We start from the raw sequence: 114,040 nt of genomic DNA, 5'->3' as shown, positions 1-114,040 counted from the left end.
TTGACGCCAGGCAGGACGACGGTGACCGTCTCCTCGCCCTCGGCGAGGGGGCCGATGCGGGCGAGCAGATTCGTGCCGTCGGCCAACTCGATGGCGGCCTGCCGACCGCGGGCGCGGCGCCAGTGGCGCGGCTCGGTCAGGGTCGCTCGGCGCCCGGCGTGGTGACCTCGAGGGTGAAGGCCTGCGCGCCGAAGACCTCGTCCGCTTCGTCGACGGCGGCGGAGAGGGTGCGCGCGACCTCGGCCAGGCCGTCGAGTGTGGGCCCGGCGTCGCTGTCCACGATCACGGTGATGGACGACTTCGGTCCCGCGTTGTTGATCTTCACGCCCTCGAGGTCGAGACCCGCTGCGTCCAGGTGAGGCGCGATGACGGCTCTCACCGCCGCTTCGTCGTATGCCATACGCGCCTCCCTGTGAAATTGTCACCGGGCATCCCCCGGTGTCGAACGCTCACGACCAGTGTACCCGGGCATCGTGATTAGACTCGCCCCGTGATCGCGCAACGGCCGCACCGCGGCATAGACCGACGCACCGCGTTGACGACCGTCCTCGTCGCCGGCGGCGCCCTGGCGGGCGGCGCCCTCGCCGGGTGCACCACTCCGGAGGACCGAGCCGACGATCCGCAGGCGGTCCGCCTGCAGGCAGCGGCGGCACAGGCCCAGGACGACGCGGACGCTGCCCGCGGCCTCGCCGTCCTCGACGGCGCCGTGGCGCCACAGCTGCGGCTCATCGCGGACCAACGCATTCAGCACGCGGCCGCGTTGTCGGACGAGTTGTCGCGCTACGTCCAGCGCACCACCTCGGTGACCGCGGCACCGTCGTCCACCTCCGCAACGCCCGCGCCGCTGACCCGACAGTCACTGGTGGAGCAGCTCGCCCGCTCGGCAAAGGCGGCGAGCGACGCCGCGGTGGCGGCGGACGGCTACCAGGCGGCTCTGCTCGGATCCGTCGCCGCGGCGACGCGCGTGCACGCCGAGGTGGTGCTCGGATGACCCCGTCGCAGGAGGCCGTGAGCGCCGCGATCGCGGCCGAGCACTCGGCCGTCTACCTCTACGGCATCGTCGAGGCGTTCGCCGCGCCCACCCGCAGGGCCGAGATCGCGAAGTACACCGCCGAGCACCGCGCCCAGCGGGACGCGCTGATCGGGGTGCTGAGCGCCGCCGGCGTACAGAGCCCCGTCGCGGCCGCGGCCTACACGCCGCCCGAGCCCGTCACCGACCCCGTCTCGGCCGCGAAGGTGGCCGTCGTGATCGAGGACGACAGCGCCGCCGCGCACCGGGCCGTGCTCTCCCACGGCGACGGCGACGGCGTCCGGCACCTCGGCACGACGGGGCTCGGCGCCGCCGCCGTCCGCGCCGCGCGCTGGCGCGTCGCGCTGGGAACCTCGCCGGTCACAGCCCCGTTCCCCGGCATCCGGAGCTGACGTCCGGTCGTACGTCCCTAGACTGGACGGATGACGTCCAACGATCCGCAGCAGTCCGGCGATGGTACGTACGACCCGACGGTGATCCGCCCCGTCGAGCCCGCACCACCCGCGCCCGACCTGACGAAGCGGGACGACGACGCGACGCAGATCGCGAATCCCGTCATCGATGGCGACGCCGCGACCACCGTGCACAACACCGCGACACCCGATCCGTACGCGGCGCCGGAGCCGTATCCGGCACCGTCGAACCCGTATGCCGCACAGCCGGATCCGTACGCGGCACCGTCGAACCCCTACGCCGCGCAACCGGACCCGTACGCGGCGCCCCCGCAGTACCCGGGTCCGCAGCAGTACCCCGGACAGCAGGGCTTCGGACAGCAACCTTTCGGGCAGCAGTTGCCGGGTTACCCCGCGTACCCGGGTCAGAACGCGCCCGGGTTCCCGGGCTATGGGCAGCCTATGCAGACGGGGACGAACGGCCTGGCGATCGCGTCCTTGATCTGCGGCGTCGTCTCGATGGTGCTGTTCTGCTTCTGGGGTGCCGGACTGCTCGTCGCTATCCCAGCGGTCGTCATGGGAGTCCTGGCGATGAAGCAGATCCGGCTCTCGGGTCAGGAGGGCCACGGTATGGCACTGGCCGGCGTCATCACCGGAAGCATCGGCCTGGTGATCTCGCTTTGCTACCTCATCCTGGTGATCATCGGACTGACGCTCTCCTGACCGCCGACCCGAACAACCTATTGAGGCGTTCTGCGACCTGGGTGTCACAGAACGCCTCAAATGTTTGCCCGACGGGATCCTCAGCGGCCGCCCGTGCGTCCAATGGGTATGGGGATCCGCACGAGTCAATTGACTCCCGTACTGAGTCCGTACGAGATCCGCGCGCGGTATCAGCAGGTCGTGCGCGGGGTGCGCATGCCGACGGGCCGACAGGTCACGTTCCGAGACCGGTTGGATGCCGCCATGTTGCTCTACCCGCGCGGAGTCTTCTGCGGGTGGACCGCTGCGGCGTTGCACGGCGTGGCCTTCTGCGCGGACAAACCAATCGAGATCTGGCTGCCGGAGCACAAGCAGCGCCAGGGACTGATCATCCGCACGGGCGCCCTGCCGCGCGAGGACATCATCGAATCCGGCGGGCTCAGGTACACCACCGCCGTCCGCGGACTGATCGACATCGGGCGGTTCGCTCCTGGTGACGAGGCGATAGCGGGCATGGACCAGTGCCTGCGCATCGGCGACGACGGCCGGAGCGCCACCACCCGCGCAGCCGCTCTCGAGTACCTCGACGCGCATCGCCATCTGCATCGATCGCGCCGCGTACGGGCGGCGCTCGCCGAGACCGACGGTCGCGCCGAATCCCCGCCGGAGACACATACGCGCCTGTTGCTGCATCGCGACGGCCTGACGATGTTCGTGCCGCAGCGGATCGTCGCCCGCGGACGCTTCCGGTTGGACCTGGGGGCCGACGAATACCGAGTAGCGGTGGAGTACGACGGCCGGGACCACGCCGATCCTGACCAGCAGAGCCTCGACGTGGCCCGCCGCAACACCCTGCGCCACGACTACGGCTGGGAGGTGCTGCCGGTGACCGCAGCGATTCTTGCGAGCCGCGGCGGCGATCTCCTGCGCCAGGTGCGCTCCGCACTCCAGGAGCGCGGCTGGGAGGCTGCAGCCTGAGCGAGTTCTCAAGGCGTTCTGCGACGGGCGATTCGCAGAACGCCTCGAAAGCTGTTCTCCCCTACCGGGCGGCGGCCACGATCTCCGCGGCGGCGTCGGCCACCGGGACCTCGCGGGACTCGCCGGTGAGGCGATCGCGGAGCTCGACGACGCCGTCGGCCCAGCCGCGGCCGACGACGACCACGGTGGGCACGCCGATCAGCTCGGAATCCTTGAACTTGATACCGGGCGAGGCCTTGCGGTCGTCGAGGAGCACCTGCAGGCCGGCCGCGTCCAGCTCGGCGGCCAGCGACTCGGCGCCCGTCCAGGCGCCCTCGTCCTTGTTCGCGATCACGACGTGCACGTCGAACGGGGCGATGCCCTTGGGCCAGCGCAGACCCTTGTCGTCGTGCTGCTGCTCCGCGATGACGGCGACGAGGCGCGAGACGCCGACACCGTACGAGCCCTGCGTGAGGCGCACGGGCTTGCCGTTCTCGCCGAGCACGTCGATCTCGAAGGCGTCGGTGTACTTGCGGCCCAGCTGGAAGATGTGGCCGATCTCGATGCCGCGGGCCGACTTGAGCACGCCGTTGCCGTCGGGCGACGCGTCGCCGTCGCGGACCTCGGCGGCCTCGATGGTGCCGTCCGGCGTGAAGTCCCGGCCCGCGGTGAGGTTCACGACGTGCTGCCCCTGCGCGTCGGCGCCGGTGATCCAGGCGGTGCCGGTCACCACGCGCGGATCGACGAGGTAGCGGACCTCGTTCTCCAGCAGTGCCTTCGGGCCGATGTAACCCTTGACGAGGAACGGGTACTTCGCGAAGTCGCCGTCGTCCAACAGCGCCACCTCGGTGGGCTCCAACGACGCCTCGAGGCGCTTGAAGTCCACCTCCCGGTCGCCGGGCACGCCGACGCCGAGAAGCTCCCAGTCCCCACCGGGGGCGCGGGTCTTGACCATGACGTTCTTGAGGGTGTCCCCCGCGATCACCTCGCGGCCGAGGACGGAGGCACCGTCGGCCCCCTGGTTGGCCCAGGCGACGAGCGTGTCGATCGTGGGGGCGTCGGGGGTGTCGTAGACCTGCGCGGCGGGCAGCCCGTCGAGCGGGATCGCCGGCGGCGCGGGCGTGACCACGGCCTCCACGTTCGCCGCGTAGTCCGACTCGGTCGAGTGCACGTAGGTGTCCTCGCCGACCTCGCTCACCGCGAGGAACTCCTCGGAGGCGCTGCCGCCCATGGCGCCGGACGTCGCGGAGACGATGACGTGTTCGACGTTCAGGCGCGCGAAGATCTGCTGGTACGCCGCGCGATGCTTGGCGTACGCCTCGGCCAGACCCTCGTCGGAGGTGTCGAAGCTGTAGCTGTCCTTCATCACGAACTCGCGGCCGCGGAGGATGCCGGCGCGGGGCCGCTCCTCATCGCGGTACTTGGTCTGGATCTGGTACAGGATGACCGGCAGATCCTTGTACGAGTTGTACTCGCCCTTCACGGTGAGGGCGAAGATCTCCTCGTGAGTGGGGCCGAGCATCATGTCGGCGCCCTTGCGGTCCTTGAGCCGGAACAGGCTCATCCCGTACTCGGTCCACCTGTTCGTGGCCTCGTAGGGCTCCCGTGGCAGCAGCGCGGGCAGCAGGATCTCCTGGCCGCCGATGGCGTTCATCTCCTCGCGCACGACCTGTTCGACGTTCCGCAGCACCCGCAGGCCCAGCGGCAGCCAGGAGTAGACGCCGGGGGCGATGCGCCGCACGTAGCCGGCGCGGACGAGCAGCTTGTGGCTGGGAACCTCGGCGTCGGCCGGGTCGTCGCGGAGGGTGCGCAGGAACAGCTGGGAGAATCGGGTGATCACGACCGCATAGCTTAGTGTGCCCAGTGTGCTGATCCTGCTTCCCCCGTCCGAAACCAAAGCCGGCGGCGGCTCCGGCGCCCCGCTCGACCTGGCGGCCCTCACCTTCCTCGCTCACCGCGACCCGCGAGCGGCTCGTCGAGGCTCTCGTGGCGGTCTCCCGGGACGACGGTGCCGCCCGCGCGGCCCTCGGCCTGTCCGAGGGGCAGACGGACGAACTCGAGCGCAACCGCGCGCTCCGTAGCGCGCCCACCCGGCCGGCGATCGAGCAGTACACGGGAGTGCTCTACGACGCCCTCGACGTGCGCGGGTTGACGAAGGCGCAGCGCGCGAAGGCCGACGCCCGCCTGGCCGTCGGATCGGCGCTGTTCGGAGTGGTCGGCGCCGAGGACCCGATTCCCGCGTACCGGCTGTCGTCGGGCTCGAAGCTGCCCGGGCTCGGGACGCTCGCGGCGCAATGGAAACCCGACCTCGCCGACGCGCTTGCCGACGCCGACCGCGGCCTCGTCGTGGACCTGCGATCCGGCGGCTACGCCGCGCTCGGGAAGGTGCCGGGCGCGGTCACGGCCACCGTCGTCACGGAGAAGCCCGATGGTTCCCGCGCCGTGGTCTCGCACTTCAACAAGCACCACAAGGGCCTGCTGGCGCGGGCGCTGGTGATCAGCCGAGCGGAGCCCGGCGACGCCAGGGCCGTGGTGAAGGTCGCGGCGAAGGCCGGTCTGCGCGCGGAACTCACCTCCCCCACTGAGGTCACCATCGTCACCGCCGGCTGACGACCGCCGGTTGCGCGCGCCCTTCGGGTGAACGCGCTGGTGCGGGCGCGGGAAACCGAATCCGGCTTCGTATCGCCACGCAGCCGTGGATTCACCCCGCGGGCGTCTCAGTCCTCGTCGAGACGGTGCCGCCGGGCCCGGCTCACCCGGTCGGCCTGGGAGGACGACGCCGGGTGGTGCATGCCGTCGGGCTCCGGCGCGGCGTGCCGGCCACCGGCGCGGGGGGCGTCGGGGACGAACTGCCGCTGCGGCTCCTGGGGCGCCTGAGCGGGGTGCTGCGGGCGCGGCACGGGTTGACTGGGCCTGTTGATCTGGCCGCTCGGCCGTGGCATCGGCTGGCTCGGACGCCGGACCGGGCCACTGGGACGCTGTACGGGCCCGCCCGGGCGCTGCATCGGCCGACTCTGCCGGTACTGCTGGTTCGGCGCGTACTGCTCGCCGGGCGCGGGCCGGGGCGGCTGGTAGTTCTGCTGCGGCGCCGGCTGCTGAGGCGGGACCGGCGGACGCTGGAGGTCGGCGCTCTCGCGCTGGATCGGCCCCGACGGCCGGGCCACGCCGGCGAGGTCGTCGCCGGGCTGCGAGGTCCGACGGGGCAGCGGGTCGCTCGGGTGCGAGTAGGCCTGCTGCGGCGAGTACGGTTCCGAGCGCTGCTGCGGTTCCGGTCGCGGCGGGGCGGGCCGCTGAGCGGCCTGCGGGCGCGCCGTCGGCACGGCCTGCGTCGGCGGCTGCGGATCCCGCGCTCCGGCCTGCTCCATGTCGGACCGCTTGATCGCGCGGAATCGGTCGGTGAAGTACACCGGCTCCGGATCGCCGGGCTCCTCGTTGTACGCACGATCGAAGTCCTCGCGACGCACCGCCGGGAACGATCCCGACGTGACATCGCCCTCGATCGGCTCCCAATCGTCGTCGACATCGTCGGTCTCCTCGAACGCCTGCGCCGGGAACGACGTCGACGGGATCGAACCACCCGACTTGTTGGATTCCTGCGCCGCGGCCCTCGGCCACCTCCTCCGGGGTGAACCGCATGAAGGGCACCACCACCAGGCCGGCGAGGATGAGGATCACCGCACACGCGATGAACGCCAGGCCGTACCCGGACGCGAGCGCGCTGCGCTGCGCTTCGTTGAGCATCTCGTGGGTGATGTCACCCTTGGTGGGACCGCCCTCCTTCATGATCCGGGAGGTCACCACGACCTGGACAGAGGCGAGTCCGACGATGCCGCCGATGTTCTGGCACACCTCGACCAGGGCCGACATCGGCCCGGTTTCCGACGGCCGGACACCGGCGAGGGCGCAGATCGGCAGCGGGATCATCGCGAACCCCACGCCGAGGCCGATGAGGAACACCGGAAGGCCGATGTAGGGGAAGTAGCTGACCTCAGAAGGGTCGCGGGTCATGAGCGTCGGGACGTAGATGCAGGGCAGGAACACGATGACGCCGCCGATGGCGACCAGCCAGCGCGCCTGCCACTTCAGCGCGAGCTTCGACGAGATGGGAGCCGCGATACCCATGCCCACGGCGAACGGGATCAACGCGACACCGGACTGCAATGGCGTGTACCCCAGCACCTGCTGGAACGTGAGCGCCACGTAGAAGCCGAGCGTCGGGATGAGCGCGCCGCAGACCAGGATCGCGATCATGGCGGCCACGCGGTTCCGGTTGCGGAAGAGCGAGAACGGCAGGATCGGGTTCTTGGCGGTGCGCTCCACCACCAGGAACGAGACCAGGCAGACCACACTGATCGCGGCCGCGATGTAGACGCTGACGCCCTGCCAGTGGACCTCCGGGCCCATCGTCAAGGTGTAGACGCCCGCGACGCAACCGGCGACCGCGAGGAACGCACCCTTGACGTCGAGCGCGTGCCGACGCTCGGCCATCGACTCCTCGAGCGCGATCACGGCGCCGATGATGCAGACGATGCCGACCGGCACGTTGATCCAGAACACGAAGCGCCAGTCCCACGTGGCGAGCAGGCCGCCCGCGACCAGACCCGCGACGGAGCCCAGCCCCGCCATCGCGCCGAAGATGGCGAACGCCTGGTTGCGCGCCTTACCCGGCGCGAACGTGGTCGCGATCAGCGCCAGCGCGGTGGGACAGGCCACGGCCGCGAACAGGCCCTGACCCGCGCGCGCCGCGAGCAGCCAGGCCTCGTTGGTGGCGAAACCCGTGAGCAGCGACGCCAGTGTGAAGCCCGCGACGCCGAAGATGAACATGCGTTTCCGGCCGAAGGTGTCACCCAACCTGCCGCCGAGCAGCATGAACCCGCCGAAAGTGACGGCGTACGCACCGAACACCCAGATCTTCGCGGCGTCGGACAGGTGCATGGCGTCCTGGATCCGCGGCAGCGCGACGAACACCACCGTGCCGTCGAGCACGGCCAGGAACATCATCCCGGACAGGACCACGATGGCGACGCCGAGAGCGCTGCCCTTGACGCGGTACGTCTGCGCCGGGCTGCCGGGTGCCATCGTTGAGGTCATGGGGTCCGAGACTACCGGGTGATAGAAGGTGCCCGGAAATCGTTCGCGGTGACAATTGGGTCACAAGTTACTGAAGTGACAAGATTTACGTGCGGATCACACCGATCTCTCAGGCACGTTCATGCAGCCCACAGCATGGATCAAGTGGCCGCCGCCGACCGGATTCCACCCGAAAGTCACAATCCCGACGACACGCCCGCAAAGCCAGCCACGGTACCCACAACGAGGACCGCGGGGGCTTCACTTCGGCGGCCGCAGCGTCGGCGGCGATGCTCGCGAGGGTGCCGCGCACGGTGCGCTGCCCGCCCGTGGTCGCACTCTCGACGACGGCGGCCGGGGTGTCGGCGGACCGTCCGCCCGCCATCAGGGCGTCGGCGATCACGCCGAGCCGCTCGACGGCCATCAGCACCACGACGGTGCCGCGCAGGCGACCGAGCGCGTCCCAGTCGACCAGACTGTCGGGATGCCCCGGGGCCACGTGCCCCGACACGACGACGAACTCGTGGGTCACGCCGCGGTGCGTCACCGGGATGCCGGCCGCCGACGGCGCGGCGATCGAGCTGGTGATGCCGGGGACCACCGTCACGGGGATGCCCGCCTCCGCGAGCGCCTCGAGCTCCTCGAACCCGCGGCCGAACACGTACGGGTCGCCGCCCTTGAGCCGCACCACGAACTTGCCCTCGCGCGCGCGGTCGATGAGCACCTGATTGATGGCCTGCTGCGCCATCGCGCGGCCGTAGGGCACCTTGGCGGCGTCGATCACCTCGACGCCCGGCGCGAGCTCGGCGAGAAGACGGGGCGGGGCCAGACGGTCCGCCACCACCACGTCCGCGAGGCCGAGCAGCGACCGGCCGCGCACCGTGATGAGGTCCGGGTCGCCCGGTCCCCCGCCCACCAGGGCGACGCCCTCCGGCTTGCGCGCGGCCGCCTCAGCGCCGCCGCCGGTCCCACCCGTGAGGACGGAGCGGACGGCGTCGCGGACGGCGGCGGACCGTCGGTGATCCCCGGACGCGAGGACGCCCACCTGGAGCCCGTCCGTGGCGAACGTGGCGGGGGTGACGGCCGTACCCTCGCGGGCCAGATCCGCCCGGACGCAGAACGTGCGCTGCACCTCCGCCTCGGCGACCACCGCCGCGTTCACGGTGGGGTCGTTCGTGGCGGCCAGAACGTACCAGGCGCCGAGCAGGTCGCCGGACGCGTAGGCGCGCCTGTGCCAGACGATGCAGGGCGTCGATTCGACCGCGGGCGTCGCCTCGGGGGCCACCACGTGGATGTCCGCGCCGGCCGCGAGCAGGACGGGCAGGCGCCGCTGGACGACCGTGCCCGCCCCCACGACGACGACACGACGCCCCCGCAGATCCAGACCGACGAGGTAGGGATCTGCGGGGGCGTCGTTGCTGTTCATTCCGCTCAGCTTAGTGAGCGGCCGGAGTCGCTACGCGCGCGGCTCGGCGTGCTCGGTGGGCGTGTGGATGATGTCGTAGTACACGGCCTTGTTCGACGCCTCGGGGTACACGCGGTACGTGAACTCCTTCTCGGTCAGCTTCGTGACCTCGACCTTGCGGGTGAATTGGACCTTGCCGCTCTTGTCCTTGGCGACCAGGGTGCGCGACGTGCCGTCGGCCGAGACCGACCAGTCGCCCTGCATCTTCGGCTTGTCGTCCAGCGTGTACATGGTGAAGGTGCCGTCCTTCTTGTAGTAGGCGTTGCCCACGTAGTTCTTGACGGCATCGTCGGTCAGCTTGACGGAGGCGCCCTTCTCGTTCTTGGCGCCGGTGGTCTCCCACGCGGTGGCGGCGAGCACGGCGCTCGGGGTGCCGGCCTTCACGGGGGTGGGCTTGGCGGCGGACGACTTGGCGGAGGCGCTGGCCGAGGAGGACTGCTTCGCGGACGGCTTGGCCGACGAGCTGGCCTTGGCGGAGGAGGAGGGCGAACCGGGGGCCGCGTAGGAGCCGGCGGCGCAGGCGGAGGTGGCGACCACAGCGGCGGCGGCGAAGGTGACGGAGACGAGCTTGATCGAGGAGTGCATGAAGCTTTTGTACAGGACCTTCTCAGGCAGCGCGAGGCCGATGCTCAGGGTGAGACGAATTCCTCACACAGGCCCCTGACCTGCGCCTCTCCAGTCGCGGCCATGCGTGAAGATGCAGACCGAAATCGCATCAGTACACATCCGGCATAGCGCTTCCGCCGGTGTCCGAGGACCCTCGGTGGCATGATCGGCGAGATGACCGCACGATCGGCACGACCGGGCTCGCCGCGGGCGCTCCGCGACCAGAACCGCGACCGCATCATCGCCGCCCTCCGCGTGCACGGCCGGCTCGCGCAGGCGGAGCTCGCGCGCGAGACCGGGCTCGCGCCGGCGACGGTCTCGAACATCGTCCGCGAGATGTCCGACACGGGCGACGTCCATGTCACGGCGGACGGCGGCCGCCGCAAGACCATCCGCCTGGCACGCAAGACGGGGTACGTCGTGGGGATCGACTACGGGCACCGCCACATCACCGCAGCTGTCAGCGACCTCTCGCACGAGATCCTCGCGGAGCAGCGCATCGTTGACCGGATCGTCGACCGCGGACGAGGGAATGGCCGCGGCGGCGCGCCTCACGACGAGCGCCCTCGCCGCCGCCGGCGCGGACCGCTCCGAGATCGTCGGCGCGGCGCTCGGTCTGCCCGCGCCGATCGAGCGGACGACCCATCGCGTCGGGTCGCCGTCGATCCTCCCGGGATGGGTGGGGGTCGACGCGGGCGCGCTCGCGACCGACGCACTCGACCTCCCGGTCACCGTGTCCGTCGACAACGACGCGAACCTCGGCGCACTCGCCGAGCGCCGCTGGGGCGCCGGCATGAACACGTCCGACCTGGTCTACCTGAAGCTGTCCGAAGGGGTCGGCGCCGGGCTGATCATCGACGGCCGCCCCTACGCGGGGATCACCGGCACCGCGGGCGAGATCGGGCATACGACCGTCGACGAGTTCGGCGACGTCTGCCGCTGCGGCAATCGAGGGTGCCTCGAGACTCTCGTCTCGGCGCGCCGGGTCGCCGCGCTCCTCGCGGAGACCGCGGGCGAGGAACTCACCATCGCCGAGATCGTCGACCGCGCGCGACTGGGGCACCGCGCGTACCGGCGTGTGCTGGAGGACGTGGGTCGGCAGGTGGGCCGGTCCCTGGCCGACGTGTGCAGCGTCTTCAATCCCGAGCTGATCATCCTGGGCGGAGAGCTCGCGCAGGCGTCGGCGATCCTGATCCCCGCGATCCAACAGATGGTCAACCGGTGCGGCGTCCCCTCCGCCGCCGACGCCGCGCGGATCGTGCCCGCCAAACTGGGCGCGCGCACGCACGTACTCGGGGCGATCGCCCTCGCGCTGGCGGATGTGCGCACTTAGATGTTCAAGAAGTGAACGTAATCGCGGAAAGATTCCGCCAAATCAGTCGATAACTCTTCCGACTGCAACGGCCTGCCTATTCACTGTGAGCCACGTCACTGCATCGGGCACACGCAGCCCGGTGGGCCCCTCGGAAGGATCGACATGGAATCTGGCGCTATTCCCAACCAGCCGTCGGTGTTCGGCGACGACGAACAATCGGCTGGCAAACGCATTGTTCTGATCGCCTCCGTCGCCGCGATGGGAGGTCTCCTCTTCGGCTACGACAGCGCGGTCATCAACGGTGCCGTCAAGGCGATCGAGCAGGACTTCGAGGTCAAGGGCGCGGTGCTCGGCTTCGCCGTGGCCTCGGCACTTCTCGGCGCCGCCGGGGGCGCGATGTCGGCGGGCCGCATCGCCGACCGGATCGGTCGCCTCCGCGTGATGCAGATCGCCGCGGTCCTGTTCCTCGCGAGCGCGATCGTCACGGGCCTCGCCCCCGAGATCGTCACCCTGGTGATCGGCCGCGTCGTCGGCGGTGTCGGCGTCGGCATCGCATCGGTGATCGCGCCCGCCTACATCGCGGAGACCTCGCCTGCGCGGATCCGCGGCCGCCTCGGTTCCCTGCAGCAGCTCGCCATCGTGCTCGGCATCTTCCTCTCGCTGCTCGTCGACTACGTGCTCGCGGAGCTGGCGGGCGGAGCGAACGAGCCCCTGTGGTTGGGCATGGACGCCTGGCGGTGGATGTTCCTCTCGATGGCCGTGCCGGCGGTCGTCTACGGCGTCCTCGCCACGACGATCCCCGAGTCGCCCCGGTACCTGGTGGCGACCCACAAGCTGCCCGAGGCGCGGCGCGTGCTCACGCTGCTGTTCGGCGAGAAGAACCTCGAGATCACGATCACCCGCATCCAGGAGAGCCTGCGGGGCGACGAGAAGCCGTCGTGGAAGGACCTCAAGAGCCCAGGCGGCCGCATCTACCCCATCGTCTGGGTCGGCCTCCTCCTGTCGGTGTTCCAGCAGTTCGTGGGCATCAACGTGATCTTCTACTACTCGAACATGCTCTGGCAGGCCGTGGGCTTCGAGGAGTCGCAGTCGTTCCAGATCAGCGTGTTCACCTCCGTGGTGAACATCGCGACCACCGTCGTCGCGATCCTGCTGGTCGACAAGGTGGGACGCAAGCCACTGCTCCTCGTCGGGTCGACGGGCATGGCCGCGACGCTCGCGACGATGGCCCTGTGCTTCAGCACCGCCACCGAGGCGCCCAACGCCGCCGGCGAGATGGTTCCGCACCTCGAGGGTGCGTGGGGTCCGATCGCTCTGGTCGCGGCGAACCTGTTCGTCGTCTTCTTCGGCATGAGCTGGGGGCCGGTCGTCTGGGTCCTCCTGGGCGAGATGTTCCCCAACCGGATCCGCGGCGCGGCGCTGTCCCTCGCCGCGGCCGGGCAGTGGGCGGCCAACTGGCTGATCACCGTCTCGTTCCCGGAGCTCGCGGACGTCTCACTGGTCTTCGCCTACGCGATGTACGCCACGTTCGCCCTCCTGTCGGGGCTCTTCGTCTCGAAGTACGTCAAGGAGACCAAGGGCATGTCCCTCGAGGACATGGACTCTGCCGTCGGAATAACCCACCCGAAGACCCCCTCCTGACCGTGCGGACGGGGCGCAGCGCGCCCGGCGCCCCGTCCCGCACCCGAATCCGCCCAGCGCCCGTCCAGCCCCCGCACTCGCATCGACCACCCACCGGAGCCCTGTCATGCCCCTTCCCGGCCACCCCCTGCCCGAAAACGGCCCGACCGCGACCACCGCGCCGCGCCGACCCGCACGATCGCCGTACTCGGTCCGATCCCCCGCGACCACGTGGTCACCCACCGCGGCGAGGTCATCGACAAGTACGGCTGCGTCCTCTACACCGTCGCCGCCCTCGCCTCCTCCTCGGACCCGATGACGTGGTGCGACCGATCGTGCACGTACGCAAGCAAGACATGGAGCCCATCAAGGAGATCCTGTCGCGCTTCGACAACATCGACTACACCGGCCTGCGCGACGACTCCGACCGCGGCGACGTGATCGAGCTGACCTTCCGCGACCAGAACTACCGGGACGAGCGGCAGGTCGGGTTCATGCACCCGATCTCGCCGCAGGACGTCGAGTTCGCCCTCGACTCGGACGCGTTCGTCTGCGTGCCGGTGACCGACTACGAGGTGGCGCAGCCCACGCTGGCGTACATCCGCGAGCACAGCGACGGCATGATTCTGCTCGACGGCCACGGCCCCACCGTCACGCTCACCGCCGCCGGGCACCGGGTGCCCCGCATGTGGATCGACCGCGATGCGTGGTTGCCCAACATCGACATCCTCAAGCTGAACCTGGAGGAGGCCGGGTGCAGTTGGTTCCCGCCGCCGGGGTCCGACCCGAACCTTCTGGGCCGTGAGCTGTCGATGGAGGAACTGCCGGTCTTCGCCGAGCACTGCCTGCGGCGCGGGGTGAAGGCCGTGTGCGTGACCCTCGACGAGGAGGGGTGCCGCGTGTACTGGCTCGACGAGGACGACGCCCTGCGGTCGGAGACCGTCCCCCGCATCCCCGTCGCCGAGGTGGTCGACACCACCGGCTGCGGCGACTCCTTCGCCGCCGGAATGGGTTTCGGGTACCTGGAGAGCGGCGGCGACGTCGTGGCGGCCGCTCGGTACGGCAACGCGATGGGCGCCCAGCGCTGCGCCGGCCGGCGGATCGACGTCTACCTGCCCCTGCCCGAGACCCGGGCCCAGATCGACGCGGTGTACGCCGTCGCGGGAAGCGAGTGATCGGCATGACCCAGGTAGGCACCCCCGTCCTCACGCCCGTCGGCACGACCTCCCCCGGCCCGTGGAGCGTCACCGAGGCCGAATGGGACCCGGCCCGCGCCAACTACTTCGAGACGATCTTCACGGTCGGCAACGGCCGCCTCGGCACCCGCGGAAGTCTGTCCGAGGGCCACCTCGGTGCCGTCTCGGGCACCTACCTCGCGGGCGTCTACGACGCCCACGACTCGCAGGTGATCGACCTCGTGAACGCACCCGACTGGCTCGACACGGAGGTCTTCGTCGACGGCCGGCGCCGGACCCCGATTCGGCGACCGTCGTCGAGCACCGTCGTACCCTGGACCTGCGGACCGGCGTGCTCGACCGCGACACCGTGTTCGCGCTAGACACCGGCGACCGCGTGCGTGTCACGGAGCACCGCTTCGCGTCGATGGCCGACCGCGACGCCTGCCACCTCCGCGTCACCGTGACCCCGCTCGACGTTCCCGCGACCGTCGTGATCGGTACGGGGATCGACGCGCACCGCCGGAACATGGAGATGCTACCGGTGTACGCCGACGGCACCACGTTCGGCTACGACCGCAAGTGGGAGAAGTGGTCCCGTTCGACGCACCTGCGGGCCCGCGACCGCGGCTTCACCGCCGGCGCCGCATGGGTGGTGACCGGGACGATCGACTCGAACGTCGAGATCGCCTACGCGATGGCCGTGCGCCCACCGGCGGCGAACCCGAGCGGCGGGCGCGCGAGCGCGGAGCGCGTGGCCGAGGAGTTCACCTTCGCGGCCGACGCCGGGAGCACAGTGGGCATCGATAAGGCGGTCGGGATCGCCACGTCCCGCGACCACCGCGCCTCGGGCGCGCCGCGCGAGCGCGCGCTGGCGACCGCAGCGCGCGACGGATTCGACTCCGCGGAAAGGATTCCGCCGTGGCATGGGCGGATCTCTGGGACCGCTCGGACTGCCGGATCCTGGGCGACGACCGCGCCGCGCTCGCGATGCGCTTCTCCGTGTACCACCTGCTGATCGCGGCGAACCCGGACGATCCCACCGTCAACATCGGCGCGAAGTCGCTGTCCGGCGAGGGTTACCGAGGGCACGTCTTCTGGGACACAGAGATCATGATGTTGCCCTTCTTCCTGTTCACCCAGCCGGCGGCCGCCCGCGCGCTGCTCGGCTACCGCTATCACACGCTCGACGGGGCCCGGCGGGTCGCGAGGGACGGCGGCAACGCCGGCGCGCGGTACCCCTGGGAGTCCGCCGACACCGGGCTCGAGGAGTGCCCGATCGCCACGCCGGACGGACAGAACCGCTTCTACACCCGTGACGAGGAACTGCACGTCACCGCGGACGTCGCGTACGCCATCGGACGCTACCGCGAGGTGACGGGCGACGCGGCGCACCTTCTCGACGAGGGCGCCGAGATCCTGTTCGACACCGCGCGGTTCTGGCTGGACCGCTGCGAGGACGAGGGCGAGCGACTCGTGCTCACGCGGGTGATGGGACCGGACGAGTTCCACTCGCACGTGGACAACAACGCCTTCACCAATCGAATGGTGCGGTGGCACTGGGAGTACGCCGTGGAGGTCTACGACGAGCTCGCCGCCGATCATCCCGCATTGCTCGCCGCGCTGGAGGGCACGCTGGGGATCAGCCGGACGGATCGCGACGCCTGGGCCGACGGCGCCCGGCGCATCGTCTCCCCCAACGACCCCGAGTGCGGGCTGATCGAGCAGTTCGACGGCTACTTCGACCGCACGGAGGTGCCGGTCACGGAGTGGGACGAGAACGACATGCCGCGCTACCCCGCCGGGTACAACCACTTCAACTGCGAGGACACCAAGCTGCTCAAGCAGCCCGACGTGGTGCAGCTGATGTTCCAACTGCCCGACGACTACTCGCTCGCCACCCGTCGCGAGAACTTCGAGTACTACGAGCCGCGGACGCTGCACAAGTCGTCGCTCAGCCCGTCGATCCACGCGATCGTCGGCCTGCAGGTGGGCGACCCGCGGATGGCGGAGCGGTACTTCAGCCGGTCCGCGTTCGTCGATCTCGACGACAACCAGGGCAACACCGAGGACGGCATGCACATCGCCTCGGCGGGCGGCACCTGGCAGATCGCCGTCGTGGGCTTCGGCGGCTTCCTGGCCGGCGCCGACGGGCTGCAGTTCACCCCCGAGCTCCCCACCGGCTGGGAGCGCCTGCGGTTCACCGTGCAGTGGCGGGGCCGCGCGGTCGCGGTGGACCTCGGGCACACCGACAGCGTCTTCCGGCTCGACGGTGCCGGGGCCCCGGAGACGATCACCGTCGCCGGCGAGCAGGTGGTGCTGCGGCCGGGCGAGACCGTCCGCGTGCCGCGGGACGGTTCCCGGTGACGGCGCGCGCCCCGATCACGCCGTTCGAGGCGGAGGGCGTGCTGTTCGACCTCGACGGGGTGCTCACCGACACCGCCGCCGTGCACCGGCGGGCCTGGGCGGAGCTGTTCGTGCCCTACCTGGCGGGCGCCGCCCCCGGCGCTCCCCGTACACCGACGCCGACTACTACGCCCTCGTCGACGGCACCGCCCGGCTCGACGGGGTCCGGGCTGTGCTGGCCTCGCGTGGTCTCACGCTCCCCGACGGGTGCGACGGGGACGACGTCGACGCGGCCACCGTGCGCGGCCTCGGGAATCGAAAGAACGCCGCGTTCCTGCGCGTGCTCGACCGCGACGGTGTGCACCCCTTCCCCGGGTCCGTGGCGCTGGTCCGGCGCTGGCGCGGCCCGGGTCCCGATGGCCGTGGTCTCGAGCTCCAAGAACGCCCGCGTCGTGCTCGAGCGGGCCGGGCTCCTCGAGTACTTCTCGGTGGTCGTCGACGGCCTCGTCGCGGCCGGCCGCGGCATCCCGGCAAGCCGGCGCCGGACATGTTCGTGACCGCGGCGCGCGAACTCGGGGTCGACCCCGCGCGGTCGGTCGCCGTCGAGGACGCCGTGTCGGGCGTCGCGTCCGCGCACGCCGGGGGGTTCTGGGTCGTGGGCGTGGACCGCGGCGCCGACGCCGAGGCACTGCGCGCCGCGGGCGCCGATCAGGTGGTGTCCGACCTCAGCGAGCTCCCGCCGCCAGCGTGACCAGGCGCCGCACCGCCTCGGGGTTCCCCGCGGGATGCGTGTGCAGGTAGGACGCGTGTACCCCGCGGCCGACGTACCCGTCGGTCACGGGCGCACCGTCGGCGTCACGCCACCCCCACGCGGGGACGTCGTCGCGGCCAGCCTCGTGCGGTGGAACTCGTGGCCCACGACCCTCTCGCCCGCCTCGAACAGCGAGTTCGACTCCAGCGCCACCGCATCGCGGTAGCCGAGCGTCAGGCGCGGGGTGAACTCCGCCGCGCCCGGGACGATCCCGCACATGGGCGCGCCATCGAGCGACTCCGCGAGGTACAGCAGCCCCGCGCACTCGGCGTGCACCACACCGCCGGCGTCCACCAGGGCGCGCTGCGCGCGCAGCGCCGTGTTCGCCGACAGCTTCTCCGCGAACACCTCGGGGAACCCGCCGGGGAGGACGACGGCGGCGGCACCGTCGGGCAGCTCGTCGGTGAGCGGGTCGAAGCGGCGCACCCGCGCGCCCGCGGCGCGGAGCAGCTCCTCGTGCTCGGCGTAGCCGAAGCTGAAGGCCGGTCCGCCGGCCAGCGCGACGACGGGTGCGCCCACGCGCGCCACCTCGTCCGACGGTGTCCACCCCCGCCCGTCGGCGACCGGTCGCGCCAGCGCGCGGATCCGGTCGACGTCGACGTGCCGGTCCACGAGCTCCGTCATCGCTGCCACTGCGGCGACGGCGTCCGCACCGCGTTCGGCGGCGGGGACGAGGCCGAGGTGCCGCGCCGGCACCTCGAGCGCGGCAGCGCCGGGGACCGCCCCGACCACCTCCAGGCCCGCGTGCGCGCACGCGTCGCGCAGGACCCGCGTGCCGGACGCTGGAGACGCGGTTGAGGATGACGCCGGCGAGCGCGACGCCGGGCCGGTAGGTGGCGAAGCCGGCGAGCAGCGCCGCGAGGGACTGCGAGTGGCCCCGCACGTCGACGACGAGCAGCACCGGCGCGCCGAGCAGCTGCGCCACATCCGCGGTGGAGCCGATGCCCTCGGTCGCCGCGCCGCCCGGTCCGTCGACGATGCGGCCGTCGAACAACCCCATCACGCCCTCGACAACGGCGATGTCCGCGTCCCGCGCGCCGTGCCGATAGAGCGGGGCGACGCGGTCCTCACCGCACAGCACGGCGTCGAGGTTGCGTGCCGGCCTGCCCGTGGCGAGGGCGTGGTAACCGGGGTCGATGTAGTCGGGGCCCACCTTGAACGGGGCGACGGTGCCGGTCTTCGCGAGCGCGCCCATCAGCCCCGTCGCGATGGTCGTCTTGCCACTTCCCGACGACGGCGCGGCGACGACGACCGCGGGGGCGACTACCACTCGATCCCCCTCTGCCCCTTCCTCCCGGCGTCCATGGGGTGCTTGATCTTGGTCATCTCGGTGACCAGGTCGGCCGCGTCCATGAGGGCCTGCGGGGCGTCGCGGCCGGTGATCACCACGTGCTGGTTGCCGGGGCGCGCGCGGAGCACCTCGACCACTTCGTCGACGTCGACCCAGCCCCACTTCAGCGGGTAGGTGAACTCGTCGAGCACGTAGAACCGGTGCTGTTCGGCGGCCAGCCGGCGTGCGATCTCCTGCCAGCCCGCCCGCGCCGCCTCGGCGTGGTCCTGTTCGGCGTCGTCGGAACGGCGCAGCCACGACCAGCCCTGACCCATCTTGTGCCACTCGACGGGGCCGCCGGCGCCGGTCCGCTCGTGCAGCTCGCCCAGCGCGCGCATCGTGGCCTCCTCGCCGACCTTCCACTTCGCGCTCTTGACGAACTGGAACACCCCGATGGGGAAGCCCTGATTCCACGCGCGCATGGCCATGCCGAACGCCGCCGTCGACTTCCCCTTGCCCGGCCCGGTGTGCACCGCGAGCAACGCCTGGTTGCGACGCTGCCGGGTGGTGAGCCCGTCGTCGGGGACCGATTCGACCTTGCCCTGCGGCATCTCCAAGCCTCCTTCGTCTGGTCAGGCCACGCGGGCCAGATCGGCGGGACCGAGCCCGCCCAGCGGGATCATCGGGGCGCCGAGCGCCGCCGCGACCTTCGCGGCGAGCCCCAACCGCACCATCGAGGTCTCGCAGTCCACGACGACCGTCGCGCGGCCGTCGGCGTGCAGGCCCGCGGCCGCTGCCAGTGCGCGGGGCAGGGGGTCGCGGCCCGCGGTAGCCCGGCCGTCGGTGAGGAGCACGACCAGCGGGCGCCGGGCGTCGGGCCGCAGATCCTCGCGGCGCAGCAGAGTCCGCACTTCGATCAACCCTTCGGCGAGCGGCGTCCGGCCGCCGGTGCGGGTCCGCGCGAGCCGCGCGACGGCCACGTCCACCGACCGCGTCGGCGGTACCAGCAGGGTCGCCTCGCTCCCGGAAACCGATCACGGCCACCTTGTCGCGCCGCTGGTACGCGTCACGCAGCAGCGAGATGGCCGCCTCACCGACCAGCGCGATCCGCTCGCGGGCCGCCATCGAGCCCGACAGGTCCACGACGAACACGACGAGGTTCCCCTCCGTGGTCTCGCGGACCGGGGACCGCAGGTCCGACGGGGCCAGGTGCAGCGGGCCGCCGACCCGGCCGCGGGCGCCCTGCGCGGGGGCCGCGGCGCGCACCGTGGCGGCCGGTGCAGGCCGGCCCCGGTGCCGGCGGGGCCGCGCGCACGACGCTGCCCCGGTCCGACCGGGACTTGGACCGGCGGCCGGTGGCGCCTCCCGTTCCCGTGCCGGGCACCGTCAGCTTCCCGACGGTGCGGTGCCGCGCCGTCGGCAACGGGGCACCCTGCGGCTCCGGCGCAGGCGTCACCGAATCGTCCTGGTCCGAAGGCGGTTCCGCCTGCCGACCGCTGTCCGGGCCGCCGTCGTCTGGGCCGCCGTCGTCCGGGCCGCCGTCGTGCGGGCCGTCCGGGTCCGGGTCGGGCTCGTCACCGGGTTGCCGTGCATCGTCGAACGCGCTGTCCAGCTCGGCGTCGTCGAGGCCCGGCTCGTCGAAGGGGTCGCGACGCTTGCGGTGCGGGAGGGCGAACCGCGCGGCGACGCGCACGTCCTCCTCGGTCACCGCGTCGGCACCGCGCCAGGCGGCATGAGCACGGGCGGCGCGGGCGATGACGAGGTCGGCGCGCATGCCGTCCACGTCGAACGCGGCGCAGACGGCCGCGATGCGGCGCAGCTCGGCGGCGGGAAGGTCCACGGCCGGCTGACGGTCGCGGGCATCCCCGATGCGGCGCGCCAGATCGGCGTCGGCGTCGGCGTACTCGGCGGCGAAGGCCGCGGGGTCGGCCTCGAAGGCGAGGCGGCGGCGCATCACCTCGACGCGCGTGTCCACGTCGCGGCTGGCGCGCACGTCCACGGCGAGGCCGAACCTGTCCAGCAGCTGCGGCCGCAGCTCGCCCTCCTCCGGGTTCATGGTGCCCACCAGCACGAATCGCGCCGGGTACGCGCGCGAGATGCCGTCGCGTTCGACCGTGACGCGGCCCATCGCGGCCGCGTCGAGGAGAACGTCCACGAGGTGATCCGAGAGCAGGTTCACCTCGTCCACGTAGAGGATCCCGCCGTCCGCGTCGGCGAGCAGGCCGGGCGTGAAGTCGACGGCGCCCTCGCCGAGCGCGCGGCGGATGTCCAGCGAACCGACGACCCGATCCTCGGTCGCGCCGATGGGCAGTTCCACCAAGCGGGCCGGCACACCGTCGGGGCGGGGCGGCAGCAGGGGCGTGAGCGCCCGCGCCGCAGTGGATTTCGCCGTGCCCTTCTCGCCCCGCACCAGCACGCCGCCCACCGCGGGCGCGATGGCGCACAGGGTCAGGGCGAGACGCAGATCGTCGTGACCGACGACCGCGCTGAAGGGGAATCGGTCAGACACTCGCGGGCCTCCTCATGGGCACGTGCGGGATCCCGTCCTCGATGACTTCGTCGCCCTCGCGGACGAATCCGTACTTGGCGTACATCGGCTCCAGGTGCGACTGCGCCTCGAGCACGGCCGCGCGGCCGTGCAGTTCGGCCAGCGCCGCGCGCATCAGTTCGCGGATCAGGCCCCGCCCGCGGTACGACGGTGCCGCACACACCCGTCCGATCCGCAGGGTGCCGTCGCCCTCGTCGGTGACCCGGACCGTGGCCGCCGCCCGGGCGCCCGGACCGTCGGCGGCATCGTCGGGCAGCCAGAGGTGGACCGTCGACGGGTCGAGGTCGCGACCGTCGACATCGAGCCACGGGCTCTGCTGCTCGGCGATGAACACCTCCGCGCGCAGCCGCAGCAGTGCGTGCAGCGTGCTCGCGTCGAGCCGGTCGCCGGTGGCGCGGCGCACGCTAGGCCCGGGGTCGGCCCCGACGCCGGGGGCCAGCTGCAGGGTGCGATCGGTCCAGTCCCAGACCTGGCTGAACAGCTGCTTGTTGTCGTTGAGCGTGGTGCCGTACGACGGGATCATCTCCTGCAGGAGCGGCTTCCACGCCTGCATGTGCTTGGGGAAGCACTTGCCGAGCACGTCGAGCATCGCGGGGACCGCCGTGGACGCACCGGGCGACGCGCCCAGCAGGCCGGCGATCGACTCGTCCTCGGCCGCGATGACGGCGGTACCGAACTCCAGGTTGCCGCCGCCCGGCCCCTTACGGATCACCTGGACGCGCTGGCCGGCGGTGATGAGCTCCCAATCGCCGCCCGTGGCGCGTGGAACGAACTCCGACAGCGTCTTCACGCGATCGGCCGGCGACTGCAGCAGCTCGCCGATCAGGTACTTCGTGAGACCCATCTCCTTGAGGCCCACGGCCATCATCGGCAGGAGGTTGTTCGGCTTCACAGACAGCGGGAGGTCCGTGTACTGACCCGCCTTGAGGAACTTCGGCGAGAAGCCGGCGTACGGGCCGAAGAGCAGGCCCTTGTTACCGTCGATGACGCGGGTGTCGAGGTGTGGCACCGACATCGGGGCGCGCCCACGGCGGCCTTGCCATACACCTTGGCGGCGTGGTTCTCGATGAGCTCGGGATTGTTGCAGCGGAAGAACTGGCCCGAGACGGGGAAGCCACCGAAGCCCTTGGCCTCCTTGATGCCCGACTTCTGCAGCAGCGGCAGCGCGCCGCCGCCGGCGCCGACGAACACGAACCGCGCGTCGACGTGGGTGACCTCGTGGGTGCGCTGGTTCTTGACGGTGAGGCGCCACCCGTCCTTCGTGCGCTTGAGGTTGGTGACCCTGGTGCCGAAGTGGACGGCGCCGCCCTTGCCGACGAAGTTGATCAGCTTCTTGGTGAGCGAGCCGAAGTCGACGTCGGTGCCGCCCTCGTACCAGTTCACGGCGACCGGGTCCGCGAAGTTGCGGCCCGCGGCCATGATCGGCAGGCGCTCGGAGAACGTGGCCGGGTCGGTGAAGAACTCCATGCCCTCGAACAGCGTCTGGCTGGACAGCGCCTCGTAGCGCTTGCGCAGGTACTCGACGTTGTCGGCCCCGTGCACGAAGCTGGCGTGCGGGATCGGGTTGATGAACTCCGACGGGGTGTCCAGCACACCCGCGTCCACGGCGTACGCCCAGAACTGCCGCGACACCTGGAACTGCTCGTTGATCGTGATCGCCTTGGCGATGTCGACGGAGCCGTCGGCAGCCTGCGGGGTGTAATTCAGCTCGCAGAGCGCGGAGTGACCGGTGCCGGCGTTGTTCCACGGGTCGGAGGACTCGGCGGCCGCCGCGTCCAGGGCCTCGAACACGCTGACCGACCAGCTGGGCTCCAGCTTGCGGATCAGGGTGCCGAGCGTGGCACTCATGATCCCGGCTCCGACGAGCGCGACGTCCGTGCTGATCACGTTACGGGCCATCTGGTTGTTCACCCTCGTCGTGCGGCGGGACCCGGGTCAGGGTCCCCTTCTGCGCCAGAACCTTACTCTGGCGAATCCGGACGGTGTGCAGCACACCGGCGTGCGTCCGCTCACTACAGTGGACCCGTGGCGACCACTGAGTTGAACTACTCCCCCGACATCCTCGGCGAGGACTTTCTCGCGCACACCTTCCACCTGGGTCCGGACCCGGACGATGAGCCGGGCGGGGACGTCGTGGCCACGCTGGTCAAACACGTGCCCGCGCCTCCCGATGCGCATCACGCGGTGCTGTGGGTGCACGGGTTCTCGGACTACTTCTTCCAGACCGCGGTCGCGGAGTTCTTCGCCGCTCGCGGCTACGCGTTCTACGCGCTGGACCTGCGCAAGTGCGGGCGCTCGCTGCGCGACGGACAGTCGGCGCACTACGCGACCGACTTCACCGTCTACGACCAGGAGCTGGACCTCGCGGTCGCGGCGATCACGAAGGAGCACCCCGGCCTCGGCGTCGTGGTGGCCGCGCACTCGACCGGCGGCCTGATCACGCCGCTGTGGCTCGACCGCCGCCGCAAGGCCGGGCGCACTGCCCCCGTCGTCGGCCTGGTGCTCGACAGCCCCTGGTTCGACCTGCAGGGCTCCGCGGTCCTGCGCGAGGTCGCGACGCCCGTGGTCAAGCTCATCGGCAAGGCCGCCGGCACCCGGGTCGTCCCCGTCGAGGCGGTCGGCGTGTACGGCCAGACCGTGCACGTCAGCGAGCACGGCGAGTTCGACTTCGACGTCCGGATCAAGCCGATCGAGGGTTTCCCCGTGCGGTTCGGCTGGCTGCGCGCCGTCCGCGTGGCGCACAGCCTGCTGCACCGGGGTCTGGACGTCGGCGTCCCGTCGCTGGTCCTCCGCTCGACGAAGAGCTTCGCCCCCAAGGAGTGGAGCGAAGAGGCCGGCCGGGCCGATGTGGTCCTCGACACCCGGCAGATCGCCAAGTGGTCGGGCGCGCTGGGGAACCGGCTCACCGTCATTCCCGTGGAGAACGCCAAGCACGACGTGTTCCTCTCGGAGCGCACGGCCCGCGACACCGCGTACGCCGAGCTCGGCGCGTGGCTCGACCGCGAGATCACGGGCTCCACCGGCACGCCCGGCGCACCCGTGTCCGCCGCCGCGAGCGAGGCCTGACGATGGGCGAGACGGTGTTCGATCTCGTCATCGTCGGCTCCGGCGCCGGAAACACGATCCCCGACGACCGCTTCGCCGACCGCTCCGTCGCGATCATCGACAGGGCCAGTTCAACGGCGCGTTCGGGGGCACCTGCCTCAACGTGGGATGCATCCCCACCAAGATGTTCGTCTACCCCGCCGACGTGGCGCTCGAGGCCCGCGAGGGCGGCACCGTCGGGATCGACGCGGACGTGACCGGCGTGCGCTGGCGAGACATCCGCGACCGCGTGTTCGGGCGCGTGGACCGTTACGCGGCGGGCGGCCTGCGGTACCGCGAGGGCGACCGCTGCCCGAATGTCACCGTCTTCCAGCAGGAGGCCTGGTTCCTGCCGGAGTCCGGGGACGGCCTGCACCGTCTGGAGCTCGCCGACGGGACCGTGGTCGCCGGGCGCGACATCGTGCTCTCGGCGGGGTCGCGGCCCGTGATCCCGTCGGTGTTCCGCGACGGCGCCGCGCCGTTCCACACCAACGACACGATCATGCGGCTCGACGAGCTGCCGCGCCGCGTCATCGTGGTGGGCAGCGGCTACATCGCCGCCGAGTTCGCACACGTCTTCCACGGCCTCGGCTCCGAGATCACGGTGATCGCGCGCGGGCCGCGCCTGCTGCGCTCGCAGGACGACACCATCTCCGAGCTGTTCACGTCGCTCGCGTCCGAGAAGTGGGACGTGCGACTGGACACCGAGGTCACCGCCACGCGCGCCGTCGGAGACGGGGTCGAGGTCGACCTCACCGACGGCTCGACGGTGCCCGGCGACGTCCTCCTCGTGGCCACCGGCCGCGTGCCGAACGGCGACACGCTGGCGCTCTCGGCCATCGGTATCGAGCTCGACGACGCCGGCCGCGTCCCCGTCGACCAGTACCAGCGCACGCCCGTGCGCGGCGTATGGGCGCTGGGCGACGTGAGCACCCCGTACCCGCTGCGCCACGTGGCCAATCACGAGGCCCGGGTCACCGCGGCGAACCTGCTGTCGGGCTGGGACGAACCGGCGGAGGCCACCGATCACCGGTTCGTGCCGGGCGCCGTGTTCACCCACCCGCAGGTCGCATCCGTCGGCCTGACCGAGGCTGTGGCCCGCGCGCAGGGCATCGACGTCGCCGTGGCGGAGCAGAAGTACGCCGACATCGCGTACGGCTGGGCCATGGCCGACGCCGAGGGCGTGTGCAAGCTGATCGCCGATCGGTCCACAGGGCTGCTCGTGGGCGCGCACATCCTGGGCCACCAGGCGTCCGCGCTGATCCAGTCGGCGATCACCGCGATGTCGTTCTCGATCCCCGCGCAGGAGTTCGCGCGCGGGCAGTACTGGATCCACCCGGCGCTGCCGGAGCTGGTCGAGAACGCGCTGCTGGGGCTCGCGAACGACGCGTGATCGCGGGAGCCCTGCGGGGTACAGTCACATGCATGATTCAGCATGATTCTTTCGCCCCCGGCTGCTCCAACCCGAACTGCACCTGCGAGAACTGCGCGTGCGGCGACAGCTGCACCTGCGGCAGCGACAAGTAACGCGAACCGCTCCGGATCGGCCGCGCGGGAGCGCGGTCAGTTCCGGAGCGTCCGCAGCGCGATCTCCGAGGCCAGGCCGCGGGAGCGCGAAGCGGAGCCAGTGGTCACCGTCGGGCACCTCGCTGAGCCGGTAGTCGGCGCGCAGGTAGTGGCCCGTCGCCCTCGCCTGGGCGGCCCCGGCGATCGCGTCGCGCGTGCCCCAGACCAGCGTGGTGGGCACCTCGATCACCGGGCAGTCCAGGCCCTCTCCGCCGGGTACCAGGTTGGCCCGGTACCAGTTCAGCCCGGCCGTGAGCACGGCCTCGTTCGCGAGCGCCTCGATGCCGCCGCCGGGCGCGGTCGCCAGGAGCGTGCGAGCGTCGTTCGCGAGCAGTTGCTTCTCCGCCACGCCCGATTGCAGGAACAGCTCGAGGTAGCGCGAGCGCTGCCGCTGATCCTGATCGGTCGCCATCGCCTCGCCGAACGCAGACGGGTGCCCGAACGAGACGGCGGTCAGACTCATGGCGCGCAGCGGGTAGGCGGCGGCGAAGTGCCACGCCACCGTCGCGCCCAGCCCGTGGCCGACGACGTGCGCATACGGCACGTCCAGCGCGTCGAGTATCCGCGCCGCGTCCTCCGCCAGCTGCTTCATCGTGTACTGATCGACGCCGACGGGCCGCGCCCCGGCTGTAGCCCGCTGCCGCGGCGCGATCGTCCGCAGACCGGCCTCGTGGAGGCGCTCGCGGACCTGGTCGAAACACTCCTCGGTCTGCGGGAATCCGTGCAGCAGCAGTACGGGTACGCCGTGCTCAGACCCCGACCGACACGTCGAAGGTCCACGAGCCCGCAGGCACCTGCACCGTGTCAGCTGAATCCATCGGCATGGTCGTCAACGCTAGTCACTGATGATCCGAATGGTCGGCAGGATCGCCGAAAATGCGATAGGTGAAAGCAAAGGTTTCAGAATCGCGTCGACGTCGCAGTGCTCCTCGAGCGCGTCGGCGACGGCGTCGAGCTGCGCGAGGCGCGCACCGTCGTAACTGACCGGGGCGCCGAGGTCCCGGCCCGGGAACGTGCGGGTGAGGTAGGCGCGGCGGAACCCGTCGGCCCCGAACATCCCGTGCCAGTGCGTCCCGAGGACGCTCCCGCGCGCCGCTCCTTCGGGACCGTCGGGGCCTTGTAGCGCGGGACTTTCCGCGTTCCGGTCGACGATGCCGTGATGGATCTCGTAGCCCGTCACCGCGACGTCGAGCGCGGTTCCCGCGACGTTCCGGACGCACTTGTCGCGCCCGAACGCCACGTCGACGTCGAGGATCCCGAGACCGTCGACACGGGTGCCGGCAGCGGCCTCGACGCCGTGCGGGTCGGCGATGCTGCGGCCGAGCATCTGGTAGCCGCCGCAGATCCCGACGATCGGGCCGCCTGCCCGCGCCCGGCGGTCGAGGACGTCGGCGAGCCCGCGCTCGCGCAGCCACGCCAGGTCGTCGACGGTGCTCCTGGTCCCGGGGAGCACGACGAGGTCGGCGGCGGCGACGTCGGCGGCCCGGGTGGTCCACCGCACCGTCAGGCCCGGTTCGCAGGCGAGGGCCTCGACGTCAGTGGTGTTGGAGACGCGGGGCAGGGCGATCGCGGCGACGCGGATCGGCTCGGGGCGCGTGGCGCCCCGGCCGACCAGGTCGGTGCCGAGCGCGGCGAGGGAGTCCTCGGCGTCGAGCCAGAGGTCCGCGAGGTGCGGGAGCACGCCGAGCGTGGGGCGCCGGGCGATCTGCTCGAGCTGCGCGAGCCCGGGCTCGAGGATCGACCTATCGCCCCGGAAGCGGTTGACGAGGAAGCCGTACACGAGGCGCTGATCCTCGGGCGGCATCACGGCGACGGTGCCCGCGAGGTGCGCCAGCACCCCGCGGTCGATGTCGCCGACGATCAGCGTCGGCAGGCCCGCGGCCCGGGCCAGCCCCATGTTGGCGATGTCGGTGGCGCGCAGGTTGATCTCGGCGGGGCTGCCGGCGCCCTCGCAGAGCACGACGTCGAACTCGGTCCTCAGCCCGGCCAGCGTGGCCGTGACTTCGTCGAGCAGCCACTGGCGGCGAGTGACGTAGTCGCGGGCGCCCACGTCGCCGACGGGGCGGCCGTGCAGGATCAGGTGGCTGCGCCGGTCGGTGCCCGGCTTGAGCAGGACGGGGTTGAACCGGGTCGACGGGGCCAGCCGCACGCGAGGGCCTGGGTCGCCTGCGCGCGCCCGATCTCGCCGCTCGTGCCGTCGGTCTCGACGGTGGCGACCGAATTGTTGGACATGTTCTGCGCCTTGAAGGGCGCGACCCTCACGCCCCGTCGGGCCAGGAGGCGGCACAGTCCGGCCGTGACGGTGGACTTCCCGGCGTCACTGGTGGCGCCGGCGATGAGAAGTGCGCCGCGCACTTAGACCGCGGGGCCGCTCGGCGTGCTCGGCAGGGTCAGGATCTCGGCGCCGTCGTCGGTGATGACCAAGGTGTGCTCGAACTGCGCGGTCCACTTCTTGTCCGTCGTGGCCACCGTCCAGCCGTCGGACCAGATCTCGTAGTCGAGGCCGCCGAGATTGATCATCGGCTCGATCGTGAAGACCATGCCGGGTTCGAGAACGGTATCGACGTTGGGCTCGTCGTAGTGCAGGACGACGAGGCCGTTGTGGAACGTCTCGCCGATGCCGTGGCCGGTGAAGTCGCGGACCACGGTGTAGCCGAAGCGGTTCGCGTAGGACTCGATGACGCGGCCGACCACGTTGAGCTCGCGCCCCGGCTTGACCGCCTTGATGGCGCGCTCCGTGGCGATGCGGGTGCGCTCGACGAGCAGCCGGTGCTCCTCGGAGACGTCGCCCGCGAGGAAGGTGGCGTTGGTGTCGCCGTGCACCCCGTCGATGTAGGCGGTCACGTCGATGTTGACGATGTCGCCGTCCTCGATGATGGTGCTGTCCGGGATGCCGTGGCAGATCACCTCGTTGAGGCTGGTGCAGCAGCTCTTGGGGAAGCCCCGGTAGCCCAGCGTCGACGGATAGGCGCCGTGGTCGAGCATGTACTCGTGCGCCACCCGGTCGAGGTGGTCGGTAGTGACGCCGGGCCGGACCTCCGCGCCCGCGGCCTGCAGCGCGTCCGCCGCGATCCGCGAGGCGACGCGCATCTTCTCGATGGTCTCGGGCGTCTGGACCCACGGCTCGTTGCCCTCGTTCGCCTGCGGCTTGTCCACGTACTCCGGTCGCACGATGGCGGCGGGGACTGCCAGCCGGGGCGAGACGGTGCCGGGAACGAGTGCAGCGCGGGTCATCCGTCCAGCCTATCGACGGTGCGCTTCCCGCCGCGGTGCGGGGCCGGGAGCAGCAGGTGGTTCTCCCGGCGGTCATTCGGTTTGTGAATAACGCCCGTCAGTTTGTGAACAACACCCGTTCCGGGGTCGTACCGATCCAACGGGCGCACGATCGCAGGACCCATCGATGCCGTCTCCGAAGCTCCGCTCCCGCGGCGGCGAGTTGTTCCCGCGGCCGCCATGGCAGCCGCGGGAAGGAGTCCCTGCAGCGGGAGTGAGTGGTAGGCGCCGCGGCAACAACTGCCCGCCGCGGGAAGCAATCGGTGCAGCGGGACGAATCAGCGAACTTGTCGTACCCCGGTGCGACGATGCCCGGACACCTTGGGGGAGGTAGCAATGACCACGAATTCAGATCCGTTCGCGGCGCCGGATCCCATGCGGGAGATCCGCACTCGGAAGCAACTGCGATCGCTCGGGCGGTCCGACAGCACGATCCGGAACTACGTGAACAACGACGAGCTGGTGCGCCTGTGGGCCGACCACTACCGGGGCGGCGGCACACTCGAGGTCGACGACGAGTACCTGCTGACGGTGCGGGCGGCGGCGGACAACACTCACGGCGGTCTCGCAGTCAGCCACTGCGCCGCCGCGGCGTTACGCGGGCTCGAGTTGCTCAAACCCGACCGCAAGTACGTCGACTTCACGACCTCGGGCAGCAGCGGAGGAAAGAAGTCCGGCCGCCGTCGCGTCCATGTTCGGCGACTCGAGGCGGAGGACGTCACGATCGTGGACGGCGTTCTGTGCACCACGATCGCTCGGACCGCACTCGACCTGGTCCTCGCCGGCACCTACGAGCAGGGCATCTGCGTGCTGGATTCAGCTCGCCGCCTTGGCGTTTCGCAGGACGAACTGAATCCGCAGCGGCCCGACTCGGACGAAGGACGGGAATGGAACGGCTCCGCGCCGCCCTGCCACGGGCCTCGGAGTTGCCGCAGTCGGTCGGCGAATCGTACAGCCGCGCCCTGATCCACAGGTGGCCGGAGATTCCGAACCAGCCCTCCAACACGAACACCACAGCGACACCGGCGAACTCCTGTGCGTGACGGATTTCGAATGGAACGGCATCGTGGCCGGCGAGTTCGACGGCGAGGGGAAGTACTCCGAAGGCGCGACCGCCGAAGGCCAGTCGAACCGCGACGAACTCCTGTCCGAGCTCGGCATGAAGACCACCCACTGGCGCTGGAAGCACTGCGCCAAGCCGGCGTTGCTGCGGGCGAAGCTCCGCCGATCACTCGGACTGGTCGGGCTTCTCCTCGACAGCGGCGCATGAGTTCCTTGACCTCTCGCAATCCCACCTGCCGTCACGGCGACAGCGATCACTCCCGCTGCAGTCGGTCCTTCCCGCGGCGTCCTTCACTCCCGCTGCAGTCGGTCCTTCCCGCGGCGTCCTTCACTCCCGCTGCAGCCAGTCCTTCCCGCGGCGACCATGGCAGGCGCGGGAAGAAATGCTGACCGCGGGAACCTCACCAGCGCACCGCGGGACGCAATCACCACCGCGGGAACAGCCCAGCGCCGCGGGAACCTCGCGCCGGTGTGCCGCCGACGCCGACGAGAATGCCGGATCAGCCGGGTACCGCGGCGACGGGAGCGTCGAAGCGGTCGAAGAACTCCTTGGTGACGGCCACGGCGTTGTCGGAGCTTCCGCCCAGCACCACCAGCGTGGCGAACGCGAGGTCGCCGCGGTAGCCGACGAACCAGGCGTGCGAGCCACCGTCGACCTCCGCTTCACCGGTCTTGCCCAGGACGTCACCCGCGCCCCGGATCAGTTCGGCGGTACCGGAGGCGACCACCTCGCGCATCATCGCGCGCACACCGTCGACGGCGCGGGGATCGAGCGGCGGCCGCTCCTCGACCTCCGTCCGCTTGCCGAGGAGCAGCTGCGGGGTGACCGCGCCGCCGTGCGCGACGGCGGCGACGGCGAGCGCCATTGCGAACGGACTGACCAGCACTTCGCCCTGGCCGAAGCTGTCCTCGACCTGGTTGACCATGGCCTTCGGCAGCGGGTACTGGCCGGACGAGACGGGTAGGCCCGGGATCGTGTAGTCGGGACCGATGCCGAGCTGCGCCGCGGCATCGGGCAGAGCCTCGGGCTTCAGCTTGGCGCCGAGGAACGCGAAACTCGTGTTGCACGACCGCGCGAACGCACGCTGCATGGTGACGTCACCGAGGGAGAAACGGTTGTAGTTGGGCACTTCCCGCTCGCCGATGGTCAGGGTGCCCGGGCACGGGACGATGGTATCGGGAGTCGCGATCCCCGCCTCTATCGCGGCGGTGGCGGTCACGATCTTGCCCGTCGACCCCGGCGGGTACAGACCCGAGGTGGCGAGCGAACCCAGCTTGTCCGCCTCCGGATTCTGGGCGACCGCCAGCACGGAACCGGTGGAGGGCTGGATCACCACCATCATCGACTGCCGGTCGCGGCGGGTGTTCACCGCCGCCTGTGCGGCGGCCTGAGCGATCGGCGAGATGCTGACCTTCACGGCCGATTTCGGCTCCGGCGCGGTCGACGACAGCGTGGACACCCGGGCGCCCGTATCGGCCTGCGCGACCACCTCCCAGCCGTCCGTGCCGTCGAGCTCGCCCGTCACGTTCTTCTTGATCGACGACATCAGCGCGGGCGCGAAAGTGCGGTCGGTGGGCACCATGTCGGCCTGCTCGACCAGCGTGACGCCGGGCAACGCACGCACGTCGCCCGCCAATCGCTGCAGGTCCTCCTGGTTGACGGATGCCACGACGTACGGCGCCTGCAGCGATGTGGCCTGCTCGGTGATCCGTACCGGGTCGAGGTCCGGAACGATCGGCTGCAGCGCCCGCACGAGCTGGCCCGCGACGTCGAGCACTGTCGTGGGGGCCGCGACCTTCGACGCCTCCAGCCGGATCCGCGTGATCACACCGGGCACCAGGATCGCTCCGCCCGACGCCGAGTTCACCGGCGCCTTCGCCGCCGGCAGAGCACGCAGCACCATCGACTGGTTCGCGCCCAGGCGCGGGTGCAGTACCGACGGCGCCCACCGCACCTTCCACTCACCGTTCTCCTGCACCGTGGTCAGCGTTCCGCGGTAGTCCCAGGTCCGGCTGGACCTCCCCTGCTCGGCGGGCAGGTCCCACACGTACTCGTACTCGACCTCGCTGGTGGCACCGGTCGTGCGGACCTGGCCCACCTTGAGCTCCACGCCGCGGGCCTGCAACCCCTCGAACGCCGCCCGCAGCGCCTTCTTCGCCTCCTCCGGCGTCGTCGTGAGCCGGGCGGCACCGTCGAGATCCTTGGCGGCGAGCGCTGCGCCGAAGCGCACCGTGACGGGGCCCGGACCGTTGGTAGCGGCGGGCGAGCACGCCGAGGGCGCGACCATCGCGGTGATCAGGGCGACGATCACCACCAGCCGGGCCGCAGTTTCTCCACGCGGCAAGGCTACGGCGCGGCACCGACATCGTCCGGACGCCGCGCGGGCCTGTGAAGACTGAGGCGCAAGTGACCGGCGCGCCTCGACGGGTCCGTCTCGGTCGGGCACCTGTTCGGCGCCACCGGCGCCGGCGTGGTCCTCGAGCACATTGGGGGATCCCTGCGCCTCAGGTGACCGAGAGGCCACCGTCGACGCACAGGTTCTGGCCGGTCACGAACCGCGCGCCGGGGCCGGCGAGGAACACGGCGACCGCTGCGAAGTCCGACGGTGCGCCGAGCGTGCCGGTATGGGCCCGGTTCCGGAAGTACTGAGCGCGTTCGGGATCAGCGAGCACCGCGGCGGTCATGGGCGTCGCGACCAGCCCGGGGGTGACGGAGTTCGCGGTCACCCCGTGCGGCGCCCAGGCCTCCGACTGCGACCGGGTGAGCCCGGTGATGCCCGCCTTGGCGACGCCGTACGCGCCGCTGTTACCGAACGCGCGGTGCGCCTGCGTGGACGCGACGTTGATGATCCGGCCCCAACCCCGCTCGGCCATCCCCGGCCCGTAGTGCTGCCCAGGGCGAACGGAGCGTCGAGGTTCACCGCGAGGATCTCGCGGTACAGCGCGCCGTCGATCTCGCCAAGTGGTGGGCGCGGATTGCTGCCCGCGCAGTTGACCAGGATGTCGACGGTGCCGCCCGCCTCCGCCAGGCGCGCGTCGACCTGCGCGATGAGGCCGACGGCACCGTCGGCGAGGTCGGCGCTGATGCCGTCCGGGCCGAGTCTGCCGCGGTCGCGACCGGCGCGCAGGACGCGGGCGCCGGCACCGTCGAGCGCGGCGGCGATGGCGGCCCCGATACCCGAGCTCGCGCCCGTGACGAGGGCGGTGCGGCCGGTGAGATCGAAGAGCTCCGCGACGTTCGGATCCATGCGACCACCCTATTGCTCGGAACCGATCACCCGGATGGTGCGTCCAATTGGTAAGGGGAACACGACGATCGGGGGGAATGATGGGGTACGACGCGACATTCGAGGGTGAGTTCAAGGTGGTGCCGCTGCTGTCCGCGGCGGAGCGCAAGCGGCTCGCGGCGTTCTCGAAGGAACGCCACGAGGATCCCTCGATGCCGGGGTACTGGTGCAACTGGGTTCCGAACAAGCAGGGCACGGCGCTCGTGTGGAACGGCAGCGAGAAGTTCTATCGCTCCGCAGCCTGGCTGCGGTACCTCATCAAGGAGTTCCTCGCGCCCGCCGGGCATCGGGTCAGTGGCAACGTCACCGCGACAGGGCAGGACGGCGCCGTCTCCACCATCGTCGCGATCGGCCACGATGTGCACACACATGAGGTGCGGGGCCCGATGCCGACCGAATACGCGCTCATCATCGAGCCGCGGCATCAGGAGTACGACCTCGACCGCGAGTACGACGCGGCGTTCGACCTTTCGTCGAACCAGTTCTCGCTCTTCGATCCCGGCGACCCGCAGGTCTGGCCGAAGGTGACCTCGTTCGCCGTCGAGTATCCGGATCTGGACCTGGTGGTGGTGGATGACACGCACCTCGTCGACGAAGTTCGCGGGTTGACACTGGAGGTCTGGAGTTCGGGGACCATGATCGTTCGCCTTCTCGCTTCGGTTGCCATGGCCGACCCCGATCGGGCGTTCAGCGAAGCCATCGACCTCGCGACCGCTGTCGCCACGCTTCTCAACTGGACGGTGTACGACCCGGCCCAGCGAGTCGCCCTGCGCCCGACGGACCGGTTCCGCAAGCGCGCCATCTCCAGGATCAGGGGATACATGCAGGAAGTGGCGCACTTCCCGCGCGCCTCGGTCGTGTGATCGCCCACCTCGAACCCCAGGATGCGTACAGAAGGACGCCTGAATCGAGTGTAAAATCATGGACATGAGCAAGCGTGTGAGCCTCATCCTCCGCGACGCGGACGAGGCCGCGATCAGCCCGTTCTTGACTGCCGGATCCCCCGCAGCGGAGGCGTTGCGCCGATGGGCCGCCGCGCACGGTGCGGGCGACGTGAAGACGGAGGCTTCCCGCCTCCGGGTCCTCCTCCAGGCCGGAGCCGCGGCTCTTCAGGAGCAGGCGGTCGAGGACGGGTACGTGCGACTCGCCGAGGAGTTCAACACGTCGGAGAACGATGCCGCGCGGCGGGCCGCCCGCGATCGGTACGTCAGACGACGTGAGGCGGGGCAGTGACCGCGATGCGCGGCCAGGTGTTCCGCAGCGACCTCGGCTACGGCGCGAAGCCCTGGGTGATCGTCAGCAACAACGCGCGGAACCGGAATCTCGACACCGTTCTCGCCGCGCGCCTCTCGACGACCGGCAAGAACGCCCACATACCGACAGTCGTGGCGCTCTCCACCGCTGATCCACTCGTCGGCTTCGTCCTTGTCGACGACCTCGTCCAGCTCTACCACGACGAATTGACCGAGAACGTGGGCACCTTGTCGCCCCAGACGATGCAGAAGATCAGCGCAGCACTACGGATCGCCCTGCCGTGAAACGGCAAGGGTGATCCGCCCATCTGTCACACGACCCCCAACGGTCAGCTCAGGATGTAGCCGAGCCAGATCGCGATGGCGCCGAGCGCGCCGGCCAACTCGATCAGGATGAGAAGGCCGGCCGCCTTGGTGGCGGCCAGCGCCGCGTGCCAGCCGGCCTTCGCGTTGCCGAGCCGCACCGCCTCCGCGGCGAAGGTGCCGCCGATGAATCCGATCACCAGGCCCACGACGGGGATCAGGAAGAACAGCACGATCCCGGCGACCCCGCCGGCGACCAGCGACCACTTCCCCACTCCGGCCTTGGCCATGGTGCGACCGCCCACGTAGTACTTGATCGCCCACGCGACCACCATGCATGCGAGCCCCGCGCCGAACACCCACCAGGCGCTCCCGCCCGTGAAGGCGGCCCAGATCAGGATTCCCAGCGCCACCAGCGAGCTGCCCGGCAACAGCGGGACCACGATCCCGAGCAGGCCGACGACCATCAGGGCGATGACGGCGATGTACCCCAGGTGTTCACCGGTCTAGGTAAGCAGAACAGTGGCGAACGTCGCCACTTGGCGGAACCCCACCCGCTCGTACGCTCGGCGCGCCGCGACGTTGAAGCTGTTCACGTACAGGCTGGGGATCCGGCCGCTGCGCAGCACCGCCTCGGCGACGGCCGCGGTGCCCGCCCCGCCGAGCCCCTCGCCCCGCAGGTCGGGCCGCACCCACACGCCCTGGATCTGCCCGACGGTGCGTGAGACGGCCCCGACCTCGGCCTTGAAGGCGACCTCGGCACCGTCGAACAGGACGTACGCGCGCCCGCCGAGGATCGTGTTGGCGACGCGCCGCCGATAGGCCCGGCCACCGTCGGCGCCGCGGGGGTCGATGCCGACCTCGACTTCGAACATGGCGATCGACGCGTCGAGGTAGCGATCCAGTTCGGCCATCCGAGCGGGCCGCACGCCCGCGTGCGAGTGCGGCGAGACCTCGGCCAGCGTCATGAGCGGCTGGTCGGACCGGACCTCCCTCGCCGGTCCCCACGACGGTTCGAGCTCGCTCCACAGCGGCAGCACCAGCTCGGACCGGCCCACCACGGACGCCGCGGTGCGGTTGTTCCGCGCGGCGCGGGCGGCGAAGTAGCGCATGTCGTCCACGTCGCCGCGCAGCGGCATCAGGTTCGCGCCGGAGAAACACAGCGAGGTCGGCACGCCGCGATGCGTCCACAGTTCTCCGCCGAGCGATCCGGGGTCGGTGCCGCACTCCTGCACGCGTCCGGCGACCATGCACGTCGCCACCGGGTCGGCGTCGAGAGCGGCCAGGACCTTCGGCAGGTCCCGGGTGGGACCGGCCGCTCGTGCAGCATCTTGAGCACCGGCGGCCCCTCTCGACTACGCGACGTGACGGCGCGCCGGCCGTCCGCACCTACGACACGGTGACGACGGGCGCACCGCTCTCACTATCCCCCGACTCCTCGGCGATCCGCAGCGCTTCTTCGATCAGCGTCTCCACGATCTTCGACTCGGGGACCGTCTTGATCACCTCGCCCTTGACGAAGATCTGGCCCTTGCCGTTGCCCGAGGCGACGCCGAGGTCTGCCTCGCGCGCCTCGCCGGGGCCGTTGACGACGCAACCCATGACGGCGACGCGCAGCGGCACCTCCATGCCCTCGAGGCCCGCGGTGACCTCGTTGGCCAGCTTGTACACGTCGACCTGCGCGCGGCCACACGACGGGCACGAGACGATCTCCAGCTTGCGCGGACGCAGGTTCAGCGACTGCAAGATCGCGTCGCCCACCTTGATCTCCTCGGCGGGCGGCGCCGACAGCGAGACGCGGATCGTGTCGCCGATGCCGTCGGCCGAGGGAACCGAACGCCACCGCGCTCTTGATGGTGCCCTGGAACGCGGGACCGGCCTCGGTGACACCCAGGTGCAGCGGGTAGTCGCACTGCGCGGCCAGCTGCCGGTAGGCCTCCACCATGATCACGGGGTCGTTGTGCTTGACGGAGATCTTGATGTCACCGAAGCCGTGCTCCTCGAACAGGCTCGCCTCCCACAGGGCGGACTCGACCAGCGCCTCGGGCGTGGCCTTGCCGTACTTCTCCATGAGCCGCTTGTCGAGCGAACCGGCGTTGACGCCGATGCGGATCGGGATGCCCGCGGCCCCCGCCGCCTTCGCGACCTCCGCCACGCGGCCGTCGAACTCCTTGATGTTGCCGGGGTTCACGCGCACCGCGGCGCAGCCGGCGTCGATCGCGGCGAAGATGTACTTCGGCTGGAAGTGGATATCGGCGATGACCGGGATGTTCGCCTTCTTGGCGATGATCGGCAGCGCGTCGGCGTCCTCCTGGCGGGGGCAGGCGACGCGCACGATGTCGCAGCCCGACGCCGTGAGCTCGGCGATCTGCTGCAGCGTCGCGTTCACGTCGTGCGTCTTGGTGGTGCACATGGACTGCACCGAGATCGGGTGGTCGCTGCCGACACCGACGCCGCCCACGTTGAGCTGACGGGTCTTGCGGCGCGGGGCCAACGTGGGGACCGGGGCTGCCGGCATTCCCAAACCTACGGACATTCGCTGCTACTCCAGATCTTTAGTTGAAGAGCTTGATCGGATTGACTATGTCGGCTGTGAGGACGAGCAACATGTACCCGCCGGCGAGCGCCAGGACCACGTACGTCAGCGGCGCGAGCTTCATGTAATCGACGGGACCGCCCTTGCGGCCGGTGACCAGGTCGCGGAGCTTCTCGAAGATCACCACCGCCATGTGGCCGCCGTCGAACGGCGGTACCGGCAGCAGGTTGATCAGGCCGAGCATGAGGTTGAGTCCAGCGAGGAGCAGGAAGAAGACGCTCCACATGTCGCGCTCGACGACCTCGCCGCCGATCATCGATGCCCCCACGAGCGACTGCGGGGTGTCGAGCCCGCGCTCCTCGCCCTTGATCGCGTCGATGAGGGCCGGGATCTTCTGCGGCAGCTGACCGATCGCGATCACGGTGCGCTCGCCCATGTCCCACGTGAACGCCGCGGTGCCCCCGATCGCGGTGAACGCGTTGTAGTGGTTCGTGACCGGGACGGTGCCGACACCGATGCCGATCGTGGGCCCGGTGACCTGCATCAGGTCCTTCCCGTCGGGCGTCGCCCGCCACTTCTGGGACGTGATCGGTTCGACGGTGACGGTCCTCTCGGCCCCGTCCCGGACGATGCCGAGGGCGATGGAGCCGGTCGAGTTCTGCAGGGCGTCGATGATGCTGTCCGCGTCGACGGCCGTGCCGTTGACAGAGGCGATCACGTCGCCGCGCTGCAGGCCGGCCTGCGCGGCCGGGCTGGGCAGGCACTCGCCGATCGGAGCGCTCGGCGTCTCCTTGGTGGGCTTGGTCGTGGACTGTGCGACGCATCCGGTGCTGGACACCGCGGCCTTCGCGGGCGTGTCGATGGCCGGTAGCCCGGCGGTCATCGCGACGCCGTAGATCAGCAGGGCGCCCAGGATGAAGTTCATACCCGGGCCGGCGAACAGCACGAACAGCCGCTTCCACGCGGCCTGCTTGTACATCGCCTTCTCGCGCTCGACGGGCGTCTTCAGCTCATCGAGCAGCGTCATTCCGGCGATGTCGCAGAACCCGCCCAGCGGCAGGGCCTTCACGCCGTACTCGATGCCGTCCTCGGCCTTCGGCCGGCGCACGGACCAGACCGTGGGCCCGAAGCCGATGAAGTAGCGCCGGACCTTCATGCCTGTGGCCTGCGCCGCCCACATGTGCCCGCACTCGTGCCACGCGATCGACGCGAGGATGCACAGCGCGAACGCCGCGATACCCAGTGCGTACATCATGGACTCCAGGATACCGGGCGCTCAGAGGAGCCCGACCAGCTCGGACGCCCGGGCGCGCGCCCACTCCTCCGCCGCCAGGACATCCGCGACGTCGCGGGGCTCGGCCTGCCACTGCGCACCGTCGGACACCACCTGCGCGACGGTGTCGACGATGGCGAGGAAGGACGTGCGACCGTCGAGGAACGCCTGCGCGACCACCTCGTTGGCGGCGTTGAAGACGGCCGTGAGGCTGCCGCCGCGGGTGCCGGCCTCACGGGCGACGGAGATCGCAGGGAACGCATCGTCGTCGACGGGCGCGAACGTCCAGGTGTGCGCCTGCGTGAAGTCGCAGGCGGTGCTCGCACCCGGCACCCGGTCCGGCCACCCCAGGGCCAGCGCGATCGGCAGCTTCATCGACGGCGGCGAGGCCTTGGCGATGGTCGCGCCGTCGACGAAGGTGACCATCGAGTGCACCACCGACTGCCGGTGCACCGTCACGTCGATGCGGTCGTACGGCACGCCGAACAGCAGGTGCGCCTCGATCACCTCGAGGGCCTTGTTCACCAGCGTCGCGGAGTTCAGCGTGATCATCGGCCCCATCGACCACGTCGGGTGCTGCGCCGCCTGCTCGGGGGTGACGTCGGCGAGCTCGGCGCGAGTCCGGCCGAAGAAGGGGCCGCCCGACGCCGTCAGGATCAGCCGGTCGACCTCCGCCGCAGTGCCGCCGCGCAGGCACTGCGCGATCGCCGAGTGCTCGGAGTCCACGGGCACGATCTGGCCCGGCTGCGCGCGGGCCAGCACCAGCGCTCCGCCCGCGACCAGCGACTCCTTGTTCGCGAGCGCGAGCCGCGCGCCGCTGTCGAGCGCGGCGAGCGTCGGGCCGAGGCCCAGGCTGCCGACGACGCCGTTGAGCACCACGTCGGCGTCGACGGTGTCGACGAGGCGGGTCATGGCGTCCGGGCCGGTCAACGCACCGTCGAACCCGCCGGCGCGGGCGGCGTCGGCGATGCCGATCCGCGCACCGTCGAGCCCGAGATCGCGCGCCTGCCGCGCCAGCAGTTCCGTGTTGCCGCCGCCGGCGCCGAGCCCGACCACCTCGAACCGGTCCGGATTCTCGGCGATCACCTCCAGGGCCTGGGTGCCGATGGAGCCGGTGCTGCCGAGGATGAGGACGCGGGTGGTCACGGGATCAGCCTATCGGCGCGTCGCCCCGCCCGACGGTCCGCCGTCGGCGCCGGTTCGGCAGGGCAGGCTAGCCTTGCACGGTAAACCGACGAAAGGGACGGCAACGATGGCCAGCACACTCCGCGACGGCGCGGTGTTCCCGATCTGCCTCCGCGAGTTCGACGTGCTCCGGGTGTCCGACGTGACGCCGGGCATGCGACGCATCGTGGTCGGCGGCCCGGCGATGGACGCGCACGTCCGCGACGGCGTCGACCTTCCCCCGGTCCGCAGCACCGGGTTCGATGACGACATCAAGGTGCTCCTCCCCGACCTGCAGACCGGCGAGTTCCCGTTCGAGGTGCCCAAGAACACCGACCAGGGCCGCGTGGACTGGACCGACGGCTCGTTCGAGCACGCGCGGACCTACACCGTGCGCGAGATCGACGCCGCGGCCCGCGAGATGACCATCGACTTCGTCCTGCACGGCACCGGCCTCGCCGCCACCTGGGCGCGCCGCGTCGAGGTCGGTTCGAAGGTGCTGATCGCCGGGCCGAAGCACTCGGCCGCGCTCCCCCGCGACACCGACTGGCTGCTGCTCGCGGGCGACGAGACCGCGCTGCCCGCGATCGGGCGCGCCGTCGAGATCCTCCCGCCCGGCTTCAAGGCCACCGCGGTCATCGAAGTGGCCGAACCCGGCCACCGTCAGGAGCTCGCGACCGAGGGCGACGTCGAGTTCGTGTGGCTCTACCGCTCCGAAGCGGACGGCGCGTCGCGCCTCGTCGAGGCGGTACAGGCCGTCGACTGGCGCGGCGAGCGCCCCTTCCTCTGGGTCGCGGGCGAGACCCTGGGCATCAAGCCGCTGCGCCGATGGGCCAAGAACGACAAGGGCCTCGACAAGGACCGGGTCGAGATCACCGGCTACTGGCGTCACCGCGTCGTCGCGACGGTGGAGGGTGACGATGAACTGGTGGACACCAGCCAGGACGAGAACCTGGCATCCGAGGTCCACGAGATGACGGAGCTGTTGCCGCCCTTCGCCGTTCGCGCGGGCGTCACGCTCGGCCTGTTCGCGGCGATCGACGACGGCGCGGCGACGCCCGCCGCGATCGCCGCCGCGTGCGGCACCGACGCCCGCGCGACGGGCAAGCTGCTGCGCCACCTGGCGCTGATGGGCTTCGTCGCGGTCGGGCAGGGCGGCTACACGCTGACCGGCCGCGGCGAACTGCTCACCGACCCCGACGAGCTGCTCGCCGGCAGCCTGCACCACGACCAGGCGCGCACCCGCCTGGACCTGTCCTTCGTGCACCTGGTCGACGCGGTCCGGACGGGCGCCGCGGTGCCCTTCGAGGGCTCCGACGTGCGCCGAGTCCGCGCCGACGACGAGAACCTCGCCGAGCAACTGCATTCCGGCGCGAGCCGATGGGCCACCTACCGCGCGCCCGCCCTGCCCGAGGCCGTGGACTTCGACGCCGTGCGCTCGGTCGCGATCTTCGGCGACGGGGCGGGGGTCTACGCCGATAACCTGGCGCGCCTACTCCCCGACGTGCGCGTGACGATCGTCGGCATGCCCAGCACCGTCGAGCGGGAGATCGCGGTGGTCGCGTCCGAGCGCCGCGACCGCGTGACGGCGGCGCCGGGCACCGTCTTCGCCCCGCTGCCGCAGCGCTACGACCTCGTGGTGGGCATCGACGTCCTGCAGACGCTCCCGGACGCCGACGCCGAACTGCTGGTCACCACCCTGCGCGGCAGCGCCGACCGCGTGGTGTTCGTCGGGAACGTGCTCGACCCCGGCACCACCGACGACCACGAGACCGAGGAAGACCTGCGCAACCTCTGCCTGTACGGCGGCGGACTACGGACGGCCGAGGAGCTCGCCGCGCTCGCGGGCGACGGCACGCATCGCATCGCGCCGCTCGGCTGGGGCACCTACGTCGTCGAGTACGCCGGTGCCTGACGGGATACGGCCGTCATTCCACCAGGTCGGCGGGTACCACCTCGACCGGGAACGGCTGCTCGACGAGCACCCGATCCCCGGGCGGATCGTGGAGGACCGCGTGTACTCGTCGGCGGCAGGCCCGGTGTGGATCGTGACCGTGCCGTCGGCGTCGACACGCCAGTAGGTCGGGATACCCGCCTCCGCGTACTTCGCCGCCTTGAGGGTGCGGTCCGTGACCCGCGTGGACTTCGACGCGATCTCGACCACGAGGGCGACATCCTCGGCTTCGCTCCACTCCACGTTCGGGGAACTGCCCGGTCTCAGGACCACGATGTCGGGGATGAAGTTGCCGCCCGGCACTCGCACGCCGATCTCATACAGCGCACGAAAACCATTCGGCATCGCGAGTCGCAACGCCATGAAGAGATTTCCGCCGATGCTCTGATGTCCCTGTGACGGCGGTGGCGTCATGAGCAGACTCCCGTCCACGATCTCGTAGCGGTGCCCGTCGTCCGGCAGCCCGTCCAGGTCGGCCTCGCTCCAGTAGTCGGGGAACGAGTACGTCGGCTGAGCCATTTCGGCACCTCCCCTCGTGGCGGTGACAGTTGATCCTCGGTCTGACAGGTTCTCTACCCGAGTCTATGTCGAGATCACTCCGGCGACACGGCCTCGGCGCCGACCACTGCGGACACCGGGATCGGGCCGTAGACGTGCGGAAACAACTCGTCCACGCCCGGCGCTGGCGGCTCGTACCGCACGTCCAGCCCCGTCAGATCGATCGAGAGTAGGACGAGGTCCGCGGCCGGGACGTCTGCGTAGAACCGCTCCCGCACGCCCCGCCACTGTTCGTCGGTGGAGCAATGGACGAAGCCGACGTCGGCGAGCGATGCGCCGCGAGTGGAGACGGCGTATTCGCCGGTCGCCCGCGCGGCGTCCCAGTCGGTCACGAGAGCCAGATGGAAGATCACCCGCGCCACGCTACCCAGGAATTCCCGCCCCTCGTACGACGCACGGTCGTAGCGGGATAGGATTCATCCGTATCCCGGGCGGCGCCCGGTGCGCAGCTGATGGAAGCGACGAAGGAGAAGGCGGTGGCAACCACCGACCTGGAGCGTCAGACCAGCACTTCGAAGGTCGACCTGGCCGACGCCCCGTCGCGCGATTGGGGCTGGCACGGCACCGCCCCCACCGCCGCCCGGATCAGCGGCGTCCTCTTCGCCGCCCTGCTGCTGTTCATGACGCACGGCAACCACACCGGCAAGACCGAGGACATCTTCCTACTCGGCTTCGCCATCGTGATCCTGGCCGTCATCCTCGTCCAGTGGCTGGTCAACCGCCGCAAGAAGTGGAAGTACTGAGCTACTTCTCCTCGGCGGCCAGCTGACCGCAGGCCGCCGCGATCTCCTGGCCGCGGGTATCGCGCACGGTGCACGAGACGCCCTGCGCGATCACGCGTCGCACGAACTCCTCCTGCCGGTCCTTCGGCGACGCATCCCATTCGCTCCCCGGCGTGGGGTTGAGCGGGATCAGGTTCACGTGCGCGAACTGGCCGAGCTTCTTCCGCAGCTTCTCGCCCAGCATGTCGGCGCGCCACGGCTGATCGTTCACATCGCGGATCAGCGCGTACTCGATCGACACGCGCCGCCCCGTGGTGTCGGCGTAGTAGCGCGCCGCGTCCAGCACCTCTGCCACGCTCCAGCGGTTGTTCACAGGCACCAGCGTGTCGCGCAGCTCGTCGTCGGGGGTGTGCAGCGAGACGGCGAGCGTCACCGACAGGCCCTCGTCGGCCAGCTTCCGGATGGCGGGCGCGAGGCCCACGGTGCTGACGGTGACGTGCCGCTGCGAGATCCCCAGGCCCTCGGGCGCGGGCGACGTGATCCGACGTACAGCCTGCACCACGCGTTTGTAATTGGCGAGCGGCTCCCCCATGCCCATGAAGACGACGTTCGACAGCCGGCCCGGGCCGCCCGCGACGTCGCCGTCCTGCATGGCCCGGGCCGCGCTGCGCACCTGGTCCACGATCTCGGCGGTCGACAGGTTCCGGTCGAGGCCGCCCTGCCCGGTCGCGCAGAACGGGCAGGCCATGCCGCAGCCGGCCTGGCTGGAAATGCACAACGTCGCGCGGTCGGTGTACCGCATGAGCACCGACTCCAGGAGGGTGCCGTCGTGCAGGCGCCACAGCGTCTTGCGGGTGGTGCCGCTGTCGGTGGCGATGTGCCGCACGGGCGCCATCAGTTCGGGCAGTAGCGCTTCCCCGACGGTGCCCCGCGCTCCCGCGGGCAGGTCGGTCATGGTCGCCGCGTCGGCCTCCAGCCGGCCGTAGTAGTGCCGCGCCAGCTGGTTCGCACGGAACTTGGGCAGACCGAGGTCGACGACGGCCTGCTGCAGCTCGGCGTCGGTGAGGTCGGCCAGGTGGCGTGGGGGCTTGCCGCGCTTGGGCGCGTCGAATACCAGGGGCAGAGAAGTGCTCATAACCCCTCTATCCTCCCACGTCACCGTCAATCCGCCGACCACGCCGGGTTCCGGCGGCCGCTCCGGTGTCGCGGGTGGTCGCGAGATGGCAGGATATGCGCCATGGCGAAGCACGAAGACCCCGTTCGGGACAGCGAAGAGCAGCAGGAGTTCGCGGTCCCCGAGACCGAGGACGCGACCGATCTCGTGCCGGCGCCCGCACCGGCACCCCCAGTCCCCGGTGGAACGCGCGACGCGTACGACGAGGTCAGGCACACCCGGTCCGCCTCTCTGTGGTCCGGCCTCGTCGCGGGGGCCGTGGTCCTGCTCGTGCTGCTGGCGTTCATCGTCCAGAACCAGTCGAACACGCAGATCAGCCTGCTGTTCTGGGAGGCGAACCTGCCGCTCGGTGTCTCGCTGCTGATCGCCGCGATCCTCGGCGCGCTCACGGTCGGGCTGGCCGGTGGGCTGCGAATCTTCCAGTTGCGGCGCGCGGCCAAGAAGATGCGCGGCTGACCGTCGCAGTCCTGGTCGCATCAGCCCACCCGGGCGCGTGCGGCGCACCGTCGGGCTAGGAGAACGAGGGGCACCATGCGGGCGTGGGTCGTCTGGTCGGTCGCGACGTCGGCGTACGTGGTCGCGATCCTGCAGCGGACGTCGTTCGGCGTCTCGAGCGCCGAGGCCGGCGAGCGGTTCGGCGCGGCGCCGGCCGCGCTGGCCGCGTTCGTCGTGCTCCAACTCGTCGTGTACGCGGGCATGCAGATCCTGCAGGCCTCCTGCTCGACCGGTTCGGGTCGCGCCGTCTGATCGTCACCGGCGCGGTGGTGATGGCGGTCGGCCAGTTCGCTCTCGCGATGACCGAGAGCCTGCCCATCGCCATCGCCGGCCGGGTGCTGGTGGGCAGCGGCGACGCGCTGACCTTCGTCTCGGTGCTGCGCCTGGTGCCGGCGTGGTTCCCGGTGCGGCGCATCCCGCTCGTCACCCAGCTCACGGGCATGACCGGCCAGCTCGGCCAGGTCCTCTCGGCGGTGCCGTTCGCCGCGCTCCTGCACGGCACCGGGTGGAGCAGCGCGTACGCGTCCGCGGCTGCGCTCGGCGTGTTCGCCGCGCTCGCCGTCCTGTCGACGGTGCGCGACGCTCCGCCCGGCCGGACCGCGCCCACGATCACCGTCCGCGTGCGCGACATCCCGCAGATCCTCCGCACGACCTGGATGCACCCCGGCACCCGGCTGGGCTTCTTCACGCACATGGGCACGATGTTCTCGGTGACCGCCTTCATGCTGATGTGGGGCGTCCCGTACCTCACGACCGCCCAGGGGCTCTCGTCCGGCGCCGCCGGCGGCGTCGTCAGTTTCGGCGTGCTCGCGACGCTGGCGGCCGGGCCGGTCATCGGCTTCCTCACCGGCCGGTTCCCGGTGCGCCGCTCGTGGATGGTGATCGCGATCATCCTGGCGAGCGCGGCGTTGTGGACGATCGTGCTGCTGCGCGACGAGCCGTCGCCGGTGTGGCTGCTCTCGCTGCTGGTCCTGGTGATCGCCGTCGGCGGCCCGAGTTCCGCGATCGGCTTCGACTACGCCCGCTCGTTCAACACGACCCGCGTGCTGGGCACCGCGCAGGGCATGGTGAACATCGGCGGCTTCCTTGCCAGCCTGGTCCTCATCCAGGCGATGGGGTCGATCATGGACGCGGGAGCCGGCCTGACCTTCGACGGGTTCCGGGCCGCCTGGCTGGCGCAGTACCCGCTCTGGGCGATCGCGCTGCTCGGCGTTCTCGTGACGCGCAAGAAGGCGCGGCGACGCGAGGGCATCACCCCGCGGCCGCTGCGCGAGGTGATCAGGCGGGCATCAACGCGGTGAGCGCGGCCCACACCACCACCGCGCTCGGAAGCAGCGAATCCAGGCGGTCCATCAGACCGCCGTGCCCGGGCAGCAGCGTACCCATGTCCTTGATGCCGAGGTCCCGCTTGACCTGCGACTCGAGCAGATCACCGAGGGTCGCCGTGATCACCACGACCGGCCCCAGCAGCAGGCCCCACACGGGATTGACGTCCAGCAGGAACTTCAACACGAGCACCGCACCGATCGCCCCGGCCACCATGGAGCCGGCGAAGCCCTCCCAGGACTTCTTCGGGCTGATGGCGGGCACCATCGGGTGCTTGCCGAACAGCACGCCCGCGGCGTAACCGCCCACGTCCGAGCACACCACGAGGATGATCAGGGCCGCCACGCGCTGCGGGCCGCGGTTGTCGGGAAGCACCAGCATGGCGCCGAAGGTCGCGAACAGGGGCACCCACGCCAGGACGAAGACCGATGTGGAGATGTCCCGGGTGAAGGAGTTCGGCGCCGCCGTGTGGCGGTGCCCCAGCAGCCGCCAGACGATCGCCACCAGCACCGTGGCGACGAACGCCGCCAGCACCCCCTCGGTGCCCAACGGCCAGCTCAGCCAGATCATTGCCTGGCCGCCGATCAGCATCGGCCACAGCTCCAGGTTCGTGCCCGCGGCGCGGAACCGCTTGACCACCTCCCACGTGGCCGCGGCGATGGCGATGGCCACCAGCGGCACCCACAGGTGCGACGCGAAGAACAGGATCGCCACGATCATCGCGCCCAGGCTCACGCCCACGCCGATCGCCGCCGGGAGGTTGCGCCCGGCGCTGATCTTCCGTTTCCCGGTATCCGACGGTGCCGCCGCGGCGCCGCCGGTGCCGACCGGCTCGGGGGAATCCGGCACGGCTAGACCTCCATCAGATCGGCTTCCTTGCGCGCCACGAGGTCCTCGATCTGGGCGACGTACTTGGCCGTCGTCTTGTCGAGCTCCTTCTCGGCGCGTGCGACCTCGTCCTCGCCGGCGTCGCCGTCCTTGACGATCTTCGCGAGCTGGTCGTTCGCCTTGCGGCGCACGTTGCGGATCGACACCTTGGCGTCCTCACCCTTGCCCTTGACCTGCTTGACGAGGTCCTTGCGCCGCTCCTCGGTGAGCTGCGGGATGCCCACGCGGATCAGCTGGCCGTCGTTGGTGGGATTGACGCCGAGGTCGGAGTTGCGGATGGCGGTCTCGATGTTCCCGAGCTGGTTCGACTCGTACGGCTTGATCACCACGAGCCGCGCCTCGGGCGTCGTGATCGAACTGATCTGGGTGATGGGCGTCGGCGCGCCGTAGTAGTCCACGACCACCTTGGAGAACATCGCCGGGTTCGCACGGCCGGTGCGGATCGACTGGAAGTCCTCCCGGGCCACCGAGACGGCCTTCTCCATCTTCTCCTCGGCGTCGAAGAGCGTTTCGTCGATCACTTGGGTCACACGTCCTTTGTCTACGAAGTGGTGGTTGTGGGTCCGGGCGTCAGGGCCGGACGAGAGTGCCGATCTTGTCCCCCGCGACGGCTCGGGCGATGTTGCCCTCCTCCAGGAGATTGAACACCAGCATCGGCATCTTGTTGTCCATGCAGAGGCTGAACGCGGTCGCGTCGGCCACCTTCAGGCCCTTCTCCAGGGCCTCGCGGTGGGTGATCTCCGCGAAGAGCTTCGCATCGGGGTTGGTGCGCGGGTCGCTGTCGTACACGCCGTCGACCGCCTTGGCCATGAGCACGACCTCGGCGCCGATCTCAAGGGCACGCTGCGCGGCAGTCGTGTCGGTCGAGAAGTACGGCATGCCCATGCCTGCGCCGAAGATCACGACGCGCCCCTTCTCCAGGTGCCGCTTGGCCCGCAGCGGCAGGTACGGCTCGGCGACCTGCCCCATGGTGATGGCGGTCTGCACGCGGGTGTCCACCCCCTCCTTCTGCAGGAAGTCCTGCAGAGCGAGGCAGTTCATCACGGTGCCGAGCATCCCCATGTAGTCCGACCGGGCGCGGTCCATGCCCCGGTTCTGCAGCTCCGCGCCGCGGAAGAAGTTGCCGCCACCGATGACGACGGCGATCTCGTGCCCGCTGCGAGCGACCTCGGCGATCTGCTGTGCCACCGTACTCACGACATCGGGATCGAGACCGACCTCGCCGCCACCGAACATCTCGCCGCCCAGCTTGAGCAGGACACGCTTGTAGCCGTGCCGTTCCCGATCCTGGTGGGTCTGGATGTCCGATTTCTGTTCCTGGGCGGTGTCCGTCACGGGTCCATCCTATGCGGGCGGCGCAGATCCTCGGAGCCGGTCCTCGATCAGGTTGCCCAGCGCGCGCTGTCCGGCCTCCGTCGGGTGCAGTCCGTTGGCCTCGGGCTCCTGCGCTTTGAGGTTCGCGCCGCCCAGCCGCACGTACGGATCCGGTTCGCACGCGGTGCGCTCCATCGGCGGCCTGACGTACATCACGCCCCGGTCGGCGGCCACCTCACCGATCAGCCTGTCGATGCCGCGGTACCAGACCCGCCAGTGGTCGACGTTCTCCACGGGCACCCCGGCCCCGCTCAGGCACGCGGCGTCCGGCGGACCTTCGAGCGGGAACAGCGGCAGGTACCCGACGAGGACGACCCGCACGTCGGGCGCGGCGGCGCGCTTCACGGCGTCGACGGTGGCCGCGTACTGGGCCCGCACGAAGTTCCACCCCGGGGAGCCGGGCGGATCCCGCCGGGCGACCTCGCCGCACGACGCGTCCGGGGCGCCGAAGCAGTGCACGACGATGTTCCCGAAGCCCAGCGAATTGGCTCCGACGAGGATCGTGACGAGACGCGTGAACGGGCCCACGCCGTAGAGCTGGGGCGAGGTGTTCGGCTTCGGCGAGGGCTGGGTGAGGTCATCGAGCGTCGCGCCCGAGCAGGATCGATCGGTGAACGTGTAGGGCTGCAGGCGCTGCGCGAGCACATGGCCGAGGTCGTCGCCGTTACGGGCGCACAAATCCATCGACTGCACCTTGCGGTGCGATCCCGAGGCGGCGTAGCTGTCGCCCATCGAGACGTACTGCGCCCCGCCGGGCAGATCGGGCAGGTAACTCGTGGCGTTCGTCTGATAGTGCGTGTAACCGCTGCCCCCGCCGATCAGCGTGGACGCGCCGGCCGCGACGACCACGAGGCACAGCACGAGTGCTGATGCGATTGCACGACGGATCCGGGACACCCCGGCGAGACTACAGGGGCGTGAACTCGCTCCTACGCCGAGCGAGGTACGCCGAGGGCGAGCACCCGAGGAAGCCGCGCACCTCGCGGCTCAGGTGCGCCTGGTCGGCGTATCCGGTGCGCGCAGCGACGTCCGCGGCGGGTGTCCCTCCTCGAGCGCGCGCCGCGCGGCGTCGTAACGCATGAGCCGGGCCGCCTGCTTGATGCCCATGCCGAACTCGGCGGTGAACTTCATCGCCAGGTACCGCGCCGACCAGCCGGACCGCTCGACGAGCTCGGCGACGGTGACCCGCCCCTGTCGCGCCGCGAGTACGACCACGCCGCCGCGGCGTCGGGCTGCACCTCGCGGCCGGAGGTGGCGTACGCCGCGAGGACCTCGGCCGCGACGGCCTCGCGGTTGGCGACCGGCGCCGCCGCCACGCGGCCGTACAACTCCCCCGCGAGCCCCGAGTGGAGCGCGCCGAGCTCGACGGCCTCACCGCCGAGCTCGGCCGCCGGGGCGCCGGTGAGCGCGCGGACCAGGCTGGGCTTCACATCCACCTGGACGCCGCGCTGGAGCCCGTCGTGGTGCACCAGGTACGGCGTGGGGTGCATGCCCGAGATGCAGAGGCGGAACGTGGTGCGGTCCGGTAGGCCCGGCCCCGTGAGGTCCAGGCCGTGCCCGAGGTCGATGATCATCGTCAGCGTCGGCGAGGGGACTGCGAGATGGGTGCCCGGGACGACGCCGCTGATGTCGTAGGCGGCCGCCCGGGCGATCCCGGGCGCCGTCACCCCGCGTAGGTACCGAAACTCCACGTGTTGCCCTCCGGGTCGGCGACGGTGAATCCCCTGGAGCCATAGTCCTCCTCGCGCATCTCCCGCACCAGGCGGGCGCCGAGTTCCTGGGCGCGGGCGTAGACGGCGTCGGGGTCGTGCACCACGACGTACACGCCGGAGGTGCCGGGCGGATTGCTGAGGGTGGTGTCGACCTTGCACAGGCTCGAGACCATCACCCGGCCCCGTCGGGCCAGAGCATCTCGGAGTGGATCACCTCGCCGTCGCCGTCCCCCTCGACGAGGATCCCGTCCTCGAAACCGATGCCGCGCAACCATTCCCGCGCCGCGAGCGGATCGTCGTAGGTGAGTCCGGGCCAGATGTTCGTGTCTTTGCGTATGTTGTTCATGCCTCAAGACTGGCAGCCGGCGGCACCGTCGGGCTTGAAGAAATCCGCACGCCCTCCTGCCCCCGAATTGAACGACGTTCTGGAGAGGAAAACCGCAGGTCGGAATCTCCGGAACGTCGTTCAATCGCACGGGGCCGACAGACGACGAGGCCCGCACCGACGTCATCGGTGCGGGCCTCGTGCGGGAGGACGGAGGAGTTACTCCTGGCCGACCTCGAAGCGGGTGAAGGCGAGCACCTTCACGCCGGCCTCGTCCAGCACCTGCTGGACGGACTTCTTGTTGTCGGTCACCGACGGCTGATCGGGAAGGACGGTGTCCTTGTAGTACGCGATCGTCTTGCCCTCGATGATCTTCGGCAGCGCCTGCTCCGGCTTGCCCTCGGCACGCGCGGTCTCCTCGGCGATGCGACGCTCGTTCTCGATGACGTCGGCCGGAACCTCGTCCCGGCTGGCGTACTTCGCCTTGAGCGCGGCGACCTGCATGCCGGCGCCGCGAGCGGCCTCGGCGGCGGCGTCGCCCTCGCCCGAGAACGAGACCAGCACGCCCACTGCGGGCGGCAGGTCCGAGCTGCGCTTGTGCAGGTAGACGGCGACGGGGCCGTCGTAGCGCGCGATGCGACGCAGCACGAGCTTCTCGCCCAGCTTGGCCGACGCGGCCTCGATGCGCGACGCGACGGTCTCGCCCTCGAGCGGCAGCTCGAGCACGGCCTCGACGGTAGCGGCGTCCGACGCGGCAGCGGCGGCGACGATCGCGTCGGCGAGCTGCTGGAACTCCTCGTTCTTCGCGACGAAGTCCGTCTCGGAGTTGAGCTCGATGAGCACGCCGTCCTTGGCGGCCACGAGGCCCTCGGCGGTGGAACGACCGGCGCGCTTGCCGACGTCCTTCGCGCCCTTGATGCGCAGCACCTCGACGGCCTTGTCGAAATCGCCGTCGGTCTCGGTGAGCGCGTTCTTGCAGTCCATCATCCCCGACCCGGTGAGGTCGCGGAGACGCTTGACGTCAGCGGCGGTGTAGTTCGCCATGTATGCGGCTCCTGTCTAAGAAGGGAAGGTCGTGCGACCGGAAACGATCAGGCTTCCGGGGTCTCGGTGGCCGGAGCCTCGGTCGCGGGCGCCTCGGCGGCGGGGGTCGCGACGGTGGCGGACTCCAGCAGCTCCTGCTCCCACTCGGCGAGGGGCTCGCCGGCGCCGGCCTCGGGCTTGGCATCGCCGGTGGCGACGCCCGCGCGGGCCTGCACGCCCTCGGCCACGGCGGACGCCACGACCTTGGTCAGCAGGGCGGCGGACCGAATGGCGTCGTCGTTGCCCGGGATCGGGTAGTCGACGAGGTCGGGATCGCAGTTGGTGTCGAGGATCGCGATGACCGGGATGCCCAGCTTGCGGGCCTCGCCCACGGCGATGTGCTCCTTGTTGGTGTCCACGACCCAGATGGCCGAGGGGACCTTGGCCATGTCGCGGATACCGCCGAGGGTGCGCTCGAGCTTGTTCTTCTCACGCGTGAGCATGAGGATTTCCTTCTTGGTGCGACCCTCGAAGCCACCGGTCTGCTCCATGGTCTCGAGCTCCTTCATCCGCTGAAGGCGCTTGTGGACCGTCTGGAAGTTGGTGAGCATGCCGCCCAGCCAGCGCTGGTTCACGTAGGGCATGCCGACGCGGGTGGCCTCTTCGGCGATCGACTCCTGGGCCTGCTTCTTGGTGCCGACGAAGAGGACGGTGCCACCGTGGGCGACGGTCTCCTTGACGAACTCGTAGGCCTTGTCGATGTAGGTCAGCGTCTGCTGCAGATCGATGATGTAGATGCCGTTGCGGTCGGTGAAGATGAAACGCTTCATCTTCGGGTTCCACCGACGGGTCTGGTGACCGAAGTGCGCGCCGCTGTCCAGCAGCTGCTTCATGGTGACGACAGCCATGATGCCTCTTTCGTAGTTGCAGTTGTCCACGCCGCGACGACCCTCGCTTCCGCTGGTCAGCGGTCGAGAGGCGATGCGCGGTGTCCTGGTGTTCCGCCGCACTGCACTCCTTCTACGAAGGAGACCGCGCTGCACGGCACGCCCGTTCGGGCGCCGGAGGAACACGCGTAGTCACTCCGCCATCTGGACGGAGTGCAGGGGCAAGTGTACGCCGGTCCCGTCGACCTGCGAAATCGTCGCGTTCACGCAGGTCGACGGTGCCGTCCGGGCGCTAGGCGCCGGCGCCTGCGGTCTCGCGCTCGACGGTCCGCTTCTCCCAGAACGTCGCGTTGACGATGCCGAGGGGCGTCGGGTCGAACTGCGGGTCGATCCCCATCTTCTGCTGCCGCTCGAAGTCCCGCAGCGCCTTGAACGCCGCGTTCTGCAGCACCAGGATGCCCAGGATGTTGAGCCACGCCATGAGACCGACGCCCAGGTCGCCCATCGCCCAGGCGTCCTCGGCCTCCGACACCGCGCCGATCGTGACCGAAACCAGGATCAGAATCTGCAGCAGCATCGTCAGCACGCGGCCGAGCGCAGAGTTGATCACCGGGATCACGGCCGTCGCGAAACGGCCCATGAGGAAGCGGAGGTTCGTCTCGGCCATGTAGTAGTACGCCACGATCGTGGTGAAGCAGAAGAAGGCCAGCGAGATGGCGATGAAACTCGGCCCCGCGCCGGTGAACACCGTGTCGAAGCCCTGCTGGGCGTACGCCGGCCCGACGCTCGGATCCCCCTCCAGCGCACCGCCGTCCTTGAGAACCCGACCCGACGCCGTGCCTCCGTCGAACACCTTGTAGGCGCCGGTCGAGAGGATGAGGAACGCCGTCGCCGAGCACACGAACAGCGTGTCGACGTAGACCGCGAACGCTTGTGCCAGTCCCTGCTTGGCGGGATGGCTGACCTCGGCCGCCGCTGCGGCGTGCGGGCCGGTGCCCTGGCCGGCCTCGTTCGAGTAGATGCCGCGCTTGACGCCCCATTCGATGGCGAGCCCGAGCGCCGCACCCACACCCGACTCAAGGTTGAACGCGGAGGCGAAGATCAAGCGGAGCACCTCGGGCACCACCGAGGCGTTGACGGCCATGATGACGATCGCGGCCAGGATGTAGAGGACCGCCATGAACGGCACCACGATCGCGGCGAACGTAGCGATGCGCTTGACGCCACCGATGATCACGAACGCCAGGACGATCACGATGCCGACGGCGGCGATCCAGGGCTCGATCCCCCAGGCGTTCTCCATGGCGACTGCCATGGAGTTGGACTGCACCATCGGCATCAGGAGCCCGCACGCGGTCACGGTGACGGCGGCGAAAGCGAGCCCGTAGATCCGCCCGGCCAACGCGCCTCTGGTGTGCGCGAATGCACGCGAGAAGTAGTAGGCCGGACCGCCGCGATACTCACCCGTGAGCCGGTCGCGCTCCTTGTAGATCTGGCCCAGCGTGCACTCGACGAAGGACGTCGACGCGCCGAAGAAGGCGACGAGCCACATCCACAGGACCGCGCCCGGACCGCCGAAAGCGATCGCGGTGGCGACGCCCGCGATGTTGCCGGTGCCGACGCGTCCGGCCAGCGACATCGCGAGCGCCTGGAAGGAACTGACCCCCGAGTCGGAGCTCTCCCCTTCTTCAACTGCCCCAGCATGGCCGGGATCTGGCGCACCTGCACCAATCGGGAGCGGATACTGAAGAAGATCCCCACCCCGAGACAGAGATAGATCAGGCCCTTGCTCCATACGTATTCGTTGAGAGTGGCCAGTAGCTCAGACATGGGAGAAACGATAAAGGCAGCTTCAAGGGATGGGAGCGCATCGGCGATCTTCTGTTACCGCCACGTAATCCCATCGCAAAAAGCGCCACCCGAAATCCCGCCTCAGCGCACGAACAGATCGTCGAGATGCCTATCGATCGCCGCGAGGGCGTCGGCGGGGGTGACGACACCCAGCTCCAGCAGGGGCGTGAGGCCGGTCAGCGCGAGCAATCGGTCCGCCTCCGTCGACGGTGCCCGGTCCCCGCGATCCGGCCGTCGGCGATCGCGCCCCGGACGAGTTCCTCGACCTGTGCCCGGCCGGCGGCCATCCCCGCGCGGGTGCGGGCGCGGATCCCCTCGTCGTGCAGCGCCTCGAGGACGTATGCGGCGTTCATTCTGCTCGTCACGCGCGAATCCGCGTGCAGCGGAAGCATCTCGACGAGCACCAGCCGGAGCACGTCGCGCGGGTGCGGGTCCGCACCGAGGTCCGCGAGCCCGGCCGCGACCCGGGCGGCGGTCTGCTCGGCGGCGAAGTCCATGGCGAACGTGAGCAACTCCTGCCTGGACGCGAAGTAGTGCTGCAGCTGGCCGTGCGACATCCCGGCCTCCTTCGCCACCTCGCGCAGGCTCAGCCGTTGCACCCCGGAGGCGTCCACCACGCGCCACAGCGCGCGGGCGATCGCCTCGCGGCGCTCGCGGTGATCGACCTGCTTCGGCACGGCTACCCCTTCCGGCTTTTCAATACACTTGAAATAATACAAGTGGATGATAACGTCGAAGTCAAGACACGCCGACACAGGGAGCCGATATGCAGGAACGACCGAGCGTCAGGACGGCGGAGGGCGTCGTCGAAGGCGTACACCTCGACGGAACAGTCGTCTTCCGCGGTATCCCTTACGCGCGGCCTCCTGTAGGGCCGTTGCGCTTCGCCGCACCGGAACCGGTGCTCCCGTGGGACGGCGTCCGGCCCGCGGCCGAGTTCGGTCCCCGCCTCCGCAGTCCGGGCCCGGGCCGAAGGCCGAGGGCCTCGGACGACGCGAACTGGCTCACCGTGAACGTCTGCACCCCGGATCCCGACGGGTCGGGACTACCCGTCCTCGTATGGATCTGCTGCGGCGGATACATGGCGGGCACCGCAGCGGACCCGATGTTCGACCCCACGGCGCTCGCGGCCGAGGGCCTCGTCGTCGTGAGCGTCCAGTGCCGCATGGGTGCGGAGGGGTTCGCGCTGCTCGACGGCGCACCGTCGAACCGGGGACTGCTGGACCAGATCGCCGCGCTGGAATGGATCCGCCGGAACATCGCCGCGTTCGGCGGCGACCCCGACGCGGTCACCATCGCCGGCACGTCGGGCGGCGCGGGATCCGTCGCCGCCCTGCTCACGATCCCCCACGCCCGGCCGCTGTTCCGGCGGGCGATCACCCACTCCGTGCCCGGACTGAACATCACCCCGGCGCTCGCGACGGAGGTCACGGCCGCGCTCGCCGAGCGCCTCGGCGTACCGTCCACCGCGGCGGGGTTCGCCGAGGTCGCGCCGCAGCGGCTCGCCGACGAAGTCACCGCCCTGTGCGCCGACGCGCCCGCGCACCGCGACCGGTGGGGTCGGCTCGCGCAACTGGGGATCGTCGTCTGCCCGGTCATCGACGGCGAGCTCCTGCGCGAGACCCCGTGGGAAGCACTCGCGACCGGCGGCGCCGAGGCGATCGATCTGCTCGCCGGGCACATGCGCGACGAGTTCCGGCTGTTCAGCGTCATGATGGGCGTCCGCGGCACGTTCACCGACGAGGACGTGGCCCGGGCACTGGACGTGTTCGCGCCGGCCGATCCGGCGGACTACCGCGCCGCGTATCCGCACGCGGGTGCGGACGAGCTGATGGAGCTGGTGTCCTCCGACGCCACCTTCCGGATGCCGTCGGTGCTGCTCGCGGACGCCAACGCCGCGGCCGGCGGCGCCACCTTCCTGTTCGAGGTGCGCTGGGAGACCGAGGTGTACGGCGCCTGCCACAGCATCGACGTCCCGCTCGCCTTCGGCACCCTGGACTGCCCGACAGGCGTCATGTTCTTCGGCGACGCCCCGTCACGCGCGGTCCGCGCGCTGTCGGACGAGCTCCTCGACGCGTGGGTCCGGTTCTGCGCCACCGGCGATCCGGGGTGGCCCCGCTACGACGCCGAGCGCCGCAGCACCCGACTCCTCGACGATCCTTCCACCACAGCGCCGTATCCCGAGGAACGCTCGCGCCGGATCTGGCAGGGCCGCCCGCCCGCGCCGTTCGCGCCCGCGTGACACGGCCGTTGCCACCGATCAGGCCGGCACCGCCACCGGCGCCGCGGACTCGTCGGCGTAGACATCCTTGCGCGGCGCGTTGTAGGCGTCCTGGTCGAGGATGCCCTCCTGCTTGGCGACGATGGTCGGGATCAGCGCCTGCCCCGTCACATTGAGCGCCGTGCGGCCCATGTCGACGATCGGCTCGACGGCCAGCAGGAGGCCGACGCCGGCCAGCGGCAGGCCCAGCGTCGACAGCGTCAGGGTCAGCATCACGGTGGCACCGGTGGTACCCGCCGTCGCGGCGGACCCGATCACCGAGACGATCACGATGAGCAGGTAGTCCGTGATCCCCAGCGGCACGTGGAAGTACTGCGCAACGAAGATGGCGGCGATGGCGGGGTAGATCGCGGCGCAGCCGTCCATCTTGGTGGTCGCGCCCAGCGGCACGGCGAAGGACGCGTACTCGCGCGGGACGCCGAGGTTCCGCTCGGTCACGCGCTCCGTCACCGGGAGGGTGCCGATCGAGCTGCGGGAGACGAAGCCCAGCTGCGCCGCGGGCCACACCCCGCTGAAGAACTGTTTCACCGACAGTCCGTGCGCCTTGACGATGAGCGGGTAGACCACGAATCCGACGATCAGCAGGCCCAGGTAGATAGCCCCGGTGAACGCGCCCAGCGAGCCGATCGCACCCCACCCGTAGGTCGCGACCGCCGTGCCGATCAGCGCGGCCGTGCCGATCGGCGCGAGCCGGATGATCCACCACAGCACCTTCTGCACGATCGCCAGCAGCGACGCGTTGAACGTGATGAAGGGTTCGGCCTTCTCCCCCACCTTCAGTGCCGCGATGCCGATCGCGGCCGCGACCACGAGCACCTGCAGCACGTTGAAGCTGAGCGAGACGGAACCGTCGGATGCCTTGGCCTGTAGCCCGAGGAAGTTGGACGGGACGAGGCCCGTCAGGAACGCCCACCAGGATCCGGTGCTCGACGGTGCCTTCCCCTCGCCCGTGACGGTGGTGTGCGCGCCCGGCTGCAGCACCAGCCCCAGGACGATGCCGATCACCACGGCGATGAACGCGGTGATCGCGAACCACAGCAGCGTCTTGCCCGCAAGCCGCGCCGCATTGGTCACGTTGCGCAGGTTGGCGATCGACGCGATCACGGCGGTCACCACGAGGGGAACGACGGCCACGGTCAGCAGCTTGACGTAACTGGAGCCGATCGTCTTGAGCGTGCCGACGAGCCAGTTGACGTTGCCGTCGGCCGCGGGTGCCATGTTCCGGGCCAGTAGGCCGAGCAGGACGCCGGCGATCAGGCCGACGACGATCTGGAAGCCGAAGTTCTTCAGCAACGGCGGGATGCGCGAAGGTGCCGCAGTGGTGGTGGAGGACATGATGGTGTGCAACGCGCGCCGCGGCCCGCCTGTTCCGCTGGAATCAGCGTGAGCGCAATACTCGCACCACCACCCGTGCAGGGCGTACGGAGCGGCCCGGCACCGTCAGGCCCGGGGCGATGACGTCCGCCACGGTCCGGTCGAGGGCCTCGTCGTCGGTGGCCGTGGTGTCCGATGCCTCCATCACGGCCGCGTCGAACAGGTCCCCCACGGCCGGCGTGACGACGGTGCCGCCGCGCCCCACGAGCAGCCGCTCGATCCGCGCCGCGACGGCGTCGAACGCGTCCCGTTCCCGGTCGGACTCGGCGGTCGCGGCGCACGCGGTCACGTCGCCGAGGAGCGCGAACAGTTCCACCACGAGCGGCAGGTCGGCCCCGATCCGGTCCTCGCTCGCGCGGGCCTGTTCGGCGTCCGCGAGCCGTTCGACGGTGCCCGCCTGCCGCGCCAGGATCCGGGCCAGGTCCTCCACCCGCTCCGCGAGCGCGTCCCGCGCCACCTGGCTCGCGGCGTCGGCCTCATCAGCAGTCATGGACCGACCGTAGCGCGCTACGATTCCGCCATGGGGGTGTACGGAATCGACCTGGGCACGACCAACTCGGCGATCGCGCGCATCGGCGCCGACGGCCGGCCCGAGATCGTGCGGGGGCTCGGCGGGGAGTCGACGGTGCCGTCGGTGGTGCTGTTCGCGTCGGCCTTCGACCACCTGGTGGGCGAGGGCGCGCGGCGGCAGGCGCGGCTGGACCCCGAGCACGTGTGCAGCCTGGTCAAGCGCCGCATGGGCGATTCCCAGTGGCGGTTCCGCGCGCACGGCGAGACGTGGTCGGCGCCCGCGGTGTCGGCCCTGATCCTCAAGAGCCTCGCCGGCGACGTGGAGTTCAGCGGCGGCGAGCCGGTGCGTCGCGTCGTGATCACGGTGCCCGCGTACTTCGGCGACGAGGAGCGGCGCGCCACCATCCAGGCCGGCACGTACGCCGGGTTCGACGTGGCGGGCGTGCTCTCGGAGCCGATCGCCGCGGCGCTGTCGTACGGCTTCGGGCGGATCGACGGCGGGGTCGACTTCGGCAAGACCGCCCCGCGCGAGACGGTCCTGGTCTACGACCTGGGCGGCGGCACCTTCGACGCCACGGTCATCGAGCTGGCCGACCGGCGCATCTCGGTACTGGCCGTGGAGGGCGATCATCAGCTCGGCGGTGCCGACTGGGACGAGCGGATCGCACTGCACCTGTCGCAGCGGTTCTGCGAGGCGAACCCCGACGCCGAGGATCCACTGGACGACTCCGCGGGCTCCCAGTCGCTCGTTCTTGCCGCGGAGCAGGCGAAACACGAACTGTCGCAGGCCGATCGCACCGAGGTCGTGGTCGCCCACGACGGCGCTCGCGCGGTCGTGCCGCTCACCCGGGCCGAGCTGGAGGAGATGACGGCCCCGCTGCTGCGGCGCACCGTCGAGCTGACCCGGGACTGTCTCGCCGCCGCCGAGCGGCGCGGCGCGGCGAAGGTGGACCGGCTGCTCCTGGTCGGCGGCTCGTCGCGGATGCCCGCGGTGGCCCGCGCTCTGCAGGACCAGCTCGGCCTCACCGGCGAGCTGCACGATCCGGATCTCGCCGTGGCCCGCGGAGCCGCCCTGTACGGCGAGAAGCTGGAGATGGAGCGCCTCGTCGCGGCCGACCTCGTGACGCGCGGCCTGCTACCCGACGGTGCGCCGCCCCTGCACGCCTCGGCGACCGCGCTCGACGAGTCGATCGGGCGCGTCGCGGCCTCGTTCGCGCAGCCCGTGTCGCTGGTGCGCCGGATGCTCGAGATCCAGGTGGACACCGTGATCTCCCGGGGCTTCGGCGTGCTCGCGGTGCGGGACCACGGCGAGCTGGGCGTCACCTGGCTCGTCGAGCGCAACCAGACGCTGCCCGTCCGGGTGCGCCGGTCCTTCGGCACGATGCGCGAGGACCAGGCGCAGATCGAGGTCACCGTGGTCGAGCAGCAGGGCCAGGTGGCCTCCCAGCGCCTGTCCGACGCGAAGCTGCTGGTGGAGGGCACGATCACCGACATCCCGCCCGGCTACCCCGCGGGGAGCGAGGTGCGCATCACCTTCGAGATGGGCTTCGACGGGGTGCTGCACGTGACGGCGCACCACGTGGACGCCGACATGCCCCTCACGCTGTCCGCGCAGACCGGCGCCATGCTCTCGCAGGCCGACGTGGCCCGCGAGCTCGACCAGGTGCAGCGCACGCGCCGGCGGGGATGAGCGCGATGGAGCCGTTCGACCCCAACGCCTATCGCAAGCGCGTCCTGGCCGGCGTGGCCCGCCGCGGCGGACCCGACCAGTCGGACGCGTTCGAGCTGTACGACCTCCCCCTCGACGGTGCCGCCGACCTGCCGGACGAGGCCGTCGCGGCCCGCATCGACGAGGTGTGGGGGTTCTGGCAGCGCCAGCGCGACCACCCGAAGTACCGTGCGCTGGTAGCCCAGCTCGTGGCGGAGCACGACCGCCGCAGCGCCGCGCTGCGCACCTCCGCCGACCGCCGCGCGGAGGAGCTGCGCGTCCGGGCGGCGCGGGACGAGCGCGACGCCGGACGCTATGCGATCCTCGACACCGCGATCTCCCGGCTGGTGGAGCGGCACGGCGGCGTGCCCGCCGAGAAGGTGGCGGGGCTCGAGGAGATCGGCGCGCTGGGCGGCCTCACCCCGGCCGAGGTGGCGGCCCGGCTGCGCCGGCACCGGGTGCTCCGGGAGCCTCCGCCCCCGCCGCGGCGGCACCGACGGGACTCACCGCGCAGCGCCGGGCGCAGATCAGCGCGCTGCTGCGCGAGTGGAGCGACCTGTGCCACGAGAGCGTGCCGACGTTGTTCGCGCTGCTCGGGCTCGCCGTGACCGATTCACAGGACACGGCGGAGATCCGCGAGCGGGCGGACATCCTGCACCGCCGCGCCCGGGAACTCCCGGCGGCCGCCCGCGCGCCGTCCTGGACGAGTTGGGCGTGCACGCGCGCGAGGTCCTCGTCGAGGGCGGGCCGCTGGCCGACGCGTACGCCGCGGCCGTGGTCGAGGACGTGACCGAGGCCCTGCGCCCCAAGGTGCGGGCCGCGATCCTCATCGAGGACCGGCTCGTCGGGCCCGATTACGAGTTCCTCGCGGACGAGGGCGTGAGCCTGGGGCTGGACCGCGCCGCGACGGAGCGGGTGCTCGCCGACCTCGCGGCCGAGTACGGCGGCGGCATCGGGCACGCCGCGCAGGCGCCCGCCCCGGCACCCGTTCCGTCCCGGCCGACCAACCCGTCGGCCCCGTCGAACCCGTCCACCCCGGCGCCCGCCCGGGGCACCGAGCCACGGCCGTGGGAGCCGCTGCTCAGGTCCGCGCGGGCGGCGCTCCGCCGGGGCCGTCCGGCGGAGGCCGCGCGCCTCGCCGAGGACGCGCGTTCGCTCGACGACGGGGCCGCGTCCACTCAGATCCGCTCGATCGCCGGCGAGGCGCGCCGCGTCCTGGACGAGGCCGCGCGGCTGTGGGGCGACGTCGCCGCGGCCCGGGCGGAACGGCGCTGGCCGGACGCCGCCCGGATCCTCGCCGACCTGCAGCGCCGCGCCGTCGACGCCCCGCCCCGGCCGGTCAGCCCGACCTGCAGACCGCGATCGAGGAGGCCCAGCGCGCCCTCGGCGCCGGCTCCGTATCCCCGGCCCCCGTACCCCCGACACCCGTGCCGGCACCGGACCCCACGCCACCGGCGCCGGCCTCCCCGCCCCGCCCACGGACGTCACCGCCCGTTGGGCCGACGGTGCCGTGCTCGTCGCCTGGTCCAGCACCCATCCGGGCGCGGAGTACCGGGTCTCGCGCGAGCAGCCCGACGGCACCTGGAAGGTCGTCGGCCGCACTCGCGAGACGACGCTCGAAGACGGCGGCGCGCCCCGTCGCGCCGTGCCCGCGTACGAGGTCGTCGCGGTCGTCGACGGCGTCGCATCCGCCCCGGCCCGGTCCATCGCGGCGCCGACGGCCGCCCCGGTCCGGGCACCGGAACCGCCGCGGACGACACCGTCGGGACCGGTTCCCGTGCCCGGCGGGCCGACCGCCACCACCGGACTTCCGGGCGTCACGGGAGTGACCGTCCGGGGTGCGCTGCTCACCTTCGACTGGCCCCACGGCGTGACCGAGGCGATGGTCGTGGCCCGGGCCGACGGTCCGCCCCACTCCCCACCGATCCCGCGGCCCGGTCGTGGAAGGTGACCAACACGCGCTACCAGATCGACGGTGGCGCACCGCTTCCCGCCGATCTCCCGCGCCCGTGTCACCTCGGCGTGGCCGCGTGCGGGCGCGGGCGGGCGGTGCCCTCGTCGTCTCCGGCGATTTCGCCCCCACCGCACACGTGCGGTTGGATTGAGGATGCCCGAATCCGGTTCCCGAGGCAACGTCCGGCTGGCCCTGATCCTGGGCGCACTGTCGGCGTTCGGTCCCATCACGACCGACCTGTACCTCCCCGCCCTGCCCGCAGCCGCTGCCAACCTCGGCGCTTCCCAACCCGCGATCCAGGCCACGCTTACGGCGTGCCTGATCGGGCTCGCACTGGGGCAGGTGTTCGTGGGCCCGCTGTCCGACTCGATCGGGCGGCGCCGGCCGATGATCGCGGGGATGGCGCTGTTCATCCTCAGTTCGCTGCTGTGCGCGGTCGCCCCGTCGGTGTACCTGCTGGACGCGGCCCGGCTGCTGCAGGGCCTCGCGGGTGCCGCGGGCATCGTGCTCAGCCTGGCCATCGTCCGCGACCTGTACAGCGGCGTCGCCGCGGCGCGGATGATCGCGATGCTCATGGCCGTCGGTGGCGTGGCGCCGATCGTCGCGCCACTGGCGGGCGCCCAACTACTGCGCGTGATGGATTGGCGCGGGCTCTTCGTGATCCTCGGGGTGCTGGGGATCGCGCTGCTGGCGATCGCGCTGGTCTTCGTCCCCGAGACGCTGGGGGCGGCGGACCGTCGGCCGGTGGGCTGGGGATCCGTGGCGGGCGGATTCGTCTCCCTCGCCAAGGACCGCAGGTTCGTCGCGCTGACGCTGACGGGCGGCCTCGCGTTCGCCGCGATGTTCGCCTACATCTCCACTTCGGCGTTCGTGTTCCAGGAGCATTACGGCTACAGCGAGACCGCCTTCAGCGTGGTGTTCGCGGCGAACGCGCTCGGCCTGCTCGCCTCGAACCTCACCGGGGGGCGCCTCGTGGGCCGGGTTCCCGCGGCCTCGCTCGTGTCGGCCGGGCTCGGCGGGATGCTCGTCGGCTCCGTCGCGACGCTCGCCGCGCTGGCCGCGGACAGCGCCCCGCTCGTGATCGCCGCACTGTTCGTCACGGTCTCCAGCCTGGGACTCGCGATGCCCACCACCGCCGCGCTGGCCCTCGAGGACCACGGCGCGCTGGCCGGGACCGCCTCGGCCGCGCTGGGGTCCGCCCGGTTCGTATTGGGCGGGATCGCGGCGCTGTTCGCGGGGATCGGCGGCGACCCGGTGGTGCTGGGAGTCTCGATGGTGGTGTGCGCCGCGGGCGCCGCGGCCGCCTTCGTCGTCGCCAAGCGGACGCCAACCGCAGCCCGGTAACGTGGCCACCATGACCGATTCAGTGTCCCGAACGTACCGTTCGCTTCCCGGCATCAGCACCCGTGCGTGGGAGCACCCGGCCGACCGCGCCGCGCTGGTGGCGCTGCGCAACCTCAAGGGTTTCGACACCGTGCTCAAGGCCATCTCGGCGCTGCTGCGCGAACGCCAGCACCGCCTGCTGTTCCTCGCGTCGGGCGTGCGCGTGGACGACCGGCAGTTCCCGCACCTGCACGACGTGCTGGTCGACTGCGCCCGCGTCCTCGACACCGACGCCGTCCCGGAGCTGTACGTGGTGCAGGATCCGTCGGTGAACGCCATGACCATCGGCATGGACCGCCCGTTCATCGTGATCAACACCGGCCTGCTCGAGCTCATGGACGCCGAGGAGCAGCGCTTCGTGGTCGGACACGAGCTCGGCCACGCACTGTCCGGGCACGCCGTGTACCGCACCATGCTGATGCACCTGCTGCGGCTGGCCGGCAGCTTCGGCTGGGTGCCGATCGGCGGCTGGGCGCTGCGGGCGATCGTGGCGGCGCTCATGGAATGGCAGCGCAAGTCCGAGCTGTCGGGCGACCGCGCCGGACTGCTGTGCGTGCAGGACCCGGACGTGGCGATGCGCGTGCACATGAAAACCGCGGGCGGGACGAAGCTCTCGGAGATGGATACGCAGCGCTTCCTGGCCCAGGCCGCGGAGTACGAGCGCACGGGCGACCTGCGCGACGGGGTGCTCAAGCTGCTGAACCTGGAGCTGCAGTCGCACCCGTTCTCGGTGCTGCGGGCGGCGGATCTCAACCGCTGGGTGGAGCGCGGCGACTACGGGCGGATCGTGGGCGGCGAGTACCCGCAGCGCGCCGACGACGAGAGGGCCAGCGCCGCCGAGGAATTCAAGACCGCGGCGCGCGGGTACAAGGAGAACTTCGACGCCTCCGCCGATCCACTGATCACCACGCTGCGCGACTTCGGGTCGTCGGCGGTGAACACCGTGGGCGAGGCGTGACCGACGTCGCCACCGGCGTGGGCCGCAAGATCGACGAGTGGCGCCGCAACTCGGCCCGCAAGCAGGACGGACAGCAGTAGCGCTCAGCCCCGGTCGGTGAGCGCGTCGAGGTCGATGGTGAGCGGGCGCGGTACGGCCGTGGTGAAGGTGCCGCGCACCGTCTCGCCGCGGTAGACACCGTCGACCAGCGTCAACAGCTGCGCGGACGGACCGTCGTCGAGGTCGACGATCCAGTACGCCTCGATCCCGGCCCGCTCGTACTCGGCACGCTTGACCACTTGGTCGGTGTGCCGGTTGCCGGGCGACAGGATCTCGACCACGAGACGCACCCGTTCCGCGGGCATCGGCTGCTCGGCGGGGCGCTCGAACAGCACCACATCGGGCACGCGAACCGTGGGCCGCGCGCCACGCGCGACCAGCACCTCTACCTCCTGCAGGCAGAGCAGCGGCGCCGGCGCCCGATCGAAGATCTGACGCCACAATTGCGAACTCGCCAGTGAATGCATCGGTCTCGGCATCGGCGCCACGTCCACGACCCCCGTACCAATTCGTACCGCGCCGATGTGTCCTCCCCCAAGGCACGCCACTGCTCCAGCGACATCGGCGCGGGATGCTGCGGTGCGGCGGTCATGTCGCGCATCCTACGCCGCGCGAGCCCGGACCCGGTCCGAAAGACCGGATTCAGCGGCGCCTGTGGATAACGCGATCTCCTCCACAGGCCCGACCCTGCGGACCGCTGTCCGACGGTGCCGTGCGGCAGGGTCGGTGCATGCGCATCATGACCGTGCTCCTGATCGCCGTCCTGCTGCCGGGGACGGCACCGTCCGCCCGCGCGGCCGGGGACTACGACTGGCCGCTGGACCCGCGGCCCGCGGTGGCGCGGCCGTTCGCGAACCCCGAGAAGCGCTGGCAGCCCGGCCACCGCGGGGCGGACCTCGCCTCCGAGCCCGGCCAGGCGGTGTACTCGGCCGGACCGGGACGGGTGCATCACGTGGGGCGGGTGGACGACCGGACGGTCGTCTCGGTGCTCCACCGCAACGGCCTGCTCACCACGTATGAGCCGATCGCCGAGGCCCTGGTGCGCGCGGGCGACGAGGTGGGGACCGGCACACCGATCGGCCGCCTCGCGGCCGGACACGCGGGCTGCCCGGCGGCGGCGTGCCTGCACTGGGGCCTGCGCCGGGGCGCGGGCACGCGGCGCAGTACTACAACCCGCTCCTGCTCGTCGGGGCCGCACCGGTGCGGCTGCTGCCGGACGCCGGCGCCGGGTGATGCCCGCGCGGAGGAGCGCGCCGGCCGGCCGGACACCGCGCGCACACCGTCGGCGAATGCAACGATGGACCCCGTGACGGACGAGAGCACGCCAGAATCCGAGACCGACCTCTCCAGCGAGGAGCGGCTCCAGCAGGCGCAGACCATCGCCTATCCCAGCAGCTACTCCGGGCGGCGCCGCAGTGCCCCGGAACACGACCCCACGGTGGTCGTGCTCTTCGGCGCAACGGGCGACCTGTCGCGCCGGAAGCTGCTGTGCGGCCTCGGGTACCTCGCCGTGTCGGGCCTGGGGCCGGACATGCGGGTGATCGGCACCAGCCTGGACGAGATGACGGACGAGCAGTTCCGCGAGTTCGCCCGCAAGTCCGTCGACGAGCTGGGCGCCCGCAAGCTGACGGCGGAGCAATGGGCCGAGTTCGAGCCCGACCTGTCCTACGTCAACTCCTCCGCCGGCCCCGAGGCGCTGGCGCGGGCGGTCGCCGAGAAGGAGCGCGAGCTCGGCGCCGACCAAGGCGTGCGGGTCCGGCGGCTGTTGTACCTGAGCGTCCCGCCGAAGGCCGCGACCACCGTGATCAACACCCTCGCCGAGGCCGGCCTCACCGAGGGCTCGCGCGTGATCATGGAGAAGCCGTTCGGCGAGGACCTCGAATCGGCGCTCGCGCTGAACGCCGAGGTGCACAAGACCTTCCGCGAGAAGCAGATCTTCCGCATCGACCACTTCCTGGGCAAGGAGGCGGCGCAGAACATCCTGGCGTTCCGGTTCGCCAACGGACTGTTCGAGCCGATCTGGAACCGCAACTTCATCGACCACGTGCAGATCGACATCCCCGAGTCGCTGGGGCTCGACGCGCGCGCGGCGTTCTACGAGCCCACCGGCGCCTACAAGGACATGGTGGTCACCCACCTGTTCCAGGTGATGGCGTTCGTCGCGATGGAGCCGCCCACCGCGCTGGAGCCGCGCGCCATCTCGGAGGAGAAGAACAAGGTCTTTCGCTCACTGGAACCGATCAACCCGGACGACGTGGTCCGCGGCCAGTACTCCGGCTACCGGCAGGAGAAGGGGGTCGACCGCGAATCGGACACCGAGACGTTCATCGCGCTCAAGGCCCGCATCGACAACTGGCGCTGGGCGGGCGTGCCGTTCTATCTGCGCACCGGCAAGAAGATGGCACAGGGCATGCGGATCATCTCGGTGGCCTTCAAGGAGGCGCCGAAATCGATGTTCCCCGCCGGGTCGGGCATCGGCCAGCAGGGTCCCGACCACCTCACGTTCGACCTCGCCGACGAGTCGAAGGTGTCGCTGAGCTTCTACGGCAAGCGGCCCGGCCCGGGGATGCGGCTGGAGAAGCTGTCCATGCAGTTCTCCACCGAGGAGACCGACCGCGCCGACGACGTGCTCGAGGCCTACGAGCGGCTGATCCTCGACGCCATGCACGGCGACCACACGCTGTTCACCACCGCCGAGGGCATCGAATCGCTGTGGGAACGCTCGATCCCGCTGCTGGACGATCCGCCGCCGGTCAAGCTCTACGAGCCCGGCTCGTGGGGCCCCAACTCAATCCACCAGCTGATCGCCCCCAACGCGTGGCGGTTGCCGTTCGAGCGGAGCTGGCGCGACTAGCGATTACGCGCGCGGGTGGGCCTGCTCGTGCGCGGCGCGCAGCCGCGCGACGGAGACGTGCGTGTACAGCTGCGTCGTCGCCAGCGAGGAGTGCCCGAGGAGTTCCTGCACGACGCGCAGGTCCGCGCCACCGTCGAGCAGGTGGGTGGCGGCGGTGTGCCGGAGCCCGTGCGGCGCCACTTCCCGGCCGCCCGGCACCGACCCGGTGACTTCGTGGACGACGGTGCGCGCCTGCCGCGGATCGAGCCGCCCGCCGCGCGCCCCGAGGAACAGGGCGGCGCCCGAGCGTTCGCCCGCCAGCTGCGGCCGGGCGTCGTCGAGCCAGCGGCGCAGCGCGGCGTCGGCGGGCGCGCCGTACGGCACCGTCCGCTCCTTGTCGCCCTTGCCGATCACGGCGAGCACGCGCCGCCCGTGGTCGACGGAGTCGAGGTCGAGCCCGCACAGCTCGCTGACGCGGATCCCGGTGGCGTACAGCAGTTCCGCGATCGCGAGGTCGCGCACCGCCACCGGATCGCCTTCCGCCGCGCCGGAGGCGGCGTTGCGCAGCGCGCGCTCGGCATCGTCGGACGAGAGGACCGCCGGCAGCGTGCGGCGCGCCCGCGGGGCCTTGAGGCGGACACCCGGGTCGGAGTCCAGGTGACCCGCCGGGCCGCCCAGGCGGTGTAGGTGCGCGCCGACGACGCCTGCCGGGCGAGCGTGGTGCGCGCGGCGCCCGACGCGGCGCGCTCGCCCAGCCAGGCCCGCATCGTCGGCAGGTCCAGACGGTCCGCCGCCACCCCGCGCTCGGCCGCGAAGGCGAGCAGCGCCGTGAGATCGGCGATGTAGGCACGCACGGTGTTCTCGCTGCGGCCGCGTTCGAGCCGCAGATACGTCTCGTACTCCGCGAGCCCTCCAGTCACACCTACACCATAGCCCCCAGCCGCCCCAGACGGGCAGGCGTCAGCGGTGCTGCAGACGACGGCTGAGCCGGTTGCCGAAGAACTGGGCGATCTGCACCACGATGATGAGCACCACGATCACCACCAGCGTCAGCTGCCAGTTGTTCTGCTGGTAGCCGTACTGCCGGGCGAAGTCGCCCAAACCGCCGCCACCGACGTAGCCGGCCATCGCCGACATGTCGACCACCGCGACGAACATGAAGGTGTAGCCCAGCGTGAGCGGCGCGAGCCCCTCGGGGATCACGACGGTGGCCAGCGTACGGAACCTGCTGGCGCCCATGGACCGCGCGGCCTCGACCACCCCCGGATCCACCGAGACCAGGTTCTGCTCCACGACGCGGCCGATCACGAACGTGGCCATCACGGTCATCGCGAACGCCGCGGCCTCCACGCCGATCCGGGTGCCGATGAAGACCTTGGTGATCGGCGCGATCGCGGTGATGAAGATGATGAACGGGATCGGCCGGATGATGTTGACCAGCACGTTGAGCACCGAGAAGACGCCGCGGTTGCTGAGCAGGTTCCCGGGGCGGGTGGCATATAGGAGCGTGCCGTACACCAGGCCCAACAGTCCGCCGACGATCATCGTGATGCCGACCAGGCGGACGGTCTCGCCGATCGCGTCCAGGAACACGTCCTGCGTGCCGGGCGGGAACACGTCGTCGAGGAAGGTCGGAAGGGTCATCGCTCGATCTCCTGCCCGGTCTGCGGGTCCTTGACGTGCGCGAGGGCGCCGAGCTCGGCGATCGCCGCCGCGACGACCGCGTCGTCGCCGGTCACCGAGTAGGTCAGCGAGCCGAACGGCCTGCCGCCCACCTCGGCGACGCCGCCGTACAGCACGCGTGCGCCGGCGCCGTGGCCGGCGAAGACCTCCGCCGCGTCGAGCGCGTCGGGCTCGTCCCGCACGTCCACCGTGACGACGGTGCCGGGCCGCGCGGCGTGCAGGCGCCGCAGGGTCTCGGGGGCCACGTCGTCGCCCACGGCGGCGTGGATCAGCGAGCGGGTGGCCTCGGACGTGGGCGCGGCGAACACGTCGTACACCGGCCCGTAGTCCACCAGCTCGCCGTGATCGAGGACCGCGACGGTGTCGCAGATGCGCCGGATCACGTCCATCTCGTGGGTGATCACCACGATCGTGGTGCCGAACTCGCGGTTGACCCGCAGCAGCAGGTCCAGGACCTCGCTGGTGGTGCCGGGGTCGAGTGCGCTGGTGGCCTCGTCGGCGAGCAGGATCTTCGGGTTCCGCGCGAGCGCTCGGGCGATGCCCACGCGCTGGCTCTGCCCGCCCGACAACCGGCTCGGGTACTGGCGCGCCTTATCGCCGATGCCGACGAAGTCGAGCAGCTCCGCGACCCGCTTGCGCCGCTCGGCCTTCGGCGTCCCGGCGAGGGTCAGCGGGTACTCGACGTTCCCCGCGACGGTCCGCGAGTTCATCAGGTTGAAGCGCTGGAAGATCATGCCGACCTGGGCCCGCAGGGCCGCAGGTCACGCTCGCCGAGCGAGCCGACGACGGTGTCGAGCACCCGAACCTCGCCCGACGTGGTGGACTCGAGCCCGTTGATCGTGCGGATCAACGTCGACTTGCCTGCACCGGACTGGCCGATCACGCCGGTGATCGAGCCCTCGGGGATCGAGAACGTGACGTCGTCGAGAGCCTTGGTCGTGCCGAAATCCCGGGTGGCGCCCAAGAATTCGATCGCCACCCGGGGAGCGCCGGCCTCGGTCACTTGCCGTGGGCCTTGACCTGCTCCTGCAGCTTGACGGTGATCTGCTGCAGTTCGGCGGCGGTCTTCTCGATGAGGATGAACGTGTCGCCCTTGTCCTTGCGCAGTGCCTCGACGACCTTCTGGTCGTGGTACAGCTTCGCCAGCTGCAGGTACTTGGCGTTGTCCTTGTCGGCCTCGCGCACGACGAACGCGTTGATGTACGGCTCCGACGCCGGGTTCGCCGGGTCGTCCTTGGCGATGATCAGTTCCTTACCGAGCTTGGCGTTCTCGGCGGGATCGTTGTTCACCACGGCACCGTCGACGCTGTCGAGGCTGAGCGCGGTCTGGTTCGCGTCCACCGTCTTGACCGAGACCTTCGAGCCGGCCTGGTCGATGTCGGCGGGGGTGACGAACGGGTTCTGCTCGACCTTGAACTTGATCAGGCCGGCCGAGTACAGCACCAGCAGGGCGCGGGAGAGGTTGGTCGGGTCGTCGGGGACCACGATGGTGCCGCCCTGCGGCACGTCGGCGACCGACTTGTGCTTCTTCGAGTACAGCGGCAGCGGGTAGATCGCGGTCGCGCCGATCGGCACCAGCTTGGTGTTGTTCTTCGCGTTGTAGTCCGCGAGGTACAGCAGGTGCTGGTACTCGTTGATGTTCAGGTCGCCGTCGTTCAGCGCGGCGTTGGGCTGCTTGTAGTCGCTAAAGTTCTTGAGCTCGACGTCGATCCCCTGATCCTTCGCGAGGCCCTTGTATACCTGCCAGAACGCCTGGGCGCCGTCGGTCACGCCGATCGTGACCGCGTCGCCGTCCGAGCCCGAGCCGCACGCGGCGACACCCGAGGCGAGGGCGATGGGCACGACCAGGGCGAGCGCGAAACGCTTCATCTTCACGGCTTTGTTCTCCAACATCGGTTCGGTAGGGGATCTCCCAGCCGGGTGAACGATACCTATCGGTTAGCACATCGCAGACACGAGTCGGGGGCTCGACGGTGCCCGCGCTCCGTTGACCTGGTTCGACGGTGCGCCGCCGATTTCGCTCATGCGTGTGCGAAACCGATCAGGATTGAAGAAGCCGCGCGGCCACGGCCGCTCGTAGCCTGGGATCACACCATCCGAACCTGCGAGGAGAGCAGCCATGGCCGCCAAGACCACCGCCCCCGTCCGTTTCAGCGCCACCGTGGAACAGCTCGGCGAACGGCTCCTCGCCCGACTCCCCGCGGAGGCGAGCGCGGCACTCCCCTCGCGTGGCCAGGTCGCGGTGACCGGCACGCTGAACGGCGCCGAGTTCGCCACCGTCGTCGAGCCGGACGGGCGCAAGGGTCACTGGATCCGGCTCGACGATGCCGGGCTCGCCCCCGGCACGGAGGTCGCGCTGGACATCGCGCCGACGAAGGCCTGGCCCGAGCCCGAGGTGCCGGCGGATCTCGGCGCCGCCCTGGACGACGCTCCGGACACGGCGGACGTGTGGACCGACATCACGCCCATGGCGCGCTGGGAATGGGTGCGCTGGGTGGGCGCCACGAAGAGCGATGCCACCCGCGCCAAGCGCGTGGACGTGACCATCTCGAAGCTCCGCAACGGCAAGCGGCGCCCGTGCTGCTTCGACCTCGCGTCGTGCACCGATCCCGAGTTGATGAAGAACGGCGAGTTGTTCGACACCACGGACTGATTCGCCGACAGCTGTCGATGCCGGGCGAGGACGTGCCGGTGGCCGGCCCCGCAGTGCGGGCCGGCCACCGGTGTGCGGTCGCTCAGTCGTTGCGCGACGGCGGGAACTGCCCGCCGGGCCGCCCCTGCTCCGGATCGGGGCCGGGGCCCCACCGGTCCGGATCAGGGCCCGGCTGCCAGCCCTGCTGCCATCCCTGCTGCGGGTGTCCTGCGCCGCCGTGCTGCGCGGGCGGGTTCCCGTACTGCGGCTGCCCGAACGGCTGCTCGCCGTACTGCGGCTGGGTCGGCTGCTCGCCGTAGGCCTGCTGCCCGGGCTGCTCGCCGTAGAGCGGCTGTCCCGGCTGCTGGCCGTGGTGCTGCGCGGGCGGCTGCGTGGGCAGAGCGCCGGTGGGCGGCTGCCCGGAGAACGCCTGGGTCTGCTGCTCGGCCGGACCACCGGCCTGGGCCGGGGGCTGGCCCGGGTGCGCCGCTGCGGGCGCCTGCGCGCCCGGCACCGCCGCGGGAGCCTGCTGCCCTCCGGCCGCCTGCCCGAGGCCGCCCAGTGGACGCTGGGCCTGGCCGTGCCGCGCGGTCGAGCGGTTGGCGGCCTCGCGCTCGGCCCGCCGGGCCGGGATCTCGGTCTCCGCCTTGGTCAACCAGCCCTCCCAGCGGTCCTGCATGGGCCGGACGAGCCCGCCGCCCACGCCCACGACGATCACGCCGCCGATCGTGGCGAGCACGGCGACGAGGACGGGCGTCGTGACGGTGGTGGCGACCCCGATCTGATTGAGAGCCGCGATGATCCCCGCGCCCCAGATGAACAGCGAGGCGATGGTCGCGAGCAGCGGACCGTACGAGGCGCCGCCGAGGGCGCCGCCCACGATGTCCTTGACCGCCTTGGCGATCGCCGCGACGATGACGATGATCAGGATCGCGATGAACAGCTTGGGCAGCCATCCGACGAAGCGCGACAGCAGATCGCCGATCGGATTCGGACCGAACACCCCGATCGCGAGTTGCAGGGTGATCAGCAGGATCGCGTAGTACACGACCTTGGACAGCAGCGTCGACGCGTCGTAATCGCTCCGGGCGAGGACGTTCTGCAGGCCGCTGCGCTCGGCGAGGCGGTCGAACCCGACCTTGGCCAGGACCTTGGAGATCACCTTGGCCAGGATCTTCGCGACGATCCAGCCGATGATGAGGATGACGAAGAACGCGAGCAACTTCGGAACGAAGGTCGCAACGGAACTCCAGGCGTCGGACAGACCCGCGCCGTAGTCGATGGCGAGTTGGGAGGTCATGCGCATTTCCTCTCGATCAGCGATACCCGAGTACGCCGACGGCGCGGCGGGATATCCACGGAAAGGACTGGGGACCACGCCGGTTTCTGGACACCGCCACCCTGGGGTCACCCTAAGCATTCACTGGCTCATTGTCAGTGTCATCAGGCCCAATGCGGACAGCGTTTTCTCACATATCCGACATTTGGTTCGGTTTCCCATTCCAGGGGCACTATGGAGTGATGCGAAGCGGCGATCCGTGGGCGAACACCGATCCACTCGGTGAGGCACTGCATTACCTGCGGATGACGGGCAGCTTCTACTGTCGCTCCGAACTGACCGGGCCGTGGGGCATCGAACTGCCGCCCCAGCGCGGATCGATGTGGTTCCACATCGTGAGCGCCGGAGACTGCTGGCTCGCGGTCGACGGCGACGAACCCCACCGGCTGCGCACGGGCGACTTCGCTCTCGTCCCCCACGGTGAAGGTCACCGGCTGTACAGCGAGGAGGGCGCCTCGACGCCTCGATTCGACACGCTGGACTACGAGTACGGAAGCGAGCGATTCGCGGTTCTTCGACTCGACGGAGGCAGCGGAACCGCTCCGACCACTCTGGTCTGCGGCACTGTGCGGTTCGGTCATCCGGCGGCCCGCAGCTTGACGGAGCTGTTGCCGCGCGCGGTAGTCATCGACCGCGCACCCGGCGCCCCTCCGCGGAGACCGAATGGATGGAGAGCACGCTGCGCCTCATCGCCGCCGAGGGACGACATGCGCGTCCCGGTGGTGAGGCCGTCATCACCCGACTCTCCGACATCCTCGTCATCCAGGGGATCCGACGGTGGATCGCCGATCATTCCGACGACCGGACCGGATGGTTGCGGGCGTTGCAGGACCCGCGGATCGGCCGCGCCATGTCGCTCGTCCATCGCGATCCCGCACGCCGGTGGTCGGTGGCGATCCTGGCGCGCGAAACCGCGATGTCGCGATCGGCGTTCTCCGCCCGGTTCACGGACCTGGTGGGCGAGCCCGTCATGCAGTACGTCACGCGCTGGAGAATGCAGGTCGCACTCGACCAACTCCAGCACGGCGACCGTTCCGTCGAGGACCTCGCGGCCCGCCTGGGGTACGCATCGGACGCGGCGTTCAAGCGGGCCTTCAAACGCACCCTCGGTATCACTCCCGGCACCGTCCGCCGTGTCTCACCGGCGGAGCTCTCGGAGCTCCCGACGACCTAGTCGGCGCTGGACGAACGAGCACGAATTCTCGACTTCCGAGCATGGTAGGACCGCCTCGTGCCGCTTAGGTTCGAAGCATGCCTGACATCCTTCACCGAATCGGGGCCACCGCGCCCCGCCATACCGTGTACACGTCCCTGGTCACGCCGGATGGCATCGCGGCGTGGTGGACCGACGACGTCACCGGCGACGCCCGCGAGGGCGGGACGATCCGCTTCGGATTCGAGCCCGGAGAGGCCGTGGCGGACCACGCGTCGTTCGAGATCGCGGTGCGCCGAGCAGTGCCCGACGAGCTCGTCAGCTGGGAGGTCCTCCAGGGCCCTCCGGAGTGGATCGGGACTGAGATCCGCTTCGAACTCACCGACGAATCCCCGTACACCATCATTCGATTCGGCCATCTCGGGTGGCCGGCGGCAGGCGAATTCATGGGCCACTGCAGCACGAAGTGGGCGATGTTCCTGATGAGCTTGAAGCAACTCGTTGAGACCGGCACAGGCGCGCCGGCACCCAACGACGTCCCGATCAGCAATTGGCACTGAGCGATCGCGCGAACTCGGTGGCGCACGGCGGCGGACATGATGCGGTGGTCGTCACCGGTTCGCGCAGCACGCGCCGGCGGTGCCGGAATCTCGCTCTGATCGTTCACGACTCTGGCGTCGGGGTGCCTGCTGTGTCTCGCATCAGGCCTGGTTCTGAGCGGGCTCACGCGCTGGGGACTGCTCCGGTACCGGTGGGTCGTGGTCAAGTTGCTGATCAATGTCGTTCTGACCGTCTTGATCGTCTTCGCTCTTCGACCGTCGATCGCGGACATCGCCGGTCGGCCGGACGCCCTCGCAGCGGGTATCGCGACCGACCGCGACGCGATCAGCTCCTGGTTCTACCCGCCGAGCGTCTCGCTCGCGCTCCTGAGCTGGGCAACGGTACTCGCCGTCGTCAAGCCCTGGGGACGGGTGCGTCGCCGACGTGCGCCTCGCGACCGGCGACCTCCTGGGAACGACGCCCACAAGGCTCGGACCGCCGAACCCTCCGGCGGCGACACCGCCACTCTCGAAGGAGACTCCGCATGACCGGCTACCCGGTGACGCCCGAAGATCTTGGTGTGACACCGATTCGGCGGCTCACGCTCGCCGCCGCGCTCGCGGCCGCGGTCGGCACGGGCGTGTTCTACTCCTGGTCCGCGATGGTGATGCCGGCCATCGAGCGGCTGCCGACCGAGACCGGAGTCGCCACGATGAAGGAGCTGAACGCGGCTGCGCCGGCGCCGTATTCGGTGGTCGCGCTCATCACCACCGGGCTGTGCGTCATCGCCGTCGTCGGCGTGCTCCGCAATCCGGCTCGGTGCGCCGACCGCGTGGTGGTGATCGCCGGCGCCGCTGCCTACTTCGTGGCGGCGATCGTCGTCACGTTCACGCTCAACGTCCCCTTGAGCTACTCCATCGACCAGTTGGCGGAGACCGACCACGCGGGATGGGTGGGCCTCTGCCGCAACTGGATGTGGGCCAACCACGTACGGACGTTCGGATGCGCCGCTGCCACCGCCCTGCTCGCCCTAGGGGCGCTGCGATCACGGCGGTGACGAGTCGGTGCCGCCGCCCAATCGCCACAGGGCCCCGTCGCGCCGCACCAGTCCCTTCACCTCCAGCAGGGCCAGCTGACCCATCACCGCTCGGGCCGGTAGGCCCGCGGCGATCGCGATCTCGGACAACGGGAGAGCCGACCTCGCGGGCAGAGCGTCGTAGACCCGCAACGCGGGGCCCTCGAGGCCGTCCGTCGGACGCATGGGCACCTCGCGCTCCGACGCCAACTCGCCGATGCGGCCCGCCATCTCGATCACCTCGCTCGCCCGTGTGACCAGTTCCGCCTCCCCGCCGCGGATCAGCTGATGACAGGTCACGGACGTGGCGGCCGTGATCGGGCCGGGGACCGCACACACCGGGACACCGCGGCGCCTCGCCCAGGTCGCCGTGTTCTTCGTGCCGGAGCGGAATCCCGCCTCCACCACGACCACCCCGCGCGTCACGGTCCCCACGATCCGGTTCCGGTTGAGGAACCGGAACCGGGCCGGAACCGCGCCGGGCGGATACTCCGACACCACCAGCCCCGATGCGGCGATCCTGCGGAACAGTCCCGCGTGCCCCGCCGGATACGGCCGGTCGAGCCCGCCGGCCACGAACGCCACCGTCGGGCCGTCCGCCGACAGGGCCGCGCGGTGCGCGGCACCGTCGATCCCGTAGGCGCCGCCGGAGACGATCGTGAAGCCCTCCGCCGACAGGTCGCCCGCGAACTCGTCCGTGACCCGCTCCCCGTAGCTCGACGGTGCGCGCGTCCCGATCATGGCGACCGACCGTTCGAGCAGTTCGTCCAGGCGTCCCGCACCGACCACCCAGAGTGCGCTCGGCCGTAGCTCCCGCACCTCGTCCGCATGCACGTCCTGCCCCTCGGCGACCAGCCGTTCGGCCAGGCTGCAGCGCGGCCGCGGGCCATTCGTCGTCGTCCGGCGTCACCAGCCGGCCCCCGAGATTCGCCATGTGCGCGAGATCCGTCTCGGCCCGCTCCTCGGCGACACGGCCCGCGGTCGCCTCGCTGATCGATTCGAACCCGTCCGGGAACTCGCGCCGCCGGACCATCGCGGCGGCCTCCTCGGCGCCGACCTCCTCGATCAGCGCGTACAGCGGCCCGCACGGCGGCTCCGCCACCCGGCTCAGGTAGGCCCATGCCCGTCGCACGTCGTCGTTCATTTCCACCCCTTGTCCCGGAACTGCAGTGCCTGCGTCACTTCGGCCTCCCCCGGTCTGTCCAGCCCCTGCAGGTCCGCCACCGTCCACGCGACGCGCAGGCACCGATCGGCGCCGCGTGCGGTGATCTGGCCGGTGCGCAGGAACAGCTCGAGTGGGCGCAGCGCCTGCGCCGGGAGCCGGAACCGCCTGCGCAGCACCACACCCGGCACCTCGGAGTTCGTCAGCCACCCCTCCGCCGCCCAGCGCGCGGCAGCCGCCTCCCGTGCGTTCCGCACGCGAGCGCGCACCACCGCGGTCGGTTCCTCCCCGGTGTCGCTCGCGTGCAGCGCCCCGGTCGTGGGCGGCTCCATCCGGACCCACAGGTCCACCCGGTCGAGCAGCGGGCCGGACAGCCGCCCCAGGTAGCGGCGGCGGACGGTCGCCGTGCAGGTGCAGTCACTGTCGCGCGCGGGCGCGCACGGGCACGGGTTGGCAGCCATCACCAGTAGGAAGCGGGACGGGTACTTGACCACCCCGTCGCGGCGCGCGAGCCGGATCTGCCCCTCCTCCAACGGGGTTCGCAACGCCTCCAGGGACTTCGGTCCCATCTCGGCGCACTCGTCCAGGAACAACACGCCGCGATGCGCGAGCGAGACGGCGCCCGGCCGCGCCAGCCCGCTGCCGCCGCCCACCAGCGCGCTCACCGAGGAGGTCTGGTGCGGCGCGACGAACGGCGGCACGGTGATCAGCGGGCGATCCGCGTGCAGGTTGCCCACGATCGAATGGATCGCGCTGACCTCCAACGCCTCCCGTCGCGCCAGAGGCGGCAGGATGCCCGGCAGGCGCGAGGCCAGCATCGTCTTCCCGATGCCCGGCGGACCGGTCATCATGATGTGGTGCGCCCCGGCGGCGGCCACCTCGAGCGCGTACTTCGCCTCGGGCTGCGCGACGACGTCGGCGAGGTCGGGCACCGCCGCATCGTGCTCGTCGGCGACGAGCGGACCGGGCTCGGCCAGGGCACCGTCTCCCGCGAGCCACGCGACGACCTCGGCGAGGTGCGCGGCGCCCAGCACCTCCAGCCCCTCCACCAGCCCGGCCTCGCCGAGATTGCCGAGCGGCACGACGGCGCGCGCGAACCCGGCCTCCTTCGCCGCGAGCACCGCCGGCAGCACTCCGCGTACCGACCGCACGCGCCCGTCCAGGGCCAGTTCGCCGAGCAGCACCGTGCCGGGCAGTCGGCCCGCCGGCACCTTCTCCGCCGCCAGCAGGATCGCGATCGCCAGCGGGACGTCGTAGACGGACCCGACCTTCGGCAGCGTGGCGGGCGAGAGCGCCAGCGTCACCCGCGTGTCCGGGAACCTGATCCCGATGTTGGCGATGGCCGCGCGCACGCGGTCGCGCGACTCCTTGAGCACGGTGTCCGGCAGCCCCACCAGATGCACCGCCGGCAGGCCCGGGCCGATGCACCCCTCGATCTCGACCACGGCGCCGTCGACGCCCGTGATGGCGACCGAGTGCACCTTGCTCAGCGCCGACATCAGGCCACCCCGGCCCGGTACTCGAGCGTGACCGGCCCGCCCGGCGGCGAGAACACCGACGCCACATCGATCCGGACCTGCGCGAACGCGCCTCGCGTTCCGCGAGCCATCGCGACGTCAGCGCCCGCAACTGCGCGACCTTCCGCGGGGTCACCGCGTCGAAGCCCGTGCCGAACGCGGTCCCCGTGCGCGTCTTCACCTCGACGACGGCCAGCAGCCCGTCCGGCGCCTGCGCGATCACGTCCAGTTCGCCGCGCAGTCCCCCGCCCGAGAACCGCCAGTTGCGGTCGAGCACCGTCCATCCGCGGTCCGCGAGGTAGTCGCAGACCACGTCCTCGCCCGCTCGCCCCACTTCGTTGTTCCCCATGGGCCGATCCTGCACCCGCGACGACACAGGCACCGCCGGCGACGGCGGTGCCTGTGGAGAGAAGAAGTTATGTACGCAAACCTGTGGAGCGAGCCTCGGTCGGAGGGCCCGTACTACTCGGGAAGCCGCAGCTCAGGCTTGTCGAGCTCCTCGATGTTGACGTCCTTGAACGTGACCACGCGGGCCTGCTTCAGGAACCGCGCCGGGCGGTACATGTCCCACACCCACGCGTCGGTCATCCGCACCTCGAAGTAGACCTCGCCGTCGGCGTTGCGCGGGATCAGGTCGACCCCGTTCGCGAGGTAGAAGCGGCGCTCGGTCTCCACCACGTAGGTGAACTGGCTCAGCACGTCCTTGTACTCGCGGTACATGGACAGCTCCATCGCGGTCTCGTACTTCTCGAGATCCTCTGCGCTCACGTCGTCCTCCTCACCTGGTCACCGTAAGAACCTTTCCAGATTACCGCGCCCAACGGCGCACCCGCGCCCCGACGCGGCCGATCATCCCGCGTGGTTCTCCAGCGCGTCGCGCACGTTGCGGTACCGCATCCGGTGCTGCGTGCTGGGCCCCAGCTCCCCCAGCGCGGCCATGTGCACCGCCGTCGAGTAGCCCTTGTGCACCGCGAAGCCGTAGCCGGGGAAGGCACCGTCGAGCTCGGTCATCACCCGGTCGCGCGTCACCTTCGCGAGCACGCTGGCCGCCGCGATGCACGACGCCGCGGCGTCGCCGCCGATCACCGGGAGCGACGGCACGCCCAGACCGGGCACCGTGAACCCGTCGATCAGCGCGTATCCGGGCCGTACCTGCAGGCCCGCCACCGCGCGCCGCATCCCCACGATGTTCGCGACGTGCAACCCGATCCGGTCGATCTCCGGCGCCGGGATCGACACCACCGACCAGCTGACCGCGTGCTCGAGGATCTTCGGGTACAAGGCCTCCCGCGCGAGCTCGGTGAGCTTCTTCGAATCGTCGAGCCGCGCCAGCGCCGGCGGGACCCGGGCCGGAAGGATGCAGGCGGCCACCGTCATCGGGCCGGCGCAGGCGCCGCGCCCTGCCTCGTCGATGCCCGCGACCGGTCCCAGTCCCGCCCGGCCGAGCACCGTCTCGAAGGTGCTCAGAGCTCTGCCGCCGCCGGACGACCGCACCACCGGCCGCGGCGGCCACCGGTCCCGCACGGCGCGCTAGCCCTGCTGGGGGTTGATCGCGCGCACCGTCTGCCAGCGGCTGAACGGGTAGATCACGGCGACGACCTTGCCGCGGATGTCGGCCTTCGGGATGGTGCCCTGCAGCCGGTCCTCCATGTGGAAACGGGAGTCTGCGGAGAACATGCGGTTGTCCCCCATCACGAAGACGTTGCCGTCGGGAACCGTGATCGGCCCGAACGGCTTCTGCCAGCAGGCGTCCTGCTTGGCGAACTCCTTGGCGGTGTCGGCCAGGTACGGCTCGACGATCTTCTTGTCGTTCACCGTGACGCCCGTCTCCGGCCGACACTGGATCGTCTGCTCGCCCACGGCGATCACGCGCTTGACCAGGTTGTTCTCGTTCGGCGGCTGCAGCCCCACGAACGACAGCCCCTCCTGGATACCGCGGATGATCGTGTTGTCCGAGCGCACCTTCTGCATCGGCTCGAGGCCCCACGACTCGGTGGGCCCCTTGAAGACGATCACGTCGCCCGGCTTCGGGTCGCCGGTGAAGTAGCTGATCTTCTGCGTGACGATGCGGTCGCCCGTGCAGCCCTCGCAGCCGATCAGCGTGGGCTCCATCGACTCCGACGGCACGTACCACTGCCGCCCCACGAACGTCTGCAGGCAGAAGCTCAGCACCAGCGCGACCAGCACGATCGCGCCGATCTCCAGCGGCCAGTTGGTCTTCTTGCCCTTCTTGGCCTTCGTGTCCTTCGCCGAACGCTTCTCGTCCGACGGCGCGGGGTCGGGTTCGAGGCCGCGTGCCGTCCCCCCGCCCGACGGTCCGCCGTCGGCTCGGCCGAGCCGTCGGGGTCAGGGGCGTCGGGGATGTTCGTCTGCTCGGGCACGGGTACACACTACCGAGCAGCCGCACGTCCCGAAGAAACAGCCGCTCCCCGCAGAGATCCCCGGGCGCCGCGAGTATTCGCGGGGCGACGGGAGATTCCTGCGGGGAGCGGTGGAGTCTGCAGCGGGCGAAGCCCGACTACGCGCTACGTCAGCGCTTCTCCTTGATCTTGGCGGCCTTACCGCGCAGGTCGCGCAGGTAGTACAGCTTCGCGCGACGCACGTCACCACGGGTGAGGACGTCGATCTTGGCGATGTTCGGGGAGTGCACGGGGAAGGTGCGCTCCACACCGACGCCGAAGGACACCTTGCGCACGGTGAAGGTCTCGCGCACGCCGCCGCCCTGGCGGCGGATCACGACGCCCTTGAACACCTGGACGCGCTCCTTGCTGCCCTCGATGACCTTGACGTGCACGTCAAGGGTGTCGCCGGGGCGGAAGTCGGGCACATCGCTGCGCAGGGACTGCTGGTCAATGAAGTCGAGCGTGTTCATCGCTGGATCATCCGTTTCTTACATGTCTTCGCGAGCAGAGGACCCTGGCGGCCCGTCGCGACTACTGCCGCGGGGGTTCGACCGGTTCGTACTCCTGGCGTGCCGGCCGCTCAGCAGCCGGATACACCCGGGCAGCACGCAGCCCGGGCAACCTGTTGATTGTGCCAGATCGGCGCCGGTTTCTCGAAATCGTGAGCCGCCGGGCCATCGACCGGGGCCGTCGGGGCGGCGCGGGCGCGGGCACCACGGTGCGGTCGAGCTCCTTCTCCGCGTCCTCCCGCAGGTTCGGCAGCAGGTCCGGCCGACCGGCCATGAGGTCCTGGACGCCGATCTTCACGCGGATCAGCGGCCGCCGCAGCCGCCGCTCGCGGCGCAGCGCCCGCAGCATGCGCCGCGAGTCCGTCTCGTACCGCCACCGCGCCCACGGTGCGCCCGGGCGGGACAGCCGGATCGCGCCGATCAGCAGCAGCGGGAAGAAGAACAGCCCGATCAACCCGGTCCAGATCTTGCCCTTGAGCAGCACGATCGCCGCGGTCCCCAGGCTGATCACGCCGAACAGGATCTGCGCCGCGCGCTCCGGCGAGTCGCGGAACCCGGCGATGTCCACCAGGTCCAGCGGCCGGAGCCCCAGCAGCAACAGGCCCGTCACGGCGACGGCGGTGAACACCGCATCCACCGACGTGCGCCCCTCCTCCTGCCAGTACACGTCCCGCAGGTACAGGATCAGCGCGAACTCGTCGAGGATCAGTGCGGCGCCCAGCCCGAACACGCCGGACAGCACCGCGGCCGTCGTCTGCGTCGCGGTGGTGAACGTCGCCATCAGGCCCACCGCCGATCCCAGGCACAGGACCACGCCGAACACCATGTGGTGCACGTGCAGACCGCCGGGCTTGACGTTGCCGAACCACCACCGCACCTTGGCGCGGATCAGCCGGACGCTGATCCGGATGCACACGAAGCCCACGATCAGCCCGACGAAGAAGGCGAACAGCGGCAGCCGTCCCGCCTCCACGATGTCGTGCGTGAACCAGGTGGACATGATTCCAACCTAGCGCCGAACGCCGTTCTCCCAGGTCGAACCGCCGCGGCCGGTACTCGCCGCAGCCCGGTTACTTGCCGAAGCCGGCCTTGCGCAGCGCGTCGGCCATCGAGCCCGACGGTGCCGCCTGCCCACCTCCGCCGCGCTGTCCCCCGCGCGGCTGGCCGCCACGGTTCTGGCCGCCGCGCTGCTGCCCGCCCTGGCCGCGGTTCTGGCCGCCGCGGTTCTGCCCGCGCTGGCCGCCCTGCGGCGCACCGCCGCCGCGCTGGCCGCCGCCGCGCGGCCCGCGGTCGCGGGCGGCATCGTCGTTCAGACGCAACGTGAGCCCGATGCGCTGGCGCTCCACGTCCACGTCGACCACCTTGACCTTCACGACCTGGCCGGACTTGACCACCTCGTGCGGATCGGAGACGTAGCGATCGGACATGGCGGACACGTGCACCAGGCCGTCCTCGGTGCACGCCCACGTCCACGAACGCGCCGAACGCGGCCACGTTGGTGACCACGCCCTCGAGCACCATTCCCGGCCTCAGATCGGAGACCTTCTCCACGCCGGCGGCGAAGGTCGCGGTGGCGAACGCCGGACGCGGATCCCGGCCCGGCTTCTCCAGCTCGGCGAGAATATCGGTGACCGTCGGGATGCCGAACCGCTCGTCCCCGAGTTCGGCGGCGATATCGGCCGGCCGGAGCTTCGCCAGTGCCGCGGTGTTCCCGATCAGTTCGGCCAGGTCGAGGCCCGAGCGGTCCAGGATCTTCCGCACCACCGGGTACGCCTCGGGGTGCACGCCGGACGCGTCGAGCGGGTCGTCGCCGCCGCGGATCCGCAGGAAGCCGGCGCACTGCTCAAAGGCCTTGGGCCCCAGCCGCGGCACCTTGAGCAGGCCCTTGCGGTTGCGGAACGCGCCGGACTCGTCGCGGTAGGCCACGATCGCCCCGGCGAGCCCCTCGGACACGCCGGACACGCGCGCGAGCAGCGGCGCCGATGCCGTGTTGAGGTCCACGCCGACCGCGTTCACCGCATCCTCGACCACCGCGTCGAGGCTGCGCGCCAGGCTGGCCTGCGACACGTCGTGCTGGTACTGGCCCACGCCGATCGACTTCGGGTCGATCTTCACCAGCTCGGCCAGCGGATCCTGCAGCCGGCGCGCGATCGAGACGGCGCCGCGCAGCGACACGTCCATGTCCGGCAGCTCCTGCGACGCATACTCGGACGCGGAGTAGATCGACGCGCCCGCCTCGCTCACCACGGCCTTCGCCGGGACCTTCCCACCGGCCTTCTTGATCTCGCCGAGCAGCTCGGTGGTCAGCGCGTCGGTCTCGCGGGACGCGGTGCCGTTGCCGATCGCCACCAGCTCCACGTCGTGCCGGGCGATGAGCGCCGCGAGCAGCGCCTTCGACTTGTCCCACTGGTTCTGCGGCTGGTGCGGGTAGATGATCAGCGTGTCCAGCACCTTGCCGGTGCCGTCGACGACGGCGGTCTTGACGCCGTTGCGGAAGCCCGGGTCGAGGCCCAGGGTGGGCCGGGTGCCCGCGGGCGCGGCGAGCAGCAGGTCCTTGAGATTGGTGGCGAACACCTGCACTGCGTCGTCCTCGGCGCGCTGCCGCAGCCGGGTCCGCGCGTCGACGGTGGCCGAGACCATCAGCTTGGTGCGCCACGCCCACCGCGCGACCGTCCCGAGCCACTTGTCGGCCGGGCGCCCGTGGTTCGAGATCCCCAGCGTCGCGGCGACCATCGACTCGTACGAGGCGTCCTCGCCGCCGTCGAACTGCAGCGTGAGCACCTCCTCCTTCTCGCCGCGGAGCACGGCGAGCACGCGGTGCGATGGCATGTTCTCCAGCGGCTCGGAGAACTCGAAGTAGTCGCGGAACTTGCTCGCCTTCTGCGGATCGGCGCCCTCGCGCACGCCGGTGCGCAGAGTCGAATCCGTCCAGAACTTCTCGCGGACCCCGCCCACCAGCTCCGCATCCTCCGCGGCCCGCTCCACGAGGATGTGCCGCGCGCCCTCCAGCGCCGCGGTCGCGTCGGCGACGTTCTCGCCGAGGTACTCCGCGGCCAGCTCCTCGGGCACGAGCGTCGGATCCTCCAGGAGTCGCTCGGCCAGCGGCTGCAGCCCGTTCTCGCGCGCGATCTGCGCCTTGGTGCGCCGCTTCACCTTGTACGGCAGGTAGATGTCCTCCACCCGGGCCTTGGTCTCGGCCGCGTACAGCGCGGCGCGCAGCTCGTCGGTGAGCTTGCCCTGCTCCTCGATGGACGCGAGCACCGCGGCCCGGCGCTCGTCCAGCTCGCGCAGGTAACCGAGGCGCTCCTCGAGCTGCCGCAGCTGCGCGTCGTCGAGGCTGCCGGTGACCTCCTTGCGGTACCGGGCGATGAACGGCACCGTCGACCCTTCGTCCAGCAGCGCGATCGCCGCGGCCACCTGGTTCTCCCCCACCGAGAGCTCCTCGGCGATGCGGGCGGACACGGACTTGATAGGCGAGCTCGAATTCACCCGCGTCACCCTACCGGCGCCCACCGACGAGGTCCGCGATCACCGGCTCCGTCGCGCCGCACACCATCACCGCCTCGTACGCGATGTCGGGCAGCCCCGCCCCGCCGTCGCGCACCAGGAAGTGCAGCGCCGACAGCGCCCGCGCCGACTGGAAGCCGAGCACGTAGCCCGTGTGGTCACCGTCGACCCGGCACGCGTGCGCGGCCCGGTCCAGTTGGTCCACCTCCGCGGCCAGACGGTGCGCCTCCCCGCCGCGCGAGCCCGGCGCGCGACGTTCGTCCAGCAGGACCGCGCCCGCATCGTCGAGCCGCGGGTCGGCGGCCCGATCCAGCGCGCCCGCGACGACGGTGATCGCCGCCTCCCGCCGACGGTCCGCCGGCACCGCGGCCACCGCCTCCGCCAGGTCCGGCAGGCTATTCGACCGGTGCATGACTCTCCTCCCCGCGAACCCCCATGCCCCGTCCGACCAGCTCGGCGCGAACCCCTGGGCGCGCAGGTGATCACACACGTCGCCCGGCGGTTCGACGGTGCCCACCACCGGGCCGGGCGCGAACCCGTGCGCCGCGCAGAAGGTCGCGATCGACAGTTCGGGCCATGACTCGTTGCCCGCGGCGAGCTCGCCCTCTCGAGCATCACGCCGGGCCGCAGGTACCCGTCGAGCTCGGTGGTTCCGATCACGCGCCACGGGCGGCCCGCCTCGTCTGCGACCTCGGCGACGGCGAACGACGTCCAGCCGCGGGCCGGGCCGGTGATCGCCGTGGTCAGCTCACGCAGCCGGATCTCGAGGTCGTCCGGGGCCGCTCCGGCGACGGCGTAGCGGGTGGCACGGTGGGCACCGTCGCCCCCGAATGACCTGCCCAGCGCGCCCATTCCGGCCAGCGGGGCGAAGCCGCCGAGCGCGGCGCCGTGCCCGGCGGCGAGCTCGGCCGACCGCCGTTCCGCCTCCTGGGCGGCATCCTCCGCCTCGGCCCGCCCCCGCAGGTCCGCGAGATCTGCGGCCTCGTCCGCCGCCGGATCACCGGGCGGGCGCGCACCGCGGGCCTCGAGCCGCGCGAGCGCGGTCCGGGCGGCGATGCCGGTCATGCGGTCGCGAGTGGCGGCCACCAGGTCCGCGTAGCCACCGACGAGATCCGCCCGGGCATCGTCGAGCTCGCCCGCCCGGACCAATGCCTCCGACGGTGCCCGCACACCCAGCCGCGCGGCGATCCCCCGACCTCGGCGAGCGCGGCGCGGTACTGCTCGGCGGCGCCGATGAACTCGCCGGGCGAACGAGGCCAGAACTCGGTGTCGGTCATCCCGCGGCCTCGATCGCCTGCGCGGCGGCCCGATCCGCGGCCGTCGCCGTGCGGGAACCGGTGCGGATGCGCTCGGCGAACGCCCGGAGCTCCGCGACGGACGACGCGTGCAGGTCGCGCGCCGCGGCGTCGGAGACGGCCGGAATGGTGCCGAGCGCCCGCGCGTACCTGTCCTCGGGGAGCGGAAGGGTTGCCGGCGCGGGGATCGCCTCGGCGAGAGCGTCGACGGTGCGCGCGAGCCGCTCCCACGCCGCCGGTTCCAGTTCGAAGATCATGCGAGTGCCCGCGCGATCTCGGCGCGCCGCGCGTAGTGCTCACGCAGCGAATCGGCCGCGCGTTCCGCGAGCTCGACGATCAAGGGCCCCAGCCGTTCCGGCGGGTGCGCCCGAGCAGATGTCGGCGCGAGGTCGACCTCGACGACGTGCCCTCGCACGTCGACGGTGACCGCCACCGTCCGGTCGTGCGAGCGCGCGGTGACCCGCGCGGCGCGGAACTCCTCATCGAGGCGGGCCAACTCGGCCTCGCGCCGCTCGACCTCGGCCAGGAGGGCGGCGGCGCCGCGCGTACCGTCGAGAACAGCCATGATTCCCCCGAATCCCGGACGCCCCCACGCCCGCTCCGGTCATCATGCCGCGCCGGGAGCGGCGCCGGGCGGGATCGCCGGAATCCCCGGGTCAGCGGAACACGACGACGTCGTCCGTCTCGGCCGTCGAGACTGTCGACGACGCCCGCGCGGACAGCGCGACCGCGCCGTCCGTCACGAACCGGAGACGGGCCCCGGCCAGGGGCGCAGGTACCCGCCATCGTTCCCGAAGGTCGGGAAGCGACAGCCCGACGATCTCCGAGTCGGTGGCGCACACGAGGGTGCTTCCCGACACCAGAGTGGAATCGTCCTGCTCCGTGATCGCGGGATGCTCGACGTCTGCGACGATGCCGTCGGCACCCAGCACCTGCGCCCGACCGGCCTCTGTCGTCACCACGTAGTTCATCCCTCCAGCGCGGAACGGATGCACATGCCGGCTCGAGAGGGTTCCGTTACCGACCGACGCGACCGTGCGGGTGAGACCCCGACGTTCAGTCCCACCGAGCTCGACGACGACCACCCGCCGCTCGGTCCGGCAACCGACCGCGGAGCGCACGGCGTCGCTCAAGCCGTCGTCCGCCATGCATCCGACTCCCACGACGGCGATGCGCCGCGGATCGAGTCCGAAGACCTGCTCCGCGCCCCCGAGATCCACTGAGGCGGAGTCCTTCCTCTCCCCGTGCGGACGTCGAGGCCGACCACGCTCGTCCTCCCCGGATATGTGGAGACCACGTACGCCGTGTCCGCGGAGGCGAACAGCGACAGCGACGGGGCAGACCAGTCGCTCTGCCAGATGACCGCCCCGGTCTCCGGGTCCACCCTCGACAGTTCCTTCTCGGCCCAGACGTCCTGCACCAGCACCACCGAAGCCCGCACAGAGGACTCGCCGGCACGTTCCCAGGCCACACCGCCGTCCGCCGCCCGGTACGCGGTGGTCCGCTTCTCTCACCGGCGTCGTCGACCCCGTTGACCAGGACCGTTCCACCCACGACAGCCACCAGCCCCAACGACTTGGTGACCAGGTAGCTCAGGAGCCAGGCCCGGTCCCCGGTCGTGTGCAGCTTCGCGAGCCGCACCTGGATGCGTGCCCGCACCGACCCCGTGACCGGGTCGTGAATCGTGAGATGGGACTCGCCGGTCATCGAGTGGTGCAGAATCGCCACGGCGTGCTCATCGATCGCGACCTCCGGCAGGGTGCCCGACAGCGGCGCACGCCATCGCTCGCGCCCGGTTCCGGGATCGACCGCGATCAGCTCGTCGTTCGTGCGGAAGTACCACCCGTGTGACGTGACCTCGGTGCCGACGCCCCGCAGTGGACCGGCGACCCGACGGAGATCCCGCCCGACGGTGACCGTCGTGTCCGCGCCGAAACCGTGGTCCCGCGACCACGCCGCCCCCGACGCCGCGGCCGACACGGGCCCTGCACTCCGCGCAGGCTCGTCCCCGAGGGGCACACCGCACGCCGTGACGAGGGCGGCGACGACCGATGCGACTCCCGCTCGGAGCAATGCCGTCTTCATTGCCGCCCTCCCCGGCGGAGTCCGATACGACGGACTCACCCGAAATCCACCGTACGCGGCTTCGGGTCAGGAAGTCTACGCAGGTGGCAGCAGGTCCGGTCGACGCTCCGCCGTGCGCGCGAGGGACTGCTCGCGGCGCCACTGCGCGACCTTCGCGTGGTCACCGGACAGCAGGACCGGCGGCACCGTGAGGTCGCGCCAGGTCTCGGGCCGCGTGTACGACGGGCCCTCGAGCAGGCCGCAGGCACCGTCGGAGAAGGAGTCGTCCTGATGGGAGAGCTTGTTGCCCAACACGCCCGGGATCAGTCGGGCGAACGCCTCGACCATGACGAGGACGGCCACCTCGCCGCCGATGAGGACGTAGTCCCCGATGGACACCTCGACGACGCGCACGCGCCGCGCGGCGTCGTCGAAGACGCGCTGGTCGATGCCCTCGTAGCGGCCGCACGCGAACACGATGTGGTCCTCGCCCGCCCAGTCGTGGGCCATGGCCTGGGTGAACGGGACGCCGGCGGGCGTCGGAACCACGAGGAGCGCGTCGTCGGGGCACACGTCGTCGAGGGCCGGCCCCCAGACGGTGGGTTTCATCACCATGCCGGGCCCACCGCCGTACGGAGAATCGTCCACGGCCTTGTGCACGTCGTGCGTCCAGTCGCGCAGGTCGTGCACGCCGAATTCGATCAGCCCCTTGTCGACGGCCTTGCCGAGGAGCGCTTGGTTCAGCGGCGCGAGGTACTCGGGGAAGATAGTCACCACATCGATGCGCATGCGCCGCAGCCTATTCGGGGTCGAGCAGGCCGTCGGGCGGGTCGACGGTGACGGACCCGCCGGCCACGTCGACGTCGGGCACGATGGCGGTGACGAACGGGATGAGGATCTCGCGGCCGTCGGGCGCCTTCACCGACAGCAGTTCGCCGCCGGGCGGGTGCAGGACCTCGGCGATCACGCCCACCTCGGTGCCGTCGACGGTGCGCACCGCCGTGCCCTCGAGTTCGTGGTCGTAGAACTCGTCCGGGTCGTCGCTGGGCTCCACGTCGGCGGAGTCGATGACGAACAGGGTGCCGCGCAGTTCGTCGGCGGCGGTGCGGTCGTTCACGCCCTGTAGACGCACGAGCAGCCTCCCGGAGTGCTCCCGGGAGGCTGCCACGGTGTACGTGCTGGTGTTCCGCCGCGGGGGCGCCGCCCGGTGAGGACGGCGCCGTCCGCGAAGCGGAGCTCGGGCGAATCGGTGCGCACCTCGACGACGATCTCGCCGCGGATGCCGTGCGATTTGGCGACCCGCCCGACTACGAGCTCCATACGATCAGCGGATGCGATCGGTGTCGACGACGTCGATCCGGATGCCCTTGCCACCGATGCCGGTGACCAGGGTGCGCAGGGCGGTGGCCGTGCGGCCGCTGCGGCCGATGACCTTGCCGAGGTCGTCCGGGTTCACGTGCACCTCGATCACGCGGCCGCGACGGCCCGTGATGAGGTCGACGCGCACGTCGTCGGGGTTCGCGACGATGCCGCGCACGAGGTGCTCGACGGCATCGGCGACCACGGCGCTCATTACTCGCCCTCGGCCGGAGCCTCGGCGGGAGCCTCAGCAGCCTCGGCGGGCGCCTCGTCGGCCTTCTTCTCCGCCTTCTTCTTGGGCGTGGTGGCGGCCGCGGCGGGCTCGTTGTCGGCAGCGGCGAGCGCGGCGTTGAACAGGTCCAGCTTGGACGGCTTCTCGGGCGCGGTCTTCAGGGTGCCCTCGGCGCCGGGGAGCCCCTTGAACTTCTGCCAGTCACCGGTGATCTTCAGCAGGGCGAGCACGGGCTCGGTCGGCTGCGCGCCGACGCCGAGCCAGTACTGCACGCGCTCGGAGTCGATCTGGATGAGCGACGGCTCCTCCTTGGGGTGGTACTTGCCGATCGACTCGATCGCGCGGCCGTTGCGGCGGGTGCGCGAGTCGGCGATGACGACCCGGTACTGCGGGTTGCGGATCTTGCCGAGCCGCGTGAGCTTGATCTTGACAGCCATGTGTCAGCGTTCCTTCGTGTAGTCACTGTGCAATTCAGCGATGCACCTGGATGGCGCACCCGGTTTTGCCGTCTTCATGCGTGACCGCCGGGCGGTATCTCAGCCGCTGCCGGTCAGCAGCGGTCCATTCTGCCACGCCGCACGACCAGCGCGAAATCACCCGCGCCGCCGGAACGGATCGCCGCACCGGCCCACACGGGAATCGCCGCATCGGCGCACACCACTTACACTCGAGGGAGAGCACGGTGTCCGACGTGACTCGCGCCACTTCCGGCGAGTTCGTTGCCTTCGCCAAGGTTACCGATGGGTAAACTCATCGCCTGTCACAGCCTGAGCGTCAGCACCTCAGCCCGGTGTAGACCACTGCCAGGCCGCGTACAGCAACCTCGCAGGATCGGAACGCAGACTCATCTCTATGGCCACGCACCTGGACAGCCCCAGTAGCGCCCCGGCCCCCGCCGGCGCGGCGCGGGCACCGTCGGGCGACGCGACCGCCGCCCGCGCGCGGCGGCTACCTCTACCAGCTCGATTTCGTCCGCACCATCACGTTCCTGCTGGTCGTCTTCATCCACACGCTCACGAACACGAACGACGAGGTCAACGGCGTCGTCACCAACGCGATCGCAATGAACCTGCACTTCACCCGGAACGCGTTCTTCGCGCTCACCGGGCTCGTGCTGGCGTACGGGGTGGTCGAGCGCGGCGCGCGTCTGTCCCCCGTCCAGTTCGGCGCAAGCGCCTCCCGCTCGTCGTGATCCCGTTCGTGATCTGGGCGTTCGCCTACTGGGTGTTCGACATGGTCGTGGGCGGCAACGCCGCGGCGATTCCCACCAGCCTGGGCGATTTCTGGGACAACCTGAAGTGGGGCGGACTCAACGGCTACCAGCTGTACTTCATCTTCGTCACGCTCCAGATCTACGTGTTGTTCCCGCTGATCCTCGCGTTCGCCGAGCGCACCCGCGGCTTCCACTCGCACATCCTCGCGGTCAGTGCCGTCCTGCAGGTGGGCCTCTACACCGCGATCACCTACTGGAACCCGACCAGCGGCTGGTGGGGCGAGAACTTCTGGCACGTCTACGCCACGTTCGTGCCGTACCAGTTCTTCATCCTGCTCGGCGTGTTCGCCGCGTTCCACCGCGAGCGCATCGAGGCCGTGCTGCTGCGGCACGCGCCCTGGTGTTCGCGCTGGCCGCGCTCACGGTGGTCGGTGGACAGGTGCTGTTCCGCGTCCGGCTGAACGACGAGACCGCGCCGATCGTCGCGTCCGCCGTGTTCCAGCCCGCCAACTTCGTGCTGTACGTGGTGCTCGTGGCCGCCGTCTACACGACCGGTCTGCTCCTCGCCCGCAACCGCTCCCGCCTACCGGGGCTGACGCGCTTCGCCTCGTTCGGCGCGCAGCGCTCGTTCGGTGTGTTCCTGGTGCATGTGATGGTGCTCTCGATGCTGCTGTTGCCCAAGACGGCCGACGGTACGCCGTGGCTCGTCGCGGTGCTGCCGTCGCCGTTCGGCACGGCGGTGGCGTACGTCGTCACCCTGGCGGTCACGCTCGGCATCGTCGGACTGCTCAGCCGTGCCCCGAAGGCCCAGTGGTGGGTCGGCCGCCCCCGCCCGGCGAAGCGGAAGGCCCGCGCGCAGGCACGGTCGGAGCCGGGCGGGCAGAGCCTCGCCGGCATCGCCCGCAACAGGGCCTCTTGACTCTCCCCTCACTGGAGACCGCAGGCTGATCCCGTGACCGACGACAGCACGCTCTTCTCCATCGGCGACGTCGCGGCCCGGACCGGTGCGTCGGTGAAGACGATCCGGTTCTGGTCCGACGAGGGCCTCGTCCCCACGATCCGCAACGCGGCCGGGTACCGGCTCTACGACGCGGAATCCGTGGCGCGGCTCGAGCTGGTGCGGACCCTGCGCGCGCTGGGCCTGGACGTGAAGACGGTGCGCGCCGTGCTCGCGGAGCAGGTCGGCCTCGCCGCGGTGGCCGACGCGCATGCGAAGGCCCTCGATGCCGAGATCCGCACGCTGCGGATCCGGCGGGCGGTGCTGCGTTCGGTCGCGACCAGGAACAGTACGACCGAGGAGTTGAGAATCATGCACGAGATGGCCACCCTGTCCGCGGCGGAGCGCCAGCGGATCATCGACGCGTTCGTCGACGAGGCGTTCGCCGGCATCGCCGCCGATGCCCCGGGCGCGCACATCGCGACCGGGATGCGCTCGCTGCCCGCGGAACTGCCCGACGATCCGACGCCCGCCCAGGTGGACGCGTGGATCGAGTTGGCGGGTCTCGTGGCGGACGAGGAGTTCCGCGCGCGGGCGCGGGAAATGGCGGTGACCGGCGCGGCGGCGACCGAGCCGCCGGTGATGGTGGACCTAGAGGCGGCCCGCGCGGTCGCGGAGGCCGGGACCGCGCCGGAGTCCGCGGAGGCGGCGGAGCTGCTGGCGACGCTCGTGCCCGAGGGCACGGACCGGGCCGCACTGGCGGAGCAGATGGTGACGTTCACCGACGCCCGGGTGGAGCGCTACTGGTCGCTGCTGGGCGTGCTGAACGGGTGGCCGCAGCGTCCGGCGATGGTGCCCGTCGCGGAGTGGGTCATCGCCGCGCTCCGCGCGCATCGGTAGAGCGCTCCGCGCGCACCGGTAAAGCGCGCCGTGCGCACGAACAGGGTGCCGCGGCGGGCTATCGCGGCAGGTCTGCCGGCTCGCCTCGGACCACCACGGCCGACGGTGCCGGAAGCGCACCGTCGGCCAGCGCGGCGCGCGGGTCTTCGGCGTAGATCACCAGGTCGGCGGGGGCACCGTCATCGATACCGGCGAAGCCGAGCCACTGCCGCGCACGCCAGGAGGCGGCGCCGAGCGCCTCGTGCGCCGGCATCACCCGCGCGAGTGCGGCGATCTCCCGCGGCAGCGCGCCGTGCACGTTGAAGCCGCCGGCGTCGGTGCCCGCATACATCGCGACGCCCGCCTCCCACGCGGCGCGGAACGTGGCCTCGCGGCGCTCGTACAGGGCGAGCATGTGGCGGTGGTACGTCGGGAACTTCTCCGCCGCGGGAGCCGCGATCGACGGGAAGTTCTCGATCTGGATCATGGTGGGCACCAGGCCGATCCCCTTCTCGACCATCATCTCGATGGTGTCGGCGGTCAGCCCCGAGCCGTGCTCGATCGCGTCCACGCCGGCCGCGAGCAGGCCGGGCAGCGCGTCTTCGCCGAAGACGTGGGCGGTCACCTGGGCGCCCGCCTCGTGCGCGACCGCGACGGCCTCGGCGAGCACGTCGTCGGGCCAGAGCGGTGCCAGGTCGCCGACACCGCGGTCGATCCAGTCCCCCACGAGCTTGATCCACGGGTGCCCCTCGGCCGCGCGGCGCCGGACCGCGTCGACGAGCTGCGACGGGTCCTCGAGTTGCTCGCCGAGGCCGCGGGTGTACCGCTTGACCAGGGCGATGTGGCGTCCCATACGGACCAGACGCGGCAACCCCGGCTGCCCGTCCAGCGGCGACGTGTCGAGGTCGGATCCCGGTTCGCGGATGACGGTGACTCCGACCGCCACGTCCTCGAGCGCGAGGGCCCGTCCGCGCACCAGGTCCGGCTCACCGTCCTCGACGATGCCGACGTGGCAGTGGGCGTCCACATATCCCGGGACGGCGTAGCCGGTCAGCGCGGTGGCGGGACCGCCCGGGTCCGACAGGTGCACCGCACCGTCGGACACCCAGAACTCGCCCTCCCCGCCGGGAAGGACCACGCCCGAGAAGTGCAGACCGCTCATGCCCGCACAATACCGATCCCCCACCGCGGTTCGGGGTCGTACCTGCACCCCACCCCGCGCCGGCGCAGCGGCCCGGCACCGCGTCCCTGGCGCGCGGCGGGGGGAACGGCGTCCGGCGGGGGAATCGGCGCCGCGCGGGGACCACCGCCCCCTGCCAGACGCCGGTCTTCCAGAGTGGGACGAAACTCCTGGGTCGCGGATCGGCGTGGCGCGGGGGACGAACGCGCTGTGCCACGGACGACCACACCGCGACCCGGGCGGAACGGGCGCATCGGCTCCCAGCAGGGAGCTGACCGGCGCGCCGCTGCGACCGACCGACATAGGGACGGCTACCTGCAGATATTCATTTTCTGTATGGCTCGGGAGTGAACACTCCCCTCACCCGCAGCCGCGTTCCGGCCCCCGAACCCGGCCGGCCGGCGGAGCTACCGCTTCTTACGGAGCTGCTCCTCGAGCGCGGCCATGTCGATGCCCTCGAGCCCCGGGGGCAGCTGGTCGAGCCCCTTGGGCATCCCCGAGAGGTCCATGCCAGCGGGCATGCCCGGCATCCCCGGGAAACCGCCCCGCATCTTCGGCGGCGTGGGACCAGCCTGACGGTTGCGGTTCTTCTTGCCCTGCTTGCCCTTCTGCTTGCGCTTGGGGATCCGCTTGGGCGCGCCGAAGCCGGCCATCTGCGACATCATCTTGCGGGCCTCGAAGAAGCGGTCCACCAGCTGGTTCACGTCCGAGACCGTGACGCCGGAGCCCTTGGCGATGCGCAGGCGGCGCGAAGCGTTGATGATCTTCGGATCGGACCGTTCGGCGGGGGTCATGCCCCGGATGATCGCCTGGATCCGGTCGAGCTGGCTGTCGTCGACCGCGGCCAGGGCGTCCTTCATCTGGCCCGCGCCGGGCAGCATGCCCAGCAGGTTGCCGATGGGGCCCATCTTGCGGATCATCAGCATCTGGTCGAGGAAGTCCTCGAGGGTCAGCTCGCCGGAGGTGATCTTGGCGGCCGCCTCCTCCGCCTTCTGCTGATCCATGTGCTGCTCGGCCTGCTCGATGAGCGAGAGCACGTCGCCCATGCCGAGGATCCGGGAGCTCATCCGGTCCGGGTGGAAGACGTCGAAGTCGTCGAGCTTCTCGCCGGTGGACGCGAACAGGATCGGCTTGCCCGTGATCTCGCGGACCGAGAGCGCGGCGCCGCCGCGGGCGTCGCCGTCGAGCTTGGTGAGCACGACGCCGGTAAAGTCCACGCCATCGGCGAAGGCCTGCGCCGTGCTCACGGCGTCCTGGCCGATCATGGCGTCGAGGACGAACAGCACCTCGTCGGGGTTCACGGCGTCGCGGATCGCCCGCGCCTGGCCCATGAGCTCCTCGTCGATGCCGAGGCGGCCGGCGGTGTCGACGATCAGCACGTCGTGCTGTTTGGCCCGCGCCTCGGCGATGCCGCCGCGCGCCACCTCGACGGGGTCGGCCGCGCTGACGCCGAGCGCGCCCTCGCCGCCGACGGACGTGCCGGGATGCGGCGCGAACGTGGGCACGCCGGCGCGCTCGCCGACGATCTTGAGCTGGTCGACCGCGCCCGGGCGCTGCAGGTCGCAGGCCACCAGCATGGGCGTGTGGCCCTGCTTCTTGAGGTGGTTGGCCAGCTTGCCCGCGAGCGTGGTCTTACCGGCGCCCTGGAGGCCGGCCAGCATGAGCACCGTGGGCGGGGTCTTGGCCAGGTTCAGCCGCCGGGTCTCGCCGCCGAGGATCGCGACGAGTTCCTCGTTGACGATCTTGACGATCTGCTGCGCGGGGTTGAGCGCCGCCGAGACCTCGTGGCCCTTGGCCCGCTCCTTGACGCGGGCCACGAAGGCGCGCACCACGGGCAGCGCGACGTCGGCCTCGAGCAGCGCGAGCCGGATCTCGCGCGCCGTCGAGTCGATGTCGGCGTCGGTGAGCCGGCCCTTGCCGCGCAGGTCCTTGAGCGCGCCTGTAAGCCGATCGGAGAGGGATTCGAACATTGCCCCAGCCTATCGGGTCGGCTCGCCCTCCGGGGCGCCGGTGGCACGGCCTCGGGCAGAACCGCGATCACCGCCGCCTCGGCGCGGGCCCGCAGCGCGGCCTCGTCGCCCGGCACGGACAGGCAGAAGACGTCGTCGACGGTGGCGCCCAGCGTCGCGACCTTGGCCCACCGCACGTCCAGCCCCGCGTCGTCGAGTGCCCCGGCGACGCGTGCGAGCAGGCCCGGGGTGTCCCCGGCCCGGACATCGAGCACGACGGTGCCCGGCGCACCGTCGAACCAGCGCAACCGCGGCGGCGCGGCCGCCCGGAGCGGCGGCGCGGGGGCGGTTCCGTCGACGGTGCCCGACGCCGCGCGTTCGCGGCTGCGCAGTTCGGCGAGGACGTCGGCGCCGTCGAACGCGGCCAGGAGCCGTTGCCGGACCACGGAGGGGTCGGGCGGATCGCCGAAGACGGGGACCACGACGAAGGTGTTCACCGCGGACTCCCCGACCGCGGCGACGGTCGCCTTCTGCACCCGCAGCCCGGCCAGCGCCAGCACGGCCGCCATGCGGGCCAGCACGCCCCTGCGGTCCGGCCCGACGACGGTGACCGTGAAGGTGTGCGGCCCGAGCGCGGCGGCCGGGCGGATGGTCACATGCGTTCCCCCACCGGCCGCGAGGGCGGCGATATCGGCCGGCACGTGCGCCGGTTCCGGCGCCGGCTCCCCCGCCAGCACCCGGCCCGTGCGGCGCACCAGCTCGCCGATCAGCCTGGACTTCCAGTCGCCCCAGACGCCCGGCCCGGTCGCGAGCGAGTCGGCCTCGGCAAGCGCGTGCAGCAGCTCCAGCAGCACGGGATCGCGGCCGAGCTTGTCGGCGACCGCCTCGATGGTCGCCGGATCGTCCAGGTCGCGCCTGGTCGCAACCGCGGGCAGCAGCAGGTGGTGGCGCACCATCGCGGCGAGCAGCGCGCGGTCGGCGGGGTGCAGGCCCATCCGGTCGGCGACGGCCTCGGCGAGTTCGGCGCCGATCGCGCTGTGATCGCCGCCGCGGCCCTTGCCCAGGTCGTGCAGCAGTGCGCCGAGCACCAGGAGGTCGGGGCGCGCGACATCGGTGGCGCGGTTCGCGGCGTAGGCGGCGGTCTCGACCAGGTGTCGGTCCACGGTCCACGTGTGCACGGCGTCGCGCGGTGGCAGGTCGCGCACCGCGCCCCACTCGGGCAGAAGGCGCCCCCACAGGCCGGTGCGGTCGAGCGCCTCGATGACGGGGACGGCGCCGCGCCCGGCGCCGAGCAGGGCGAGGAAGTCGGCCACGGTCTCCGCCGGCCAGGGACTGCGCGGGGCGGGCGCGACGTCGGCCAGCCGGGCCAGCGTGGACGCCGACATCGGCAGCCCCGACGCCGCGGCCGCGGCGGCGACGCGCACCGTCAGCCCCTGGTCGCGGTCCGGGCGCGCGTCCCGGGCCAGCGTGACCTCGCCGGCGTGCTCGACCACGCCCTCGGCGAGCGGGCGCCGCACCGGCGGACGGCGCAGCCGCGAGATACCGCGCCGCGGTAGGGCGTTCTGCGCGGTGCGGATCCCCACGTCGACGGCGTACGCCACGGTGCGCCCGCTGTCGCTGATGGTGCGGGCGAGGTCGAATCGGTCCCCGATGCGCAGCGCCGCGCCGATCTCGTCGGCCTCCTGCGCGCGGACGGAGTCGCGGGCGCGGCCCGAGATCCGGTGCAGCTCGGTGCGCACGTCCAGCAGGCGCCCGTAGGCCGTGGCCAGGTCGTTGCCGGCCGCCCCGTTGCGGGCGCCCGACGGTGTCGGTATCCCGTCGGTCAGCTGCGCGAGCGAGAGCGCCTGCAGGAGTTGGACGTCCCGCATCCCGCCCCGCCCGTTCTTGAGGTCGGGTTCGGCGCGGTGCGCGATCTCGCCGGAGCGGCGCCACCGCTCGCGGGCCTGATCGACGAGGTCGTCGACGCGGGTGCGGATATCGGCGCGCCACTGCTTTCGCACGCCGCTGATGAGCAGGTTGGTGATCTCCTCGTCGCCCACGATGTGCCGGGCGTCCAGGAGGCCGAGCGCGGCGGTCAGGTCCGAGGCGGCCACGCGGATCGCCTCGGGCACCGTCCGCACGGCGTGGTCGAGCTTGATGTGGGCGTCCCACAGCGGGTACCAGATGCGCTCCGCCGCCGAGGTCACCTGCTCGGGCGCGATGCCGTGGTCGTGTATGAGGAGCAGATCGAAGTCGCTGTAGGGCAGCAGCTCCCGCCGCCCGAGCCCACCGACGGCGACGAGCGCCAGCCCACTGTCCGGGCCGATCCCGGCGGCGGCGCCGTGGGTCGCGAGCCAGACCTCCGCGAGGTCGGCGAGCGACGCTCGCAGGGTGAGCGGGTCGATCCGGTGGGCGCCGCCCGCCCGGTCCAGCAGGCGGGCGCGGGCCGCCACCAGCTCAGTGGCCGCGCCCGGCCCGCCGGGTCCGTCCGACCCCGTCATCGCGCCTACAGGGCTTCCGCGCCGCGCTCGCCCGTGCGGACGCGCACCACGGACTCGACCGGGGTGACCCAGACCTTGCCGTCGCCGATCTTGCCGGTGCGCGCGGCCTCCACGATGATGTCGACCACGGAGTCGACGACCGCGTCGTCGACGACGGCCTCGATGCGCACCTTGGGGACGAAGTCCACCGAGTACTCGGCGCCACGGTACACCTCGGTGTGCCCCTTCTGGCGGCCGTAGCCCTGGACCTCACTGACCGTCATCCCGAGGATCCCGGCCTGCTCCAGGCCCGCCTTCACATCCTCGAGCGTGAAGGGCTTGACGATCGCGGTGACCAGCTTCATAAGAGTTTCCTTCGCTTGAGTCGGTTGTGTTGCCAGCTTAGTTCGCGGCCACCTCAGACCAGGTCGTACGCCGTTTCGGCGTGCTCGGAGTTGTCGATGCCGTCGGCCTCGGACTCCTTGTCGATCCGCCAGCCGAACGGCTTGAGGATCAGCGCGATGATGACGGTCAGGACGCCGGTGTAGAGCAGCGCGACGAGCGCGATCACGGCCTGGACGACGAGCTGGCGGTAGTCGCCCCCGTAGAACAGCCCGGTGTCCTTGGCCAGGAAACCGAGGGCGACGGTGCCGATGAGCCCGGCCACCAGGTGCACGCCCACCACGTCCAACGAGTCGTCGAAACCGAAGCGGTGCTTGAGCCCCACACCGAACGCCGCGGCGACGCCGGCAACCACGCCGAGCGCGATCGCGCCGACGGGACTGACGTTCGCGCAGGCGGGTGTGATCGCCACGAGTCCGGCGACGACGCCCGACGCGGCGCCCACCGTGGTGGCGTGCCCGTCGCGGAACTTCTCCACCGCGAGCCAGCCGAGCATCGCGGCCGCCGTCGCCACGGCGGTGTTCACCCAGGCCAGGCCGGCGGTGGCGTTGGCGGTGCCCGCCGAGCCCGCGTTGAAGCCGAACCAGCCGAACCACAGCAGCGCGGCGCCGAGCATGACGAACGGGATGTTGTGCGGGCGGTACGCGGCCTTGCCGAAGCCGAGGCGCTTGCCCACGAAGATCGCCAGGATGCCGCCCGCGATGCCGGCGTTGATGTGCACCACGGTGCCGCCGGCGAAGTCGATCGGCGCCACTGTGGCCTCGCCGTCGGTGGTGCCGAACATCATTGCGGCAAGACCGTTCTCGTCGTGCGACAGCAGGCCGCCGCCCCACACCATGTGTGCCAGCGGCAGGTACACGACGGTGGTGAACAGCACCGTGAACGCGAGCCAGGTGCCGAACTTCACGCGCTCGGCCACCGCGCCGGAGATCAGCGCCACGGTGATCACGGCGAAGGTCAGCTGGAAGCCCGCGAACACGATGGCGGGCAGGCCGCTGCCGGGCGCCGAGAGCACCGCGAGTGTGTCGTCGCCGACGGCCTTGGTCTCCGTCAGCTGGTCCAACCCGAAGTACGTGAACGGGTTGTCGAACAGGCCCAGATAGTTCCCCTCGCCGGAGAATGACATCGAGTAGCCCCACAGCACGTAGATCACGGAGACCACGCCCAGCGAGCTGATCGACATCATCATCATGTTGAGCACGGACTTCTGGCGGGACAGCCCGCCGTAGAAGAATGCCAGCGCGGGCGTCATCAGCAGCACCAGCGCCGCCGACATCAACATCCACGCGGTGGTGCCGGTGTCGACCTTGCCGAACAGTTCGTCGGGCACAGAAGCCAGGATCACGGGGAAACCTCCTCGGGCGCATCGCCCTTGCGATGCGAGTGAGAACAGCCTCTGCCGCCGCCGTTTCCCCGTGGTCGCGCTCATGTTGCCCGTGTGTAACCGGTTCGGGCACGCCCGTGCCCTCCCGTTACGGCCGTGTTTCCAGCGCCGCCCAGAGTTTCGGGTTCTGCCGGGTCGGATGTGCAGCTCGCACTTGCTAACCCCGCAAACCCGACATCGTGAGATGCGCCTGTCCCGAGGTGGCGCTCCGGTAGCCGGCGCGGCTCACTGCTGGTCGGTGTACCGCGGGATCGGCTGGCCTGCACCGGTCGTGACCAGCTGCGGGATGCTGCGTGATGGTCCTCGACGAAGGTCAGCTCGGAGTCCACGCCGTGCCACACGACCTTCGTAGGGCTCACCGTCGTCAGCTGGAACCGGACGAACCGGATGCCGGTCTTGCTGCGCCGCCAATCGACATCGGCCGCCGAAATCTTCAGTCGCGTCGCAGGCGGCGATCGCCGCCTGCACGATCAGCCGAGCAGCGCGTCCACGAAGGCGGTGGGCTCGAAGGGCGCGAGATCGTCGGCGCCCTCGCCCAGGCCCACGAGCTTCACCGGCACGCCCAGCTCGTGCTGCACGGCGTACACGATGCCGCCCTTGGCGGTGCCGTCCAGCTTGGTGAGCACGACGCCTGTGATGTCGACGACCTCGGCGAACACCTTCGCCTGCGACAGCCCGTTCTGGCCGATCGTCGCGTCGAGGACCAGCAGCACCTCGTCGACCTTGGCCTTCTTCTCCACGACGCGCTTGACCTTGTCCAGCTCGTCCATGAGCCCGGTCTTGGTGTGCAGCCGGCCGGCGGTATCGATCATGACCACGTCCACACCGTCGTCGGTGCCCTTCGCGACGGCGTCGAACGCGACCGCGGCGGGGTCTGCGCCCTCCTTGCCGCGCACGATGCCCGCGCCCACGCGCTCGCCCCACGTCTGCAGCTGGTCCGCCGCGGCGGCGCGGAACGTGTCGGCCGCGCCCAGCAGCACGCGCCGGCCGTCGGCTACGAGCACGCGCGCCAGCTTGCCCGTGGTGGTGGTCTTGCCCGTGCCGTTGACGCCCACCACCAGCAGCACCGACGGTGCGCCGGCGTGCGGCAGCGCCCGGATGCTCCGGTCGTACTCGGGGTGCAGTTCCTCGATCAGCACCTGCCGCAGCAGCGCGCGCGCCTCGGCGGCGCTGGCGACGCCCTGCGTGGCGATCCGATCGCGCAGCTTCTCGACCACCGCCATCGTCGTGGGCGTGCCGAGATCGGCGAGGAGCAGGGTGTCCTCGATCTCCTCCCACGACTCCTCGTCCAGGTCGCCCGCGCCCAGCAGCCCGAGCAGCGACGCGCCGACCGTCGACTGCGAACGCGCCAGCCGTCCCTTGAGCCGGTCCAGGCGGCCGGCCGTCGGGGCGATCTCGTCCAGTTCCGGCGCCGACGGTGCCTCGGTGCGGCAGCCACCTCGGGCTCAGCGGGCGCGGCCTCCGGCTCCGCAGGCGCGACCTCGGGTGCGGCCGAAGCGGCGGGCGCCTCGGGCGCCTCGGGCGCGGCGCCCGGATCCGCGACGCCGCCGTCCTCGATGAGCTCGACCTCCGTCGGAGCCTCCGGCTCGACGTTCGCGATCGTCGGGTCGATCTCCTCCGCCTCGGCGAGGCGGGCGTCGGCCTGCGCCTGCTCCGCCGCGGCCCGCTCCTGCTCGCGAGACTCCTGGAGGTCCTTCAACGAGATCTGCGGCGCACCTTCGGCCTTCGGCGGCTCGGGGGTCTTGGGGGCCTTCGGCGCCTCCGGGCCGCGCGGCACCGGCTCCGCCTCGCGCGCGCCCTCGCTGAAGGTGAAGCCGCCGCCGGCCTTGTAGCCGCCCGACTTGTCGAGGCTCTTCGGCTCGGGCGTCTCGTCCTTCAGCGACACCTTCCGTCGCTTGTTGAGGTAGAACCCCGTGGCCAGCGCAACGAGGAGGACCAGGATGACGGCGACGGCGATCAGGATCGCGATGGTGGAGGTGCTCACGCCTCGACTGTAGTCAGCCCCACCCCGCACAACGCGGATCACACTCCCCGGTGCGCGCTGATCCGTTGTGTTCGCCCCGTAGAACCGCCGCTGGCCGGCACTCTCACTACCGACGGCGGCTCTGCATCGAAGGACGCCCCAACGGTCATCAGGGGCATGCCCGACCGACTTCCGAGGAACGACGGAGGGCGCGTCTACCGACCGTGCCCACCCAAACGTCGCCCCCAGCGGCGCAGGGGTCTGGCGACCTGCACGAATCCGGGGTCCGCGCCGCTGGGGACGACGTTTGTGCGGGTACGCCTGATAGCGTCACGTCCGAGTCGGACACGGGAACCCGGTGGGAATCCGGGACTGGCGCGCAACGGTGTGAGGCGGCGATCCGCCTCGAGTCCGATACCGGCCGGCTCGCGGTTGTCCACCGCGGCCCCGCGCACGGGGCTGCCGACGAAACGAGTACCACCATGCGGGCCCACGCCCTAGTCCTACCGGTCGCGGCGGCGACCGTCCTCGCCGGCTGCGGCTCGCCCGCACCGGCCGTCGAGCCCGGCCCGTCCGTGCGGCCCGAGTTCCCCGTCACGGTCACCACCTGCGACTTCGCGACCACCATTCCCACGGAACCGCAGCGGATCGTGACGCTGAACCAGGGCGCGACCGAAGTCGCCCTCGCGCTCGGCGCCGCCGACCGCATGGTGGGCACCGCCTACCTCGACGACGCCGTGGCACCCCGCTTCGCCGCCGCCTACAACGCGATCCCGGTGCTCGCCCCCAAGTTCCCGACCATGGAGAAGGTGCTCGCCACCCGTCCTGACCTCGTCTACGCCTCGTACACCTCGGCGTTCGCCGACAAGAACCTCGGCGACCGCGCCAAGCTCGCCGGCCAGGGCGTCGCGTCGCTGCTCTCGCCGTCCGGCTGCGCGAAGAAGCCCGAGCGCGCGTCGTGGGACCTGATCTGGGAGGAGCTGACCGCCGCCGGTCGGGCGTTCGGCACCGAGGACGCCGCGCGGGCGCTCATCGCCGACCAGCAGGCGCAGCTGGCCGAGCCGACACTCCAGGGCGCCGCCCGCGGCAGCCGGATCTTCTGGTGGGACTACGGCGCGCCGTCCGGCCTGAACGTGGGCGCGGGCAGGGGGACGCCGCAGCTCCTCATCGAAGCGGTCGGCGGCGTGAACGTCTTCGCACACCTGCCTGGCAACTGGGCTGAGGTCTCCCTGGAGAACGTGGTCGGCACGAACCCGGACGTCATCGTGGTGGCCGATGCCGTCGGCCATCCCGCGCAGGAGCGGATCGATCGGGCGCGCAAGGATCCCGCCCTGAGCCAGCTCCGCGCCGTCCGGGAGAACCGGTTCGTCGTGATCCCGTTCTCGGAGACCACGTCCGGCGTCCGCCTGCTCGACGGTGCGCATCGCCTCGCCGACGGCGTCCGGGCGCTCCCGTGACCACGGTGCTCGTCGGCATGTCCGCCGGCGTCGACCCGGATCAGCTGCAGTCACTCGCCGCCGGGGCGGGCGCGCACGCCGCGTTCCTGCAGGTCCACGACCCCGCGTTGGTCGATGTCCTCACCGCACTCGCCGACGCCGGCGCGCCCGAACTGCTGCTCGTCGGCACGGGCTGGGCGGAACCCGGGCCGAAGCGGTCGTGGTTGCGCCGCGTGGCGGCGCACTGGCTCCGGGGCTACGACGGTGCGCCGCCCCTGCGACTGTCCCCCGCCCTGCTCCCGGCTCCCGAGCCGTCGCTGCTCACCGCCGCGATCGCGGCCGGCGGTCCCGTCATGTCCGACGACGCGTCGCCGCTCGAGTCGATCGCGTGGGACGCGGTGCCTCAGCACCGGCACCAGGTGCTGGTGTGTCGTGGGCCGCGGTGTTCGGCCCGCGGCGGCGCGGAGGTTAGTCGCGCGCTGACCGACGAGCTGCGGCGCCGCGACCTGGGCGACGACGACGTCCTGGTGACCGTGACCGGCTGCCAGTTCCCGTGTAATCACGCGCCGGTGGTCACGGTGCAGCCGGACGATGCGTGGTACGGGTCGATCACCGTCGACGACGTGCCGCGCCTGGTCGACGAGCACCTGTGGCAGGGCACCGTCTCGCCGGCCGGTCGCCGCCGCGGTTGCGGTCGGACGCCCGACGGCCCGCGGAATATTCGGACCGCGGTCCAGAGTTGCACCGGGCATGAAGAAGATCGGCTTCCTGTCCTTCGGCCACTGGTCCGACGTGCCGGGCTCGCGAACGCGGACCGCGGCCGATGTCCTGCACCAGTCGATCGACCTCGCGGTGGCGGCCGAGGAGGTGGGTGCCGACGGCGCGTACTTCCGCGTGCACCACTTCGCCCGCCAGCTGGGTTCGCCGTTCCCGCTGCTCGCGGCGGTCGGCGCGAAGACGTCACGGATCGAGATCGGCACGGGCGTGATCGACATGCGCTACGAGAATCCCCTGTACTTTGCCGAGAACGCCGGCGCTGCCGACCTCATCGCCGGCGAGCGGCTGCAGCTCGGCGTGAGCCGGGGCTCGCCGGAGCAGGTGATCGAGGGCTACAAGTACTTCGGGTACGAGCCGCCGGAGGGAATGACGGACGCCGACATGGGCCGCCGGCACACCGAGATCGCGCTCAAGGTTCTTGAGGGCGCGGGTTTCGCCCAGCCCAATCCGCGGCCGATGTTCCCGAATCCCCCAGGGCTGCTTCGGATAGAGCCGCACTCCCTACGCTGCGGCAGCGCATCTGGTGGGGCGCAGCCTCCGACGCCACAGCCGAGTGGGCGGCGGAACACGGCATGAACCTGATGAGCTCGACCCTGAAGACCGACGAGTCGGGCGAGCCGTTCCACGTCCAGCAGGCGAAGCAGATCCGCACGTTCCGTGACGCCTGGGCCGGGGCCGGTCACGATTTCGAGCCGAGGGTCTCGGTGAGCCGCAGCATCATGCCGCTCATCGACGACGAGAGCCGCGCCTACTTCGGCCACGAGGGCAAGGGCTCCGACCAGTTCGGGAACATCGACGACTTCCGGGCCGTGTTCGGCCGCACCTACGCCGCGGAACCGGCCGAGCTAGTGGAGCAGCTCCGCGACGACGAGGCGATCGCCGAGGCGGACACCCTGCTGGTGACGGTGCCGAATCAGCTGGGCGTCGAGTACAACACGAAGCTGCTGGAGTCGTTGGTCCAGGACGTGGCACCGGCGCTCGGCTGGCGCTGAGATTCACACCCGGTGGCGCATCAGCACGCGCGTGAAACCGTTGAGCACCGACGTGGTGTCCATGACGTACTCGAAGCCCGCGCGCTCGAACAGTGCGCGGGTTCCGACGTACGCCATGGTCAGGTCGACTTTCGCGCCCTGGTTGTCCACGGGATAGGCCTCCACCACGGAGGCGCCGTGGGCCCGCGCGAAGTCGAGGGCGCCGGCCACGAGAGCGTGACTGATCCCCTGCTTCCGATGCCCGGGCCGCACCCGCACGCACCACAGGGACCACGGATCCTCATGGACCTCGACGTGCGGGATCCGGCGGTTGGTCGCGAAACTCGTGTCCGCGCGCGGGTGGATCGCCGCCCAGCCGACGGGCTCGGCACCGTCGTAGGCCAGAACGCCGGGCGGCGGGTCCTCCGCGCACAGCCCGCGCACCCGCTCGAATCGTGCCGGACCGCGCAGCGCCTGATTCTCCTTCGAGCCGATCCGGTAGCTGAGGCAGAAGCAGTTGCTGGACGTCTGCTTCTTGGGCCCGAGCACTGCAGCCACGTCCTCGAACACGTCGGCCGGTCGTACCTCGATCACGCTCATGTCAGTACTTTCGCAGGTTCAGGGGTGCCTGTCCGGTCCATCGCGAACGCAGCAGGGCGATCACGGCGTCGAACAGGGCGGTCAGCTCGGTGGTGTCATCTCCGAGGCAGCGCAGAACGAAGCCCGGGCCGTTGAGGCGGGTCAGGCCGCTCCGCACCGTCGGGTGTCCGACGGTGACCTCGTGCAGGTCGTCGAGGAGGGCACCGTCGACCCGCGCGTCGACCGCGGTCAGCGACCCGAAATGGGTGCGGCCGTCGAGGAATCCGATCCCGGAAGGATCGGCCGAGCCGGGCGTGATCAGCACGTTGTCCACGGCGAGCAGAGCACCGTCGCGCACGATCTCGGTGCGCATTCGCAGCTCGTCGTACCGGAACAGCGCACCGTCGGGCGACCAACCCGGCGTGACGATCTCGGCCAGCACCAGGGAGGCGGACGCCGCCATCCGCACCGTGCACGTCTGCCGGTACGTGGCCTCGCGGTATATGACCAGCGCGTCGGGCACGTACTCGAGGACGCTGTCCGGCCCGAGCACGATCCGCATGTGCTGCGACGCAGCGGAGTCCGGCGTCCGATACACCTTGGTGGCCGACTGCGTGGTCACCAACGCGTGCGCCCCGGCCAGCAGCTCGAGGTCGATCGCGTACGAATCCCCGCGCAGGCACCCGCCCCCCGGATTCACGACGTGGTAGGTGACCTGCCCGGAATCGTCGAGGTACACGGGCCGCAGGGTCTGCAGGGTGCCCGCGTGCCGCTGCGCCACGGCGACGGTGCGCCCTCCCGCGGCGCGAACGTCAGCGCGAGCTCGCCGGTGTAGCCGGTCACGCGAGGTCGAGCATCAGCACGTCGTGGCGGATCCAGTGCAGCACGCCGTCGAGGCCCTCGTCGGTCTTGAGATTCGTCATGCAGAACGGCTTCTCGCCGCGGAAAACCTTCGAGTCGGCGGCCATCACGGACAGGTCCGCGCCGACGTACGGCGCGAGGTCGATCTTGTTGATCACGAACAGGTCCGACTTGATCATGCCCTGTCCGGCCTTGCGCGGGATCTCCTCGCCCTGCGCCACATCGATCAGGTAGATCGAGAAGTCCACCAGCTCGGGGCTGAACGTGGCCGAGAGGTTGTCGCCGCCGCTCTCGATGAACACGATCTGCAGGTCCGGGTGCAGCGCCACGAGTTTCGCGACGGCGGCCTCGTTCATGGAGGTGTCCTCGCGGATGGCGGTGTGCGGGCAGCCGCCGGTCTCGACACCGATGATCCGGTCGCCGGGCAGGATCCCGTTGCGCGCGAGGATCTTCGCATCCTCCGTGGTGTAGATGTCGTTGGTGATCGCGGCCATCGACACCTCGTCGGCGAGGTGCCGGGTGATGCGCTCGACCAGCTGTGTCTTGCCGGCCCCCACGGCCCGCCCACTCCGATCCGAATCGTCGTCATCGAAATCCTCCTCAACTCATGAACATGCGGGCACGCTGACGCTGGTGCCGCATCTGGGCGATCTCCAGCCCCGGCGACACCGCACCCAGGTCCGCCTCGGTCAGGGTCATCGCGGTCGCGACGGCGTCCGCCACCACCGGATGCATGGCGCGCTGCACGCGCTGCCCCGCGGTTTGCCCGATCGGGATGGCGCGCACCGCGTTCTGCGTGAGCGATGAGACGGCGGCGAACAGGTGCGCCTCGATCGCCGCCCGCACCGGCGCGCCCACGGCGTGCGCGAGCAGGGCGAAGGCTATCGCCGGATGCCCGTGGCACCGTCCGCCCTCGAGCTCGGCCACGTAGTCGCCGACGTGCGACTCGGGCGCCACCAGGGTGCCGATGTCAGCGGTGCGGCGGCCGATGGTCTGCGTGGCCGTGCGGACCTGCGCGGGCAGGGTCAGCGCGGCCACCAGCCGGTCCAGCCGCCAGACCGCCTGCAGGTCACCGCGGTCGAGCGCCTCGTACTCGAGCCGGATCGCCAGCGCGTCCGTGTACGTGAGCTGGCGATCCAGGTACGCGCGCAGCCACCCGGCGAACGATTCCTCGCCGTCGATCGTGCCGTCCGCGAGGTAGCTCTCCATCCCGAACGAGTGGCTGAACGCGCCGGTGGGCAGCGCGGAGTCGCTCACCTGCAGCAGCGGCAGCAGAAACCCCACCCCGCCCCGCCGATTGAACACTGTTCCTGTTCACCGCGACCTGCGGTTTCGCTGTCCGTAACAGTGTTCAATGCGTGTGCTCCGCGTGGCGGAAGGGCGTGGGCAGGACGCGCTCCTGGCGCGAGTGCGGCACGCCGTGGTGGCGCAGGTAGTCCTCGACGGTGTGGTCGTAGGCGACCACCATCACCTCGGCGCCGTACTCGGACGCGGCGTCGAAGAACTGCGCCTGCAGGTGCCGATTGCCGAGTCCGTGTGCGGTGCGGCCCATCTCGGTGACGGTCCGGGGCGCGATCACGAGCACGTCGGTGGACAGCACCTGCACGGCGATCACGTTCTTCTCGTCCTGGAACAGGATGTCGCCGTCGCGCAGGTCGCCGTCGGCCCCGACGGGGCCGCCAACCTCAGACCGATCTCGCGATCGTGGTCGGTGCGCACCCGCTGGATGCGCTTCACCAGGTCGGCCCCCGCGAGCGGGACCCGCTCCACGTGCCGCCCCGCCAGCTCCGCCCCGGACAGCTCGCTGAGGTTTCCCAGAACCTTCTCGATGATCAAATCGTCTTCCCAGAACAGGAAGTAACGCTGCGCCATGGGCAGGGTCGCGGACGGCTCGGACCGCACGGCCTCCCCGTCGACGGTGACGGTGTACGTCTCCGGATCGACGGTGATGTCCGGCGTCGCGCCGTTGTGCGGCAGGTCCTTCTTGCGCAGGGTGCGGATGCCGCGGACCGGCAGCGTGCGCTTGCGCAGGCCGAGTTCCCGGGCGACGCCCGCACCGTCGGCGGCCTGGGACACGAAGGTGATGGACGAGTCGTGCACCGCACTGCCCATCGACCCGAACATCGGCCGGACGGTGCGCGGTTGGGGCGTGGGGATCGAGGCGTTCGAGTCACCCATGAGAGCGGACGCGATCTGCCCGCCCTTGATCACCAGCTCGGGCTTCACGCCGAAGAACTTCGGGTCCCACAGCACGAGGTCGGCGAACTTACCCTCTTCCACGCTGCCCACGTATTCGGCGATGCCCTGCGCGAGGGCGGGATTGATCGTGTACTTCGCCACGTAGCGCTTGATCCGCGCGTTGTCGCCGTTCTCGGGGTCGCCGTCGAGCGGGCCACGCTGCCGCTTCATCGAATCGGCCAGCTGCCAGGTGCGGGTGATCACCTCGCCGACCCGGCCCATGGCCTGTGAGTCCGACGAGGTGATCGAGATGATCCCCATGTCATGGAGGACACCTTCGGCGGCAATGGTTTCGGGCCGGATGCGGGAGTCCGCGAACGCCACGTCCTCGGGGATGTCGGGGTTGAGGTGGTGGCACACCATGAGCATGTCCAAGTGCTCGACGATGGTGTTCTGCGTGAACGGCAGCGTCGGATTCGTCGACGCGGGAAGAACGTTCGGGTGCCCGGCGATGGCGATGATGTCCGGCGCGTGGCCGCCGCCCGCGCCCTCCGTGTGGAAGGTGTGGATCACGCGGCCGTCGATCGCGGCCACGGTGTCCTCGAGGAAGCCGCACTCGTTGAGCGTGTCGGTGTGGATCGCCACCTGCACGTCGTACTCGTCGGCCACCGTGAGCGAGTTGTCGATGCACGCGGTGGTGGTGCCCCAGTCCTCGTGGACCTTCACGCCGATCGCGCCCGCCCGGATCTGTTCGGCGATCGGCTCGAGGGTGCCCGCGTGCCCCTTGCCGAGCAGGCCGATGTTCATGGGCACGTCGTCGAGGCCTGCAGCATGCGGGCGATGTGCCACGGGCCGGGAGTCACTGTGGTGGCGTTGGTCCCGGCCGCGGGCCCGGTGCCACCGCCGATCATCGTGGTGACGCCGGAGGTGAGCGCCGTGGCGATCTGATCCGGGCTGATGAAGTGGATGTGGGTATCGATGCCGCCGGCGGTGAGGATCTTCCCCTCTCCCGCAATCACTTCGGTCGCCACGCCGATGATGATCGAGATGCCGTCGGAGATCTGCGGATTGCCCGCCTTGCCGATCGCGAAGATGTGGCCGTCGCGCAGCGCCACGTCCGCCTTCACAATGCCGGTGTGGTCGATGATCAGCACGTTGGTGATCACCGTGTCCGGGATGTCCTGCTCGCGCACCAGGACGCCGTCCTGTCCCATCCCGTCTCGGATCACCTTGCCGCCGCCGAACACCACCTCCTCGCCGTACACGGTGTAGTCCTTCTCGACCGTCGCGAACAGCTCGGTATCCGCTAGGCGCACAGCGTCGCCCACCGTCGGCCCGTACAGGTCCGCGTACTCGCGGCGGGTCAGTTCGAAGCTCATCGCTCTCCCCCGTCTCCTGCCGGGCCAGCCGGCCCGGCACCGTCGAGCGGCCCGTTGACCTTGTTCGCCAGACCGAACACCTCGCGGGCGCCGCCCAGGGCGACCAGGCGCACCGTCTTCGCGTCGCCGGGTTCGAACCGCACGGCCGTGCCGGCGGGAATGTCCAGGCGGAAGCCGTACGCGGCGTTCCGGTCGAACTCGAGCGCTCGGTTGGTCTCGAAGAAGTGGTAGTGCGACCCCACCTGGATCGGCCGATCCCCCCGTTGCGCACACGGACTTCGACGGTGCCGTGGCCGACGTTGCACAGAATCGGCTCGGACGCGAGCCGGTACTCTCCGGGTTTCATGGTGCGCCCCTAGCGGATCGGGTGGTGGACGGTGATCAGCTTGGTGCCGTCCGGGAACGTCGCCTCGACCTGCACGTCGTGGATCATCTCGGCGATGCCGTCCATCACGTCCTCCCGGGTCAGGATCGTGGATCCGTACGCCATCAGATCGGCGACGGTGCGGCCGTCCCGCGCGCCCTCGATCAGCTCGTACGTGATGATCGCGATCGCCTCGGGATAGTTGAGCTTGAGCCCGCGGGCCTGGCGGCGACGCGCCAGGTCCGCGGCCACCACGATGAGCAGCTTCTCCTGCTCGCGGGGCAACAGATGCATGGATCAACTCAAGCCCTCGACCGGCCCATGAGTCAAGCTGATCGACCCGGTCGGCGCGGCCGAAACATGATGTTCACATTCGGGCGAACAGGGCGCTCAGCTCTGCGGCACCTTCACCGCCAGGACCGGGCAGGTCGCGTCCAGCAGGATCCGCTGCGCGGACGAGCCGAACAGCAGCTTGCCGGTCGCGGTGCGGTGCTTGATCCCGATCACGAGGACGGACGCGTCGAGACGGGTGGCGGCGTCCACCACGCCGCCCACCGGGTCCTTCTCGTACTCCTTCGGGAACTCGACGGAGACGGTCAGGCCGCGCGCCTGCGCGTCCGAGACGTCGGGGGCGGCACCGTCGAGCACGAAGACGACGACGGGTTCCCCGGCCCGGCGTTCGGCTTCGCCGTAGGCGGCCCGGAGCGCCGCGGCGCTCTCGGGGTGGTCGAGTGGGCGACGAGAACTGTCATGTCAGACATCCTTACTGGTACGGGAACGGACCACCTGGCGAGCCTTGAGCAGGAGCACCGCGGCGAGGAGGGCGTAGAGCGTGACCGCGATCGGCGACGAAACGAACACCGAGTAGTCGCCGCTGGACGAGAGCAGGGCGTCGCGCATGCTCGTCTCGGCGAGCGGCCCGAGGACCATGCCGATGAGCAGGGGCGCGATCGGGATGTCGTACCGCTTGAACACGAAGGCCAGCAGGCCGATCGCGAGGAACAGCAGCAGGTCGAACATCGTCGGCGAGGTGGCGTAGATGCCGAGCCCGCAGAACACGACGATTCCGCCGTAGAGGTACGGCGCGGGGATCAGCAGCAGCTTCGCCCACAGCTGGGCGAAGGGCATGTTGATCACCAGCAGCACCACCATGGCGATGAAGAAGCTGGCGAGCAGCGCCCACACCAGATCCGGCGAATTGTCGAACAGGAGCGGCCCCGGCTGCAATCCGTACTGCCGGAACGCGGCCAGCATGATCGCGGCGGTCGCCGAGACCGGAAGGCCCAGGGACAGCAGCGCGCCCATCGCCATACCGGTGGTCGAGTTGCCGGCGGCCTCCGGCGCGGCGAGGCCGCGAATCGCGCCTTTGCCGAACATCGGGAACTTCCGACGCCGGTCGAGGCGCCGCTCGACGTCGTAGGCGAGGAACGTCGGGACCTCGGCGCCGCCGACGGGGATCACGCCGAACGGCAGGCCGATCGCGGTGCCGCGGCCCCACGCGGGTAGCGCCTCCGTGAACTCCGCCTTGGAGAGCCACGCGCGCCCCGCCTTCGCCCCGAGCGCCTCCGGCGCGGGGTCACGCCGGAAACGACTCGCCACGATGATGATCTCGCCGAGGGCGAGCATGCCGACTGCGACGGTGACCAGCGAGATCCCGTCGAACAGATTCGCCGAGCCGAACGTGAACCGCTCCGTGCCGGAGATCTCGTCGATGCCCACCGTGGCGAACATCAGGCCGAACACGAGCGAGGCCAGGCCCTTGAGGACCGATTCGGAGACCACGGAAGAGATCGCGCCGAAGGCGAGAAGGGACAGCGCGAAGTACTCCGCCGGCCCGAACTTCGTCGACACGTCCGCCATGAACGGCGCGAGGAAGACGACGAGGATCGAGGCGATCATGCCGCCGATGAACGCGCCTATCGCCGCAGTGGCGAGAGCCTGCGGCGCGCGGCCGGACTTCGCCATCTGGTGGCCCTCGAAGGTCGACGCGATCGACGACGCCTGCCCCGGTGTGTTCATCAGGATGGCCATCGTGGAGTCGCCGAAGAGACCGCCGAAGTAGACGCCGGCGAACAGGATGAACGCGGCGGTCGGGTCGAGGGCGAAGGTCAGCGGCAGCAGCAGCGCCACCGCCATCGAGGAACCGAGGCCCGGCAGGACGCCGACGGCGGTGCCGATCAGGCAGCCGATGACGACCCACATCAGGTTGACCGGGCTCAGCGCGCCGGCGAACCCGCCCAGAAGATTGGTCAGCTGTTCCATGTCACAGTCCTCCGAGGATTCCGGACGGCAGCGGTACGTCGAGCGCGACGCCGAAGACGAGGAAGACGAGGCTCGACATCAGCAATCCCGCTGAGAGATCGAGCAGGGGCCGCTTGCTGTTGAAGGCACGCGTCACGCACCAGAACAGCAGGCCCGCGGCGAGGATCCAGCCGAGCAGATCGAGGAGCACCGCGAAGGCCGCGATGCCGCCGACCAGCCAGGCCACGGAGGTCCAGTCGGTGTACGTCTTGTGCCGAGTCTCGGCGCGGCTCACCTCGTCGGGATTCCGCACGTAGTGCGCGGCGAGGGCGGCCGCGAGCCCGTACCCGGCGACCGCGAGCACCCACGGGAAGAACGTCGGTCCGGGGCTGTCGGACGACTGCTCCTGCATCGTCAGGTTGCCGATCACCACCAGGGTGCTCGCCACCGCCAGGATGCCGGGGACGATGAGCGCGCCGTACCCGCCGCGCTGCACGACGGTGTCCCTGCCGGGGGTGCGTCCGGTTGCTCAGTCATTTGCCCAACTCCTCGTACAGCTGGCGGATGGTTTCGTCCTCCTGGGCGAGGAACGTGGTGAGTTCGTCGCCCTCGAGCCACACCCGGGTCCACTTGTTGATCTTCTCGGCGTCGGCCCAGTCCGAGGTCTGCATCACCTCGTAGAAGACGTCGCGGATGTTCTTCGCATCCGCGTCGGTGATCCCGGGCGGCGCGAACAACGCGCGCCAGTTCGCCAGCGTGACTTCGAATCCCGACTGCACCAGCGTCGGGAGCTCGACGCCCGCCACCGGGTTCTTGGCGGCCATCGCCAGCCCCCGCAGGCGGCCCGACTCGATCTGGTCGACGAGGTCGGCGTAGCCGGAGAACGCGGCGGCGGCGGTGTGCGTGACGAGGGCCTGAGCGACCTCGCCACCACCGGACTTCGGGATGTAGGTGGTGTCCTTCGGCGCGATGCCGGCCGCCT

At 70.9% G+C, this 114,040-nt stretch carries 97 protein-coding genes, 31 pseudogenes and 1 riboswitch (2 of these 129 cut by a window edge); of the genes and pseudogenes, 46 read left to right on the top strand and 82 right to left on the bottom strand.

Features of this window, described 5'->3' with window-relative positions:
* Together MTP03_RS08850 and rimP are read right to left on the bottom strand one after the other, a co-directional pair.
* Positions 1-86, bottom strand: the start of a protein-coding gene (locus MTP03_RS08850) for a hypothetical protein (protein ID WP_248491615.1). It extends 190 nt beyond the left edge of the window; only the first 86 of its 276 coding nucleotides appear in the window; the start codon lies at positions 84-86; its stop codon lies beyond the left edge, outside the window.
* Positions 87-136: 50 nt separating this feature from the next.
* Entirely contained in the window at positions 137-400 is a 264-nt protein-coding gene (rimP, locus tag MTP03_RS08845; RefSeq protein ID WP_248491614.1) for a ribosome maturation factor RimP, read from the bottom strand.
* 90 nt (positions 401-490) lie between these two features.
* Between rimP and MTP03_RS08840 the strand changes: the two genes are divergently transcribed.
* From MTP03_RS08840 to MTP03_RS08825, 4 genes are all read left to right on the top strand, one after another.
* Entirely contained in the window at positions 491-991 is a 501-nt protein-coding gene (locus MTP03_RS08840) for a hypothetical protein (protein ID WP_248491613.1), read from the top strand.
* Positions 988-1,422 (top strand): ferritin-like domain-containing protein, encoded by a 435-nt coding sequence (locus MTP03_RS08835; RefSeq protein WP_248491612.1) that lies wholly within the window; start codon positions 988-990, stop codon positions 1,420-1,422. Before MTP03_RS08840 ends, MTP03_RS08835 begins: the two co-directional genes overlap by 4 nt.
* A 30-nt stretch (positions 1,423-1,452) precedes the next feature.
* Positions 1,453-2,145, top strand: coding sequence for a DUF4190 domain-containing protein (locus MTP03_RS08830; RefSeq protein WP_248491611.1), 693 nt, complete (start codon positions 1,453-1,455; stop codon positions 2,143-2,145).
* Between the two features lie 243 nt (positions 2,146-2,388).
* Complete coding sequence (locus MTP03_RS08825; protein WP_248491610.1) at positions 2,389-3,102, top strand: endonuclease domain-containing protein; 714 nt, start codon at positions 2,389-2,391, stop codon at positions 3,100-3,102.
* Between the two features lie 61 nt (positions 3,103-3,163).
* Here the strand turns inward: MTP03_RS08825 and MTP03_RS08820 are convergent, their stop codons facing one another.
* Positions 3,164-4,921, bottom strand: coding sequence for a proline--tRNA ligase (locus tag MTP03_RS08820; RefSeq protein WP_248491609.1), 1,758 nt, complete (start codon positions 4,919-4,921; stop codon positions 3,164-3,166).
* Positions 4,922-4,946: 25 nt separating this feature from the next.
* Between MTP03_RS08820 and yaaA the strand changes: the two are divergent.
* A pseudogene (gene yaaA, locus MTP03_RS08815) lies at positions 4,947-5,691 on the top strand (peroxide stress protein YaaA).
* Positions 5,692-5,798: 107 nt separating this feature from the next.
* Here yaaA and MTP03_RS08810 read toward each other — a convergent pair.
* The 4 genes and pseudogenes from MTP03_RS08810 to MTP03_RS08795 form a co-directional block, all read right to left on the bottom strand.
* The gene (locus MTP03_RS08810; RefSeq protein ID WP_248491608.1) at positions 5,799-6,545 is read right to left on the bottom strand and encodes a hypothetical protein; all 747 of its coding nucleotides are present in this window, start codon (positions 6,543-6,545) and stop codon (positions 5,799-5,801) included.
* Positions 6,546-6,960: 415 nt separating this feature from the next.
* A pseudogene (locus MTP03_RS08805) lies at positions 6,961-8,079 on the bottom strand (MFS transporter); the annotation flags it as partial.
* 269 nt (positions 8,080-8,348) lie between these two features.
* Positions 8,349-9,577: pseudogene (cobA, locus tag MTP03_RS08800) on the bottom strand (uroporphyrinogen-III C-methyltransferase).
* 30 nt (positions 9,578-9,607) lie between these two features.
* Positions 9,608-10,201, bottom strand: coding sequence for a DUF4822 domain-containing protein (locus MTP03_RS08795; protein ID WP_248491607.1), 594 nt, complete (start codon positions 10,199-10,201; stop codon positions 9,608-9,610).
* A gap of 183 nt (positions 10,202-10,384) precedes the next feature.
* Between MTP03_RS08795 and MTP03_RS08790 the strand changes: the two are divergent.
* From MTP03_RS08790 to MTP03_RS23550, 9 genes and pseudogenes are all read left to right on the top strand, one after another.
* Positions 10,385-10,513: pseudogene (locus MTP03_RS08790) on the top strand (hypothetical protein); the annotation flags it as partial.
* A 211-nt stretch (positions 10,514-10,724) separates the two neighbouring features.
* Positions 10,725-11,555 carry an ROK family protein gene (locus MTP03_RS08785; protein WP_248491606.1) on the top strand — a complete coding sequence of 277 codons (831 nt, stop codon included), beginning with the start codon at positions 10,725-10,727 and terminating at the stop codon, positions 11,553-11,555.
* A 144-nt stretch (positions 11,556-11,699) separates the two neighbouring features.
* Complete coding sequence (locus MTP03_RS08780; RefSeq protein ID WP_248491605.1) at positions 11,700-13,178, top strand: sugar porter family MFS transporter; 1,479 nt, start codon at positions 11,700-11,702, stop codon at positions 13,176-13,178.
* Positions 13,179-13,513: 335 nt separating this feature from the next.
* Positions 13,514-14,332, top strand: a complete 819-nt coding sequence (locus MTP03_RS08775) for a carbohydrate kinase family protein (RefSeq protein ID WP_248491604.1) — start codon at positions 13,514-13,516, stop codon at positions 14,330-14,332.
* 5 nt (positions 14,333-14,337) lie between these two features.
* Positions 14,338-14,715: a hypothetical protein gene (locus tag MTP03_RS22695; protein ID WP_256465245.1), complete on the top strand. Its 378-nt coding sequence runs from the start codon at positions 14,338-14,340 to the stop codon at positions 14,713-14,715.
* Positions 14,685-15,350 carry a hypothetical protein gene (locus tag MTP03_RS08770; RefSeq protein ID WP_256465244.1) on the top strand — a complete coding sequence of 222 codons (666 nt, stop codon included), beginning with the start codon at positions 14,685-14,687 and terminating at the stop codon, positions 15,348-15,350. Before MTP03_RS22695 ends, MTP03_RS08770 begins: the two co-directional genes overlap by 31 nt.
* On the top strand, positions 15,254-16,699 hold the full coding sequence (locus MTP03_RS08765) for a glycosyl hydrolase family 65 protein (RefSeq protein ID WP_248491603.1): 1,446 nt from the start codon (positions 15,254-15,256) through the stop codon (positions 16,697-16,699). Before MTP03_RS08770 ends, MTP03_RS08765 begins: the two co-directional genes overlap by 97 nt.
* On the top strand, positions 16,696-17,235 hold the full coding sequence (locus MTP03_RS08760; RefSeq protein WP_371820926.1) for a hypothetical protein: 540 nt from the start codon (positions 16,696-16,698) through the stop codon (positions 17,233-17,235). The genes MTP03_RS08765 and MTP03_RS08760 overlap by 4 nt, the downstream gene beginning before the upstream one ends.
* A complete protein-coding gene (locus tag MTP03_RS23550; protein WP_371820925.1) occupies positions 17,232-17,429 on the top strand; it encodes a hypothetical protein in 198 nt (65 codons plus the stop codon). Before MTP03_RS08760 ends, MTP03_RS23550 begins: the two co-directional genes overlap by 4 nt.
* Here MTP03_RS23550 and MTP03_RS08755 read toward each other — a convergent pair.
* The 5 genes and pseudogenes from MTP03_RS08755 to mqo all read right to left on the bottom strand — a co-directional run.
* Positions 17,404-18,684, bottom strand: a pseudogene (locus tag MTP03_RS08755) (cobyrinate a,c-diamide synthase). The gene MTP03_RS23550 and the pseudogene MTP03_RS08755 overlap by 26 nt on opposite strands.
* A 68-nt stretch (positions 18,685-18,752) precedes the next feature.
* On the bottom strand, positions 18,753-19,370 hold the full coding sequence (gene cobO / locus MTP03_RS08750; protein ID WP_248491602.1) for a cob(I)yrinic acid a,c-diamide adenosyltransferase: 618 nt from the start codon (positions 19,368-19,370) through the stop codon (positions 18,753-18,755).
* Between the two features lie 21 nt (positions 19,371-19,391).
* Positions 19,392-21,268: pseudogene (locus MTP03_RS08745) on the bottom strand (VWA domain-containing protein).
* Positions 21,261-21,641 carry a GNAT family N-acetyltransferase gene (locus MTP03_RS08740; RefSeq protein ID WP_248492101.1) on the bottom strand — a complete coding sequence of 127 codons (381 nt, stop codon included), beginning with the start codon at positions 21,639-21,641 and terminating at the stop codon, positions 21,261-21,263. The pseudogene MTP03_RS08745 and the gene MTP03_RS08740 overlap by 8 nt, the downstream one beginning before the upstream one ends.
* A 21-nt stretch (positions 21,642-21,662) precedes the next feature.
* Positions 21,663-23,206, bottom strand: a pseudogene (gene mqo / locus MTP03_RS08735) (malate dehydrogenase (quinone)); the annotation flags it as partial.
* A 126-nt stretch (positions 23,207-23,332) separates the two neighbouring features.
* On the opposite strand from mqo, the gene MTP03_RS08730 reads away from it, so the two are divergent.
* Together MTP03_RS08730 and MTP03_RS08725 are read left to right on the top strand one after the other, a co-directional pair.
* Positions 23,333-24,373 (top strand): alpha/beta hydrolase, encoded by a 1,041-nt coding sequence (locus MTP03_RS08730; RefSeq protein ID WP_248491601.1) that lies wholly within the window; start codon positions 23,333-23,335, stop codon positions 24,371-24,373.
* Positions 24,374-24,387: 14 nt separating this feature from the next.
* A pseudogene (locus tag MTP03_RS08725) lies at positions 24,388-25,784 on the top strand (mycothione reductase).
* A 24-nt stretch (positions 25,785-25,808) separates the two neighbouring features.
* Here MTP03_RS08725 and MTP03_RS08720 read toward each other — a convergent pair.
* From MTP03_RS08720 to map, 3 genes and pseudogenes are all read right to left on the bottom strand, one after another.
* On the bottom strand, positions 25,809-26,684 hold the full coding sequence (locus tag MTP03_RS08720; protein ID WP_248492100.1) for an alpha/beta fold hydrolase: 876 nt from the start codon (positions 26,682-26,684) through the stop codon (positions 25,809-25,811).
* Positions 26,685-26,792: 108 nt separating this feature from the next.
* Positions 26,793-28,312 (bottom strand): annotated as a pseudogene (locus MTP03_RS08715) (cobyric acid synthase).
* On the bottom strand, positions 28,313-29,191 hold the full coding sequence (gene map / locus MTP03_RS08710) for a type I methionyl aminopeptidase (protein WP_248491600.1): 879 nt from the start codon (positions 29,189-29,191) through the stop codon (positions 28,313-28,315). It lies immediately after the preceding pseudogene.
* A gap of 375 nt (positions 29,192-29,566) precedes the next feature.
* Here map and MTP03_RS08705 point away from each other — a divergent pair, with 375 nt between their 5' ends.
* Positions 29,567-30,196, top strand: a complete 630-nt coding sequence (locus MTP03_RS08705; RefSeq protein WP_248491599.1) for a hypothetical protein — start codon at positions 29,567-29,569, stop codon at positions 30,194-30,196.
* Between the two features lie 73 nt (positions 30,197-30,269).
* Complete coding sequence (locus MTP03_RS08700; protein WP_248491598.1) at positions 30,270-30,500, top strand: hypothetical protein; 231 nt, start codon at positions 30,270-30,272, stop codon at positions 30,498-30,500.
* 292 nt (positions 30,501-30,792) lie between these two features.
* Here the strand turns inward: MTP03_RS08700 and MTP03_RS08695 are convergent, their stop codons facing one another.
* Together MTP03_RS08695 and MTP03_RS23545 are read right to left on the bottom strand one after the other, a co-directional pair.
* Entirely contained in the window at positions 30,793-32,607 is a 1,815-nt protein-coding gene (locus MTP03_RS08695; RefSeq protein WP_248491597.1) for a penicillin-binding transpeptidase domain-containing protein, read from the bottom strand.
* Positions 32,608-32,797: 190 nt separating this feature from the next.
* Positions 32,798-33,540, bottom strand: a pseudogene (locus MTP03_RS23545) (SDR family NAD(P)-dependent oxidoreductase).
* Positions 33,541-33,617: 77 nt separating this feature from the next.
* Here MTP03_RS23545 and MTP03_RS08685 point away from each other — a divergent pair.
* The 3 genes from MTP03_RS08685 to MTP03_RS08675 all read left to right on the top strand — a co-directional run bounded on the left by MTP03_RS08685 (position 33,618) and on the right by MTP03_RS08675 (position 35,117).
* Positions 33,618-34,442: a hypothetical protein gene (locus tag MTP03_RS08685; RefSeq protein ID WP_248491596.1), complete on the top strand. Its 825-nt coding sequence runs from the start codon at positions 33,618-33,620 to the stop codon at positions 34,440-34,442.
* Positions 34,443-34,506: 64 nt separating this feature from the next.
* Positions 34,507-34,812 (top strand): hypothetical protein, encoded by a 306-nt coding sequence (locus MTP03_RS08680; RefSeq protein ID WP_248491595.1) that lies wholly within the window; start codon positions 34,507-34,509, stop codon positions 34,810-34,812.
* A 5-nt stretch (positions 34,813-34,817) separates the two neighbouring features.
* The gene (locus MTP03_RS08675; protein ID WP_248492099.1) at positions 34,818-35,117 is read left to right on the top strand and encodes a type II toxin-antitoxin system PemK/MazF family toxin; all 300 of its coding nucleotides are present in this window, start codon (positions 34,818-34,820) and stop codon (positions 35,115-35,117) included.
* 44 nt (positions 35,118-35,161) lie between these two features.
* On the opposite strand, the gene MTP03_RS08670 is transcribed toward MTP03_RS08675, so the two are convergent.
* The 5 genes and pseudogenes from MTP03_RS08670 to dxr all read right to left on the bottom strand — a co-directional run bounded on the left by MTP03_RS08670 (position 35,162) and on the right by dxr (position 40,090).
* Positions 35,162-35,602 (bottom strand): DUF456 domain-containing protein, encoded by a 441-nt coding sequence (locus MTP03_RS08670; RefSeq protein ID WP_248491594.1) that lies wholly within the window; start codon positions 35,600-35,602, stop codon positions 35,162-35,164.
* 39 nt (positions 35,603-35,641) lie between these two features.
* A complete protein-coding gene (locus MTP03_RS08665) occupies positions 35,642-36,433 on the bottom strand; it encodes a GNAT family N-acetyltransferase (RefSeq protein ID WP_248492098.1) in 792 nt (263 codons plus the stop codon).
* 91 nt (positions 36,434-36,524) lie between these two features.
* Positions 36,525-37,671: pseudogene (gene ispG, locus MTP03_RS08660) on the bottom strand (flavodoxin-dependent (E)-4-hydroxy-3-methylbut-2-enyl-diphosphate synthase).
* Positions 37,672-37,690: 19 nt separating this feature from the next.
* Positions 37,691-38,926 (bottom strand): RIP metalloprotease, encoded by a 1,236-nt coding sequence (locus MTP03_RS08655; RefSeq protein WP_248491593.1) that lies wholly within the window; start codon positions 38,924-38,926, stop codon positions 37,691-37,693.
* Between the two features lie 21 nt (positions 38,927-38,947).
* A complete protein-coding gene (gene dxr, locus MTP03_RS08650; protein WP_248491592.1) occupies positions 38,948-40,090 on the bottom strand; it encodes a 1-deoxy-D-xylulose-5-phosphate reductoisomerase in 1,143 nt (380 codons plus the stop codon).
* A gap of 106 nt (positions 40,091-40,196) precedes the next feature.
* On the opposite strand from dxr, the gene MTP03_RS08645 reads away from it, so the two are divergent.
* Positions 40,197-42,023, top strand: coding sequence for a siderophore-interacting protein (locus tag MTP03_RS08645; RefSeq protein WP_248491591.1), 1,827 nt, complete (start codon positions 40,197-40,199; stop codon positions 42,021-42,023).
* Here the strand turns inward: MTP03_RS08645 and MTP03_RS08640 are convergent.
* Positions 41,922-42,581: a Uma2 family endonuclease gene (locus MTP03_RS08640; RefSeq protein WP_248491590.1), complete on the bottom strand. Its 660-nt coding sequence runs from the start codon at positions 42,579-42,581 to the stop codon at positions 41,922-41,924. The two genes, MTP03_RS08645 and MTP03_RS08640, sit on opposite strands and share 102 nt — an antisense overlap.
* A gap of 74 nt (positions 42,582-42,655) precedes the next feature.
* Positions 42,656-42,973, bottom strand: coding sequence for a DUF952 domain-containing protein (locus MTP03_RS08635; protein ID WP_248491589.1), 318 nt, complete (start codon positions 42,971-42,973; stop codon positions 42,656-42,658).
* A gap of 123 nt (positions 42,974-43,096) precedes the next feature.
* On the opposite strand from MTP03_RS08635, the gene MTP03_RS08630 reads away from it, so the two are divergent.
* Positions 43,097-43,363 (top strand): DUF2631 domain-containing protein, encoded by a 267-nt coding sequence (locus MTP03_RS08630; protein ID WP_248491588.1) that lies wholly within the window; start codon positions 43,097-43,099, stop codon positions 43,361-43,363.
* Position 43,364: 1 nt separating this feature from the next.
* Here the strand turns inward: MTP03_RS08630 and rlmN are convergent, their stop codons facing one another.
* Positions 43,365-44,477, bottom strand: coding sequence for a 23S rRNA (adenine(2503)-C(2))-methyltransferase RlmN (rlmN, locus tag MTP03_RS08625; RefSeq protein WP_248491587.1), 1,113 nt, complete (start codon positions 44,475-44,477; stop codon positions 43,365-43,367).
* A 102-nt stretch (positions 44,478-44,579) separates the two neighbouring features.
* Here rlmN and MTP03_RS08620 point away from each other — a divergent pair, with 102 nt between their 5' ends.
* The gene (locus MTP03_RS08620; protein ID WP_248491586.1) at positions 44,580-44,972 is read left to right on the top strand and encodes a lipopolysaccharide assembly LapA domain-containing protein; all 393 of its coding nucleotides are present in this window, start codon (positions 44,580-44,582) and stop codon (positions 44,970-44,972) included.
* A gap of 75 nt (positions 44,973-45,047) precedes the next feature.
* A pseudogene (locus MTP03_RS08615) lies at positions 45,048-46,312 on the top strand (nitrate/nitrite transporter).
* Here MTP03_RS08615 and MTP03_RS08610 read toward each other — a convergent pair.
* The 11 genes and pseudogenes from MTP03_RS08610 to MTP03_RS08560 all read right to left on the bottom strand — a co-directional run bounded on the left by MTP03_RS08610 (position 46,290) and on the right by MTP03_RS08560 (position 55,074).
* Positions 46,290-47,186, bottom strand: coding sequence for a phosphatidate cytidylyltransferase (locus MTP03_RS08610; RefSeq protein WP_371820924.1), 897 nt, complete (start codon positions 47,184-47,186; stop codon positions 46,290-46,292). The pseudogene MTP03_RS08615 and the gene MTP03_RS08610 overlap by 23 nt on opposite strands.
* Positions 47,187-47,188: 2 nt before the next feature.
* On the bottom strand, positions 47,189-47,746 hold the full coding sequence (gene frr / locus MTP03_RS08605; RefSeq protein WP_248491585.1) for a ribosome recycling factor: 558 nt from the start codon (positions 47,744-47,746) through the stop codon (positions 47,189-47,191).
* Positions 47,747-47,795: 49 nt separating this feature from the next.
* Positions 47,796-48,527 (bottom strand): UMP kinase, encoded by a 732-nt coding sequence (pyrH, locus tag MTP03_RS08600; protein ID WP_248492096.1) that lies wholly within the window; start codon positions 48,525-48,527, stop codon positions 47,796-47,798.
* Between the two features lie 42 nt (positions 48,528-48,569).
* Positions 48,570-49,460, bottom strand: coding sequence for an SGNH/GDSL hydrolase family protein (locus MTP03_RS08595; protein ID WP_248491584.1), 891 nt, complete (start codon positions 49,458-49,460; stop codon positions 48,570-48,572).
* Positions 49,461-49,506: 46 nt separating this feature from the next.
* Entirely contained in the window at positions 49,507-49,752 is a 246-nt protein-coding gene (locus tag MTP03_RS08590) for a helix-turn-helix domain-containing protein (RefSeq protein WP_248492095.1), read from the bottom strand.
* Positions 49,727-50,266 carry a hypothetical protein gene (locus MTP03_RS08585; protein ID WP_248492388.1) on the bottom strand — a complete coding sequence of 180 codons (540 nt, stop codon included), beginning with the start codon at positions 50,264-50,266 and terminating at the stop codon, positions 49,727-49,729. The genes MTP03_RS08590 and MTP03_RS08585 overlap by 26 nt, the downstream gene beginning before the upstream one ends.
* Positions 50,263-50,657: pseudogene (locus MTP03_RS08580) on the bottom strand (VOC family protein). Before MTP03_RS08580 ends, MTP03_RS08585 begins: the two are co-directional and overlap by 4 nt.
* 198 nt (positions 50,658-50,855) lie before the next feature.
* The gene (gene tsf, locus MTP03_RS08575) at positions 50,856-51,680 is read right to left on the bottom strand and encodes a translation elongation factor Ts (RefSeq protein WP_248491583.1); all 825 of its coding nucleotides are present in this window, start codon (positions 51,678-51,680) and stop codon (positions 50,856-50,858) included.
* A 47-nt stretch (positions 51,681-51,727) separates the two neighbouring features.
* Positions 51,728-52,567, bottom strand: a complete 840-nt coding sequence (gene rpsB / locus MTP03_RS08570) for a 30S ribosomal protein S2 (RefSeq protein ID WP_068524919.1) — start codon at positions 52,565-52,567, stop codon at positions 51,728-51,730.
* A 271-nt stretch (positions 52,568-52,838) separates the two neighbouring features.
* Positions 52,839-54,376 (bottom strand): annotated as a pseudogene (locus MTP03_RS08565) (alanine/glycine:cation symporter family protein).
* Between the two features lie 197 nt (positions 54,377-54,573).
* Positions 54,574-55,074, bottom strand: coding sequence for a TetR/AcrR family transcriptional regulator (locus MTP03_RS08560; protein WP_248491582.1), 501 nt, complete (start codon positions 55,072-55,074; stop codon positions 54,574-54,576).
* Positions 55,075-55,163: 89 nt separating this feature from the next.
* On the opposite strand from MTP03_RS08560, the gene MTP03_RS08555 reads away from it, so the two are divergent.
* Positions 55,164-56,639 (top strand): carboxylesterase/lipase family protein, encoded by a 1,476-nt coding sequence (locus MTP03_RS08555; RefSeq protein ID WP_248491581.1) that lies wholly within the window; start codon positions 55,164-55,166, stop codon positions 56,637-56,639.
* 18 nt (positions 56,640-56,657) lie between these two features.
* On the opposite strand, the gene MTP03_RS08550 is transcribed toward MTP03_RS08555, so the two are convergent.
* Positions 56,658-58,013 (bottom strand): dicarboxylate/amino acid:cation symporter, encoded by a 1,356-nt coding sequence (locus MTP03_RS08550; RefSeq protein ID WP_248491580.1) that lies wholly within the window; start codon positions 58,011-58,013, stop codon positions 56,658-56,660.
* A 43-nt stretch (positions 58,014-58,056) separates the two neighbouring features.
* Entirely contained in the window at positions 58,057-58,542 is a 486-nt protein-coding gene (gene grpE, locus MTP03_RS08545; protein ID WP_248491579.1) for a nucleotide exchange factor GrpE, read from the bottom strand.
* A gap of 30 nt (positions 58,543-58,572) precedes the next feature.
* Between grpE and MTP03_RS08540 the strand changes: the two genes are divergently transcribed.
* The 5 genes and pseudogenes from MTP03_RS08540 to MTP03_RS08520 all read left to right on the top strand — a co-directional run bounded on the left by MTP03_RS08540 (position 58,573) and on the right by MTP03_RS08520 (position 64,645).
* On the top strand, positions 58,573-60,252 hold the full coding sequence (locus tag MTP03_RS08540) for an Hsp70 family protein (protein ID WP_248491578.1): 1,680 nt from the start codon (positions 58,573-58,575) through the stop codon (positions 60,250-60,252).
* Positions 60,253-60,257: 5 nt separating this feature from the next.
* Positions 60,258-60,878 carry a hypothetical protein gene (locus MTP03_RS08535; protein WP_248491577.1) on the top strand — a complete coding sequence of 207 codons (621 nt, stop codon included), beginning with the start codon at positions 60,258-60,260 and terminating at the stop codon, positions 60,876-60,878.
* Positions 60,879-61,780: 902 nt separating this feature from the next.
* The gene (locus MTP03_RS08530; protein WP_248491576.1) at positions 61,781-62,221 is read left to right on the top strand and encodes a hypothetical protein; all 441 of its coding nucleotides are present in this window, start codon (positions 61,781-61,783) and stop codon (positions 62,219-62,221) included.
* A 156-nt stretch (positions 62,222-62,377) separates the two neighbouring features.
* Positions 62,378-63,568 carry a multidrug effflux MFS transporter gene (locus tag MTP03_RS08525; protein ID WP_248491575.1) on the top strand — a complete coding sequence of 397 codons (1,191 nt, stop codon included), beginning with the start codon at positions 62,378-62,380 and terminating at the stop codon, positions 63,566-63,568.
* A 10-nt stretch (positions 63,569-63,578) separates the two neighbouring features.
* A pseudogene (locus MTP03_RS08520) lies at positions 63,579-64,645 on the top strand (M48 family metallopeptidase).
* 3 nt (positions 64,646-64,648) lie between these two features.
* Here MTP03_RS08520 and MTP03_RS08515 read toward each other — a convergent pair.
* Positions 64,649-65,071: a Uma2 family endonuclease gene (locus MTP03_RS08515; RefSeq protein ID WP_248491574.1), complete on the bottom strand. Its 423-nt coding sequence runs from the start codon at positions 65,069-65,071 to the stop codon at positions 64,649-64,651.
* Positions 65,072-65,175: 104 nt separating this feature from the next.
* Between MTP03_RS08515 and MTP03_RS08510 the strand changes: the two are divergent.
* Together MTP03_RS08510 and zwf are read left to right on the top strand one after the other, a co-directional pair.
* A pseudogene (locus MTP03_RS08510) lies at positions 65,176-65,691 on the top strand (M23 family metallopeptidase); the annotation flags it as partial.
* 210 nt (positions 65,692-65,901) lie between these two features.
* Positions 65,902-67,458: a glucose-6-phosphate dehydrogenase gene (zwf, locus tag MTP03_RS08505; protein ID WP_248492094.1), complete on the top strand. Its 1,557-nt coding sequence runs from the start codon at positions 65,902-65,904 to the stop codon at positions 67,456-67,458.
* Between the two features lie 3 nt (positions 67,459-67,461).
* Here zwf and MTP03_RS23105 read toward each other — a convergent pair.
* The 4 genes and pseudogenes from MTP03_RS23105 to MTP03_RS08480 all read right to left on the bottom strand — a co-directional run bounded on the left by MTP03_RS23105 (position 67,462) and on the right by MTP03_RS08480 (position 71,013).
* Positions 67,462-68,357, bottom strand: a pseudogene (locus tag MTP03_RS23105) (tyrosine recombinase XerC).
* Positions 68,358-68,397: 40 nt separating this feature from the next.
* On the bottom strand, positions 68,398-69,081 hold the full coding sequence (locus MTP03_RS08490) for a methionine ABC transporter permease (RefSeq protein ID WP_248491573.1): 684 nt from the start codon (positions 69,079-69,081) through the stop codon (positions 68,398-68,400).
* Positions 69,078-70,123: pseudogene (locus MTP03_RS23100) on the bottom strand (methionine ABC transporter ATP-binding protein). Before MTP03_RS23100 ends, MTP03_RS08490 begins: the two are co-directional and overlap by 4 nt.
* Entirely contained in the window at positions 70,120-71,013 is an 894-nt protein-coding gene (locus MTP03_RS08480) for a MetQ/NlpA family ABC transporter substrate-binding protein (RefSeq protein ID WP_248491572.1), read from the bottom strand. Before MTP03_RS08480 ends, MTP03_RS23100 begins: the two are co-directional and overlap by 4 nt.
* A 226-nt stretch (positions 71,014-71,239) precedes the next feature.
* On the opposite strand from MTP03_RS08480, the gene MTP03_RS08475 reads away from it, so the two are divergent.
* Positions 71,240-71,773 carry a YdeI/OmpD-associated family protein gene (locus MTP03_RS08475; RefSeq protein ID WP_248491571.1) on the top strand — a complete coding sequence of 178 codons (534 nt, stop codon included), beginning with the start codon at positions 71,240-71,242 and terminating at the stop codon, positions 71,771-71,773.
* A gap of 82 nt (positions 71,774-71,855) precedes the next feature.
* Here MTP03_RS08475 and MTP03_RS08470 read toward each other — a convergent pair whose 3' ends face one another.
* Positions 71,856-73,052 carry a hypothetical protein gene (locus MTP03_RS08470; protein ID WP_248491570.1) on the bottom strand — a complete coding sequence of 399 codons (1,197 nt, stop codon included), beginning with the start codon at positions 73,050-73,052 and terminating at the stop codon, positions 71,856-71,858.
* Between the two features lie 152 nt (positions 73,053-73,204).
* Between MTP03_RS08470 and MTP03_RS23540 the strand changes: the two are divergent.
* From MTP03_RS23540 to MTP03_RS08445, 5 genes and pseudogenes are all read left to right on the top strand, one after another.
* Positions 73,205-73,672: pseudogene (locus tag MTP03_RS23540) on the top strand (cupin domain-containing protein); the annotation flags it as partial.
* A gap of 86 nt (positions 73,673-73,758) precedes the next feature.
* Positions 73,759-74,265, top strand: coding sequence for an AraC family transcriptional regulator (locus tag MTP03_RS22665; protein ID WP_256465242.1), 507 nt, complete (start codon positions 73,759-73,761; stop codon positions 74,263-74,265).
* A gap of 77 nt (positions 74,266-74,342) precedes the next feature.
* On the top strand, positions 74,343-74,804 hold the full coding sequence (locus MTP03_RS08455; protein WP_248491569.1) for an SRPBCC domain-containing protein: 462 nt from the start codon (positions 74,343-74,345) through the stop codon (positions 74,802-74,804).
* Between the two features lie 198 nt (positions 74,805-75,002).
* On the top strand, positions 75,003-75,332 hold the full coding sequence (locus MTP03_RS08450) for a hypothetical protein (protein ID WP_248491568.1): 330 nt from the start codon (positions 75,003-75,005) through the stop codon (positions 75,330-75,332).
* Positions 75,329-75,841, top strand: a complete 513-nt coding sequence (locus MTP03_RS08445) for an anthrone oxygenase family protein (protein ID WP_248491567.1) — start codon at positions 75,329-75,331, stop codon at positions 75,839-75,841. Before MTP03_RS08450 ends, MTP03_RS08445 begins: the two co-directional genes overlap by 4 nt.
* On the opposite strand, the gene dprA is transcribed toward MTP03_RS08445, so the two are convergent.
* The 19 genes and pseudogenes from dprA to rpsP form a co-directional block, all read right to left on the bottom strand.
* A complete protein-coding gene (dprA, locus tag MTP03_RS08440; protein WP_371820922.1) occupies positions 75,830-76,693 on the bottom strand; it encodes a DNA-processing protein DprA in 864 nt (287 codons plus the stop codon). The genes MTP03_RS08445 and dprA overlap by 12 nt on opposite strands.
* 306 nt (positions 76,694-76,999) lie before the next feature.
* A complete protein-coding gene (locus MTP03_RS08435; RefSeq protein WP_248491566.1) occupies positions 77,000-78,520 on the bottom strand; it encodes a YifB family Mg chelatase-like AAA ATPase in 1,521 nt (506 codons plus the stop codon).
* Between the two features lie 160 nt (positions 78,521-78,680).
* Positions 78,681-78,887, bottom strand: a pseudogene (locus MTP03_RS08430) (YraN family protein); the annotation flags it as partial.
* A gap of 113 nt (positions 78,888-79,000) precedes the next feature.
* Positions 79,001-79,306, bottom strand: a complete 306-nt coding sequence (locus MTP03_RS08425) for a DUF2469 domain-containing protein (RefSeq protein ID WP_040768524.1) — start codon at positions 79,304-79,306, stop codon at positions 79,001-79,003.
* A gap of 81 nt (positions 79,307-79,387) precedes the next feature.
* Positions 79,388-80,062: a ribonuclease HII gene (locus MTP03_RS08420; RefSeq protein WP_248491565.1), complete on the bottom strand. Its 675-nt coding sequence runs from the start codon at positions 80,060-80,062 to the stop codon at positions 79,388-79,390.
* Between the two features lie 6 nt (positions 80,063-80,068).
* Entirely contained in the window at positions 80,069-80,725 is a 657-nt protein-coding gene (gene lepB, locus MTP03_RS08415; RefSeq protein ID WP_248491564.1) for a signal peptidase I, read from the bottom strand.
* A 343-nt stretch (positions 80,726-81,068) separates the two neighbouring features.
* A complete protein-coding gene (rplS, locus tag MTP03_RS08410; RefSeq protein ID WP_019203499.1) occupies positions 81,069-81,410 on the bottom strand; it encodes a 50S ribosomal protein L19 in 342 nt (113 codons plus the stop codon).
* Positions 81,411-81,471: 61 nt separating this feature from the next.
* Positions 81,472-82,449 (bottom strand): hypothetical protein, encoded by a 978-nt coding sequence (locus tag MTP03_RS08405; protein ID WP_248491563.1) that lies wholly within the window; start codon positions 82,447-82,449, stop codon positions 81,472-81,474.
* Between the two features lie 70 nt (positions 82,450-82,519).
* Positions 82,520-84,881: pseudogene (locus MTP03_RS08400) on the bottom strand (Tex family protein).
* Between the two features lie 67 nt (positions 84,882-84,948).
* Positions 84,949-85,623: a hypothetical protein gene (locus MTP03_RS08395; protein ID WP_248491562.1), complete on the bottom strand. Its 675-nt coding sequence runs from the start codon at positions 85,621-85,623 to the stop codon at positions 84,949-84,951.
* Positions 85,624-86,017: 394 nt separating this feature from the next.
* Positions 86,018-86,233 carry a hypothetical protein gene (locus tag MTP03_RS08390; RefSeq protein WP_248491561.1) on the bottom strand — a complete coding sequence of 72 codons (216 nt, stop codon included), beginning with the start codon at positions 86,231-86,233 and terminating at the stop codon, positions 86,018-86,020.
* Positions 86,230-86,508 (bottom strand): hypothetical protein, encoded by a 279-nt coding sequence (locus MTP03_RS08385; RefSeq protein WP_248491560.1) that lies wholly within the window; start codon positions 86,506-86,508, stop codon positions 86,230-86,232. The genes MTP03_RS08390 and MTP03_RS08385 overlap by 4 nt, the downstream gene beginning before the upstream one ends.
* Entirely contained in the window at positions 86,505-86,816 is a 312-nt protein-coding gene (locus MTP03_RS08380) for a YbaB/EbfC family nucleoid-associated protein (RefSeq protein ID WP_248491559.1), read from the bottom strand. Before MTP03_RS08380 ends, MTP03_RS08385 begins: the two co-directional genes overlap by 4 nt.
* Positions 86,817-86,907: 91 nt before the next feature.
* Entirely contained in the window at positions 86,908-87,213 is a 306-nt protein-coding gene (locus MTP03_RS08375) for a hypothetical protein (RefSeq protein ID WP_248491558.1), read from the bottom strand.
* Between the two features lie 167 nt (positions 87,214-87,380).
* Positions 87,381-87,743: pseudogene (locus MTP03_RS08370) on the bottom strand (PQQ-binding-like beta-propeller repeat protein); the annotation flags it as partial.
* A gap of 668 nt (positions 87,744-88,411) precedes the next feature.
* Positions 88,412-89,104: a tRNA (guanosine(37)-N1)-methyltransferase TrmD gene (gene trmD, locus MTP03_RS08365; RefSeq protein WP_248491556.1), complete on the bottom strand. Its 693-nt coding sequence runs from the start codon at positions 89,102-89,104 to the stop codon at positions 88,412-88,414.
* A gap of 10 nt (positions 89,105-89,114) precedes the next feature.
* Positions 89,115-89,635 (bottom strand): annotated as a pseudogene (gene rimM / locus MTP03_RS08360) (ribosome maturation factor RimM).
* A gap of 4 nt (positions 89,636-89,639) precedes the next feature.
* Complete coding sequence (locus MTP03_RS08355) at positions 89,640-89,888, bottom strand: RNA-binding protein (RefSeq protein ID WP_248491555.1); 249 nt, start codon at positions 89,886-89,888, stop codon at positions 89,640-89,642.
* Entirely contained in the window at positions 89,888-90,343 is a 456-nt protein-coding gene (gene rpsP / locus MTP03_RS08350; RefSeq protein WP_248491554.1) for a 30S ribosomal protein S16, read from the bottom strand. Before rpsP ends, MTP03_RS08355 begins: the two co-directional genes overlap by 1 nt.
* A 626-nt stretch (positions 90,344-90,969) precedes the next feature.
* On the opposite strand from rpsP, the gene MTP03_RS22660 reads away from it, so the two are divergent.
* Genes MTP03_RS22660 through MTP03_RS08335 form a run of 4 tightly spaced genes read left to right on the top strand, consistent with a single transcriptional unit; the run spans position 90,970 to position 92,956 of the window.
* Positions 90,970-91,098, top strand: coding sequence for a hypothetical protein (locus MTP03_RS22660; RefSeq protein ID WP_256465241.1), 129 nt, complete (start codon positions 90,970-90,972; stop codon positions 91,096-91,098).
* Positions 91,095-91,580, top strand: coding sequence for an acyltransferase family protein (locus MTP03_RS08345; RefSeq protein ID WP_248491553.1), 486 nt, complete (start codon positions 91,095-91,097; stop codon positions 91,578-91,580). Before MTP03_RS22660 ends, MTP03_RS08345 begins: the two co-directional genes overlap by 4 nt.
* Positions 91,559-92,038, top strand: coding sequence for a hypothetical protein (locus MTP03_RS08340; protein WP_248491552.1), 480 nt, complete (start codon positions 91,559-91,561; stop codon positions 92,036-92,038). Before MTP03_RS08345 ends, MTP03_RS08340 begins: the two co-directional genes overlap by 22 nt.
* Before the next feature lie 33 nt (positions 92,039-92,071).
* A complete protein-coding gene (locus MTP03_RS08335; protein ID WP_248491551.1) occupies positions 92,072-92,956 on the top strand; it encodes a MerR family transcriptional regulator in 885 nt (294 codons plus the stop codon).
* 58 nt (positions 92,957-93,014) lie between these two features.
* Here MTP03_RS08335 and MTP03_RS08330 read toward each other — a convergent pair whose 3' ends face one another.
* The 6 genes and pseudogenes from MTP03_RS08330 to ftsY all read right to left on the bottom strand — a co-directional run bounded on the left by MTP03_RS08330 (position 93,015) and on the right by ftsY (position 102,293).
* Positions 93,015-94,097, bottom strand: coding sequence for an amidohydrolase family protein (locus MTP03_RS08330; RefSeq protein ID WP_248491550.1), 1,083 nt, complete (start codon positions 94,095-94,097; stop codon positions 93,015-93,017).
* Between the two features lie 425 nt (positions 94,098-94,522).
* Complete coding sequence (gene ffh / locus MTP03_RS08325) at positions 94,523-96,085, bottom strand: signal recognition particle protein (RefSeq protein ID WP_248491549.1); 1,563 nt, start codon at positions 96,083-96,085, stop codon at positions 94,523-94,525.
* 41 nt (positions 96,086-96,126) lie between these two features.
* A pseudogene (locus tag MTP03_RS08320) lies at positions 96,127-98,544 on the bottom strand ([protein-PII] uridylyltransferase); the annotation flags it as partial.
* A 5-nt stretch (positions 98,545-98,549) separates the two neighbouring features.
* A complete protein-coding gene (locus tag MTP03_RS08315) occupies positions 98,550-98,888 on the bottom strand; it encodes a P-II family nitrogen regulator (RefSeq protein WP_248491548.1) in 339 nt (112 codons plus the stop codon).
* 53 nt (positions 98,889-98,941) lie between these two features.
* Positions 98,942-100,267, bottom strand: a complete 1,326-nt coding sequence (locus MTP03_RS08310; protein WP_248492091.1) for an ammonium transporter — start codon at positions 100,265-100,267, stop codon at positions 98,942-98,944.
* 512 nt (positions 100,268-100,779) lie between these two features.
* A pseudogene (gene ftsY / locus MTP03_RS08305) lies at positions 100,780-102,293 on the bottom strand (signal recognition particle-docking protein FtsY).
* A gap of 275 nt (positions 102,294-102,568) precedes the next feature.
* A riboswitch (cobalamin riboswitch) is annotated at positions 102,569-102,713 on the top strand.
* Between the two features lie 41 nt (positions 102,714-102,754).
* Here ftsY and MTP03_RS08300 point away from each other — a divergent pair.
* Positions 102,755-103,729, top strand: a complete 975-nt coding sequence (locus MTP03_RS08300; RefSeq protein WP_248491547.1) for an ABC transporter substrate-binding protein — start codon at positions 102,755-102,757, stop codon at positions 103,727-103,729.
* 50 nt (positions 103,730-103,779) lie between these two features.
* On the opposite strand, the gene MTP03_RS08295 is transcribed toward MTP03_RS08300, so the two are convergent.
* Complete coding sequence (locus MTP03_RS08295; protein WP_248491546.1) at positions 103,780-103,953, bottom strand: hypothetical protein; 174 nt, start codon at positions 103,951-103,953, stop codon at positions 103,780-103,782.
* 108 nt (positions 103,954-104,061) lie between these two features.
* Here MTP03_RS08295 and MTP03_RS08290 point away from each other — a divergent pair.
* Together MTP03_RS08290 and MTP03_RS08285 are read left to right on the top strand one after the other, a co-directional pair.
* Positions 104,062-104,292: pseudogene (locus MTP03_RS08290) on the top strand (ferredoxin); the annotation flags it as partial.
* Between the two features lie 166 nt (positions 104,293-104,458).
* Positions 104,459-105,477: pseudogene (locus MTP03_RS08285) on the top strand (LLM class flavin-dependent oxidoreductase).
* Between the two features lie 3 nt (positions 105,478-105,480).
* Here MTP03_RS08285 and MTP03_RS08280 read toward each other — a convergent pair.
* The 12 genes and pseudogenes from MTP03_RS08280 to MTP03_RS08225 form a co-directional block, all read right to left on the bottom strand.
* Positions 105,481-106,056: a GNAT family N-acetyltransferase gene (locus MTP03_RS08280; RefSeq protein WP_248491545.1), complete on the bottom strand. Its 576-nt coding sequence runs from the start codon at positions 106,054-106,056 to the stop codon at positions 105,481-105,483.
* Position 106,057: 1 nt separating this feature from the next.
* Positions 106,058-106,816 carry an urease accessory protein UreD gene (locus tag MTP03_RS08275; RefSeq protein WP_248491544.1) on the bottom strand — a complete coding sequence of 253 codons (759 nt, stop codon included), beginning with the start codon at positions 106,814-106,816 and terminating at the stop codon, positions 106,058-106,060.
* A 58-nt stretch (positions 106,817-106,874) separates the two neighbouring features.
* A pseudogene (gene ureG / locus MTP03_RS08270) lies at positions 106,875-107,485 on the bottom strand (urease accessory protein UreG).
* An 11-nt stretch (positions 107,486-107,496) separates the two neighbouring features.
* Positions 107,497-108,180, bottom strand: a complete 684-nt coding sequence (locus MTP03_RS08265; RefSeq protein WP_248491543.1) for an urease accessory protein UreF — start codon at positions 108,178-108,180, stop codon at positions 107,497-107,499.
* A 67-nt stretch (positions 108,181-108,247) separates the two neighbouring features.
* A pseudogene (gene ureE, locus MTP03_RS08260) lies at positions 108,248-108,732 on the bottom strand (urease accessory protein UreE).
* A 12-nt stretch (positions 108,733-108,744) separates the two neighbouring features.
* A pseudogene (gene ureC, locus MTP03_RS08255) lies at positions 108,745-110,453 on the bottom strand (urease subunit alpha); the annotation flags it as partial.
* Positions 110,450-110,799 (bottom strand): annotated as a pseudogene (locus MTP03_RS08250) (urease subunit beta). The pseudogenes MTP03_RS08250 and ureC, both read right to left, overlap by 4 nt.
* A 9-nt stretch (positions 110,800-110,808) precedes the next feature.
* Positions 110,809-111,111 (bottom strand): urease subunit gamma, encoded by a 303-nt coding sequence (locus tag MTP03_RS08245; RefSeq protein WP_248491542.1) that lies wholly within the window; start codon positions 111,109-111,111, stop codon positions 110,809-110,811.
* 96 nt (positions 111,112-111,207) lie between these two features.
* The gene (locus MTP03_RS08240) at positions 111,208-111,465 is read right to left on the bottom strand and encodes a universal stress protein (RefSeq protein WP_248491541.1); all 258 of its coding nucleotides are present in this window, start codon (positions 111,463-111,465) and stop codon (positions 111,208-111,210) included.
* A 105-nt stretch (positions 111,466-111,570) separates the two neighbouring features.
* On the bottom strand, positions 111,571-113,079 hold the full coding sequence (locus MTP03_RS08235) for a tripartite tricarboxylate transporter permease (protein WP_248491540.1): 1,509 nt from the start codon (positions 113,077-113,079) through the stop codon (positions 111,571-111,573).
* Between the two features lies 1 nt (position 113,080).
* The gene (locus MTP03_RS08230; protein WP_248491539.1) at positions 113,081-113,554 is read right to left on the bottom strand and encodes a tripartite tricarboxylate transporter TctB family protein; all 474 of its coding nucleotides are present in this window, start codon (positions 113,552-113,554) and stop codon (positions 113,081-113,083) included.
* 37 nt (positions 113,555-113,591) lie between these two features.
* On the bottom strand, positions 113,592-114,040 hold the end of the coding sequence (locus MTP03_RS08225; protein WP_248491538.1) for a tripartite tricarboxylate transporter substrate binding protein. 616 nt of this gene lie beyond the right edge of the window; 449 of the gene's 1,065 nt are visible here — the last part of the coding sequence; its start codon lies beyond the right edge, outside the window; it ends in the stop codon at positions 113,592-113,594.

This window comes from Tsukamurella sp. PLM1 (assembly GCF_023168325.1).
Taxonomy (GTDB): Bacteria; Actinomycetota; Actinomycetes; order Mycobacteriales; family Mycobacteriaceae; genus Tsukamurella.
Note: the sequence above shows the minus strand (reverse complement) of the source record. Positions and strands in the feature narration are given on the sequence as shown.

What these genes read in the sequence shown, in the direction of transcription:
- MTP03_RS08390 (WP_248491561.1), bottom strand. Translation starts at nt 86,233, where the DNA reads ATGACCGACACCGAGTTCTGGCCTCGTTCGCCCGGCGAGTTCATCGGC.
- MTP03_RS08385 (WP_248491560.1), bottom strand. Translation starts at nt 86,508, where the DNA reads ATGATCTTCGAACTGGAACCGGCGGCGTGGGAGCGGCTCGCGCGCACC.
- MTP03_RS08620 (WP_248491586.1), top strand. Translation starts at nt 44,580, where the DNA reads ATGGCGAAGCACGAAGACCCCGTTCGGGACAGCGAAGAGCAGCAGGAG.
- MTP03_RS08355 (WP_248491555.1), bottom strand. Translation starts at nt 89,888, where the DNA reads ATGAGCGCCGTGGTCGCCGATGCCGTCGAGCACCTCGTGCGCGGCATC.
- MTP03_RS08405 (WP_248491563.1), bottom strand. Translation starts at nt 82,449, where the DNA reads ATGTCCACCTGGTTCACGCACGACATCGTGGAGGCGGGACGGCTGCCG.
- cobO (WP_248491602.1), bottom strand. Translation starts at nt 19,370, where the DNA reads ATGCCGCAGGGCAAGGTCGAATCGGTCCCCGACGACGGGCTCACCACC.
- grpE (WP_248491579.1), bottom strand. Translation starts at nt 58,542, where the DNA reads ATGACTGCTGATGAGGCCGACGCCGCGAGCCAGGTGGCGCGGGACGCG.
- MTP03_RS08280 (WP_248491545.1), bottom strand. Translation starts at nt 106,056, where the DNA reads ATGAGCGTGATCGAGGTACGACCGGCCGACGTGTTCGAGGACGTGGCT.
- MTP03_RS08795 (WP_248491607.1), bottom strand. Translation starts at nt 10,201, where the DNA reads ATGCACTCCTCGATCAAGCTCGTCTCCGTCACCTTCGCCGCCGCCGCT.
- MTP03_RS08670 (WP_248491594.1), bottom strand. Translation starts at nt 35,602, where the DNA reads ATGGTCGTCGGCCTGCTCGGGATCGTGGTCCCGCTGTTGCCGGGCAGC.
- rplS (WP_019203499.1), bottom strand. Translation starts at nt 81,410, where the DNA reads ATGAACACGCTCGACTTCATTGACCAGCAGTCCCTGCGCAGCGATGTG.
- MTP03_RS08835 (WP_248491612.1), top strand. Translation starts at nt 988, where the DNA reads ATGACCCCGTCGCAGGAGGCCGTGAGCGCCGCGATCGCGGCCGAGCAC.
- MTP03_RS22665 (WP_256465242.1), top strand. Translation starts at nt 73,759, where the DNA reads ATGGAGAGCACGCTGCGCCTCATCGCCGCCGAGGGACGACATGCGCGT.
- MTP03_RS22695 (WP_256465245.1), top strand. Translation starts at nt 14,338, where the DNA reads ATGACCCAGGTAGGCACCCCCGTCCTCACGCCCGTCGGCACGACCTCC.
- MTP03_RS08640 (WP_248491590.1), bottom strand. Translation starts at nt 42,581, where the DNA reads ATGGCTCAGCCGACGTACTCGTTCCCCGACTACTGGAGCGAGGCCGAC.
- MTP03_RS08245 (WP_248491542.1), bottom strand. Translation starts at nt 111,111, where the DNA reads ATGCATCTGTTGCCCCGCGAGCAGGAGAAGCTGCTCATCGTGGTGGCC.
- MTP03_RS08470 (WP_248491570.1), bottom strand. Translation starts at nt 73,052, where the DNA reads ATGACCTCCCAACTCGCCATCGACTACGGCGCGGGTCTGTCCGACGCC.
- MTP03_RS08300 (WP_248491547.1), top strand. Translation starts at nt 102,755, where the DNA reads ATGCGGGCCCACGCCCTAGTCCTACCGGTCGCGGCGGCGACCGTCCTC.
- MTP03_RS08455 (WP_248491569.1), top strand. Translation starts at nt 74,343, where the DNA reads ATGCCTGACATCCTTCACCGAATCGGGGCCACCGCGCCCCGCCATACC.
- rpsP (WP_248491554.1), bottom strand. Translation starts at nt 90,343, where the DNA reads ATGGCTGTCAAGATCAAGCTCACGCGGCTCGGCAAGATCCGCAACCCG.
- rpsB (WP_068524919.1), bottom strand. Translation starts at nt 52,567, where the DNA reads ATGGCTGTCGTCACCATGAAGCAGCTGCTGGACAGCGGCGCGCACTTC.
- MTP03_RS08540 (WP_248491578.1), top strand. Translation starts at nt 58,573, where the DNA reads ATGGGGGTGTACGGAATCGACCTGGGCACGACCAACTCGGCGATCGCG.
- rlmN (WP_248491587.1), bottom strand. Translation starts at nt 44,477, where the DNA reads ATGAGCACTTCTCTGCCCCTGGTATTCGACGCGCCCAAGCGCGGCAAG.
- MTP03_RS08780 (WP_248491605.1), top strand. Translation starts at nt 11,700, where the DNA reads ATGGAATCTGGCGCTATTCCCAACCAGCCGTCGGTGTTCGGCGACGAC.
- MTP03_RS08235 (WP_248491540.1), bottom strand. Translation starts at nt 113,079, where the DNA reads ATGGAACAGCTGACCAATCTTCTGGGCGGGTTCGCCGGCGCGCTGAGC.
- MTP03_RS08675 (WP_248492099.1), top strand. Translation starts at nt 34,818, where the DNA reads ATGCGCGGCCAGGTGTTCCGCAGCGACCTCGGCTACGGCGCGAAGCCC.
- MTP03_RS08830 (WP_248491611.1), top strand. Translation starts at nt 1,453, where the DNA reads ATGACGTCCAACGATCCGCAGCAGTCCGGCGATGGTACGTACGACCCG.
- MTP03_RS08480 (WP_248491572.1), bottom strand. Translation starts at nt 71,013, where the DNA reads ATGTTGGAGAACAAAGCCGTGAAGATGAAGCGTTTCGCGCTCGCCCTG.
- MTP03_RS08680 (WP_248491595.1), top strand. Translation starts at nt 34,507, where the DNA reads ATGAGCAAGCGTGTGAGCCTCATCCTCCGCGACGCGGACGAGGCCGCG.
- MTP03_RS08645 (WP_248491591.1), top strand. Translation starts at nt 40,197, where the DNA reads ATGGCCAGCACACTCCGCGACGGCGCGGTGTTCCCGATCTGCCTCCGC.
- MTP03_RS08535 (WP_248491577.1), top strand. Translation starts at nt 60,258, where the DNA reads ATGGAGCCGTTCGACCCCAACGCCTATCGCAAGCGCGTCCTGGCCGGC.
- MTP03_RS08515 (WP_248491574.1), bottom strand. Translation starts at nt 65,071, where the DNA reads ATGCATTCACTGGCGAGTTCGCAATTGTGGCGTCAGATCTTCGATCGG.
- MTP03_RS08330 (WP_248491550.1), bottom strand. Translation starts at nt 94,097, where the DNA reads ATGAGCGGTCTGCACTTCTCGGGCGTGGTCCTTCCCGGCGGGGAGGGC.
- rimP (WP_248491614.1), bottom strand. Translation starts at nt 400, where the DNA reads ATGGCATACGACGAAGCGGCGGTGAGAGCCGTCATCGCGCCTCACCTG.
- MTP03_RS08525 (WP_248491575.1), top strand. Translation starts at nt 62,378, where the DNA reads ATGCCCGAATCCGGTTCCCGAGGCAACGTCCGGCTGGCCCTGATCCTG.
- MTP03_RS22660 (WP_256465241.1), top strand. Translation starts at nt 90,970, where the DNA reads ATGAACCTGCACTTCACCCGGAACGCGTTCTTCGCGCTCACCGGGCTC.
- tsf (WP_248491583.1), bottom strand. Translation starts at nt 51,680, where the DNA reads ATGGCGAACTACACCGCCGCTGACGTCAAGCGTCTCCGCGACCTCACC.
- MTP03_RS08655 (WP_248491593.1), bottom strand. Translation starts at nt 38,926, where the DNA reads ATGATGTACGCACTGGGTATCGCGGCGTTCGCGCTGTGCATCCTCGCG.
- MTP03_RS08555 (WP_248491581.1), top strand. Translation starts at nt 55,164, where the DNA reads ATGCAGGAACGACCGAGCGTCAGGACGGCGGAGGGCGTCGTCGAAGGC.
- trmD (WP_248491556.1), bottom strand. Translation starts at nt 89,104, where the DNA reads ATGCGCATCGATGTGGTGACTATCTTCCCCGAGTACCTCGCGCCGCTG.
- MTP03_RS08825 (WP_248491610.1), top strand. Translation starts at nt 2,389, where the DNA reads ATGTTGCTCTACCCGCGCGGAGTCTTCTGCGGGTGGACCGCTGCGGCG.
- MTP03_RS08445 (WP_248491567.1), top strand. Translation starts at nt 75,329, where the DNA reads ATGACCGGCTACCCGGTGACGCCCGAAGATCTTGGTGTGACACCGATT.
- MTP03_RS08685 (WP_248491596.1), top strand. Translation starts at nt 33,618, where the DNA reads ATGATGGGGTACGACGCGACATTCGAGGGTGAGTTCAAGGTGGTGCCG.
- MTP03_RS08490 (WP_248491573.1), bottom strand. Translation starts at nt 69,081, where the DNA reads ATGACCCTTCCGACCTTCCTCGACGACGTGTTCCCGCCCGGCACGCAG.
- map (WP_248491600.1), bottom strand. Translation starts at nt 29,191, where the DNA reads ATGACCCGCGCTGCACTCGTTCCCGGCACCGTCTCGCCCCGGCTGGCA.
- MTP03_RS08475 (WP_248491571.1), top strand. Translation starts at nt 71,240, where the DNA reads ATGGCCGCCAAGACCACCGCCCCCGTCCGTTTCAGCGCCACCGTGGAA.
- MTP03_RS08435 (WP_248491566.1), bottom strand. Translation starts at nt 78,520, where the DNA reads ATGTCGGCGCTGAGCAAGGTGCACTCGGTCGCCATCACGGGCGTCGAC.
- MTP03_RS08775 (WP_248491604.1), top strand. Translation starts at nt 13,514, where the DNA reads ATGGAGCCCATCAAGGAGATCCTGTCGCGCTTCGACAACATCGACTAC.
- ffh (WP_248491549.1), bottom strand. Translation starts at nt 96,085, where the DNA reads ATGTTCGAATCCCTCTCCGATCGGCTTACAGGCGCGCTCAAGGACCTG.
- MTP03_RS08705 (WP_248491599.1), top strand. Translation starts at nt 29,567, where the DNA reads ATGACCACGAATTCAGATCCGTTCGCGGCGCCGGATCCCATGCGGGAG.
- MTP03_RS08315 (WP_248491548.1), bottom strand. Translation starts at nt 98,888, where the DNA reads ATGAAGCTGGTCACCGCGATCGTCAAGCCCTTCACGCTCGAGGATGTG.
- zwf (WP_248492094.1), top strand. Translation starts at nt 65,902, where the DNA reads ATGGACCCCGTGACGGACGAGAGCACGCCAGAATCCGAGACCGACCTC.
- MTP03_RS08380 (WP_248491559.1), bottom strand. Translation starts at nt 86,816, where the DNA reads ATGGCTGTTCTCGACGGTACGCGCGGCGCCGCCGCCCTCCTGGCCGAG.
- MTP03_RS08550 (WP_248491580.1), bottom strand. Translation starts at nt 58,013, where the DNA reads ATGTCCTCCACCACCACTGCGGCACCTTCGCGCATCCCGCCGTTGCTG.